Raw genomic sequence first — 115343 nt, forward strand, 5'->3', positions numbered from 1 at the left:
TTTCGCATTTGAAAGAATTTTTCCTGTTTTAGAATCAGTAACTACCGTCAACACTTCTAAACCACACAATGGATTAGCACCATAAATATTGTCCATTCCCGATCTATTACTAGCAAAGAATCCAATATTTTTCTCTTGGTCATAGCTAAAGCTAAAGTCATCTTTCTCAGAGTTTACTGGTTTTCCAAGGTTTACTGCTTCTGATGAATCGTTTAGTTTTACTTTAAAAACATCATAACCTCCAAAACCTGGTTTTCCTGCCGAAGCAAAGTACAAGGTCTGATTGTCTTGTGCTATAAACGGGAAACTTTCATTTCCTTCAGTGTTCACTCTTTTGCCTAAGTTTTCTGGCGTTCCGTAGCTACCATCTGCATTTACTGCTACTTTCCAGATATCTACTCCACCTAAACTCCCCGGCATATCCGATGAGAAGTAAAGTGTTTTTCCGTCATGGCTCAAACTTGGATTGCTGGTTGAATACTCTTTGCTGTTAAAAGGAAGTGATTGTACATTCCCCCATTTATCTCCATTTTTTGTGGCTTTAAACAAGTTATTCTTTCCAAGCTTTAATTTGTTTTTGCGGTCTCTTTCAAAAGAGCTTTCGCGAAAGCTATCACTTGTAAAGTACATCGTATTTCCATCGGCACTTAGCGTCACAGGGCCGTCGTGGTACTGTGAATTTAGCTCTGTAAGGGCTGTCGCTTCGTTAATGCTTCCATCTGTATTATAGGTTGCAGTATAGATGTCCAAAAATGGCTCATCATTCCAACCATAGGTTTTTCTAGAAGTATTTCTAGCAGATGTAAAATACAATGTATTGTTGTTCAATACGGGTCCGAAATCCGACTTCTCACTGCTTACAGAAAGACTTGTGATGTCGTACATTTTCTCCTTGCCCATTAGCTTGGGAATGTAATTTGGATTTTCCATAAAGGTTTTGGCACGCTGATCGTTTGGGCTTGCGGCTGCAAACTTGCGCATCTGCTTGTTTGACTCTTCGTACTGTCCGTTTCCTTTTAGCATTTGTGCATAACGGTAGTAGGTCTCGGCATCTTGATCGGTCTCTACTGCTTTGGCATACCATTTGGCTGCCTCGGCGGTATTGAACATATTGAAGTAGGTATCGGCAAGTTGTTTGTAGACGTATCCGTCTGCTTTGCCTTGATCTACTAGCTTGGTGTATTGCTCGGCTGCGGACACAAACTCATACCTTTCGTAGAGCTTGTCGGCCTTGGCGGTGTCTGTATTTTGAGCCTGAAGTCCCGCGGTGCTAATCACAAAACTCAATGCTATATATAGTTTTTTCATGTTTTTGCTGGTTTATGTGTTTAGAAATACCTTGGAGATTGTGATACTTTCTTAGAGAAATTAATATCAAACAATAAGATTACCTCGTGCGAGGACGGTGTGGTAATATTTAGATCTGATACAATGTGATCGTAGGCGTATCCGATACGAAGCGATGGACTGATGGCATAGTTTACCATGGCGCCAAAAGAATCGTCGATGCGGTAAGTGGCTCCGATTTCAAATTTCTCATTGAATAAAAAGTTGGTCGATACATCCACCGATAGTGGCGCATCAAAGGCTGACTTAAGCATCGCAAAGGGCTTAAACTTCACACTTGGGCTCAGATCAAATACGTACCCTCCCGTTAGGAAGTAGTGCAAACTTTCTGTTCCAAATTGCTTTTTACCATTCACATTATTAATGTCAAGGTGTTTTGATTTTAGCATATTTGGTACAGAGAAAGCAACATAATACTTCTGTGTGTAGTAGAAAACTCCTGTTCCTACGTTTGGATACACATTGGATGTGTTCTCAGAAAAAGCAGGGTCGCCTAAATCGGGCACATTGCTTTGTCCAATTTCTGTAAACAAGCCTACTTTATGAAAAGTAGCTCCTGCTTTTAATCCTAATGCTAAGCGGTGTTCACCTCCTAGATTTAGGGTGTATGAGAAATCGGCATAGGCATTTTGCTCGGTTACGGGTCCTATCTCATCAGAGATAAGTGAAAGTCCTAGTCCTACATTGCGTCCTACTGGCATGCTTCCAGATAGAGAGAAGGTAGTAGGAGCATCTTCGATATCAACCCATTGCTTTCTGTATAAAAGTCCAAAAGACAAGGCTTCTTTACTTCCTGCATAAGCTGGATTGATGACATTCATATTATACATATACTGTGTATAATGGGGATCTTGTTGCGCATAGCTATCTGTAAAGGCTAAAAACGCTAAGAAGGCCGTGAAATATAGTTTCTTCATCGTAGTTATATTTTTGTGGAATAAAACTTAATCAAAATCCTCCCCTTTGAGAGGATTTTGATAAGCTCTATTAACTCCATTTAGTTGGTTAGCGGTTTATGTATATCCATCCTGTTCTGTTCTCTCCGCTTGTGCGTTTGATCACATAGTAGTAAACGCCGTCTGGAAGTTCATCGCCTTTATTAGATTGACCAACCCATTGGTTGCTGTAATTGTTCTGATTGTAAACCTTGGTTCCGTAACGATTGAAAATTTCCAACTCGCTTACGCCTTGGCCTTCTAAATCAAAGTAATCATTAAGACCATCACCATTTGGTGAGATACCTCTCTGAATCATACATGATGTATTATCAGCAACAAAGTCTTGTGCTGTACTACATCCACCAACTGTTACGGTAAGTGTGTAGGTGGCTGCGCCTTCTACGGTAACTGTTGCATCGCTTGCGCTTCCAACAATAGTACCTGCACCAGATTTAACTGTCCAACTGTATACAGCTCCGGTAAGGTCGCTATCTACTGCTGTAGAAGTCAAAATGTACTGGTTGCCTACACAATTTCCTTGAACGACAAACATTGGGCTTGTAGTTACAGTAACTGTAAAACTTACCTCTGAATTACACGCTGGTGTAGCTCCAGGTTCAAACACATAAATAGTTTGTGTCTGCGCAATCGTAGCGCCCGCTGCAAGCATACTGCCTCCACCATTTGTCTGGGTGTAATAGTTTCCTTGTGCAAGTGCTGGCAATGTATAAACATCTGGACTACAGATTGAAACATTGTCTATCGGTGCCAAAACAACTGCATCTACAATTGTTACAGTAAAACTAGCTGATGCTGTACAATCTGGAGTGGTTCCAGTAGTTGCAAAAACATAAACTGTTTGATCTGTAGTGATCGCTGTTCCTGCTGGAATTTGATTTCCTAATCCATTTGCTTGATCAAAGTAGTTTCCTACTGCTAAAACTGGCAATGTATAAGGTCCACATGAAACCACATCTGCAATTGGAGCAATAACTGGTGTTGCATTGATCGTTACCATAAATGATTGTTCTGCATTACAACTTCCTGATACTGCATAAACAAAAATTGTTTGGGTAGTAGTGATTATATTACCTGCGAACAATGGCTCGCCTCCACCTTGCGTAGCTGTAAAGTAGCTTCCTAAAGTTAGAGCTGGCAATACGTAAGAATCACAAACCTCAACATCTGCTGGATCATCAAGAATAATTGTATCTAAAACTGTGAGGACAAAACTTTCAGAAGAAGTACATCCTCCAAAACTTACTGTAACTTCATAGGTTCCTGCCTCAGTAACATCGATAGAACTTGTAGTTGCAGCAATTGCTACACCATCTAAGGTCCAAGTGTAAGTTGCGTTGGCAAGATCAAAATTAATAGGAGTGATTGCAATTGTTTGCGTTTCACCTTCACAAATCGTCGTATCTGCCGGTAAAGTAAAGTCAGCACTTAAATCCTGTACTTCTATTTGGAAACTTGTAGTATCAAAACAACCACCAATTACCGATTCTGTACGAACATAGATAGTTTGAGGATTTGCGACATTAGTGTAAGCAGTCGCATTTAGCGGATTGGCATCAGCAATGGCATCCTCTTCAGAGATATGATAGGTAACTACATAATCTATAGAACCATTTGTTACATTATCATCATTCAAACTAAGATTAAACGAAGCAGTTTCAGTACCACAGATAAATAAATTTTCTGGAGTACCCATAACTACATCAGGATAAAACTCCACTGTAATCGTATCTGAACCAGAACAAGTAGTACCGATGTAAGTAGCGGTTACTGTATAAGTACCAGGTTCATCAACTGTAATGGTATTTGCAGTAGCACCTGCAATATCAGCACCATTAACACTCCACTGAATATTGAAAAGAGTAGTGTCAAGTTCTGAATTTAGCACAATGCTCTCAGTACTACATAATGCAGTCCCCTCGATAATCAGAAGGTCATCACCTAAACTTATATTTCCAAGTCCAAAGCTTCCTCCTTCAAGGAATACAGCCGAATCAAATGCAGAGTCAGAATAATCTGCAATAGCAAGTTTGATATGATATTGTTGACCAGGAATCACTGCTGACATAGCTGTAAGAGGTATTGTAATTCCATTAAAATTTGTTGGAGAACTTAACGGATCTAAACCTTGACCTCCGTCATAAAAAGCACCAAACATATCCGGATTCACAGAAGGACAACTATTATTATAAAGTTGATCCCTAATTGTTGTTACTGAAATTGGAGCACCATTAGGTAAAACCGCAAGATTCGTACTTACACCTGTCGCAACATTTGTAAGAATAAAGGCAAAAACATCAGAATAACTACACTGAAAAATACCATATTCTTCTGATGCAAAAAGGAAGTTGAAACTAATATTATCAACTAAAGGTACGAAGTCAAATTCTAATTTAGTAGCATTTTGAGTCTGACCATTCTGCCCCAGACCATTTATAATTGCTTGAAGATCTGCATCACCACCCCAACCAAAATCTCCATCGTTTAACGAAGAATCATTTGGTCCAACTGCATTTGTAGCTAGTCCAGTCGTCAAAACAATTCCATTTTCAAAAGGGAAAGAAGAACCATTTTTCTCAAAATATCCAATTCCATTATCCGAACCAAAATTTGATCCTGTAGACCAAGTTACATTTGATACGTTTGCGCAAGTTGTGTCAAGCAAAATTTGCTCTACTAATTCTTGCGGGGTATATTGATCGTCAGTCACGGTGATTGGCGGTGGAATTGTACCTATACAAATATCAAAATTAACAATCTGATTTGGTGCATCGGTAAAAGAGTAAACGCGAATTGTGTAAGTCTGTCCAATGGTAAGATTTGACGCAATGCTAGTGTTTCCGTTACCACAATACAACAGTGTTAAATTTGCACAAGAATCGCCACTATATAATGCATGAGCAAGATTGGTCGTAGATCCTGTGATATTAAATACTTTAACTGAATGAGTGGTAGCTTCGGCCGTAAATTCAAACCATACATCGTCATCCGCACTTCCAAAACAAGTATTTGGTTGTAATGATGCAGTTGCACCAGTTAGACTACCGCTTGCAATTTGACCACAATTTTGATCAGCATTTACTGGTATAACAGTAGCTTCTGAACATTCGTCGTTAGTAATTAAAGTAAAGAAGTTTTTAGGTCCAGCCCAGTCACTTTTTTGAGTTGAAGAACAAAGAGCACGAACATAAAACTTGTATGCCGTTGCTGAAGTTAAGCCTTCGACAAGATATGGGTTGGTTGCTACAATACCAGGCGTTGCCGCAGTAGGAGCTGGCGCATTTACAGGTAAAATAATTACTTCCCATTCAGTTGCAGTTCCCGCTTCAAACCAGTTAAGAACCGCTGATGTTTCAGTAACTGAAGTTGCTGATAGCGCAATAGGTTTTGGACAGGCATTAGGAGCACATGTTACTGTTCCAGTAAATAATGTAGTGCCTTGAAGCGATGTTCCAGCAGTATGAGTAAAAATTGTCGCACCAGTAGAATTCTGAATAGAAATTCCAACTTCGCTAGCAAATGACCCACCAGTATTCCAGAATAAGCTAAATGGCTGATTGTTACATAAATTCACACTTACAAGGGATGGATTCTGACCATCTGCAAATGTAGGTCCCGTAAGAACTGCCACGACTAATCCATTCTGCATTACATTCATCGTATTTCCATTCCATCCGTCGCCGTACGCATCAGTCATAGAAAATGTGTAAGTACAAATATCTGATAGTGGACAAGCTAATGTTACAACAGAAAGTGGACCTCTCCAAGTACTTGAATCTGTATCCGAACAAACTGCTCTTACATAAAATACATAAGATGTACCTGCTGTTAATCCAGTATATATATGTGGAAGTGCAGTAGCCGTTTGCCAACCTGTAGTTGTGGCAGTAGGAGCTGGTGATCCAGCTGGTAGCGCTAAGACATTCCAAGTTGTTTCAGTTCCACCGGCGGTCCAACCTAAAATGGCAGTGGTATCTGTCTTTCCAAATAATTGAAACGCTGTTGGTTTAGGACATGTTGGCAAAGTGTGAAATGGAGCAGAAACTACAGACCAAGGATTGCCTCCTGAAGTTCCGCAAACTGCTCTCACATAGTACACATAGTCAGTATCCGCCAAAAGTCCCGTTATAGTATAAGGATTGTTTGTAGTATTTACCGTAGGAACTGTAGTAGCAGTTGGTGCTGGAGATCCATCCGGTACCGCATATATATCCCAAGATAATGGCGCAATTGTACCGTTCATCGTCCAAGACAAAGTAGCACCATCGGCTGTAATATTAGTTGATGTTAGTCCTAAAGGTGGTAGACATTGCGCATTATCGCAGTCAACAACACCATCGTAAAGTATAGAGTTTGGTGCTCCAGTACCTCCTGGTTTGCTATAAATTGTCTGACCAAAAGAATTTTTAATCGAAACAGCAACCTCATTAAAGAAATTTCCACCTGCATTCCAAAATAATTGGAATGGTAAATTGTTGCACATTGCAACGGTAATATCTTGTGGAACGCTTCCTTGAGCATTTGTAGGACCCGTTAAAACTGCCACTATGATTCCGTTTTGAGTGACATTCATAGTATTTCCATTCCAGCTATCACCGTATGTATCTGTAACCGTAAAAACGTAGTTACATTGGTCTGCGGCTTCACACAGCATAGTATTAAAATTCAGTTTTGGGCCAATCGTACTTGAATCTGTAGGAGAACAAACTGCTTGCACGTAGAAATCATAATTTGTTGCCGTTGCAAGCGTATTTACGACCAATGGATTGCTTGTTGTTGTAATCCATCCAGCGGCTGTTGCTGCGGGAGCAGGAAGGCCTGCTGCTTGAATAAACACCCTCCAAGTAGTTTCTGTACCTCCTGGAGTCCAACCCAAAGTTGCAGATGTCATACCACTATTTGTTGCCGTTAAATTTGTTGGTTTAGGACAAGTAGGCAAAGTTGTAAATGGTGCTGAAGCTACAGACCATGGACTGGTAGTTCCAGGTGAACATACTGATCTTACGTAGTACACGTAAATAGTATCTGCTAGTAATCCTGAAATTATATAAGGATTTGTAGTTGCCGTTGCAGTAGGCGTTGTAGCCGCTGTTGGCGCAGGTGAACCTTGAGGAACCGCAAATATTTCCCACGCTTGAGGAGCAGGTCCATTTAAAATCCATGACAATGTAGCTCCGTAGGTAGTAACTTGAGTTGCAGCTGCTACAGACAAAGGTCCAAGACAAGCTAAATTAGTACAATCTACTATTCCTGTAAACAATGTGGAATTATTCGTTGCAGTGGTTGGTTTAGTATAAATAATTTGACCAAATGAATTGGTGATTGTAACACCTACCTCATTTCCGAAACTTCCGCCAGCATTCCAAACAAGTTCAAATGGTCCATCACACATTGGAACAGATTGCTGAATGGGAGCTTGCCCTTGAGCAGCAGTTGGACCAGTAAGTGTAGCGATTGTCAAACCATTTTGAACTACATTCATTGTATTTCCATTCCATCCATCACCGTAGGTATCGGTCATTGTAAAGATGTAATTACATCCTGACGCACATGAAGTAGTATTAAACACATAAGGGCCTGACCATATACTGAATGTTCCATCGCCACAATTTGCACGAACCCAATATTGGTAAGCAGTTCCTAGCTGTAGTGCTGCGCCACTTCCCGTTACCGAAGTAACTGGAAAATTTGTATTAGTACTCGCAGTTGTACCAGCTACAGTTGGAATTGGTGAACCTGCGGTTTGTACAACCACTTCCCAAGAAGTAGCATTTCCAGGATTACCCCAAGAAAGATTCGCACTTGTTGGCCCTGTACCTACAGCTGATAGCGCTGTTGGAGAGGCACAGTTTAATTGTTGAATAGTTAAAGTATATGGAAAAGTTTGAGTAATTGAATTTGATGAAAGAACAATGATATAAGTTGTTCCAGCAGTTACCGAAAGTGAAGGTATTGATCTAATTGTACTTTGAGCATTGGCTACACCAGCTACACAATTTATTCCTACGTTAGGACAACCCTCATAAACAAAGATTCCCGAATAAGTTGCTCCGGGCGTCATTGTAATTTGAATAGCTCCAGTAAAAGTAGGTGTGTACGAATAAAACACATCGTTTCCTGCCATATAATTAGTTGTAACTCCCGCACAGTTACCGGCTTGCATAATGTCGGTGCTATCTCCATAGGCTACAGTATTATCTGTAGTGGTATATGGTAATGCCGAAGGTATTATTATGGGAGAAGTACAAGTGAGTCCTGGTGATGAAGTAGAAAAACTAAAAGGACCTACCCATGCACTCGCTATATCACCAGCACAGATTGCTCTTACATAAAACTTATATAAAGTACTAGGTGTTAGAGGAGCATTAGGATTTGTTGTTGCAGTTGCAGGATATGATGTTCCTGTAATAGGCACTCCTGTTGACCCCAATGTTCCAGTTGCTGGAAGCACTTGGATTTCAAAATTTGTAGCATTCCCTGGATTTGCCCAAGTTAAAGTTGCTGAATTCTGAGTGATTGCTGTTGCTGCTAGATTGGTTGGATCTAAACATTTTTCAACAATTCGAACATCGTCAATTAGCCATTTGTCACCACCAATAGCAGGACTTGGTTGCGTATATTGCATCACGAAAGCGACGTATATTGGACCAGCTGCGCCTGCAAAGGCAGAAAGATTTACAGTTTTTTCTTCATAAATATTATACACTGCAGTCAGATTATCTTCACTCCACTGCTGCACTAAAGTGTATGCCGCAGGATCAGTCTGCGTAGTGGTTGATACCATTACTTTAAAGACAGTTCCTTGATTTCCATTTGCAAGTGTACGTGTCCAGAATTTCAATTCGCCATTTGCGGGAATTGTAACCAAAGGAGTGGCTAGAAAATCCTGAGAGGTGTTGCCTACTCCAATATTCTCATTGTTCATGTAGGCAGCATTTGCGCCACTATGAACAAGAGGTGGCGTAGGAGGTGTGGTCACACCGCTATTGACGCCCCAGCTTCTGGTGGTTCCGACTCCATTATCGAAAACACCCCAAATACCAGAACCCAAAGTCCATTGCTTGGTAGCAAGGTTGGGAACGGTACTGCCTTCAAATCCCTCGCTGAATTGCGAGAATCCCGCAAAGGAGATGAAAAGCATTAAAAGTAATAATGTAATTTTTTTCATAAATTATTATCTTAATGAATAAATAGTTAAAAAAAGGTTAATGCGTAAATTTATGATTTTATTTGGAAGTTAAAAACTTTGAACCACTTTATTTAATTCCATAATTGATTTAAAGCTTAATTACTATATTTGCCAACAAATCCACCAAAATGCCAAGTCAGTCCTTCAAAAAAATTTATTTCGCCTCAGATCAGCATTTTGGAGCTCCCACAACTGAACTTAGTAGACCGAGAGAAAAATTATTTGTAGACTGGCTGAACACAATTAAAGATGACGCCCAAGCTATTTTTCTTCTAGGTGATCTCTTTGATTTTTGGTTTGAATATAAAAAAGTAGTTCCAAAAGGTTTTATAAGGGTACTTGGAAAATTAGCCGAACTTAGAGACAGTGGAATTCCAATCTATTTTTTTGTAGGCAATCACGATTTATGGATGAACGATTATTTTCAAACTGAATTAGACATTCCTGTCTATCACGACAATAAAGAATTTCAATTCTTCGGAAAAACTTTTCTTATCGGACATGGTGACGGCAAAGGACCTGGGGATATGGGATACAAAAGAATGAAGAAAGTTTTTACCAATCCTTTTTCAAAATGGCTTTTTCGATGGCTTCATCCCGATATTGGTGTTTCTTTGGCGCAGCATTTATCTGTGAAAAATAAGCTAATTTCTGGAAGTGAAGATGTGAAGTTTTTAGGAGAAGAAAATGAATGGCTGGTGCAATATGCCAAGCGTAAATTGGAAACTAAACATTACAATTATTTTATTTTTGGACACCGCCATTTGCCAATGATTATTAAAGTTGGAGATGAATCGCAGTATGTAAATCTTGGAGATTGGATTGGGTATTTTACCTACGGAGTTTTTGACGGCAAGACCTTTGAATTGAAAAAATTTGAATCATCTATCTAATATCCGACAACCTCAACTGCACTGTTACTTCACCCTTAAACTCGTTTTCATCAATACAAAAAGCGGCTTCAAAATGTTTTCTGTTTTGAATAGCAGAAAGTTTAGAACCCAAATTAAAACCTATTACACCAATTCCCTCCGACCCATTTTGCCTAACAAATGCTCTTAAATGTTCTGAGTCTGCACCTATTGTTTTGGCATAACCAGTATCAAATAAATTTGAAGCACAGAATATTGGATTCATATTATCTGGACCAAAAGGTTCAAACTGCTTTAAGATTCTCAAAAACTTTGGAGTGATGTCTCTTAAATCTATTTCACAGTCAATAGCTATTTCCTGAATAAGTAAATCTGGGTGTATGGTGTTTTTGACTTCGGCTTCGAAAGCATTTTTAAAATCATCAAATTTATGTTCTTGCATTGTCATTCCCGCCGCATACATATGACCTCCAAATTGTTCCAAATGTTCAGAGCACGCTTCTAATGCATTATAAACATCAAAATGTTTGACCGAACGAGCTGATGCAGCCAATTTATCACCACTTTTTGTAAAAACGATGGTTGGTCGATAATACTTTTCTGTTAGTCTCGAAGCAACAATTCCGATAACACCTTTGTGCCAATTTTCTTGATAGACCACAGTTGAAAATCTATTTTCTTCTTTATTATTCTTTATTTGATCCAGCGCTTCAATCGTAATTTCTTTATCCAAGGTTTTCCGTTCGGAATTGTATTTTTCGATTTCTGCTGCAAAAATTTGTGCTTGGTCAAAATCATATTCACTCAAAAGTTCTACCGCGTGGATGCCGTGTTTTATTCTTCCAGCAGCATTTATTCGGGGAGCAATTACAAAAACAACATCAGTAATGGTGAGAATATTTTTCTTGATACTTCCCATCAAAGCTTTAACACCAGGTCGTGGATTTGAATTAATTACTTCCAAACCAAATTTGGCCAAAACTCTATTTTCTCCGGTCATCGGAACGATATCGGCGGCAATAGCAGTGGCGACAAGGTCGAGATAAGGTATCAAATCTTCGATAGTCTGCCCTTTATTTCGCGCAAGCGCCTGAACTAATTTGAACCCTACTCCACAACCGCAAAGCTCATCATACGGATAATCACAATCTTCTCTTTTTGGATCTAAAACTGCAATCGCCTTCGGAAGAATTGGTCCTGGGCGGTGATGGTCGCAAATTATAAAATCGATATTTTTGCTGGTAGCGTAATCGATGTGATCGCAGGATTTGATACCGCAATCCAGCGCAATGATCAGACTGATATTATTATCATCAGCAAAATCAATTCCTTTATAAGAAATGCCGTAACCTTCGTCATATCTATCAGGAATATAAGTAGCAACATTTGGGTAATAACTTTTGAGATAAGATGCAAGCAGTGCAACCGAGGTTGTTCCATCAACATCATAATCACCAAAAACCATTATATTTTCGTTTTTTGCAATTGCTTTTTGAATTCGAATAACTGCTTGATGCATATCTTTCATCAAGTACGGATCATGAAGATCTGAAAGGCTAGGTCTGAAAAAAGTACGCGCTTGCTCCAAAGTAGTGATTCCGCGTTGTACCAACAGCTTAGCAACAATGGTTTCTACTCCGAGATCCTTTGCAAGATTCTGAACAATTTGATTATTTGATTCGGACGATTTTTTCCAGCGCATCTGCATAATTAAAACAATAATTTAAAAAGATTATGATCTTAGTTAATTACTGCAAGGTACAGAAAAAGCTGAAGTGAATTTAGTATATGTTTGTAAGGCAAATAAAAAACCGTTCTATGATAATTATGTAAAGAGAGCTGTGTTATTAGACTTCTGACTCTTTCTCTTCAGATTTGGATAGTTCTTTTTTAGATGGTTTCCCCCCGACAGTTACCACAATTTCTCCTTTGGCAGGTTTTGCTTCATAGTGTGCAATCACCTCATCAACAGTACCTCGAAAGTTTTCTTCGTGTAATTTTGATAATTCTCTAGAAACACAAATTTGTCTTTCCGCCCCAAAATAAGTTTTAAATTCGGCTAGCGTTTTCATCAATTTATGTGGAGAAACGTAGATAATCATCGTGCGAGATTCTTCGGCAAGAGCCAAAAATCTAGTTTGTCTGCCCTTTTTTTCTGGTAAGAAACCTTCAAAAATAAATCGGTCATTTGGCAAACCGCTATTTACTAAAGCAGGCACAAAGGCGGTTGCTCCGGGAAGACATTCGATGGGAATATCATTTTCGATACAAGCGCGGCTGATCAGAAATCCGGGATCAGAAATCGCGGGAGTTCCAGCATCAGAAATCAAGGCGATAGTTTCGCCCGCCTTTAGTCTGGCAATAATGTTTTCGATTGTCTTGTGCTCATTATGCATGTGATGGCTGTGCATATGAGTTCCAATCTGATAATGCTTGAGCAGTTTCCCACTGGTACGCGTATCTTCTGCCAAAATTAAATCTGCCTCTTGAAGAATTCTAATCGCTCGGAAGGTCATATCTTCAAGGTTGCCAATAGGTGTAGGAACAATATATAATTTCGACATAAAAATAAGAATATTTAAAAAAACTGCTCAGGCAATTCAGTTGTATTATTTAAGAGAATTTCTTTGAGATTACTTCTAGAAAGCGCTCTTCGTACTCTTCTTTTCCTTCCCAATTTCGGTAGTCAGGTTTTACCATTTGCTCGATAAATTCCTGTGCTTCTTCCATTGAATTGAAAGTCATCATTTGCGATAAAACTCGGTTGTAATCCTCGTTGCTGTTGGCAAAAAGATGTTTTACAAAAGCGATTCTATCGTTAAGACCAACAATAATTCCTTTTGAAAGTTTATCGTTTATAGAAAGTGGTCTCGAAGTTTCGTAAGCTCTTGGCGTTGGAATAATGATTGGCTCTTTTTTGCTAACTTCTTCTTGTTTGAAAGCTGGAGTTTCAGAGATTTGTTTTTCTTCAGCTTGAAGTCGTTCGCGCTCCAAATCGGCAGGAGTTACAAAAACTGGATCTTTATAACTTGAGCCTAAAAGATCGTCAAAAGTAAATTGTCTCGTTGCAGGAGCGACTGGTTTTTCAACTTCTTCTACTTTATCTTCTTCAACTGCTACTTTGTTTTCTTCTTTTTCAACAAAATCCCAATCAAACGATGGTTTGAATAATTTTTCTGAATCGTCAGACTTTCCATCTTCAGTTTTATCTTGCAAAACTTCATCATTGGCGATTGCTTCTGCAGTTCCAATTTCCAAAGTTTTTACTTGAGATTCTTGTTCAGAACTGAATGCTTCTGGCATTGCCAATTTTTCTTCTTGCTCAGGAGTATCTTCGGCAGCAGGAGATTCTAAAACTTCAACTTCGTCATCTTCTTGAGATTCGTCTTCATCATCATCTTCTGACTCGTATTCGTTAGTATCATCAGACTCTTCTTCGTCAGTATCTTCCAAATCATCATCATCATCAGAATGGTGTTTATCAGATTCATCGTCATCTTCCGAATCATCATCGTCATCGTCCGACTCTTCTTCTTCTTCTTCTTCTTCTTCTTCTTCTTCTTCTTCTTCTTCAGATTCCTCTTCTTCTTCTTCTTCTTCAGATTCCTCTTCTTCTTCTTCAGATTCCTCTTCCTCTACTTCCTCTACTTCCTCTACTTCTAATTCCTCTTTATCAGTATCGTCAGATTCAGATTCTTCATCAGATTCTAGTCCTACTTGTTGTTCTTCAATTTCTTCAATGGCTTCCTCTTTTTCAAATGATTCGTCAATTTCAGATAATTCTTCTTTTTCGGCGGCGGAGTCTGCTGTAGTAGCTTCGGAGTCGTCGTCTACTCTTATGGTACGGTCATCTTCCTGAGTTCTTTCGGCGAAAGCCTGCTCATTTTCATCATTTTGGCTACCATTATTTTTGGTTTCAAAAGCGGTTTCCATCTCCTTTTCCACCTCAATCTTCCCGATTGACGGCTGCAAGTGTGAGAAATTTTCCTCCACAAATTGCAAAACCGAAAGCTTTTGATATAAATTTTGAGTTTCCTGAAGCAATACTGCTATATCAGATCTATCCTTAATTCTTAATATTTTGTGAGCAATGCTCATAAGTTCGGCTTCGAGCTTTTTTTTCATAACTTTTGCAATTATAATGGGTAAGGCGTATCTTTTTTGATAAATTTGTTTACGTTACAAAGTAATAAAAACTATTCATTTTTAAAGGCTGAAAATTACAAAATGTTTCTCGAAAATACCGTAAATCATAAAGAACAATTTGGCTGGATTGAAGTAATCAGTGGATCTATGTTTTCAGGTAAAACTGAAGAACTGATTCGTCGTTTGCGCCGTGCTCAATTTGCAAAACAGAAAGTAGAAATTTTCAAACCATCAGTGGATACTCGTTATGATGATGAGAAAGTAATTTCTCACAATTCTACCGAAATTCGCTCTACGCCGGTTCCTGCTGCGGCAAATATTAGAATTCTCGCCCAAGGTTGTGACGTTGTGGGAATTGACGAAGCGCAATTTTTTGACGACGAAATCATTTCTGTCTGCAACGATCTTGCAAATTCGGGAATTCGGGTAATTGTTGCGGGTCTTGATATGGACTTTAAGGGGAATCCTTTTGGGCCGATGCCTGCACTGATGGCAACTGCGGAATATGTGACAAAGGTGCACGCGGTATGCACTCGCACGGGTAATCTCGCGAATTACAGTTTCAGAAAAGCAGCAAATGATAATCTGGTGATGCTTGGCGAGACTGAAGAATATGAACCTTTGAGCCGTGCCGCATATTATTATGCGCTTAAAGAGCAGGAGGCTTCCGCCGAAAGAATCCTAAAAAAGGAATGATATTTTCGAGCAGAAACTTTCAGAAGAAAATTATTAAAACTACACTATGAATTTATCTGTTCAAGAAATAAAAAATATATTAAAAGCCGAGGTTACACTCAATTCGAATCAATTTATTGATACTATTTCTGTAGATAGTAGATCGCTACAAAATAAAGAAAACACCTTATTTTTTGCACTCTCGGGACCCAATTACAATGCTCATCAGTTTATTCCTGACCTAATTTCTCGCGGCGTTCACAGTTTTGTGGTTTCACAAGCTCCACAAGAATTTGTTGCAGATGCCAATTTTCTCGTAGTTGATAATGTTCTAATCGCTTTGCAACAACTTGCAGTATACTATAGATCATTGTTTGAGTTTCCAGTAGTGGGAATTACGGGAAGCAATGGAAAAACGATTGTGAAAGAGTGGCTAAATTTTCTTTTAAGTCCAGATTATAATGTTATCCGAAGTCCAAAAAGCTACAATTCGCAAGTTGGAGTACCACTTTCGGTCTTATCGACCAATGAACGACACAACTTTGGAATTTTTGAGGCAGGAATTTCGACCGTAAACGAAATGAAATTTCTGGCACCCATAATTAAACCGACTATTGGAATTTTTACCAATATCGGAAGTTCGCACAATGAAGGTTTCGAAAATATTCAGCAGAAAATATCTGAAAAGCTTGAACTTTTTGAAAATTCTGACATTCTAATTTTGGAAGAGTCGGCAGCAGTTAGACAGCTTATTGCAAAAGATCAAAAGATTTTTAGTTGGAGCAGAAATAATGCTGCCGCAGATGTTTTGATTAATGCTTCAAAAGTAGAAAACAGCGACACTACTAATCTTTCAGTTAAATTCGACAATCAAAATTTTGAAGTAAAAATTCCTTTTCAAGACGACGCTTCTATTCAAAATGCTACTTCGTGTTTGATGGTTTTGCTATACCTAAAATATGATGTCGCTACAATTCAATCCAGACTTTCCTCCTTATATAAGGTAGAAATGCGCTTGCAATTGAAAAACGGAATAAATCGATGTGTGATTGTTGACGATAGCTATAGTTCGGACTTTCAATCTCTCAAAATTGCTTTGGATTTTCTAGAAAGTCAGAAAAAGCATTTGAAGAAAACGGTGATTATTTCGGATATTTATCAAAGTGGATTGCCACTTGAAGAGGTTTATAGAAAAGTCGCTTCTTTGATGCAGTCGAATCAAATAAGCAGAGTTATCGGAATTGGCGAAGTAATTTCATGTTACGAGCATCTTTTCGTAAATATTGAAACCTTTGCTTCCACCGCTGATTTTTTAGAGAAATTTGAAGAAATGACGTTTGCCGATGAAAGTATCCTGGTGAAAGGTGCGAGATCTTTCAAGTTTGAAAAAGTCGTTCTTCTATTAGCGGAGAAAAACCACGAAACGGTTTTGGAAATAAATCTGAATGCGATTGCGCACAATGTTGGTTTCTTTAAAAGCAAAATAGCTACTACTACCAAATTGATGGTGATGGTAAAAGCCTTTGCTTATGGAAGTGGTGGTTTTGAAATTGCCAAACTTCTAGAATATCTCAAAGTGGATTATCTAGGTGTGGCTTTCGCCGATGAAGGAATAAGCCTCCGAAATGCTGGCTTGAAAATTCCAATAATGGTTTTGAATCCAGAAAATTCTAGCTTTCCTTCTATCATCACGTTTAAATTAGAAGCTGAAATTTATAGTATCAAAGGTCTAAAAGCTTTTATAAAAGTTTGCGAAGAAAAAAAAGTCGAGAACTATCCTATTCATATTAAAATTGATACAGGAATGCACCGTTTAGGATTTGAAGAAAATACTATCGACGAATTAATCGAGGTTCTAAAACACACAACTTCGGTCAAGGTGCAAAGCATCCTTTCTCATTTGGCGACAAGCGACAACTTAGAAGATCAATCTTTTGCACATCATCAACTTAATTTATTCGAAAAATTATCTTCCAGAATAATTTCTGATTTAGGAATTTCACCCTTACGACACATCTTGAATACTTCGGGGATTTCGAATTTCCCAGAGCATCAATACGATATGGTACGATTGGGAATTGGCACTTACGGAATTTCCAATGATCCAGCAGAGCAAAAGTATCTGCAAAACGTCAGCACTTTAAAATCGATCATTTCGCAAATCAGAACAATTTCGCAAGGAGAAAGTGTTGGCTACAGCCAAAAATTTATTGCTGAAAAAATTACTAGAATAGCTACAATTCCGATTGGGTATGCTGATGGAATTGATCGTGGATGGGGAAATAAAGTGGGTTATGTAATGATTAATAATCAAAAAGCCGAGATTGTAGGAAATGTCTGCATGGATATGTTGATGGCAGATTGTTCTGATATTCAGTGCAAGGAAGGTGATGAGGTAGAGGTGTTTGGCAAAAATCCTACGGTAATCGAGATGGCCGAGGCATTAAATACAATTCCGTATGAGGTTTTGACTGGTGTATCTCAACGGGTAAAAAGAGTTTTTTATCGAGAATAAGAAGATTTGCTTTCTTTTTTCACAAAAAGTTAAAAGAAATATTTATTTTTGTTAATTAACTTAAAAAACAAAACTATGGGATTTTTTAGCGATTTTAAAGCATCATTAATGAAAGGCGATGTGCTTAGCCTAGCAACTGCGGTTGTAATTGGAGCAGCATTCGGAAAAATTGTCACTTCTGTAGTAGAAGATGTGATTATGCCGATTATTGGTTTGATTACTGGAGGAATTGATTTCTCTCAGAAATTTATCTCTTTAAATGGAGTTAGTTATCCAACTTTAGACGCTGCAAAAGAAGCGAATGCTGCAGTTATAACCTACGGTAACCTTATCCAAGCAATTATTAACTTTGTGATTATTGCCTTCTTTGTTTTTGTAGTATTAAGAGCAGCAGAAAAAGCACGTAAAAAAGAGGCCGCAGCTCCAGCAGAAGTTCCAGGTCCAACTACCGAGGAGAAGTTGCTTATGGAAATTCGTGACGCTATCAAAATGAAAATGTAAAATCTCAACAAAAATGAATACTCTAAACCACCTCCCGCAGGTGGTTTATTTATTTTAGGCAATTACTTTCCTTAGAGTTATTTTCTAAATACTTTTACAAAAGCAAAAATTCTAAAAATATATCTATATGAAAGTTGCAGTAGTTGGTGCCACCGGGATGGTTGGCGAAATAATGCTGAAAGTACTCACTGAAAGAAAATTTCCGTTTACCGAAATAATTCTAGTTGCGTCTGAAAAATCTGTAGGAAATCAAATTGAATTTCAAGGAAAAATGCATACGATCATTTCGAAGTCAGATGCAGTTGCTATGAAACCTGAAATTGCTTTATTTTCGGCTGGGGGTGAAACTTCCCAGAAATGGGCTCCTATATTTGCCGCCGCTGGCACAACTGTCATCGACAATTCTTCGGCTTGGCGAATGGATCACAGCAAAAAATTGATTGTTCCAGAAATAAATGCAGCTTCACTTACCAAAGAAGATAAAATTATTGCGAATCCAAATTGCTCGACAATACAAATGGTTTTGGCTTTAGCGCCATTACATAAAAAATATAAAATCAAACGAATTGTCGTTTCTACGTATCAGTCTATAACAGGTACAGGCGTTAAAGCGGTGAAACAACTCGATAATGAATATGCGGGAATCAAAAGTGAGATGGCATACAAATACCCTATTCACCGCAACGTAATTCCGCAATGTGATGTTTTTGAAGAAAATGGCTACACCAAAGAAGAAATGAAATTGGTCCGCGAGACTCAAAAAATTCTTGACGACCGCACCATTGCAGTTACCGCAACTGCAGTACGAGTTCCAGTTGTAGGAGGACACAGCGAAGCAATCAACGTAGAGTTTGAAAATGATTTTGATCTTTCGGAAGTTCGCAGAGTACTGCACAACACCGATGGAATAACTCTTCAAGATAATCCCGATACTTTTACCTATCCGATGCCGATGTATGCCGAAGGTAAAGATGCGGTTTTTGTGGGACGTTTGAGACGAGATGAAAGTCAGCCAAATACTTTAAATATGTGGGTTGTTGCAGATAATCTCCGAAAAGGTGCTGCCACCAATACCATTCAGATTGCAGAATATCTGATTCAGAATAATCTAGTTTAACACTTCAAGCCTCTTTTTTAAGAGGCTTTTTTATTTCAAGAAATAAGAATTAACTCTCAATTAGTTAAAGAATCTTAAAATTTATCCTAATAAATCTTGCTTGCAAATACTTTGGCTAATTTTGCAACCGTGAAAAAGTATCTCAATCACATAAGTATTTCGATTCTTGTTGCAGTATTGTCCTCAATACTGTTTCAGTCTGTGCATACTTTTGAGCATATTCTTGCCGAGTTTTCAGATGATAAGTGTGAACACCTTTACGATACTGGAACCGAGCAAATCACGCACGAGCATCACGATTTTGATCATTGTTTTTCGTGCGATTTTCACTTTAGTAATTACGTAAAAACAGATATTTTTTCTGTTCCACGTTACTTTGCACCAATTCATAGTAGTTATTTTGACCTTGTAGTTGACCAGGTTTCTTATTATTTTGGTCTTCACTACCTAGTTCGGGGGCCACCCACTTTATTGTTTTTTACAGATTTAGCGTAAGCTGATTATTTAAACAATAAAACAAATTCTCAATGAAATATTTTTTCTTAGCCTTATTTTTGGGCTTTTCTGTTATGGCTTTAAGCCAAAATAAAATTAGTGGTATTATCACCGATTCGGATAAATTACCCCTTGCAGGCGTTTCGATTTACGCACCAGCAATTCAAGCAAGTACCACTTCTGATGCTAATGGCTTTTATAGCTTTAGTCGAATTCCATCAGGTAAAATCTCATTTATTTTCTCTTATGTAGGTTTCACAACACTTCAAAGAGATTTTCAAGTTTCCGAAGATGGAATTCAAGCAGATATTATTTTGCAAGAAGACGTGCATCTTATGGATGAAGTAATTATCTCGACTGCTTTCAACAAATTGCAATCTCAAAATGTCATGAAGGTTGAGCACGAGTCAATCAAATCCTTGCAGCAAAAAGGAATCACAACTCTTATCGAAGGATTGACTACGATTCCTGGAGTATCTCAGATTTCGACTGGCGCTTCGATTGGAAAGCCCGTTATTCGCGGATTAAGTTCAAATAGAGTTTTGGTTTACTCACAAGGTGTTCGATTAGAGAATCAGCAGTTTGGAGACGAGCATGGATTGGGTCTGAATGATTCGGGAATAGAAAGTGTAGAAGTTATCAAAGGTCCAGCTTCTTTACTTTATGGGTCTGACGCACTGGGCGGTGTTTTATACTTTATTCCTGAGAAATTCGCTAATGCAAATACTATAAAAGCAGATGTTGATCAGAAATACTACAGCAATACCGAAGGTACATCCACTTCTGTTGGAGTAAAAGGCTCTACGGATAAATGGAAATTTCTAGGGCGTGGTAGCTATTCAGCACATTCTGATTACGAAATTCCTGGCGGTGATAAAGTTACCAATACACGTTACAACGAACTTGATTTGAAAGGTGGAATTGGATATAATACGCAGAGCGTATCAAGTATTTTTAGATACAATTTCAACCGTCTTGATTTAGGAATGACCGAGGATGGCATTGCCGAGCAAAGCAATAGTAAGAAAACCGAATTTCCAAGACAAGCTGTGGACAATCATATCATGAGTTTGCACAATAAGATATTTTTCAAGAATTCATCATTAGATGCTGACTTTGGTTATATTATGAATTTCCGTCAGGAGTTTGAAGATTCGCCCGAAGCTGCTTTGGATATGCATTTACGAACTTTTAATTATGACTTAAAATACAATTTCCCAAAAACTACCAAAATTGAACTGATTGCCGGAATTCAAGGAATGCATCAACAGAATGAGAATTTTGGAGAAGAATCACTTATCCCGAATGCAACTATAAACGATTTTGGAGTGTTTGGAACTGCCAATTACGAATGGGGAAAAAGTGCTGTGCAAGCAGGCTTGCGTTATGATCACAGAAACTTAAGTTCTGAAGCAAATGGAATTTCTGGGGAAGAAGGTTCTTTTGAAGCGCTAGATTTAGATTTCGATAGTTTCAATGCTTCTTTGGGATACAAAACAGATTTGACTAAAGAACTTTTACTTCGATTGAATCTTGCTTCAGGTTTTAGAGCGCCCAATCTTGCTGAATTAACTAGTAACGGAGTTCACGAAGGAACAAATCGCTACGAAATTGGCGATAGCAATTTAGATAAAGAACAAAATTTTCAAGTTGATTTAAATTTGGAATACACTAGCGAACATTTCGAATTTTTTGCAAATGCATTTTATAATTATATCGACAATTATATTTACGCGGCACCTTCGGCAGCAATGATTGAAGACTATGTTATATTTAATTATACCCAAGACAATGCTCGACTTTATGGTGGAGAAGTAGGTTTCCATTTTCATCCGCATCCTTTAGATTGGTTGCATATCGAAACAAGTTTTGAAACTGTAACTGCGAAAAAAGAAGGTGGCGATTATCTTCCATTAATTCCTGCGAATACTTGGAGTAACACGATTAGAACTGAATTTGGAATTAAAGAATGGCTAAGCAGCGGATACGCGAGAGTAAATTCGACCAGTACATTTGCACAGACTAATACAGATTTAAATGAGACTACCTCTACCGCTTACACCCTGATAAATGCAGGTTTTGGTGGTAAAATAAAAATGGCGAATAACAGCTTTGATTTTAGCGTAAGCGCCAATAACATTTTTGATAAGGAATATATTTCACATCTATCACGATTGAAGGTTGATGAGATTCCAAACATTGGAAGAAGTATCATTGTAGGATTAAAGTTTGCAATCTAAATTGCTTAAAAATGAAAAATGCGTCTCAATCGAGACGCATTTTTTATATTATTAAAATCGGTTATCACCATCAAGAAGATTTCCGAGGCCGCCGAGAATACTGCCTTCTCCTCTATCACTTCCTCCAGATCTTGGTGCCGAAGCTATAATTCTGTCTGCTAATCTGCTAAAGGGTAATGATTGTATATAAACTGTTCCAGGACCGCGAAGTGTGGCGTAAAAAAGTCCTTCGCCTCCAAAGACAGAGTTACGAATTCCGCCCACAAATTCGATGTCATAATCTACATCTCTGGTAAAACCTACAATACATCCAGTATCAACTTTCAAAATCTGACCTGCTGCCAATTCCTTTTTAGCCAAGGTTCCACCAGCGTGAATAAAGGCCATTCCGTCGCCTTCCAATTTCTGCATTATAAAACCTTCACCTCCAAAAAGTCCAGTTCCGAGTTTCTTGGAAAATTCTATTCCTACTGAAACACCTTTGGCAGCACACAAAAAAGCATTCTTCTGGCAGATAAATTTTCCTTGTAAATTTTGAAGATCAAGAGCGACAATTTTTCCAGGATAAGGAGAAGCAAAAGAAGCTTTGGCCTTTCCGCTATTCTGATTGAGATAGGCAGTCATAAATAAACTTTCGCCAGTGAGAACACGCTTTCCAGCAGAAAGTAATTTACCGAAAATACCAGTGTCTTGAGCTGATCCGTCGCCGAAAATGGTTTGCATTGCAATACCGTTGTCCATCATCATGAAGCTTCCTGCTTCGGCAACGACCACTTCCTGCGGATCCAATTCAATTTCTACATACTGCATTTCTTCGCCAAAAATCTCGTAATCTATCTCGTGTGCTCTCATAATCAGAATTATTTAGAATCAAATTTATTAAAAGTTTCAAGATGAACTACAGTGGGGAAAAGAAAATATTGAGAATTCTAATAATCTAACTTAATGTATCTCATTATTTTGACAATTCGCCCCTTTCTTCTTTCTATATAGGACGACGAATTTTTTGCTTTAAATTTACGAGGATTAGGTAATATTGCGGAGATTCCTGCAGCTTCACGAACATTAAGATTTGCTGCGGTTTTTCCGTACCAATGTTGAGCGGCAGCTTCCGCTCCGTAAACATCATTTCCCATTTCGATACTATTCAAGTACACTTCCATAATGCGCTCCTTGCTCCAAATAGCTTCAATTAATACCGTGAAATAGGCTTCAATTGCTTTACGAATATAGCTTCGGCCTTGCCACAAAAAGACGTTTTTGGCAACTTGCTGAGAAATTGTACTTCCACCTTTGAGCTTTTTCCCTTTCTGATTATTTTCAAATGCTTTCTGAATCGCTTCAAAATCAAAACCATTGTGCTCCAAGAAATTTCCGTCTTCACTAGCAATTACGGCCTTTTGTAGGTTTTTCGAAATATTTTCTATCGGTTCCCAGTCGTGACTTAGTTTTATTGGTTCGCCCGCAACCACGTGATCAATTGTACGTGACAACATCAATGGCGTAAAAGGAACAGGCACGAATTTGAAAATTACCACAGATAAAATCGACAATCCTAAAAACCATAGAATAAGTTTTCCGATAAATCTAAAAACGGACTTGAGCATAGAAATTCACTTTTATTAAGGCTGCAAGATACTTGTATCTATTATAATTCAGCAATTTTATTTTAAAGATGTTTTAAATAAACCATCATGCTTTTAAAAAAAAATCTTTTAATAGATTCTATAACACTCCAAATTAATTTAGATTTTTTAGATTATTCCTTTTTTTAGATCTTGAACTTTTTGGCTTTCGCCGAAGGCTGAGCGTCACTATTCAAGATAATTGCCAACAGAGAGATTTTACGAACTACTTAAAGCAAGAATTTCAGTTGAAAATATATCGCCATCGTAATTCATTTAGATTATTTAGATTATTCCTTTATTTAGATTTCTCGTTTATTTAGATTTTTAGATTATTCAATTTTTTAGATTTTGATCTTTTTGGCTTTCGTCGAAGGCTGAGCGTCACTATTCACAATAAGTGAAAAAGAGAGATTTTGGGAAGCAAATCAAACAAGAATTTCAGTTGAAAATGTATCGGCATAGTTATTAATTTAGATTTTTTAGATTATTCCATTATTTAGATTCCTCATTCATTTTGATTTTTTAGATCATTTCGCTCTTTTCGATTTTTACCTTACCTTTAGATCTTTAAAAAATTCACCCTAATTATGAGAAAAGTTCTTTTATTAATTCTTTTACAAATGCCGTTTTCTACGCTTGTTGCACAAAAAGTAATGACCCCCGAGTTGCTGATGCAAACCGCAAGAGTATCGCCTTTAGGAATCTCTAAAGATGGAAATAATGTAGTTTATAAAATATCGACTCCCGCAATTGAAGGCAATCGTCTTGATACACGGTTCTATTCTCAGCCAATTCTTTCAGGCGCAGCGGTAGAAATTTCAGATTACCAGCCACTTTTACATGATAAAAGCATCTCGCCAGACGGCAAATACACGGTTTATTTTCAGCAAGTAAAAACCGAGCAAATCACCGGTAATGATTATTATCCCGCGCTTAAACTTTCGAAAGTTCAAATATATGATGGCTTGAATTACCGTCATTGGGATAAGTGGAATATGGGCTTTAGAAACCACGTGTTTTACAAAAAAAACGAAAAAAGATCCAATCCAATTGATATTATGGAGGGTGAAAACTTCGATTCGCCACAAATGCCTTTTGGTGGAGACGAAGATTTTTTATGGTCGCCAAATGGTAAAAGCATTTTATATGTTTCTAAAAAGAAAGCAGGTACAGACTATGCAACTTCTACCAATACCGATATTTACGAATATAATTTAGAAACTAAAGAAACAATAAATCGTACTGAAGGAAATATGGGTTACGACACGCAACCAGCATTTTCTCCACAAGGACATCTCACCTATCTTCAGATGAAGAGAGATGGTTATGAAGCAGACAAAAATGACATCATTGTCGATTTTATGGGTGTCAAAATGAACCTTACCGCTCAGTGGGACGGAACAGTTGACAGTTTTAAATGGAGCGAAGATGGAAAGAAGATTTACTTTCTAGCTGCTGTTGATGGAACAAAACAACTTTTTGAAGTGAACTTCCCAGGAAAATCAAGAATTGCAGTTCACGTGAACCAACTTACAGATGGCTATTTTGATGTAAATGCAATCGTCGGATTTGCAAAAGGGAAGGTGATTGTATCAAGAACAGATATGAATCATGCTTCGGAAATTTATTCATATGATTTGAAGAAAAAATCTTGGAACCAGATTTCGAATGCAAATAAAGATATGTATGACGGAATGGCGATGAGCAAAACCGAAAAACGTTATGTTACTACCACAGATGGTAAAAAAATGCTGGTTTGGGTAATTCTTCCTCCAAATTTTGACGCTAACAAAAAGTATCCAACTTTATTATATTGCCAAGGTGGACCACAATCTGCGCTAACTCAATTTTACTCTTTCCGTTGGAATTTTCAAGTAATGGCTGCACAAGGTTATATCATTGTTGCACCAAATAGAAGAGGAATGCCAGGTCACGGAGTGGAATGGAATGAAGCGATTAGTAAAGATTGGGGTGGACAAGTAATGGACGATTACTTATCTGCGATTGATGATGTATCAAAAGAAAAATACGTAGACAAAGACAGGCTTGGCGCAGTTGGAGCAAGTTATGGCGGCTATTCTGTATTTTACCTTGCGGGAATTCATAACAACCGATTTAAAACATTTATCGCTCACGATGGAGTTTTTAACCTAAAGAGTATGTACGGAACAACTGAAGAAGTTTTCTTTAGCAACTGGGATTCGGGTGGAAACTACTGGGATAAAAATAATGCTATAGCTCAGAAAACATTTATGAAATTTGACCCAAGTAATTTGGTTGACAAATGGAATACTCCAATTTTGATTTATCAAGGAGGAACAGATTTTAGAGTGCCAATCGGACAAGGTCAAGAAGCTTTTCAAGCAGCCCAGCTGATGGGAATTAAAAGTAGATTTGTTTACTTTCCAGAAGAAAATCATTGGGTTTTAAAACCACAAAATGCACTTGTATGGCAAGCAGAATATTTTAGATGGCTTAAAGAAACTTTGTAATTTTATTAAAACCTCACTTTCAACAGTGAGGTTTTTTTTGCTTTTAACAAATATTAAACGATGGCATTTTTGAAATCTTCTATCTTTGAAAAATGAGTGCTAAAAAAAGTTACATTCCGCTAAAACTGCTATTGAGTTATATAGCGCTTGCGGCCCTAGTAGGTGTGGTAGCCTGGTTTTTGTACTCAGAAAATACGCTTTTTACAAAAAATGAAAATAAGATAACTGTCGAAAATCAGAAGATTTTAAAAGTTAGCCAGCTGCTATCCAATATGTACAAAGCAGAGAGTTTTGTGCGAAGTACACTTCAATCTGATTCGAATGCAGAATTTAATAATTATACACAGCAGATTGATACGTTAAAAAACGAAATTGATTCGCTAAAAACTTTGACCAATAGCGATTACCAAAAGGTGTTACTTGATAGTGTCAAAATACTTCTTTCTCAGAAAACCGAGAATATCCGCCAATTGAAAATTATAAAATCAAAAGGTACTGATGATCTCGCTATAAAAACAGCCCTGCAAAAGATTGACAAGATGGAAGGTCGATTGCGTAAACTAGAGATTGAAGATCTCTTTAAAAATCCATCCAAACTACAAAGCAATCAACGACGCGTTTGGGAAAAATACGTCGAATACATCAATAGCAACGTTCCTAACGATAGCACGAATACTCTGAGTCAGAAGGCATTGGATTCTATGCTTACAGTATCAAAAAAGGCGCTGAAAGATGTTGTCCTTGCCACCGCAAGCAAAAAGGAATCTCTCGCCGTACAAGAACAAAAACTTCTAGATAACGAAATTCTTATCTCTGAGAAGCTCCGTCGAATTGTAAACATTCTAGAAAAAGAGCTGGTACAAAACATCACTATCAACACTGAAAACCGCGAAAAAAGTCTTCAAAAAACCAATAAGATTGTTGCCTACGCCGCTTTGGTGGGTTTTGTCTTAACCATTTCGTTTTTAGTACTAATTTTAAATGACTTTTCGAAATCACAATCGTACAAGAAACAATTAGAATCCGCGAATAGAGCTACTGAGAAACTACTTAAAAATCGCGAACAACTGATTGCCACGGTTAGTCACGATTTAAAAACACCTTTAAATACGATTCTTGGTTATACTGAATTGCTCAGCACTTCTGAATTATCTAAAAAACAACTCAACTACACTTCGAATATAAAAGGATCATCTGAATATATTTCCAAACTAGTTCAGGATTTACTAGATCTTACCCAAATTGAAGCAGGTAAAATTTCGATCGAAGCTTTGCCATTTTCACTTCGAAAATATATCGAAGAAGTGGCTACTAACATTCAAGCAATTTATCATACAAAACCCATCGAACTTGAGATTTATATTGACGAAAGTCTTGATGGATTAATTGTTGGAGATTCATTTAGACTTCGACAAATATTAACCAATTTGATCGGAAATGCGTACAAATTCACCAACGAAGGAAGCATCAGAATCGAAGCTGCTGCAAATGAATTTCTGAAGACATTTACCATAAAAGTAATTGATACTGGAATCGGAATCGATCTCAGTAAACAGCAAATTATTTTTGAAGAATTCCGTCAAGCGGATGACAGCGTCGTGAAAAAATATGGCGGTAGCGGACTTGGTTTAACTATCTCCAAAAAGATGGCGGAACTTTTGGGTGGAAATCTACAACTTGAAAGTGAAGTTGGTGTTGGAAGTACGTTCGTTCTGATTTTTCCACTAATCAAATCTACAAAGATAGAAAAAGTCGAGGATTTAGTTCCGCTTTCTAGTCTAAACTTGACCGCGATTGTCGTTGATGATGACGAAGGATTACTCTCCTTAACTACGGAAGTTTTGCAAAACGCCAAAATAAAAGTCCTGAGTTTCAGCAATCCTCTATTAGCATTGCAAGCAGCAAAAAACAACGATTTCGATTTTATAATTTCGGATATTCAGATGCCGATTATTGACGGTTTCAAACTTTTGAAATTGATTCAAACTGACTCTGACAACAACTTTTCCGAACAGCCGACAATCGCCTTGACTGGAAGAACAGATTTGGCAGATTCAGAATACTACGATGCAGGTTTTACAAAAGTCGTAAAGAAACCGTATACCCCAAATGCGCTGCTAAATTGCATTTCCAAATTGTTCCAAGCACAGCAAAATGATTTAGAATTAACTTCGGAAACGATTGATAACAAATCTTTTTATTTGGATGATCTCCGAGCTTTTACAGCTTCTGATGAGAATAAGTTGGTGGAGATTTTGAAGATATTTATCAATAAAAGCAGATTAAATTTAGAAGCACTTCAAACAGCTTATGAAGGTCGAGATGAAAATACAATATCGAACATTTGCCATCAAATGCAGCCAATGCTCAGACAACTGAGAGCAACAAAAATTGCTAATCAATTATCGGAATACGAGAGAGAGCCAGCAAATATTTTTATAAATGCTGAAGGTTTTCCAAATATAAAAAATGAGATTTCGGACTTATTAAATGAAATAGAAGACAGTGTTAATAATCCAGATCGTATTTCTTGATCTTATTATAAAGAGTCTTACGATTAATCTGCAGGAGTTTTGCTGCTTCAGATTTGTTGTTGTTAGTCATTTCTAGCGCATTGATAAGCGCTGCTTTTTCGTTGTCGCTGATTGATATCAAATCATCCGAATCTGAAATTTCTATATCAAATAGCTCTTGTGGTAAAACGGATGTTTCGATAAAATCACCTTTGCTCAATAAAGTCGCACGTTTAATCACGTTTTGCATTTCGCGTAGATTTCCAGGCCATTTGTATCTCTGAAAAATCGCAATCGTTTCAGAAGAAAACCCTACGAGTTCTCTATTTAATTGCTCGTTTGATTTGTGCAGAAAGAATTCCGCAAAGACCATTAAATCCGCCCCTCGATCACGTAAAGCGGGAGAAGAGATGGAAAATTCATTAATACGATGGTACAAATCTTCTCGAAAAGTTCCGTTCTTAACAGCTGTCCTTAAATCTTCGTTGGTAGCACAAATAACTCGAATATCTACCGCGATTTCTTTGTTACTTCCCACCGGTTTAATTTTCCGCTCTTGCAAAGCACGCAAAAGTTGTACTTGGTTTTCATACGATAAATTCCCTATTTCGTCCAGGAAAATTGTTCCACCATTCGCAGCTTCAAAATAGCCAATTTTGTCATTGACCGCTCCGGTGAAAGATCCTTTTTGATGTCCAAAGAATTCACTCGCCGCTAGATCTTTCGGAATTGTTCCGCAATCTACCGCTACAAATGCTTTGTTACTCCTAGAGCTTTTTTTGTGGATATTGGCAGCTATAACTTCCTTTCCAGTCCCACTTTCTCCAATTATTAATACCGAAATATCGGTAGGACCAACCAGATCAATATGTTCAGCTAGTTGTCTTGAAGTTTCAGAAACTCCTAAAACATATTCGGAATTAGATTTTTTATCGGTAGGTTTTGGTTGTTCATTTTTTGTTTCGGGAACTGTTTTGTCATTCAAGATCTTTGCAACGACAAGTAAAACTTCTTCAGGGTTAAGAGGTTTTGTAATATAATCTGAAGCGCCATTTTTAAGGGCTTTTACAGCCGTCGCGACATCAGAATAACCGGTCATAAGTATGACTGGAGTTGTTGGAAACTGCGTTAATAAATTTACCATCAAATCGATTCCGTCATCATCGGGCAATCTCAAATCTGTTATAAATAAATCGAATGAGTGCTCCGCTGCTAACTCCTTCGCTGATTGAGCAGAATACGCTGTTTGCACGTCATAATGATTTCGCGTCAAAAAGGAAGATAACATTTTGCAAAAAGCAACATCGTCATCAATAACCAAAATTCTGTTCATATCTGCAATTAGAGTTTTTGCTAAATTAGAAATATTTATAATCAGCTGCTCACAAAATATCGCTAAAAAAAAGGAGGAACTGCCATAGACAGTTCCCCCAATCCTAAAATAACTTACCCAAATTATTTAGTTTTCTACTTTTTATTTGTTAAGCCAAGTACCATTCGCATCTGCAAACAGTAATCCTCTTTGACCTTCAACTTCCACTTCTAGTTGATAATCTTTTTCCGTACCCACTGATGCTTTATGCAAAATTGCAGTTGGATAAGCTTTTTTAAGAGCGTCAGTAATTACTGTTGGCACTTCACTAACTTGAATTTCTTTGTATTGTGCTTCTTGCTCCTGAGTTGTTTTTGCTTCACTACTTTTTGTCTGTGCATTCGCCGTTGGTGCAAAAGTTAATGATGCTATTAAAATGGTAACTGGTAGGATGAACTTTTTCATAATATTAAATTTTATAAATTATAATTGATTTTTTTGGTTGTTATATATCCTATTGGGAAAATTGTGCCAAACCACGACTGGCGGTCTATTCCTATATAATCTCTTTACCTATAGACTTTTGAGAACATTATTGCAAATGTCTACGTTTTCTAGAATGGGTAAATAGCGACTATAACTGTGTAAATTGTACACAAATTAGATGGTCTGCTGAAATAAATCCGCGCTATCGGGAATAGAAAAGTCGAAATAAGTGAAAATTGAAATAATAGAATAATAGAAATAAGCTAAATAAACTAAAACGCGAAAAGCCGAAATGTAATTCAATGAGAAATGTGATGCAGTTGGCGGGCACGGATTATAAATCTGCGCTATCGGATATCGGGCGATAGAAAAATCGAAATAAGAGAATAATCGAAATAAGGTAAATAAACTAAAACGCGAAAAGCCGAAATTTTATTCAATGAGAAATGTGATGCAGTTGACGGGCACGGATTATAAATCCGCGCTATCGGAGTTGTATCTACCGCTGTATCCGGACTGAGTAAGTAAAGTCACGTTTTGGAAAGGAAGTTGAAAAAAATAGAATAATCGAAGGGATTAATATAAATAGGATAACTATTGGAGAAAAATTATTTCAAATTAGCAGAAGTGCCCTAGCCCTGATGGGAACGGCATCCTTTCTCGCCCTTTTTCTGGGCGAGAAAGATACAGTGGACAGCAGGAAATAGCTCCAAAAAAAGATTATAAATATAGTTGTGGAAATATACCTATAAAAAAAGCCCCACTAAAAAGTGAGGCTAAAATTTTATTCTGGATCGTTCATTACAAAAGTATCCATAAATGCGGTGGTGTAATTTCCAGCCACATAAGCGGGATCGTCCATCAACTGTCTGTGAAATGGAATTGTTGTTTTAATACCTTCGATAACAAATTCGTCCAAAGCTCTTTTCATCTTATTAATCGCTTCTTCACGGGTTTGTGCAGAGGTAATTAATTTTGCAATCATTGAGTCGTAATTTGGCGGAATTGTATAACCGGCGTAAACGTGCGTGTCCAAACGTACTCCGTGCCCACCTGGAGCATGAAGTGTGGTGATTTTGCCCGGTGATGGTCTAAAATCGTGGTAAGGATCTTCGGCGTTGATACGACACTCAATCGCGTGTAGTTTTGGCGTGTAGTTTTTTCCAGAAATCGGAATACCTGCTGCGACCATAATTTGCTCGCGAATAAGATCATAATCAATTACCTGCTCTGTAATAGGGTGCTCTACTTGGATACGAGTATTCATTTCCATAAAGTAGAAATTTCTGTGCTTATCAACAAGAAATTCAATAGTACCGGCGCCTTCATACTTAATATATTCGGCTGCTTTTACAGCTGCTTCTCCCATTGCATGACGCAATTCGTCAGTCATAAAAGGGGAAGGAGTTTCTTCGGTTAATTTTTGGTGGCGTCTTTGGATAGAGCAGTCACGTTCTGATAAGTGACACGCTTTACCGTAAGAATCTCCAACAATTTGAATCTCGATATGACGAGGTTCTTCAATCAGCTTTTCAAGGTACATTCCGTCGTTTCCAAAAGCAGCTTTTGCTTCTTGACGTGCAGAGTCCCAAGCTTTTTGAATTTCTTCTTCTTTCCAAATTGCTCTCATTCCTTTACCTCCACCCCCTGCGGTTGCTTTGATAATTACTGGAAATCCGAATTCTTTGGCTTGTTTTGTTAATTGTTCAACTGATTCTAACAGACCTTCAGATCCTGGGATAGTAGGAACACCGGCAGCCTTCATAGTTGCTTTGGCCGAAGCCTTATCACCCATTCTGTCAATCATCTCTGGAGAAGCACCGATAAATTTGATTCCGTGCTCACCACATATTTTCGAAAATTTTGCATTTTCTGAAAGAAATCCGTAACCTGGATGTATGGCGTCTGCGTTAGTAATTTCGGCAGCAGCAATAATATTTGACATCTTCAAGTAGGATAAATTACTTGGCGGAGGCCCGATACAAACCGCTTCGTCTGCAAAGCGAACGTGCAAACTTTCGGCATCTGCTGTAGAGTAAACCGCTACAGTTTTGATACCCATCTCGCGACAGGTTCTAATAATACGAAGTGCAATTTCACCCCGATTTGCAATAAGAATTTTTTTAAACATCCTTTATAATTTGAAAAATTAGACAAATTGAAATTTAAAAGGGCAGTTAATAACTACCATTTTTCTACTTCAAATTAAGACGGATCTACTAAAAATAAAGGCTGATCAAATTCAACTGGAGATGAATCATCTACAAGAACTTTAACGATTTTGCCTGAAATTTCAGATTCTATTTCGTTAAACAATTTCATAGCTTCAATTACACAAAGAACATCGCCTTTTGCAATTGTAGTTCCAACTTCAACGAATACAGGCTTGTCTGGAGATGGTTTTCTGTACAAAGTTCCAATAATAGGTGACTTGATGGTCACGTATTTTGAATCAACATCGCTAACTGCTGCATCGGCTACTGGTGCAACTGGCGTTGGCATAACTGGTTGCGGAGTTCCTGCAGTAGGAAATGCCGGGTTCATAGGAGCTTGAAGATAAGTGTACTCAGGAGCACTTGCTTCGTTTGTAGTCTTGATTGTAATTTTAAAATCATCTGTTTCAAGCTTCACTTCTGTAGCGCCAGACTTAGCAACAAATTTTATTAAATTTTGTATTTCTCTGATATCCATGATCTATTTTTTTTATTTTAAACTATTTTGAATCGTATGCCCACTTAAGGTAAATTGAGCCCCAGGTAAATCCACCTCCAAAGGCAGCAAATATTAACGTATCGCCTTTTTTAAATTTCTTTTCGAAATCAAATAGAAGAAGCGGCAAAGTTGCAGCGGTTGTGTTTCCGTAATTTTGAATATTAATCAACACTTTGTCTGGATCAAGATTCATTCTTGAGGCAGTAGCATCGATAATTCTTTTGTTGGCTTGATGCGCGATGAGCCAGTCGACATCATCATTGGTTAAATTATTTTTTTGCATAATTTTTTCACTCACATCAGCCATTCCTACTACTGCATACTTGAAAACAGTTTTTCCATCTTGATATACAAAATGTTGTCTATTTTCTACAGTTTCAATCGATGCAGGAAGTAATGATCCGCCGGCGTCAATCTTAAGATAGTCGCGACCAATACCGTCACTTTTAAGAATTTCGTCTTGAATACCCAAACCTTCTTCGTTGGCTTCAAAAAGAACTGCTCCAGCTCCATCACCAAAGATAATGCAGGTTGCTCTATCAGTATAATCTATAATGGAAGACATTTTATCGGCTCCGATAACGAGAATTTTTTTGTATTTTCCACTTTTAATGTATGCATCGGCAGTAGACATTGCAAATAGGAAACCTGAGCAGGCTGCTTGCAAGTCGTACGCGAAAGCATTGACAGCACCAATTTGAGTTGCCACAAATACGGCAGTTGCTGCTACTGGCATATCAAAAGAAACTGATGTGACAATGACAAGATCTATTTCTGCTGGATCGAGATTGCTTTTTTCAATTAGATCTTTGGCAGCCATAATAGCTAGGTAAGAAGTACCCTTTGTCTTGTCTTTTAAAACACGTCTTTCTTTTATTCCAGTTCGGCTAGTAATCCACTCGTCATTGGTATCAACCATTGTTTCGAGGATTTTATTTGTAAGTACAAATTCTGGAACATAACCGCCAACAGCGGTAATTGCAGCTGTAATTCTATTCATAAAAATTCAATTATTTTCTTATAAACACACAGGTATCCATAAGGACGTGGAATTTACAAAAAAAAATCCGAACCTAGGTTTTTTTTGCATATTCTTAAATATATAGCGCCTGAAAGTTTTAAATAATAAAAAAAAACTCCCACAACGTAGGAGTTTAAGTTTTTATGCTATAAGTAATTATATAGCAGCAACAGATTTATCAATAACTACTTGACCTCTGTAGTACATTTTTCCTTCATGCCAGTAAGCTCTATGGTACAAATGTGCCTCTCCAGTGATAGGACAAGTTGCAATTTGTGCAGGAGTTGCTTTGTAATGTGTTCTTCTCTTATCTCTTCTAGTTTTGGAGATTTTTCTCTTTGGATGTGCCATTTTACTGTATTATTTAATCTTTTAATAATTGTTTTAACTTGTCCCAGCGGGGATCTATTTCTTGTGCCTCTGGTTCAGAATCTGTATTGATTTCTGTAACCGAAATTTCATTCAACTTATCGAGCGCAGCGCTTTTCAAACTACCATCTAACACTCCTCTATGCACGCGTCTTAGCGGAACAGAGAGTACAATCATCTCGTAGATATACTGTGACACATCAATCTGATGTTCTCCGTGAGGCAAAATTAACATTTCTTCATTGTCATTGTTAAATTCGTCTCCAAAATTAACAACAAGCTTTAGATTGCCATCTACCGGCATGTCAAAATCTTCTCCGGTAACATCGCAAGCGACATTAACAGTACCACTATGCTTAAACAAAAGCTCTAGCATAGTAGATTTTTTTTCAAAACTTACTTCTACATTAATATCAGAACTATTAAAGTCCTCATATTCAAAAGTATTAAAGAACGTATTACCTACTTGGTATTCAAACTGGTGCTTACCTAATTTCAATCCGATAAAGGGAATCAAAAAATCATTCATCTTTTTCATTTCACCATCAATTTGAGCGTGCAAAGATATAAAATAATTAGAATTTCAAACGAAAATCTAGGAATTTTTTATTAATGTCTATCTTTAACCTTTAAAGGTCTTTGACTAATCTCTGCATAATTATTTCTAGCCTCATAAATATCCAACGCTAAATAGACTGCTTCTTTAAAAGAATTGGCATCAGCCAAGCCTTTTCCTGCAACATCAAAGGCGGTACCGTGATCTGGTGAAGTTCGAATTTTAGCCAAACCAGCAGTGTAATTAACTCCTTGTCCAAAAGATAAAGTTTTGAAAGGAATAAGTCCTTGGTCGTGATAGGTCGCTATAACAGCATCAAATTTTTCATATTGATTGCTGCCAAAAAATCCATCGGCAGGATAAGGTCCAAAAACCAAAGTACCTTTTTCGAACATCTTAGCAATTACCGGCCTTAAAACTTCCTCGTCTTCATGACCGATTACACCACCATCTCCAGCATGCGGATTTAATCCCAAAACTGCAATCCGAGGTCTATTGATATTAAAATCTTGAATTAAGGTTTGCTTAATTGTTTCGATTTTTCTTTTAATTAATTCGGGGGTTAAATGAGCAGCAACTTCACTCACCGGTATATGATCGGTAAGTAGACCTACGCGAAGATTCCCGTTTACCATTAGCATCAGCGCATTTCCATCAAATTGCTGATCGAGATAATCTGTATGACCAGGAAATTTAAACGCTTCAGATTGAATATTATATTTATTAATAGGCGCGGTTACTAGTACATCAATACTTCCCGCTTTTAGAGCTTCGGTTGCTGCAACGAATGACTGAATAGCATATTTTCCTGCTTCCTGATCATTCTGACCAAGCTTCACGTCAAAAACATCTTTCCATACATTCAGCACATTAATCTTCGAAGTTAGCACTTGATCCAGCGAATCAATGCCATGAAAAGCGATGTTCGAATTTAGATTTCGCTTTACAAACGACATCAACTTGACATTTGCAAAAATAACAGGCGTGCAAAATTCTAGCATTCTAAGATCTTCAAATGTCTTTAGAATAACTTCGCTGCCAATTCCGTTTAAATCTCCAACTGAAATCCCTACGATGATGTTTTCTGCTTTTTTAGTCATGGACACAAGATTTTATTGCTAATTTTGAAGTGCGAATTTACAAAAATAAAATCATGTTTACCGGAATTATCGAAACCCTTGGCAGCGTTGCTTCAATTGAAAAAGAAAGCAACAATCTAAATATCACAATCGAGAGCACTTTTACAAATGAATTAAAGATTGATCAGAGCGTTGCCCATAACGGAATCTGCCTGACTGTTGTAGGAATTTTCGACTCACAATATTTAGTAACAGCGGTGCAAGAAACTGCAGATAAAACCACAATAAGTGATTGGAAAGTAGGTGATATCGTAAATTTGGAACGCGGAATGAAACTTGGCGATAGACTTGACGGTCATATTGTGCAAGGTCACGTAGACCAAACCGCCATTTGCAGCAAGATTGAAGATGCTGGTGGAAGCACATATTTTACTTTTAGCTATGACAGCAGCATTGGTAACCTTACTATCGAAAAAGGGTCGATAACAGTCAATGGCGTCAGTTTGACCGTAGTAAATTCTAAAAAGGATGAATTTAGCGTTGCAATTATACCTTATACAATTGAGCACACTAATTTCAAAAAAATAGAAATTGGAACTAAAGTGAATTTAGAATTTGATGTTATTGGAAAATATGTATCGAGGTTGCAGGAGTATAGGAAGTAATTAGACAGGCGACTGCCTTGTTCTACAGTAGATCATATATAGGCCGAAAATAGCCGCCACAAGCAAAAGAAAATCTATATTAGCATCAATAGGTACAATTGGCGGACCTGGAGGTCCTGGCGCAGCAGGCGCAGGCGGATTTGGTATCGCGAAGACATTAGTTATAAATAATAGAAGTAGGATTAAAATCTTCATGAAAAGTCTATTTCAAATGTAAATGTAAATAAAATTCAAATAGTTCAGCATACTTTACATTTTTTTATCAATTATTCCGCAAATAAACGGCAATATGTGCTGAAAAGCAGACCAAAAGCACAACTCTATAAGAAATTTCCCCAATGCTACTATCTGCTGTTATTTGTAAATTAAAATAAAGTATTGATAACTAACATGCCAACTATCAATAGCGAAACCTATAGACTTAATAAATTTCTCCAGGATTGAAAATGCATAAATAACAATATTCAAATTTGATACTTACTCGGCAGACTCTTAATTTCTAAAATTAAAAATCACTCAAAAGTCCCCACAAAAAAAGCCTTCCATTTCTGAAAGGCTAGTGTTTACTAGTGGTCCCACCTGGGCTCGAACCAGGGACCACCTGATTATGAGTCAGGTGCTCTAACCAGCTGAGCTATAGGACCGGTTATTTTGAGGTTGCAATATTATGACTTTTTTTGATTGCCACAAAGCTTTTGCAACGATATTTTTGAGCGGAATGCTATTTTATTTCTTGACATAATTCAATCAAAACCCCATTTGTAGATTTTGGATGTAGGAAAGCCACAAGTTTATTATCCGCTCCCTTTTTTGGAACTTCGTTCAGCACAATAAAACCTTCGCCTTTAAGTCGCTCAATTTCAGAAACTATATCTTCTACATCAAAGGCAATATGGTGAATTCCCTCACCTTTATTGGCGATAAATTTTGCAATCGGACTGTCTTCGTTGGTGGCTTCTAGAAGTTCAATCTTGTTTGGACCATTCATAAAGAAAGAAGTATTTACACCTTCACTCGCAACTTTTTCCATTTTATAAGGCGCTGCACCAAATAGTTTAGTGAATAAATCATTTGATTCTTCGAGGTTTTTCACCGCAATTCCTATATGTTCAATTTTTCTCATAGTTCAATATATAAAGAACAAATATACAAATTGACTTTATGAACGACTCTAACTTCTTAGGTGTTTAGTTTAAATAATTCTATAGTGTAATTAAGATTCTAACAGACTATCTACAAAAAGTCGTATTTTTGCGCTATGGAAACGAATAGACAGAAAAAAATTGCCGGAGTAATCCAAAAGGATCTTGTTGATATTTTGCAAGGAGAAGTGCGCAAAAACGGCGTATCAAATCTTGTAATCTCAGTATCAAAAGTATATGTGACGAGCGATCTTGCTTTTGCTACTGTACACTTAAGCATTTTTCCTCCAGAGAAATCAGCAGAAACGTTGGCGGCAATAAAAACAAATACTCCACTTATCAAACACGATTTATCGCAACGTGTAAAATTGCAGTTGAGACGTGTGCCAAACCTAACTTTCAAGATTGACGATTCACTAGATTATATCGAGAAGATTGACAATGCCCTAAACAGCAGAGAAAATCCTATCGATAACCGTGATCTTTTGGAAAAACGCAAAAAATCATAAATTGAATTTTCCGTTCTACATAGCACGTCGGTATTTATTGAGCAGCAGTAAAAATAATGCGATCAATATTATTACAGGCATCGCTTCTGTGGGAATTATCGTAGGAACACTCTCTCTTTTTGTAGTTCTTTCGGTTTTTAGCGGACTTAAAGACTTCAGTCTTTCTTTTAGTAATGATTTCGATCCAGATCTAAAAGTCAGCACTTCAGTTGGGAAGTCTTTCAAAATTGATGCTTCTCAAACAGAAAAAATCAAGAAAATTACGGGTATTGCTGCGACTTCTCAGGTTGTAGAAGAGCGCGTTCTTTTTATGTATGACAATAAGGAGCACGTCGCGTATCTCAAAGGTATCGATTCCACTTTCCAAAATGTTAACGACGTCAATAAGTCACTTTTTACTGGACAATGGCTTGAACCTGATACTTATCAGGCGGTTATTGGCTACACTATTTCGCAAAAATTATCTCTAGGAATCTTTGATAATTACAATCCGCTAGAAGTTTTTGTGCCAAAGGCTGGAAAGGGAACTATCGAAAATCCTGACGATGCGTTTGTCAAAGAAAACCTTTTGCCTGCTGGTATTTACGATATTAATGATGATATAAATGGCAAATATGTTTTTGCAGATTTAGGTCTCGTTCAGGAATTATTGCAGTACAAAAAGAATGAATTTACAGGGCTTGAAGTCAAATTAAAATCGGCAAAAGACGAAGAAATTGTCACTTCTCAACTATCAGAAATTCTAGGATCGGGAATAATTATCAAGAATAGAGCGGCTCAAAATGATGCGTTGTACAAAATGCTGAATACTGAAAATCTTGCCGTTTACCTCATCTTTACGCTCGTCTTAATCGTCGCACTTTTCAACCTAATTGGCGCTTTGATTATGATGATTTTGGATAAAAAGCAAAATCTCCATACACTATTAAATCTAGGTGCCGAAATAAAAAATCTCCGAATGATTTTCTTATTTCAAGGCTCGCTTTTGTGCGTTGCAGGCGGATTAATCGGACTTGCTTTGGGTGCAATAATTGTGCTTTTACAGCAAAAATTCGAATTAATTATGATCACTTCCACCCTCGCCTATCCCGTAGTTTTTTCGCTGGAAAATATGCTAATAGTTTTCGCAACCATCATAGTTCTGGGGTTTGTGGCGTCACTTATCGCTTCTTCGAGAGTTAGCAAACGTCTGTTGGAGCAGTAAAATAAGGATTTTTTGGCTTACGCCGAAAGAAGAAAGGTCGACATCTTTCATGAACAATTCCTGAAAAATTTCGTCTCTTCCACTTCTGAAATTTTGAAGAATACTACGATTTGGATTCTTCCGAAGTTATCATTTTTAAGTCGCTTCCAAAACAAATTATCTAATTGATCGCTATGTACTTCTCGGAAATTTTTTGGCTTTCGCCGAAAGAAAAAAAATCGACATCTTTCAAGAACAATTCCTCAAAAAAATTCGCCTCAGCCAGTTCTGAAATTTTATAGAATACTACGATTTGGACTCTTCCGAAGTTATCATTTAAGTCGATTCCAAAACTAAATATACTAGATCAAAAAAGTTTTATTTCTAGAAAAAAAAATTACCCTTCCTCAAAACTAAGAAAATTGAAATTCTTCGTAAACCTCAGTAATCACATTAAATGTTTCGTATAATTCGTCGGCACTATCGCTAGTCACCAAAACTTGTCTATATGGTTTGAAACCTGGAATTCCTTTGAAGTAATTGGTATAATGACGGCGCATCTCGACAATTCCCACGTGAAGTCCTTTCCATTCTATTGCCCATTCTAAATGAGATTTAGCGGCAAGCACACGATCGGCAATTGTAGGCTGAGGAAGATTTTCGCCAGTTTTGAAATAGTGTTTAATTTCATTAAAAATCCAAGGATATCCAATGGCGGCGCGACCAACCATAATTCCGTCAATGCCATAGCGATTTTTGTATTCTAAAGCTTTTTCGGGTGAATTGATATCGCCATTTCCGAAGATTGGCATTGTAATTCTAGGATTGTTTTTTACTTCGGCAATAGGTCCCCAATTTGCTTCTCCTTTATAAAGTTGCGCGCGAGTTCGTCCGTGAATGGACAATGCTTGAACACCGATATCCTGCAATCTTTCGGCAACTTCGTGAATATTAATTGAGTTATCATCCCAACCAAGACGCGTCTTTACAGTAACTGGCAACTTTGTACTTTTGATCACCGCTTTTGTAAGTCGCACCATCAGATCTACGTCTTTCAAAACAGCCGCACCTGCACCTTTGCACACAACTTTCTTTACAGGACAACCAAAGTTGATGTCGATTAAATCTGGATTTACCGTTTCGACAATTCGCGCGGACATTGCCATTGCTTCCTCATCTCCACCAAAAATCTGAATTCCCACAGGTCGCTCGTAATCAAAAATATCCAGCTTCTGTCTGCTTTTGATTGCATCACGAATTAGTCCTTCTGAAGATATAAATTCACTATACATCAAATCTGCACCGTGCTGTTTGCAAAGTCTTCTGAAAGGTGGGTCACTTACATCCTCCATTGGAGCAAGTAATAATGGAAATTCGGGTAATTGTATGTTGCCAATTTTAATCATTTGGCAAAATTACGATATTAAATTTTCTTTCTAAAGTATTTTCTTCTCAGTCAGGTATTTCCAATAGCGCTTGGGAACGTGTTGCACGTGAAGTTTGGTGTTTTTTCGCTCCTTAATATTGGTATGATCAAAATATTCAATCCAAAGTTTTTGATATTCTATTTCTTTGGCATCAAATAGATTGTCTTTGTTTTTTAAATTATTTTGCGCTTCTTGATCAAAAGAAATGATTTCAACATTTTCGAGATCGTAATAAACTCCGTAACCTCTCTTACCATCATAGATTAACCATTTCTGATCTTGATAGCGATTTTTAAAGTGAGTAATTATCAAAGTCAAAACATCAAAATCTGGGAAAATTTCGGCGAAGTAAATTCCGTCTTTGAGAAGTTCGAAACGGATAAAGGCCTTCATTCGGTGGCGTTCGCGATTTACAGATTTTACAAATTTTGAAATTTGCAGCACTGCAGGATTTGAATAATCTTTTAAAACATTTTTTCCAGGATTTTCGATTGCGTAGGAAATTGCTTGTAATAAAATGCTTTCGCGAGTTGAGTCTTCGGAAAGAAACGCATATAGAATATCCTGAACGCCGCTTTTTTCTAGTTGCTTTTCCAGGCGCTTTAAAACTCTTTCGGCTTTTTCCTGATTAGTGATAATCTGAATTGGTTCAGTAAAAAAAGAATTCTGAAAAGTGTCTGCGTGCACGATTTGAACGTCTTGATATTTGAATTCGAAAACTTCAAAAACAGCAGTCAGAAAGCCATCAAAAGTACTATCGTAAAAAAGTATCGTCATTTAACAGAGAAGTTTGATTGCTAAAAGGATTTTCGAATTTGCTTTTGGTATCTCCAACAATTAGCGTTTTAAGATGAGCTGATTCAAGGTGAATCAAATCCTTATTGAAGTTGGCAACAGACACAAAATACTTTGCGCGGTTGGTCGCAACGCCCATTTTCTTAAGATGTTCGAGTGTAAGATTTTGAAATTTACGCGCATTCACAATTTTATAAGCTGATTTTACACCGATTCCAGGTACGCGCAAAATTGTTTCCAAAGCAGCAGTCTGAATATTAACTGGGAAGTCATCGATGTTTCGCAAAGCCCAACCTAATTTTGGATCTACTTCCAAATCTAAAAATGGATTGTTTTTAGCCAAAATTTCATCAGCTTTAAATCCGTAAAATCGCATCAGCCAATCTGCCTGGTATAATCTGTTTTCTCGCACAAGCGGCACTTGACTTCCTAAACCTGGCAATCGCGCATCATTGGAAACTGGAACATATCCCGAGTAATAAACGCGTTTCATACTAAAGTTTTTGTAGAAATGATCTGCCACTTTTATAATTTGGAAATCAGTTTCTGGACTTGCACCCACAATCATCTGAGTGCTTTGCCCTGCTGGAGCAAATTTGGGAGTAGATTTGAATTTCTTGCGCTCGTCTTTATATAAACTGATTTCGTTTTTGACAAATCCCATCGGTTTAATCATCTGCTGATGATCTTTGTCGGGAGCCAATAACTTCAAACCAGATTGAGTTGGAATTTCGAGATTCATACTCAATCTATCCGCATAAAGGCCTGCTTCCCGCATTAGTTCATCACTTGCGCCGGGAATACTTTTTAAGTGAATATAACCATTGAATTTGTGCTCAAGACGTAATTTTTTGGCCACTCGAACTAAGCGCTCCATCGTATAATCGGCATTTTTGAAGATTCCCGAACTTAAGAAAAGTCCTTCGATAAAGTTACGGCGGTAAAAATTCATTGTCAAATCTACAACCTCATCAACCGTAAAAGCGGCTCTCTGAATATCGTTGCTTTTGCGGGTTACGCAATACGCACAATCGTAAATACAGAAATTAGTCAAAAGAATTTTGAGTAGAGAAACACAACGTCCGTCTTCGGTATAAGTATGGCAAATACCAGATGAGGACGAATCGCCCAAACCTTTGTTTGTATTCTTGCGATTTCCACCGCTAGAAGAACAAGACACATCGTACTTTGCCGCATCGGCAAGGATTTCTAATTTCTCTTTAACTCTTTCGTAGTCCACGTATTAAAATAATTTTAGGAGTGTAAAAATACGAGAAATGATTGGTAAACTATTTCCAACTTTGCGAAATTAGGAGCAGTTTAATACAGCACGAAGAATAATATTACAAGAATTGAAAATGATATTTAGTTCAAGTTCTACTTTGATATATTTATTTAGGAATCTAGAAAACTGTGTGGACGGAAAATTAATCATAGTTCGTTATTTTTATTAAAACTCACATTAAATAGACGCACTACAATACTATTTAAAAGTATTCTATAATATGTGAATTATACACTTTTGATGCTCATTACGTCTCAGAAATTATGATGAACACTTGATTAATTCCACTTTAAATTAACATTCTCAGCAATCCTTAAACTTTATTTTAACAAGGTCAATTCCAACAAAAAGTTTGAGATTCTTTATATTTACGGTTATGACTGCAAATACAATATCTCTCACCACCCAAGATTTTCAAGATTTTAGACGTATACTACACAAATATCCAGAAGTTTCTGAATTTGAATTCGAAACTAAGAAACGGATTCAAGAATTTATTGCGCCATTAAAACCCGATGTTGCACTTGAGGTGGGGAAAACAGGATTATTATTTGGATTTGGAAATTCGGGCGGAAAATCTATTATGATTCGCGCCGAGCTTGATGCATTGCCAATTCAAGAAATCAATACTTTTGAACATCAGTCAGTTTTTGAAGGCGTGAGTCACAAATGTGGACACGACGGTCATAGCGTGATTTTATGTCGACTTGGCTATAATCTTTCGAAAAACAGACCCAATAATGGAATGGTTTATTTGCTCTTTCAACCTGCGGAAGAAAACGGAATGGGCGCGAAAGAAGTCAGTGCAGATCCTAAATTCAAAAATCTGAAAATTGATGCAGTAGTTTCACTTCACAATACTCCCGGTTTTCCAATGGGTCAAGTAGGAATTAGGAAAGGAGCTTTTACTCCAGCAGTGCGTTCGATGATTGTGAAATTTCACGGAAAAACCTCTCACGCGGCGGAACCTGAAAAGGGAATTAACCCTGCACTTGCGATGGCGGAATTTCTAACAGATGCGCTTGGTATGGCAACAACCAACATCAATGACGATAAATTCTTTCTTGTCACTCCTGTTTATACCACAATGGGTGAGGAATCTTACGGAATCTCGGCTGGATATGGCGAAGTGCATATTACTATCAGGTCTTGGGACAATAAAATATTAGAACAAAAATCTCTTGACCTTGAAAAAGTTGCTTTGGCTTTATGCAAGGCACACGGACTTCGCGCTGAGGTAAGTTGGACTCAAGAATTTCAAGCCAATAATAATGATTCAGAAATGGTGGATTTGATTGAGAAATCGGCTACGGAATTAAATATGGACATCAAATATCTAGCAACGCCGATGAAATGGGGAGAAGATTTTGGTCTTTTTACCGAAAACTTTAAAGGTGCAATGTTTGGACTTGGATCGGGAATTAATCAACCCGCTCTACACAATCCTGATTATGATTTTCCTGATGAACTAATCGTGATTGGAAGCGATATTTTTGAACAGATTTCCAGAAATTTTTTGAATGAGAGATAAGAAGTACACTAGCGAAATAGTAATAAGTCAACAAGCACTACAATTCAATATCGATTTTCTACGCAAGGAAATGGGCAAAGAAGTCCTAATTTCTTCTGTGGTAAAAGGAAATGCTTACGGTCACGGCATCGAAACTTTTGTTCCGATGGCGGAAGATTGCGGCATCAAGCATTTTTCGGTTTTTAGTATTCAGGAGGCGAAGAGAGTAAAAAAGGTTTTGAAATCTGACATTCCGATTATGATTATGGGATATACCAGCGATTCGCAATTGGAATGGGTGATTGAGAATGATATTGAATTCTTTGTTTCGGATATTGAGAAATTGGAAATTGCTATTGAAGTTTCAAAACGATTAGAAAAAAAGGCACTGATTCATATTGAGCTTGAAACTGGAATGAATCGAACTGGAATCTCGGAGCCGACACTTTCGGACTTGGTTTTTCCGATTTTGGAAGCTAATTCAGAACATTATATTTTGAAAGGACTTTGCACCCACTTCGCCGGAGCAGAAAGTATTTCGAATCACATTCGAGTGGATCAACAGAAAAAATTATTTCTGAAATTGAAAACGATGTTTGAACAGAGAGGCTATAACGCCGAATATGTTCACGCATCTTGTAGTGCGGCAGCTTTGCGAATGAAGAAAATGCGTTTTAATATGGTTCGGATTGGGATTCTGCAATTTGGATTCTGGCCAAGTCAGGAAGTTAAAATGGAATATCTGATTCGGAAAAAGCTTGACCATTTTAATTTGAAAAGATTGCTGACTTGGAAAAGTCATATTATGGCAATCAAGAAAGTGAAAATGGGCGATTTTATTGGATATGGGAATGCCTATCAAGCCAGTGAGAACATGACCATTGGAGTTGTTCCGGTTGGATATTCTGATGGTTACAGCCGAATGTTGAGCAATGCTGGAACAGTTTTAATTGGCGGAATCCGCGCGGGGATTCTTGGAAGCATTAATATGAATTCACTAATTATCGATTTGCGGTATGTAGAAAATCCGAATTTGGGAGATACTGTGACATTGATTGGAAGCGACGGCGAAAGTGAAATTTCGGTTGCGTCGTTTAGTGAACTTAGTAATCAGTTGAATTATGAATTATTGGCAAGACTTCCAGTTGATATTGAAAGAATTGCGGCGCAGTAAAAAAATTCCAAGAAAGCATTTAGAATTTCAAAGAATTTTGAACATTCAATTATCTGCCTTATCTTTAAGAAAATGAACATTTTTAAATCTCAGATAATAACTAAAGATCTTGAAATTAGAAGTTATTTGATTATTGCACTACTGCCCTAGCCCCGATTGAAGCGGGCCCGAGCGAAGCGAACTGGCGAAGCAAATCCCTCAGTGGGGATTTGCCTTTTGGCAGCAGCGGCAGGCAATAGCGACCGAAGGAAGATCCTTAAATGCCGACTGATGCGGCAAATGCCGCTAAGGACTGAAGTGAAAAGCGGAACCCGAGCAACGCGAACGGGCGAAGCAAATAGCTCCTTAAAAAAAAGTTATAGGACAATTGTCCGCACAATTTTTCTGTATATTTGAAACCCAATAAACATACTATTATTATGACGATTATTTCAACTAGAATTGCTTTGCCAATTGTTGTTTTAACTACTTTGATGCTACAATCTTGTGGCGAGAAAAAAGCCGAAGTTCCGCAGCAGCACTCGGGAATTATCCTTGCAAATATGGATACTTTGGTAAAGCCAGGTGACGATTTTGCGGCTTACGTAAACGGTGCGTGGGATAAATTAAACGATATTCCGGCGGATAAATCTAGCTACGGAGTTGGGTCAATGCTGAACGACAAGGCTCGCGAGGATGTGAAAGCGATTATTGAAGAAGCGTCTAAAGGTGAATTTGCAGATGGTAGTGCGGAGCAGAAAATAGGTGATTTGTATGGGTCATATCTTGATTTTAATGCGAGAGAAAAGCAGGGAATTAAACCAATTCAAGCTGATTTGGCGAAAATTGATGCATTAAAAAATCAAGCGGATCTTGCAGCATACTTTGGTTATGCGAATAAAAGTGGAATTGATATTCCATTTTCGGTAGGTGTAATTGAGGATTTTAAGGATCCAACGATTTATAAAATTTATAGCTGGCAAAGTGGATTGGGACTTCCTGAGAAGGAATACTATATGCTTACTGACGAGAAATCTAAAACTTTACGTACAAAATACGAGCAGCATATTGCAAAAATGCTCGGACTTGCGGGCATAAAAGATGGCACTAAAAAAGCTGCAGGGATTTTAAAATTAGAAACTGCACTTGCCACTCAGCATATGTCGAAGGAACAAACGCGTGATATGGCGGGTTTGTATAATTTGTATGAAACCACAAAATTAGATTCGATTTTACCGGCATTCGATTGGACCGCATACTTTGAAAATGCTGAAATTCCAGCTCAGAAAGATATCATTGTAACTCAAGTAGATTATCTGAATTCACTTGCGGAAATAATGACTAAAACTTCAATGAATGTTTGGAAAGATTACCTTAAATGGCAATTAATTCATAGCTCTGCCACTGCGCTTACTAAGAAAATGGATAATGAGAATTTTGCGTTTTATGGTAAAACATTGTACGGAAAACCAGAGCAAGAAGCTAATTGGAAACGTGCGGTAGGGGTTGTAAATAATAATCTTGGGGAAATTGTTGGGGAAGTTTATGTAAAAAAACATTTCTCGCCTGAGGCTAAGAAAAGTATGACTGAATTGGTTCAGAATTTATTGAAAGCTTATGAATCAAGCATCAAAAATCTTGATTGGATGTCTCCAGCAACGAAGGATGAGGCTTTGAAAAAGATCAGTAAATTCACGATTAAAATTGGATATCCTGACAAATGGAGAGATTATTCGGCATTGAAAATTGCAAAAGGTGATTTGTATACCAACTTGCAAAACGCTTCGATATTTGAATATAAAAGACAAATAAATAAACTTGGAAAGCCAGTTGATAAGACTGAATGGGGAATGACGCCTCAAACGGTAAACGCTTATTACAATCCGATGGCAAACGAAATTGTGTTTCCAGCAGCAATTTTACAACCTCCTTTCTTTGACTTGAAAGCAGAAGACGCAATTAACTACGGTGGAATTGGCGCGGTGATTGGACACGAAATCGGTCACGGTTTTGACGATCAAGGAAGTACTTTTGATGGTGATGGTGTAATGAGAAACTGGTGGACTCCAGAAGATCTTTCAGCTTTTAAAGCTAAAACAAATGCCCTTGTTGAGCAGTATAATGGTTTTTCAGTATTTCCAGACCTGAATGTAAATGGTGCTTTTACTCTTGGTGAAAATATTGGAGATCTTGGCGGATTGACGATTGCATTGAAGGCGTACAATATGAGCTTGAAAGGTAAAAAAGCTCCTGTAATGGATGGTTTTACTGGACAACAACGTGTCTTTATTGGATGGGCTCAAGTATGGTTGGAAAAATCTCGTGACGAAGCTCTGCGTAATCAAATCGCTTCTGATCCGCACTCTCCAGCTCGTTTTAGAGTTAACGGAATCGTGCGTAATATTCCAGAATGGTACAAAGCATTTGATGTGAAACCTACAGATTCTCTATACCTTGCACCTGAAAAACGTGTAAAAATCTGGTAGAATAAAAATATGCCTTTCGGCAAAATTTATAAAGTGAACCCATAAACGAAGGAATTTGTTTGTGGGTTTGTTTTAGTCTGCAAGTATGAAAACGCGACTTTCAGAATTTTTTAAATAACCTTAAATACACAAATGGCAATGCCATTGTAGCTGTTGGAGACATATTCGTATAAAAGTTCAAATTAAATGAATTGCACTGCTCATTAATAAAATTTTCTGGTTTTTCTACTTTATTAAATTTTTCCCTAAACTTGCTATTAATACGCGTCAACCGTACATGTATAAAGGCACTTTCTGATTTTAATAAAACTTTAGTTTTTTTAAAATGTTAATAGTCCGTAGATTAGCCTTATCAAATAAAGACCTATGAATAATCGATATGATTCCATAATAGAGGCACTTAGCAACGCAGGTTTTGTCAAATCGACCGCTGATACGCCTATTCGCGAACTCGATTTTAAAATTACAGAGTATAATCTTAATACTGATTTGAGTTTTAAATTTGAAAACGTTGCTGATTTCAAAGATTTTTTGCATTCGCAAAGCTCTACCGTGGACGAAGAGCGGGTAGACAACGCACTAAATGATCTGAATATTGATTCAAATCATTTTTTTTATGTGAACTTTTTCGAAAAAGACGCAACAAACCAGCAATAATTACAAAATACAATTTATGGCAAGTTTCCAAGAAATAATAAATAAAGACAATCCAGTACTAGTAGACTTCTTCGCCACTTGGTGCGGACCATGTCAAACTTTGGCTCCAATCTTAAGCGATGTAAAAGCTGAAATGGGAGAATCTCTAAACATCATTAAGATTGACGTAGATAAAAATCAAGCGGTAGCGGCAAAATTCCACGTTCGGGGAGTGCCGATGCTAATCCTTTTTAAGAACGGAAAAGAACTTTGGAAGCAATCAGGTGTGATGTCCAAAACCGAAATAATTAATAAAATAAAACCTTACATTTAAGTACCATGGCCACTAAAAATCGACCCAGGAATGCGAAATTTTCTAACAGGAAACTGTTTGTTATGCTCGCGACACTGTTCTTAGTTATGACGATGCTCGTTTCTTGCAACGCTCAGAAATCCATTTTCCCAAATACTGCAGATTCCGCAGCAGTAGCCAAAGTTCTTGACAATTGGCATCACTATGCTGCAACCACCAACTTCGAATCTTACTTTGATTTGATGACTCCCGAGGCGGTATTTATTGGCACAGATGCTACAGAGCACTGGTCAAAATCTGAATTCCAAAAATATGCACAACCACATTTCGCAAAAGGCAAAGCGTGGAATTTTACTAGCGTTCAAAGAACAATTTCCTTTAGCAAAGACCATCAAACTGCCTGGTTTGATGAGTTACTAGATACTCAAATGAAAATTTGCAGAGGCTCCGGCGTAATGCAAAAAGAAAATGGTCAATGGAAAATTGCACAATATGTACTTTCTATGACTGTGCCAAATGAAAATTCTGCCAAAGTAGTGGAAATAAAAACGCCTCAAGAAGAGGCGCTATTATCAAAACTTAAATCGAAAGATTAGTTTTTATTTCTTTAGATTTTCCAGCATAATGTTGGTCATTTCTGCCAAATCAAAATCGTGTTTCCATCCCCAATCTTCGCGAGCGCTGCTGTCGTCTATACTCGCTGGCCAAGAGTCCGCAATTTTTTGACGGAAATCAGGTTCGTATGTAATGGTGAAATCTGGAATGTGCTTCTTAATTTCTTCGGCAATTTCTTTTGGATCAAAGCTAATTGCCGCTAAGTTATAAGAGGAACGGATCTTAATTTTCTCTGCCGGAGCTTCCATAATTTCGATTGTTGCTCTAATAGCATCATCCATATACATCATCGGCATTGTAGTTTCCTCTTTCAAGAAACACTCATAAGTGCCATCGCTTAAAGCTTTGTGGTAAATATCTACAGCATAATCTGTAGTTCCACCGCCAGGCAAAGTCGTGTAGCTAATAAGTCCAGGATATCTGATACTTCGTACGTCTACGCCAAAAATATTGTGGTAATATTCGCACCATCTTTCTCCAGATTGCTTGCTAATTCCGTAAACCGTCGTTGGCTCAGCAATTGTGAATTGTGGTGTTTGATTTTTTGGAGTAGTCGGTCCAAAAACTGCGATTGATGAAGGCCAGAATAATTTTTTAATTTTTCCCGCTTTCGCTAAATTTAAAACGTGGAAAAGTGAATTCATATTCAAATCCCAAGCAAATGCTGGATTTTTCTCCGCAGTTGCAGATAGCAGTGCCGCCATCAGATATACATCGGTTATTTCATACTTTTCAATAAGTGATTCGATTTGATTGAAGTCTAAAGCATTTAGAACTTCAAAAGGTCCGTCGTTTACTACTGGAACATTCAGTTTTCGTATATCCGAAGCTATAACATTATCAGTTCCATGAATACTTCTCAATTTTTGAGTTAGCTCAGTACCAATCTGCCCGCAGGCGCCAATTATTAATATTTTTGTAGACATATATCTTTAGGGTTTTCTGACTGCAAATATAAGATTTTAGAATTGTTGTAATTGGCTGAAAATCATAATATCTGTTAACAAATAATTCTCATAGCAGTTTTCAGATTACTAACTTGTACTTCGTAACTTTGCGTTCAAATTTTTCTTTTATGTCTCAACGTTTCAATTTAGTATTTATACTCATTTTTAGCATTTTGTCCTGTCAGGACGACACAGCAAAACGCGCTGCAGACAATGCTCGCGAGCTTAAAAAACAAGAGTTGGTTTTCAAAAATCTAAATGAGGCATGGAGTTTTAATACTCAAGCGCGCTCAGCTGCAGATAGAGAAGTTCTGGCAGTTTGGGATCAATGGCGCATTTTTGTGAATGAATTAGAACAAAAGCCCAAAAGTTCTGTAACTGCCTTTCGGCAAAAGGCAAAAACCTTGTCAACACGAGTTTTGCAATTGCAAGAAACAGTTCCGCCGGCATACAACCGGCCAGAAGTCCGAAGTAGAGTTACCGCCTTGATTACGAAAGTTAATGCTTTGAATCTTTACATGAATCTAAATGATATTCCTGAAAAAAAGGTGTTACAAAACATCAAAGAAGTCAACGATGAACTGGCTTCATTATCACGTCAACTTGAAGAAACAAAAATAAAAGATGCTATTCCTTTGGAGCAAGGCGAAGCAGATATGCTAAAATTGTTGGATACATCTCGCGCGATACCAAATTAAACTTAATACTATTTACTCTTGAGCAAAACAAGACTTTTTAATAAATACGAAGGCAATACAAAGGTTTCAAAGATCAGCGATGATTTACTAAAACCCCGACACAAGCTACATATCAAAGGTTTGATTGGCTCGTCATTGTCTTTTGTAACCCACGCACTTTACAAAAAAACGGAACTTCCATTTCTGCTTATTTTAGAAAATAAGGAAGAAGCTGCATATTATCTAAATGATTTGGAGCAGATGGCTGGCGAAAAAGATGTTCTTTTTTACCCAGGATCATACCGCCGACCTTATCAAATTGAGGAAACCGATAATGCTAACATTTTATTAAGAGCAGAAGTTCTTAACCGAATCAATTCTCGAAAAAGGCCTGCAATAATTGTTACTTATCCCGAAGCTTTATTCGAAAAAGTTATTACTCGAAAAGAACTTGACAGCAATACACTCAAAGTGGCGGTTGAAGATAAAATTTCGATGGAATTTATAAATGAAGTTCTTTTTGAATATGAATTTAAAAGAGTTGATTTTATTACCGAACCTGGAGAATTTTCGGTTCGTGGAGGAATTGTGGATGTGTTTTCGTTCTCGAATGAAAATCCTTACCGAATAGAATTTTTTGGAAATGAAGTTGATAGTATCAGAACTTTTGATGTAGAAACCCAACTTTCGATCGAAAAGAAGAAGAAAATTACGATTATTCCAAATGTCGAAAATAAATTCTTTAGAGATAAACGAGAATCTTTTCTAGATTATATTTCTGATAAGACTGCGATATTTATTCAGAACACCGAATCACTTCAAGCGCAATTAGACAAAATGTTTGAAAGAGCAATTGATGCTTTCGCTAAATTAGAAGGTGGAATTAAACACGTTTCTCCCGAAGAACTTTTCTCGGACAGCAAGTCTTTTATGCAAAAGGTTGAACTTTTCACGGTTGCTGAACTTGGTTCTAAAAGCTATTTAGAAACTAAAAGCACTTATGAATTTCTAATTCAGCCGCAGCCTTCTTTCAATAAGCAGTTTGATTTATTGCTGAACAATCTTAGCGACAATCACTTTAATGGAATTCGGAATTACCTTTTTTGCGCAAGCGAAAGTCAGGCGAAACGTTTTCACGACATATTCGCAACCCTAGACGAAGCCAACAAAGAAGATATTTCGAAACAATACGACACCATCGTTTTTCCTTTATATCAAGGATTTATCGATTTAGAAAATCAAGTTGCTTGCTATACAGATCATCAAATTTTTGAAAGATATCATAAATTTAATATTAAAAATAGCTATTCAAAAAAGCAAACGCTGACTTTAAAAGAACTGAATACGCTAGTTGTGGGCGATTATGTAACTCACATTGACCACGGAATTGGAAAATTTGGCGGACTTCAGAAAATTCAAGTTGAAGGAAAATTACAAGAAGCGATAAAATTGGTTTACGCCGATAATGATATTGTGTATGTGAGTATTCACTCATTGCATAAAATTGCAAAGTACAGCGGAAAAGACGGAACACCGCCAAAAATATACAAACTCGGATCGAATGCTTGGAAAGTTTTAAAACAAAAAACCAAAGCTCGAGTTCGACATATTGCCTTTAATTTGATTCAGCTTTACGCTAAAAGGAGGTTGGAAAAAGGTTTTCAATATAAACCAGATAGTTATTTACAGCTAGAATTAGAATCTAGCTTTATTTACGAAGACACTCCAGATCAGACAAAATCTACTCTGGATGTCAAAGCCGATATGGAAAGCGATCGCCCAATGGACCGATTGGTTTGTGGCGATGTTGGATTTGGTAAAACCGAAGTTGCAATGCGTGCAGCTTTCAAAGCGGTGGACAACGGCAAGCAGGTAGCGATTTTAGTTCCAACCACGATTTTAGCATATCAGCACTACCGTTCTTTTACCGAAAGGTTGAAAGATATGCCAGTGACAATTGGCTACGTAAACCGTTTCCGAACTGCCAAAGAAAAAGCAGAAACTCTAAAAGATCTAGCCGAAGGCAGACTTGATATTATTATTGGAACACATCAATTAGTCAGCAAGAATGTTGTCTTTAAGGACTTGGGATTGCTGATTGTGGATGAAGAACAGAAATTTGGTGTAAACGTAAAAGACAAATTAAAAACAATTGCCGCCAATGTTGATACACTCACATTAACCGCCACGCCAATTCCGCGAACACTTCAGTTTTCATTGATGGCGGCGCGAGATTTATCGATTATTTCCACGCCTCCTCCCAATCGTGTTCCGATTGAAACTCACGTAGTTTCGTTTAGCGAAGAAATAATTCGCGATGCGGTTTCCTATGAAATTCAGCGAAATGGTCAGGTTTTCTTCGTGCATAACCGCATTGAGAATATCAAAGAAGTTGCTGGAATGATTCAGCGACTTGTGCCCGACGCCCGCGTGGGAATTGGCCACGGACAGATGGATGGTAAGAAACTTGAGGAATTGATGGTTGCGTTTATGAATGGCGAATTTGACGTTCTTGTCGCAACTACGATCATCGAAAGTGGTTTGGACGTTCCGAATGCCAATACGATTTTTATTAATAATGCGAATAACTTCGGACTTTCGGATTTGCATCAAATGCGTGGTCGTGTAGGTAGAAGTAATAAGAAAGCTTTCTGTTATTTTATCACACCGCCTTATTCTGCAATGACCGAAGATGCACGGAAACGTATTCAGGCGCTAGAGCAATTTAGCGAATTGGGAAGCGGATTTAACATCGCGATGAAGGATTTGGAGATTCGTGGTGCCGGAGATTTATTAGGTGGAGAGCAAAGTGGTTTCATTAATGAAATCGGTTTTGAAACCTACCAAAAGATTATGAATGAGGCAATCGAAGAACTTAAAGAGAATGAATTCAAGGATCTTTACGACGAAGTAGAACCTCAAAATCAGAAGGAAAAAGAATATGTCAAAGACCTTCAGATAGATTCTGATTTCGAATTGTTGTTTCCAGACGATTATATAAACAACGTTTCTGAACGATTGAACCTTTACAATGAACTTAGCAATGTCAAGAACGAAGAGGAATTAATGGCTTATGAGCAGAAGCTTATCGACAGATTTGGACCTCTGCCAAAACCAGCAATTTCACTTCTTAATAGTATTCGAATCAAGTGGATTGCTACCAAAATTGGAATTGAGAAACTGGTAATGAAGCAAGGAAAAATGATTGGCTATTTTATCGCCGATCAGCAGTCGAGTTTTTATCAATCGGATAGATTCACTGAGATCCTACAATTTGTACAGCGCAATCCTACCTTGTGTAAGATGAAAGAAAAGCAGACATCGGGTGGATTGAAATTGTTGCTGACATTTGACAATGTTCGTTCTATAAGAAGAGCGCTGGAAGTGATGAATCAGCTTAAATTGTAATCATATTATAACATATATTGAAAAGCTTCAAGGGAACTTATTAATTAAGTTGTTTTGGAGCTTTTTCTTTGAACTTTTATATCAGTTTGATTCCCTTTTTGTATTAGCGTGTATACTTCAATATAGTGAATCCAGATTCGTCTAATTATTTTGATGGGCACGGACTGCAATTCCGCGATATCGTGACGTACTTTTGCATCTATAGGAAATTATGACTACGAACTCTTTTAAAACTCTTTTCCACTTTGCTGCTTGCGGGATTTCCGCTACAATCTGGGCTAGGGATTTTGGGGTTATTTCAAATAAAGATTTATCATAGAATAATCTCAAATTCCATTTGCTATAAATCGAGAATTATAGTTTATTTTAGTAGGCTGAGGGAAATTCTATTTTAACTCAAAAAAGGAAAAGAACATGCAGGAAATCATATTATATCAAGACGCCAACGGCAAAGTTAAAATTGTCGAGCTGTTTGGCGTGGATAGAATTGTGATAACAAAGCATCTTAAAAATATCTTTGTCACCAACGAATTTGAAAAGGATTCAGTATGTGCAAAAATTGCAGATACTGCTTAAGATGGTCAGAATAATATCAACTCTAAATTTATAATTCTTTCGTTAATATTTCAAAATTATGGATAAAACATATATAGATTGGATTGAAACACTTAAACTAAAAATCAGAGCAGCTCAGCTCAAAGCTAGTGTTGCGGTAAATGTGGAGATGATACTTTTGTATTGGGAAATCGGAAGGAGTATTATTCAGAAGCAAGACTCATTAGAATGGGGCAGCAAAGTCGTTGAGCAAATGGCAAAAGATTTGAAAAGAGAATTACCCGACACCAACGGTTTTTCTCGTACCAATTTATTTGCTATGCGCAGATTTTACTTATTTTATTCTGGAAATGAAATAGTCCACCAAGCTGGTGAACAATTAGAAAATCGCGATTTCACACCTGCCTTTCCAGCAAAAGTGATAAACACAGAAATAGTTCACCAAGTTGGTGAACTATTATCAAGAGAAAGTCTATTAGGAAAAATCCCTTGGCGACATCATATTGCTATTATGAGTAAATGCACTAATGTAGCAGAAGCTCAATTTTATATTAAGAAGACAATCGAAAATAATTGGAGTAGAAACATTTTAGAAATTCAATTGAATTCAAATTTAATTGATAGACAAGGGAAGGCTCAAAACAATTTCAATCTTACTCTTCCAAAACCTCTAAGCGATCTTGCCTACGAAACACTAAAAGATCCTTATAAATTTGATTTCTTGACATTAGAAACAGATGTTCAAGAGTTAGAACTTGAAAAAAATCTTACAGAAAATATTACAAAATTTTTATTGGAGTTGGGAAAAGGTTTTGCTTTTGTTGGCAGACAATATACTCTACAAATTGGGAACAAAGAGCGTAAACTCGATTTGCTTTTCTATCACATAAAAATGCATTGCTATGTTGTGATAGATTTAAAAATGGGAGAATTTGAACCAGAATATGCTGGTAAGATGAACTACTATCTTTCGGCAATAGATAAACTTCTAAAAACCGATCAAGACAATCCTAGCATTGGTATTATATTATGCAAATCCAAAGACAATTTGGAAGTAGAGTATGCATTACAAGACATGAAAAAACCAATGGGGATAAGTGAATTTACATTTAGTGAATTACCAAAGACTATTCAGAATAGTTTGCCTTCTATAGAAGAATTAGAAGCTGAACTGAATAGGATTCTATAGAAAATTGGAGCATATACTACCATTTGTAATGAAAGTTATTCTTAACAATTACTTCAAAATCGCCCAACCCGCGCGAAGGATGGGAACGGCATCCTTTGCTGCCTAAATAAATTTGAAATTTTAGAGAATTATTTCTAGCAGCAAAGATACAGTGGACAGCCTGACACGAGCCTACGAAATTTTGAATGTTAAACAAAAACCTCTGGCGAGTGGCGCGCCCAAAAGAAAATCCTACAACAAAAAACAGGCAGTCAATCGGAGATTTAAACTCTTCTTGACTGCCTGTTATTTAAGTTGTTAAACTAAAAATCGAATCTATAAAATCTTAATTTTTAAGAATTTTGAAATTTACTTCCTTACCTTCGAAATCCACTTTAAAGAAATAAGTTCCACTTGCAAATTGTGAAATATTCACTTTCGCATTTGTCGAATCTACAGCATTTGAGTACAATAACTGCCCTTGAATATTAAAAATTTTAAGAGCACTAATTGGAGTTTTACTACTAATATTCACAATTCCATTGCTTGGATTTGGATAATAAGTGAAGTCAATATTAGCGAAATTATTAACTCCTAATTCTTGTGTACAGTCAGTTAAAATCTTGAAACCTGCACCGTTTACTGCTTGATCTGAACTAAATTGTAAGGTTAGTGATCCATCTGTAGCAGTCGATTCATAAACTCCCGGAATTGTACTTCCTGTCAATCCTTGAGCGGTAAGAATTGGCGAGGCGATACTTGCTCCGTTGTAAATATATAGGTAATCGTAATCGTCTTCTAAGTCAAATTGTGTGAAGGTAAGTTTGACTTTGCTATTTGGCATATTCGGAATTAGCACTCGAACGTAGGATTCCATATCTCCGTAATTTGCAAATTGTCCACCGCTATCGTAGATGGTAGTTCCTTGGCAAATATTTGTAACATCTGTAACAAACATAAACGACCTACCAGATGCTACAAGCGATCCGCTGCAAATTGGCTTTACAATCACCTTGTAAAATGTATTTGGTAATAGATCCGTTAACGCGAGTGATGTACTACTAACTGTTGTAAAAACAGGAGTCGAGGTGCTATTATTTGGCTGCACTGCAACCTGCCATGGTCCTGTCGAAACTTCATCAAGCCACGTCACTAGCACACTTCCTGTTGTTTCTTGCTCAATATTAATCGACGAGACTGTATTGATGCACGTCGTAATACAATCTGTACCTAAACAAGTTCTACTGTTTACAGTATTCAGTATTGCGCTGGTAGGTTGTGGTCCAAAACCATTTGCGAAATTAATTCCAATACCACTCACTAAGTGGCAGTAACTCATTAAGGTTCCTTTTACAACTGTGTTGGGCAATAAAGGCGGACTTTGCAAGCAGCCATATCCTTCGGCTGTCGATCCAATAGCGTAAGGAGCACAATTGTCAATTGCCGTATTGTTGCCATTCCAAGCACAAGAATGTGTGTGACGTGAACCAAAAAGGTGGCCCATTTCGTGAGAAATTACCTGAACAGTCCATGAAAACGTTGGTACTGTCGAATAGCTAAAATTGACATCTGAATAACAAAAATTTGTCGATTTACAAAGTCCATTGATTGTAACTGCAACACCTCCAAGTCCTCCTGGATCGATACCAACAAGTTGTCCAAGATCACCATCAAAAACTGGTCGAACTTCATTAAATTGATATAAATAATCCGAAGAGCCGTCGCCTTCGTAAGGGTCTTGCTCTGTCCAAATAAAAATTGATTTTAGAGAAGTGGTGATTCCATCGTTTTCATATAACGTCTGTACATTATTAAAAACTCCAGTCATCCAATTTGCAGTTTCTTGAATGCTACTATTATTTGCTAAGTACAAATCATAGTCTATTTCAAAATACATTGTTACACACTTTGTACTTTGAATTCCTTTTGATTGCGGAATTTCTTGAGAGTCGTTGTGAGTATCTTCATCTTTCACAGCGCAGCTAAATTCATTCAAAACCTTTAATTTGCTATCAGAATACACGATATAATCTTCGGTATTTCCTTTGACATCAATTTTCGCAACCACAAGATTGTTGATCTCATCCGCAGAAACAATTCCCTGCATTTGATCTTTGAAAAAACTAAAAGCCGCTACTGCTGTGTTGTTTCCACGAATTGTTCCGCGGTAATGAACACCTGCTTCAAAAGCTACATTCACCGATTTGTCTGTGTCAACGTGAAAATTGTCCGCAAGTATTTCTTGTTTGTACAAGAGAACTTTGATTGATTTTCCGTTGTAAGGAATTTCAATTTCGATTGCAGGATATTTATTAGCTACAATTTGGTTAATTGAGTGCTTATTGATTTTTGCCATTGTCGCGCCATCTACAGCTTTTAAAATTGCACCTGTCGCGGGAGCCGGACTTGGAATAAGTACTTGAACATTTGTGAATTCGACATTGTTCCGCAGCATAGTGCTCACATTGTCGGCAATTTTATGTTGAGCAGAAACTACAAGCGCAGCAAACATCAACATAAGAGTAAAGATAAATCTCATAAAATATTTTATTAGGATTGTAAAAGTAATTCTAAATCATTCAGCATAAGCTAAAAGAATCTTTGATTTTTAGCATTTTAACTGTTAAAAATGATAGAAAGCATTCTCAAGATGCTCTAAATCATATTTTCCTCGATTTTTGTGCACCGCAATAATATCAAAACGCACTTCAAGTTCGAGTTCATTGCTGACTACATATTCATTTACGGCAGAAACTAGTAATTGGATTTTTTTTTGCTTCACAGCTTCTTGCGGAAGTCCAAAATCTATAGAAGATCGAGTTTTTACTTCAACAGCAACGAGCAGATCGCCAATTTGTGCAATAATATCAACCTCAGCCTTGCCAAAAGTATAATTCTTAGCAAGGATTTTGTATCCCTTTTTTTCGAGATGTTCGACCGCCAAAGCTTCGCCTATTTCGCCAAGTTCATTGTGCTCTGCCATATTTTTATAAAATTAAAAACCAGCATTATTATCGAAGAAATCTATTCAAAAACCACTGTACTTCCAGTTTCTGTAACTTTCATCGTAGCAGTTCGGCCCATTATTATCGCGCGATTGTCTTTAGTATGTCCAGCTGGAAAGTTATAGATAATCGGGAATTTATAATCCTTTAATACATCTTGAATAATGTGCAAAGCATCTTTTCCCCACGGAATATCGTTGTCATTCATACTGGTCATTCCGCCCACTAGTACTCCTTTAACATTTGCAAAATAGCCATTTCGTTTCATATTCATCAACATTCGGTCGATGTGGTAGAGATATTCGTCCAAATCTTCAATAAATAGAATTTTGTCTTTGCAATCAACTGCCGATTCCGATCCGAGAACGCTATAAATTACAGATAGATTTCCACCAACGATTTCAGCTTTTGCTGTGCCAAGTCTGTTTAATTCATCTTTAGGCATTTTATAAGAAAGTTTCTGTCCAAAGAGTGCATCGTGCAAAGTTCTTTTCGCTTCGTCTGTTGCACTTCGACTGCTTATCGCCATCATAGCATGGATAGTTTCGATATTCATATTGTTGATATGACTGTGCACCACGGTCACATCACTAAAACCAATAATCCATTTTGGATTCTTTTTGAAGTTTGCAAAATTGATTCTATCTACAATTCGCACCGTTCCATAGCCACCTTTTGCGGCCCAAATTGCTTTAATATTTGGATTATCAATCATTTCCTGAAAGTCAGTTGCGCGTTGCCAATCCGCTCCAGCAAGTTGATTTTCTTCTTTTCCGATGGTTTTTCCCAAAACTACTTTCAGACCCCAACTTTCCAAAAGCTGGATTGCTGGTTTTAGAGTTGCTTGATCTATTTTTCTGGCGGTTGCCAAAATTCCAACGGTGTCGCCCTTTTTTAGGTATGGTGGTGTTATCATTTTTTCCTGTGCTTGTATGCTTGTTGCAAATAAAAATACGAATGCGCCGATTAAAGCGCCGATTTTTATCGATCCAAAATTTCTCATTCTCAAAAGTAGCAATTCTCTAAATGACAAGATTGCAATTTTTGATAAAAGTTGAGTTTTGGGTGGCATTGCGAACTTTTTGTATTAAAAGTGAGAGAATTTTTTGGCTTTCGCCGAATATATTCTGGGTGAGTAAGAGTTTGAGGGCGCGGGGTTTTAATTTGTCTTCGGTTGAAGTACACCGCAAAAGTTGAAGCAATTAGTAAATGAAGTTTGTCACCACGTTATCTGGCGCTTGCCTGTGGCGAGTGCCTACTTACAATTGAAAATTATTCAAAGCGTCTGTGACGCGGGTGCTCCAAAAAAATTCGTTGATACAATCCGCGTAGCAAACGCTCTGTTTTCGACTTAGAAGAAAGTAGGTACTCGTTGCAACCGAGCAGCAGAAGACCTTGGCGTCCATTACGAAATTAATTAGTAACATTGAATTAGCACATTATAACAATCTTCTTTTATAAACTGTCGTCTTCTTATCACCAAATTTCTCGATAATTCCAATATTAACAGCTTTCTTTAAATCCCTACTCGCAGTTGCTGAGGACAAATCTTTGAAATAATTCATATAATCTTTTCTAGTAAAATCATTTCCACAATTTTCAGCGAAGATTTTAATTCTGTCGTCACTTGTGAGTTTTTTGGTAGAATTTTCTAGAAGTTCACTCAACGAACTATCAATAATACTCAACATATATTCTATAAACTTTGTTGATTTCCCCTCTTTATCTGAATCGGATAATGCTTTATAGTATGCTGATTGATTTTGTGAAATCAAAGTTTCAAAAGGCAAAAACTCAAATAGTGGATATTCATTCATTAAAATTAACGTTTGCCACAGCCTTCCCATTCGTCCGTTGCCATCCATAAAAGGATGGATAAATTCCATTTCGTAATGAAACACACAACTTTTGATTAAAGAGATTTCAGATTTATCTTTAAGATATTCAAATAAATCTTGCATTAAATAAGGAAGATTAGAATGTGGCGGTGCGATATGTTCAACTTCCAATCCTTTGATTATACCCACGCCTTTATTTCGATATTTACCAGCATTCTCAACAAGGCCTTTCATTAAAATTTTATGCGCTTTCAGAAAATCTTTTTCAGAATGATATTTAAAACGGTTCAAATTCTTGTAAACTTCCAATGCATTCAATACTTCTGCAATATCTTTTTGCGGCCCAATAATTCTTTTGTTTTCAAGAATTGCGGTAATTTGTTCTTCGGACAAAGAATTCCCTTCAATACTCAACGACGATTGAATTGTTTTAATTTGGTTTTGCTTTCTTAAACTAGGATTTGTCTTGACAAGATATGTTGCATTAACTTCTCCAATCTTTTCAGAGATTGAAGAAATATACTTAAGAATTGAAGTCGTGATTTCGTAAGGTGGTTTCATTTTGATAGTATCACGTGATAGTATCATATGATACTATCAAAAGTAAATAATTTATTGATTCGGTCAAATTTTCTCTCTCTTTTTCGGAAAGCATCTGCAAAAACCTTTATTCCAATCCCACTCAAAATCGTCTTTGTTCCCAACTCCCCTAGCCCGGAATGCAGCGAACCCGAGCGAAGCGAACTGGCGAAGCAAATCCCGGAGGCCCAAAAACTATTTTTTTGCTGACACAGAAGAGCGACCAACGGTCCCGATAGTAATCGGGACTGTAGGCATTCCAAAAAAAGTTTTGTGCCGAGGAATTGTAGAGCACCCGAGCGAAGCGAGCTGGCGAAGCAAATGCCGGATAAAGCTCCAAAACAAAAAATATAATGTCTGCTAACTAATGCTTATTTTTGCAAATCGCGAAAGAAATTTGAGCGACTTTAAAAAAATTGAAACGATGTTAGAGAATCCAAAAAGATATACGATTACGGCTGCTTTGCCTTATACAAACGGGCCGATTCACATTGGTCACCTTGCTGGAGTGTACGTTCCTGCCGATATTTATTCACGCTATTTACGACTGCAAGGGCGCGATGTTGCCTTTATTTGCGGGAGTGACGAGCACGGGGTTGCGATATCGATGAAGGCGAAAAAAGAAGGTGTGAGTCCGCAAGAAATTATCGATAAATATGACGCAATTATTCGTCAGTCGTTTCAGGATTTTGGAATTTCGTTTGACAATTATTCTCGAACTTCTGCGAAAATTCACCACGATACGGCTCAGGAATTTTTCAAAAAATTATACGATCAAGGCGATTTTATCGAGGAAGTGACCGAGCAACTTTATGATGCAAAAGCGGAGCAGTTTCTTGCTGACCGATTTGTAACCGGAACTTGTCCAAAATGTGGTAATGAGGAAGCGTACGGCGATCAATGTGAAAAATGTGGTTCGACGCTAAATGCAACCGATTTAATAAACCCAAAATCTACAATTACCGGAGATATTCCTGTGATGAAAGAGACAAAACATTGGTTTTTGCCTTTGGATCGTTACCAAGATTTCTTGACAAAATGGATTCTGGAAGGACACGCAAAAGATTGGAAAACCAATGTTCTGGGCCAAGTAAAATCGTGGCTTGACGATGGACTAAAACCGCGCGCTGTAACCCGCGATCTTGACTGGGGAATAGATGTACCGGTGGATGGCGCCGAAGGAAAAAAACTTTATGTTTGGTTTGATGCGCCAATTGGATATATTTCGAGCACCAAAGAATGGGCAGCGAGAGAAGGTAAAAATTGGGAAGATTACTGGAAAAAAGACGATACAAAACTGGTTCATTTTATCGGGAAAGACAATATTGTTTTTCATTGTATTATTTTTCCAGCGATGCTAAAAGCGGAAGGAACTTTTATTATGCCTGACAACGTACCGGCGAACGAATTTTTGAATCTTGAAGGAAATAAACTTTCGACTTCCAAAAATTGGGCGGTTTGGTTGCCTGAATATTTGAAAGATTTTCCTGAAAAACAAGACGTTTTGCGCTATGCTTTGACGGCAAATGCTCCAGAAACAAAGGATAATGATTTTACTTGGAAAGATTTTCAAGCACGCAACAACAATGAACTTGCGGCGGTTTATGGAAACTTCATCAATCGTGTGATTGTTCTAACTAATAAATATTATGATGGAATTGTTCCGGAACCTCAAGAATTTCACGAAATAGATGAGCAAACACTTGCCGAACTTCGTGCTTATCCTGCAGTAATTAGCAGCAGTATTGAGCGTTACCGTTTCCGCGAAGCCTTGGGCGAAGTGATGAATGTGGCTCGACTTGGAAATAAATATCTTGCGGACGAAGAGCCTTGGAAAATGGTAAAAACTGATCCGGAGAGAGTGAAAACTCAAATGTATGTTGCATTGCAAATTGCGACTGCGCTTAGTGTTCTTTGCGAACCGTTCTTACCTTTTACAGCTACAAAACTTAGAAAAATATTAAATCTTGAAACTCCAATTTCTTGGAATTCAGTTTCGGAGGAAGATGCTTTATTGAAATCCGGACATCAGATTGGTCAAGCAGAAATCTTGTTTGCACAAATTGAAGATTCGGAAATCGAAAAACAAGTTCAGAAATTAGAAGATAGCAAAGCAGCGAATATTGCTGCTGCAAAAACCATCGAACCTGAAAAAGACGCAATCACTTTTGAAGATTTTTCGAAAATGGATTTACGAGTTGGAACAATTTTGGAGGCGACAAAAATGCCAAAAGCCAACAAACTTCTGGTGATGAAAATTGATACCGGAATTGACGTTCGCACAATTGTTTCGGGAATTGCCGAAAGTTTTACGCCCGAAGAAGTGGTTGGAAAAAGAGTTACAGTTCTTGTAAATCTTGCGCCCCGAACTTTAAGAGGTGTAGAAAGTCAAGGAATGGTTTTGATGACTACAGATGCAGCTGGGAATCTTGCTTTTGTAAATCCTGAAGGAGAAAATATCTCAAACGGAGCTACAATAAACTAAATAGATTTTTAGAATTGGAAAATAAAAAAGCAAAAGGCGCACTCTTAATCGGAATTTTGGCTATTTCCATTTTTCCGATATTGGTGCGCCTTTCTTTGAATTCTGGATTGATTTCGGCATTTTACAGAATGGCGATTGCTTTGCTTTTTCTGTTGCCCTATGTTTTGATTAGCAAAAAACTACAGGTGCCAAAAGGTAAAATTCTTTGGTTGAGTTTATTATCGGGAGTTGTATTTGCTTCGGATGTGGCAGTTTGGAATATTGCAATTCAGCATTCTTCCGCGACTCAAGCCACTTTATTGACCAACTTATCTCCGGTTTGGGTCGGAATTGGATCTTTTGTTTTTTTGAAAATTCGACCGGCAACAAATTTCTGGATTGGCACCGTAGTGGCGATTTTCGGAATGATTATGTTGGTAGGTTTCCACTTCTTTTTGGACCTCAGTTTTGATATGGCATTTGGCCTTGCCGTACTTTCGGGAATTTTATACGCACTCTACATTTTGCTTAGCAAAAGCATTTTGGACAAAGTTGAAATTTTGAGTTTTATGACTTTGACATTATTTGCTTCGACCATCTTTCTTGGAATAATCTGCCTTTTTGCAGGCGAAGCATTCTTCGGATTTTCCAATAAAGCCTGGACTGTTCTCTTTATTCAAGGAATTGTTTGCCAACTACTCGCTTGGATTTGCATCAGTTATGCGACGCAACATATGCGAGCGACCAGAGTTTCGCTAAGTTTACTTTCGCAAGCCGTCCTTGCCGCGATTTTGGCCTATATTTTTCTTGATGAAGAAATCACAATGCAGATGATTATCGGCGGACTAATTATGTTGCTGGGAATTAGAATCACCTTCTATTCTCAAAATTTATTCTCTATGAAACTGTTTCAGAAACAGAAAATTAAAAATTATGATTAATTCTACTATAATTTCGAGTGTTGAAGTAATTGCTTTTGACGCTGACGATACACTTTTTATCAACGAACCATATTTTGAAGAAGCAGAGCGCAAATTCTGCGTTTTGTTTCAAGATTATCTGTCGCATCAAAGTTTGTCAAATATGCTTTTTAAAACTCAGGTTGACAATCTTCCATTGTACGGATACGGCATTAAAGGCTATGTGCTGTCAATGATTGAAGCTGCTATAAAAATCACTAACGGTACAGGAAGCACCAAAATGATGAGTAAAATTCTAGAAATTGGAAAAGAACTAGCCCAACAACCTATCGTTTTATTGGACGGTGTTGAAGATACCTTAGCACAGTTACACGGAAAATACAAGTTAATTGTTGCCACCAAAGGCGATCTTAAAGATCAACAGCGAAAATTGCACGATTCAGGATTAGGACACTATTTTCACCATATCGAAGTGATGTCAGAAAAGGCGGAGCTAAATTACGAGAAACTTTTTAATCGTTTGGACATCAATTCTGCTAATTTCCTGATGATTGGAAACTCACTAAAATCTGATGTTCTCCCGGTGCTGAACAGCGGCGGTTGGGCGATTCACGTGCCTTTTCACACTACTTGGGAGCACGAAAGAATTGATCACGAGATTGTGCATAATAATTTTAGAAGTTGTAAAAAGATTTCGGATATTTTGCCGCTGTTGCTGTAAAGTCAGCGTAAATTCTTTTATCCAAAACTTAATTTAGAGTTCATAATTTTTATTTGGAGCTTTATCCTGTTGTCCACTGTATCTTTCCTGCCCAAAACAAAGGGCAGGAAAGGATGCCGTTCCCATCAGGGCTAGGCGATTGACCATTTACGACATTACTGCCTTGAGAGAATTTCACCTTTAGCAAGTTGAGAAATATGTTTTGGTGCGTTTTTGGTGTACATTTACAGCAAACAATAATATTATGGCAAGGCAAAGTATTTCATTAACAGAACCTAATGACGATTGGTTAAAGGATCAAGTAGAAAAAGAAGAGTACTCGAGTAAAAGCGAACTCGTAAATGACTTGATAAGACAAGCTAGAAGTCAACAAGTACAAGTGGATTGGATTAGAGCTAAATTAGAAAGAGCTGAAAAAAGCGGTTTTACGACTGATACGAAAGAACAAATTTTAGCTCAAGCCAAATTATCACTAAATGGCTAGATACAAAATAACTATCGAAGCAAAAGAGGATTTGATCAGAATATATCATTACGGCGTGCAGAGATTTGGAGAAAAGCAAGCTGATAAGTATTATGAATCATTTTTCAAATATTTTGAAATGATTGCAGAAAGACCATATTCTTTTGAATCAGTAAATTCAATTAAAACCGGCTACAGACGTTGCGTTTGTGGTTCGGATAGTATATTTTTTAAAATAAATGAGGATACAGTAGATATTATGGCAATTATTGGCAAGCAAGATTTAGAAAAAATATTATAACTATCAAACTGCAAAAATGAAATAGCCTCATTTCAATAAAAATCTAAAGAGGTGAAAATTCAGATTTACAGCAATTAGATACCATTTTAGAACGAATTGATTCCACATTTTTAGATAAAAATTAAACCATATTAGTATGAATCTAGAATCTATTTTTCAAAATGAAATTACCTCAATAACGGTATTAAGCGGAGTAATCTTTATTCTCGCAGGGATAATTCTTTACTTTTTCCCTCCCAAAAAAATTAATGGATTATACGGCTACCGCACCGCTGCCTCGATGAAATCTCAGGAAAATTGGGATTTTGCACAAATTTACGCCGCGCAGAAAGCAATACTATCTGGGATAATTTTAAGCTTAGTCGGAATTCTAGTAGGTTTTGTGAGTATGTCAGAAAATCTTCAATTGGTAATCGGATTATCTATGTTAATTTCATCTTGCATCTATTTATTTGTAAGCACCGAAAAGGCTTTAAAAGAAAAATTTTACAACAATTAATTTTTTTATTTGGAGCTATTTCCTGCTGTCCACTATATCTTTCCTGCCCAAAAAAAGGGCAGGAAAGGATGCCGTTCCCATCAGGGCTAGGCACTCGGCCGAAGAAGTTTGTTTTCGTCAATTAAAATTTCTTATTTGAAAATAGATAAATCTTTTTGAATAAAGTTTCACCCTACTACTTACTTATATCAGCTTTTATTTCTTTTAATTATAACGGCAAAATTTGTATATTTAAAATTCAATAAGCTGATTATGACTTCACAATTACTCTCATCAGACAAAATCATAATTCCTTACAATTACAAAGGAATTAAATTCAACCGCTTTCTCGCCATTGCATTTATAGTGGTCTCAGCAATTGGATTTTTCAATACGCCTGATAATTATATTTTTAATTATGGCTATCTACTATTTGGCATAGGATATATATATCTTTACTTTTTTATGTATTCTAAAGCAGGTTTATTGATCAGAGATGGCGTTCTAAATGTTCAGCCACTTGGCAAATCGATTATTCTTGCCGACGTAATCGAATTCAAAAAGTTTGCTGGAGATTACACCTTAATAACTGAAAATTCAAAATTAGTGATTAACACACAACTTCTTGATCCAGAAGGTTTAGAACAATTAGATGCTATTTTAGAATCCATTCCTGCCGATCGTCATTTAGAAATTTTACCATCATAAAATGAAGCAACTTTTTATTATCACGCTGGTATTGTTCTATTCAATTCAATCTTTTGCTCAGTCAAAATTATCAAAAGACAACAAAGGTTTGCCAGATATGAAGCAGGAGATTAATAACCATCAACAAACACCAAAATGGAATTCTCTGCCGCAGCCTGTTTTTTATATAGTGAACGACTTGGTTTTTAATTCAGAAATGTTAGTTACTATAGATCACGATAAAATTGAGACCGTTAGGGTTAGAAAAGATCCCTTTGAAAACGATGGTATTCATTATCATGGAACTATATCAATAAAATTGAAGTCCAATTATGAACCAAATTTCATCACATTAAAGGATTTAGCAATAAAACAATTCAAAATAGATCCCGAAAATCTAATTTTCAAAATTAATGGGAATATAGTTAATTCCGACTATTCACAATTTTATGTCGATGAAAATTTCCTTCTAAAAATCACTACAGACAACCTGGATACTTCCGAATTTGATTCAAAATTTCAAATAATTTCACTACAGACAAAGCCTCCAAAGCAATTTGAAAAGAAAAAGGACATTTCGACTAAAGGAATGCAGAATTAGATTTCAAAACATTATTATATTTAGCTTTATTACTTCGCCCGTTAGCTCCTCTTGGGCGGACTAAACATTCCACCTTTCATACCGAAAATAATGGTTAGAAAAGGATTTACTGCGCTAATTACCTTTAATACTGTCGACTACTTCAGGAGTAATCTGAAATCCAAGATTATGGAAATCATAATTCACTAAGACTAATTTAAAGTTTGATTTTTTAAAAAACATATCAGAAATAAACTGCAAATTTTGTAACAACCGTGCGCAACTGCGGCAGTATCTTACTAACTTTAGTGGAAGTTTGAAATAGAAGGATTATTCAAAATTTCAAAAGCTCACAAACTCAAAATTTCTGATTTATGAAAATATTACTTACCGGAGCAACTGGATATATTGCGCAACGACTTTTGCCAGTTTTATTAGAGCAAGGACATCACATAGTGTGTACCGCTCGAGATGCAAGACGTTTCAGAAATCAATATAATTCTCCCAATATTGAAGTTGCCGAAGTGGATTTTCTTGATAAAAAAACATTGAAAAATATTCCCCAAGATATTGATATCGCTTATTATCTGATACATTCTATGTCTACTAACTCTGGTTCTTTTGAAGATATGGAGCAGATTTGTGCAGAAAATTTTATCGACAGAATTCAAGAAACCAATGCACAGCAAATAATCTATTTGAGCGGAATTGTAAACGATCAAGAACTTTCCAAACATCTAAGTTCACGAATGAATGTAGAAACGATAATTTCGCGCTCCACTATTCCGTTGACAACTTTAAGAGCGGGCATAATTGTAGGTTCTGGAAGTGCTTCTTTTGAAATCATACGAGATCTTGTAGAAAAACTGCCAGTAATGATTACTCCCATTTGGTTAAAAACCAAATGCCAACCAATTGCCATCAGAAATGTGGTGGAGTTTCTGGTAGGAGTAATTGGCCACAAAAAAGCTTATGATGCTAGCTTTGATATTGGTGGACCTGATATTCTTACCTATAAAGAGATGTTACTAAAATTTGCAGAGATTCGTGGCCTGAAGCGATATATCTACGTTGTGCCGATAATGACTCCACGCCTGTCGTCGTATTGGTTGTATTTTGTAACATCAACGTCTTACGCACTGGCGAAAAATCTTGTTGATAGTATGAAAATTGAGGTAATTGCTGAACCAAATGACTTGGCTACGGATTTACATATTAAACTCCTAACCTATTCAAAAGCCATCAACCTTGCCTTCGACAAAATTGAACAAAATCAAGTTTTATCTAGTTGGAAAGATGCTCAGACTTCAAATATTTTCCGCCGTGGTATGCAACAGTATATGGAAGTTCCAACCTATGGTTGCTTTAAGGATGTTCGCACTCGCAAAACTGAAAACCCTGAACAAACATTAAATAGAATTTGGGCAATAGGTGGAGAAACTGGTTGGTATTATGGAGACTGGCTCTGGAAGATTCGCGGATTTATGGATCAGATTGTAGGTGGGGTTGGACTTCGCCGCGGACGTAGAAGCCCTACTGACATTCGTGTAGGCGAAACATTGGATTTCTGGCGAGTTCTAATTTCTGACAAGGAAGATCAACGTTTACTACTATTCGCCGAAATGAAGCTTCCTGGTGAGGCTTGGCTAGAATTCAAATTGGATGAAGACAATACTTTGACCCAAACTGCCACCTTCCGCCCACTTGGATTGTGGGGTCGAGTTTATTGGTATTCTGTATTGCCATTTCACGGAGTGCTGTTTAAGAAGATGATTAATAATATTGTGAAGTAAGATGTATTTACAATGACGGTGGTTGAGCTTGTTGATAGCAAGACAGTGACTGTCAATTTGAAATAGTTGGGTGATCGAGACTGTTGACATTAATTGATATAAATGTTTTATTGGCTGTCTTTTCTAAACCCATTCTTATTTTTATATTTAATAACCTCTCTTGGACACTTTCTCTTCGATGGCTGCTCTTCTATGGTCTCTGACCTTGAAGCCGCACATATTCATATTTAAACTTTAAACTATCCTAATCGCTCTTCGACACTTGCTCTTCGATGGTCTCTGACCTCGAAGTAGCGTATATTCCTATTATACACAATCGCTCTTCGAAGGCTGCTCTTCGATGGTCTCTGACCTCGAAGCAGCGTATATTCCTATTTAAACTCTAAGCTACTATTGCCATCGATTGTTTTAATTTTCAAAATATCTAAAGCAAGGAAACTAGATTATTTTTTTCTACATTTATATAAAAACAGAAATGAATGATGGTTATAAAATTAGAAATCAAGCACTTCCACATTTTGTAACAATGACGGTTGTAGATTGGATTGACGTATTCTCTCGGAAAATATATCGTGATGTGCTAATTGAAAGTCTAATTTATTGCATAAATAATAAAGCAATGATGGTATATGGCTATGTAATTATGAGTAATCATATCCATTTAATAATTCAGTCAAAAGAGGATAAGCTATCTGATTTAATTCGAGACTATAAAAAATTTACAGCTGCCAGTATTTTGGATAAAATTCAAACAGAGCCCGAAAGTCGAAGAGAATGGATGTTAGAAAGATTTAAATTATCAACCGAAAGTCATTCTAGAAATAAATACTATCAGTTTTGGCAATATGGTAATCATCCTGAGGAAATATATTCAAATAATTTTATGTGGTCAAAACTTGATTATATTCATCTTAATCCTGTACGTGCTGGTTTAGTAGAAAAAGCTTCGCATTACGTTTATTCAAGTGCTAGTAATTATATTAATAACTCAGGCTTAATAGCTATTCTAAAAGCAGATAATCCTATTATAGACACTTCAAATTTAAAAAATGTTCAAAGATTTGATTTATATTAAAATTGACGAATTTTAAGTTAATACAAGAATTATTTAATTCAACTGCAACGAGAAGTTCCTTCGAGGTCAGAGACCATCGAAGAGTATCATCAGCACGGCATCAAAACGAAAAACTTATCAAAGTAAAAAAGACAAAAAGTTCCTTCGAGGTCATAGACCATCGAAGAGCATCATCAGCACGGCATCAGAATGAAAAACTTATCAAAGTAAAAAAGACAAAAATCTGCTTCGATGTCAGAGACCATCGAAGAGCTGCATAAGTGCTACACTAGAATGAAAAAATTGTCAAAGCAAATAAGTCCAAAAGTTCTTTCGAGGTCAGAGACCATCGAAGAGCATCATCAGCACGGCATCAAAAATGAAAAACTTATCGAATAAAAAAAGCAAAAAGTTGCTTCGATGTCAGAGACCATCGAAGAGCTGCAACAATACAGCAACAGAACGAAAACTTATCGAAGTAAAAAAAACTAAAAGTTACTTCAATTTATAATTCTGTATTTTCGCTTTATGGATTCTATTACACAGATTATTTTGGGTGCGGCGGTCGCCGGAAAGATAAGCGGGACCATCGAAGAGCTGCGCGTCAGCAGCATGGCATCAGAATGAAGAACTTATCAAAGTAAAAAAGACAAAAATCTGCTTCGAGGTCAGAGACCATCAAAGAGCATCATCAGCACGGCATCAAAACGAAAAACTTATCGAATAAAAAAAGCAAAAAATTGCTTCGAGGTCAGAGACCATCAAAGAGCTGCAACAATACGGCATTAGAATGAAAAATTATCGAAGTAAAAAAACTTAAAGTTACTTCAATTTATAAATCTGTATTTTCGCTTTATGGATTCTATTACACAAATTGTTTTGGGTGCGGCGGTGGCCGAAAAGATAAGCGGAAAGACTTTGGGAAATAAAGCATTGATTTATGGAGCAATTTTCGGGACTTTGCCAGATCTTGACGTGCTTTCAGGATTCTTTTTTGACGATGTAGATGCCGTTGCTTTCCATCGCGGAATCAGTCATTCGATTTTGCTGTTTTTAATAGTTTCGCCAATCTTCGGATGGTTGATTTATAAACTTGAAAAACAGAAATTCATTACATTTACTAATGCCACTTCGATGGTGTTTTGGGTTTTACTTACGCATTCTCTACTCGACAGTTGTACTTCATGGGGTGTTCAACTCTTCTGGCCATCGGAAGTTCGTGTCGCATTTAAATCAGTCGCTGTAGTAGATTTTCTTTATACTTTGCCATTGCTATTTTGTCTGATTATGGCGGTTAGATTGCCAAAACTGTCTCCAATACGCAGAAAATGGAATAGTTGGGGATTAATTATTAGCAGTAGCTACCTTATTTTGGGAATGGCTTTGAAAATGTTCGCTTACGCTAAATTTGAAAAAGCCACTGCTCGGCAGAACATTCCGTATACTGAAATGTCGGTAAAACCGGGATTGCTAAGTTTGATTTTGTGGAATGCTCACGGGCAAAATGAACAAGAATATTTTATTGGAACATATTCGTTTTTCGATTCACAGCCAATTCAGTTTGATGCATATCCTAAAAGTCACGAACTGAACGCGAAATTTAAAGACCAAGTAGTGGTTCAGAAGTTAATCGATATTTCTGAAGGTTGGTATATTATTAGCGAAAACGATAATAAATATTTTTTTAACGACCTTAGATTTGGACTTATTTCGACCTTGGATAATCAGCAACAATTTGCTTTTAGCTACGAACTTATTCCAAACGAAAGTGGAGAATATACCGCAAAGGAAGTTAAGAAAAGCCGTCAACAAGGAATGGCGACTTTAAAAACTTTATTGAAAAGGATTGGTGGAAATTAAGAATTAGCAGAATTTAATGACCTGCACAATTGCCGCAATCACTAGATTCCTGCTTTCTCTTTCTCTTAAAAAAGAATTTTCTCACTAAAAACCCAACAGCTATAACGAGCGCTGCACCTGCTAAAATTTCTTGGATCATAATCAATTATTTTAAAAGTTGGTAGGCGATGAATGCTAGAATGTAGGCAAATCCGGTCATCCCGAAAAGCTGTATCATCGGCCATTTCCAACCATTGGTTTCTTTTTTGGTAATCGCTATCGTACTTGCACACTGCATTGCAAAAGCATAAAATAGTAACAACGATATACCTGTGGCAAAGTTAAATACTTTTTTTCCTGTATATGGATCAATTTCTTCAGACATTTTCTTTTTTATGGTTGTGTCATTTCCACTATCGCCAACGCTGTAAATTGTTGCTAGAGTCCCCACAAAAACTTCTCTCGCCGCAAATGATGTGATAACCGCAATTCCGATTTTCCAATCGTACCCCAAAGGTTTAATTACAGGCTCGATTGCTTTACCCATTATCCCAATATATGAATGTCTCAATTTAAATGATGCTACTTCATGATCTAGATCGTCTTGAGTATAATCAAGACCTTGAGATTGTGCGTTTTCTGAAACTACTTGTTCGGCATTATTGAAGTTGTTTCCAGGGCCATAAGAAGCCAGAAACCACAATACTACTGAGATTGCGAGAATGATTTTACCTGCACCAAAGACGAAAGCTTTGGTTTTTTCGATGACATTTAGTCCAACATTCTTTAATAGTGGCATTTTATAATTTGGCATTTCTACCACAAAAAATGTTTTGCCTTTTACTTTCAAAACCATATTAAGAATCCAAGCGGATATAATTGCCATTCCAAATCCCATCAGGTATAATGCCATTAAGACAAGTCCTTGAAGGTTCAAAAATCCAAATAAACTCTTGTCTGGAATAACCAAAGAAATAATTATGGCATAAACAGGAAGTCTTGCTGAACAGGTTGTAAAAGGTACAACCAGAATAGTTATTAGTCGTTCTTTCCAATTTTCAATATTTCGAGTTGCCATAATCGCCGGAATAGCACAGGCAGTACCAGAAATTAGTGGTACGACGCTTTTTCCGCTAAGACCAAATTTCCGCATTAATTTGTCCATCAAAAACACTACTCTACTCATATAACCACTTTCTTCGAGCAGCGAAATGAACAGAAATAAAAATGCAATCTGTGGTATAAATATGATAATTCCTCCAATACCCGGAATAATTCCCTGTGCTAGTAGATTTGTAAATACACCAGCAGGCAAGTTATTTTCGGTGTATGCACTTAACGAAGCAAAAGACTCATCGATAAAGTCCATTGGAATTTCTGACCAATTGAAAATTGCTTGGAAAATCACAAATAGTATTGCGAAGAAAATAGCATAGCCCCAGACTCTATGGGTCAAAACTTTGTCAAGTTTTATACGGAAGTCTTTTGCCGTTTCAAGGTTTATGGTCTGACCCACTTTAAGAACATCATTGATAAATTGATATCTTTTGATAGTCTCTTTCTGTTGGAGTCGTTTTAAATCAGAATGTGTTTTGGTAAATGTATTTCGAATTTCATTTCGTTCTAGATTTAAGAAATTGACATCTTGTGTAATTACAAGCCATAATTTGTACAAAAGCTGGTTTGGGAAAGCTTTCGCTAATTTGCTAAAATACTCAGGATCGATACTGGAGGCATTCAAGCATGGCTCAGTAGATAATTCTTCGTATTCTAAAATTAATTTTTTTAATTTATCAATTCCGTAGCCTTTTCTGGAACTTATAAGTGCAATTCTAGTATTTAATTCTTTTTCTAAATGAGGAATATCTAGTGAAATTCCTTTATACTCCATTCTATCTGCCATATTGATGGCAAGAATCGTCGGAATTTCTAAATCCTTAATTTGGGTAAATAATAGTAAATTTCGTTTAAGATTTTCAACATCCGAAACTACAACCGCGACATCAGGAAAATTTGGATCATTTCTATTTAGCAACAGCTCAATAACCACATTCTCATCAATCGAACTAGCATTTAGACTGTAGGTACCTGGCAAATCTAAAATGTCTGCTTTGATATGAGAGGCAAGTTTGCAATGACCCATCTTTTTTTCGACGGTAATGCCCGGATAATTCCCCACTTGTTGATTGAGGCCAGTAAGTTGATTAAAAACGGAAGTTTTTCCGGTATTTGGATTACCGATTAAGGCAATTTTAATATGATGATCGCTCATTATAAAGTCTATTTGGGATGCACATCAACAACAATCTGTGATGCTGTCTCGATTCGGATGGCTAGGTGTGAGCCATTAATGTTCAAGTATAAAGGATCTCCAAAAGGAGCAATTTGAATTAATTCGACCAAATTCCCTGGCAAGCAACCCATTTCCAATAATTTGAGAGGAATGCTGTCAACATCAAATTCCATGATTGTGGCATGATCACCAATTTTAAGATTACTTATTGTAGTTTTCAATGTTTATTTAGATTGAATAAGCGCAAAAGTACGGATTATTGTTGACAAAGGATAGCGAAAGATTCTTAATTTTTCTTTCGTGTAGAAAGCCATTTTATATCTTCAATTAATCTATCAACATCTTCTGTTTTAGTACCATCATAAAAACCGCGAACTCTTTTTTTACGATCTACAAGCACGAAATTTTCGGTATGAACCATATCGTATAATTCCTCTGGCTTTCCTTCTTTGACCACAAGATATGACTTTCGCGCAAGCGTATAAATCTCTTTCTTATCGCCCGTCAGTAAATTCCATTTCGAATCTATAACTCCTTTTTCTAAGGCGTACGCTTTTAATACAGGAACACTATCAATTTCGGGGGTTACAGAGAATGATAGTAGCTTAACGTTCTTATCATCTTTGAGTGCTTCCTGAATCCGAACCATATTATCTGTCATTGCAATACAAATCGTGGGACAAGTGGTAAAAAAGAAGTCGGCCACATACACTTTATTGTCGTAGTCTGCTTGGGTTATTTTTTCGCCATTTTGATTTAGAAAAGAAAAATCCCCAATTGTATGATTTCTGGCAATATATTGAATGGTCGTATCTACAAGTTCAGGATTTACCATCGACGGATTGTAGATTGGGAGGGATTTTTGGGGCGTTAATGCGTTAAAAAAAAGTGTTAATGTTACAATCGAAACTATTAACATTGTCCCGAAATAAATTTTATACTTTTTGAAAATTTCCCACATAGTAAAATATTTTTGGCAAAAGTACAAAATAGCTTGCGCAACGCGAGACATTTAACCCAAAGTTAAACTATTAGATTAAGTGAGATTAAAACGTATTTTTGTAAAACTAATAATAATCTAAAATAAGAATGAGTATATCTATAAAAAGAAATTTACTTTTCGCCCTGCCAATTTTAGTTGGTATTTCGACTGTAACTGCACAGGAAAAAGCGAAGGAAGAGCCTGGAATCAATATTTCTTACATGGATAAGTCGAGCAAAGCCTCAAATGACTTTTTCAGATATGTAAATGGTGCTTGGCTAGACAAAACAGAAATTCCTGCCGATAGAACGCGTTGGGGAAGTTTTGACGAACTAAGACAACGTACAGACGAAGATGCACTTGCAATTTTGAAAGAAGCAGCCTCAAATCACGCCTATTCTGCAACTACTGATCAAGGGAAAGCAGTAATCGTATTTGAATCTGTAATGGATGTTGCAAAAAGAAATAAACTTGGAATCTCTCCATTAAAACCTTATTTAAAGAAAATTGATGCTGTCAAGAATGCAAAAGACCTACAGGCTTTATTAATTGAAATGGAGCCAATTGGTGGAGTTGGATTTATGGGCGTTTATGTTGGTCCAGACGCAAAAGACAGCAACACAAATGTTTTATACATTGGCCCTGGTTCTTTAGGATTGCCTGACCGCGATTATTATATGTCTGACGATGCTGATTCAAAAGAAAAGCGCGCAAAGTATGAAACCCATGTTGCAAAGATGCTGGCTTTTGTAGGCGATAATCCTGCTACAGCAAAAAAGAATGCCGAAAGAATTTTGGCCATTGAGACAGCAATGTCTGCACCTCGCCTTGACCGCGTGGAGAGAAGAGACCGCAGAAAATCATACAACCCAATGACGGTGGCTGACTTGCAAAAATTGACTCCTGCGATAAATTGGAACACTTATTTAACCGGAGTTGGAGTTGCAAAAGTGGATACACTTATCGTCTCTCAACCTAAATATATGACTGCATTTCAAGACATCGTTGCAAAAGGTGATGTTGCAGCCTGGAAAGCATATATGAAATGGACACTATTAAATGGGTCTGCAAGCCTACTCTCTACAGAAATTGAAGATACTAATTTTGATTTTTACGGAAAAACATTAACTGGAGCGATGAAACAACGACCTCGTGAAGAGCGAGCGTTGCAAGTTGTAAACGGAACGGTAGGTGAAGCTTTGGGTAAACTTTATGTTGAGAAAAAATTTCCAGCTGAAGCTAAAGTAAAAGCGGAAAAGATGATTAAGAATGTTTTTAAAGCTTTCGAAAACAGAATTAACAATCTTACTTGGATGAGTCCTGAAACAAGAGTGAGTGCAATTGAAAAACTACAGAAATCGCGCGTAAAAATTGGCTATCCTGATAAGTGGAAAGACTATTCAAAACTTGTCCTTTTAAGTACTGACAAAGACGGAAACTATTTTGATAATATGAAACGTTATTCACAGTGGCGATTTGAAGAAAATATTGCTGATTTGCAAAAACCTGTTGATAAAGACCGTTGGGGAATGTCGCCACAAACTGTAAATGCTTATTTTAATCCGTCATTTAATGAGATTGTATTTCCAGCAGCAATCTTACAACCACCTTTCTACAATTATAAAGCTGATGAAGCTGTAAACTACGGTGGAATTGGTGCTGTAATTGGACACGAAATTTCTCACGGATTTGATGATTCCGGTTCAAGATATAACGCCGATGGTAATCTAGTAAACTGGTGGACTGAAAAAGATTTAACTGAATTTACTGCATTAGGAAAAGCTTTAGCTGACCAATATTCTGCACTTGAGCCACTACCTGGAATATTTGTAGATGGTAAATTTACCCTTGGAGAAAACATTGGCGATCTTGGTGGCGTGAATTCTGCTTACGATGGACTGCAGATTTTCTTAAAGGAAAATGGACCAGCACCACTTATAGATGGATTGACAGCTGAACAACGTTTCTTTATTTCGTGGGCTACAATCTGGCGTACAAAAATGAGAGATGAAGCAATTAAATCTCAAGTAAAAACTGATCCACACTCTCCTGGAATGTTTAGAGCATTTGTGCCACTTCAAAATGTGGATGCTTTTTACGAAGCATTTAATATTAAAGAAGGAGACGGAATGTATTTAAAACCATCAGATAGAGTTAAAATCTGGTAGTAATTTCCAGTTATAATTATAAAAAAAATCCCGGCTTATACTGGGATTTTTTGTTTATAGCTTCGAGGTTTTAAAATGATAATCGAGTTCTTTGATTAGCTTTTCTGAAGAGATTATTTTCCCAGTTCCAAGATTTGAGTAATCAAAAGAAGGTGGCTCTAAATTAGCTTCTAAAGTTTTTCTAGTATAGTAATCTTCCTTTGTAGGATGATCTGGAGTCGCAGCATTAAATGAGGTTCCCCAAGCCTCCTTATCGATAATTGCGTGAATAATTGCAATACAATCTTGCTGATCTATTAGGTTTACTGCAGCATTCGGACTATCCACTCCTTTACGTCCAGCTAAATATTTTGCGGGATTTCTGTCTGCTCCAATTAATCCGCCGAAACGTACGATAGTGGTCTGCAAGAAATCTAAATTTTCCAGATATTTTTCTGTTTCGATCAACTGCGTTCCTGATTCTGTGGATCCATCGCGATTTGATTTTTCGGTAACTACTCCGTCTTTATCAGAGTAGACAGAAGTTGAACTAACGAAAAGCAATTTTGAAATTGTAGATCCTTTAATGATTGGCATCAATAGTTTCATCTTTTCGACAAAAGGACCTTTTGCAGTTTTTATTTGAGGTGGAATATTAATAATAAGTATGTCAGAACCTTTTAAAAATTCTTTAAACTCGCCTGAAACGTCGTCGACCGAAAGCTCAATCTGATAGGGAATAATCTTGGCTTGTTTTAAAACTTCCATCTTATCTAATGAGGTTGTTGAACCTTTTACGATCCAGTCTTTTTGGATGAATGATTTTGCCAATGGAAACCCCAGCCAACCGCAGCCTAAAATACTTACTTGTTTCATATTTTTTTTTTAAAGGTCAGAAGATGTTGGCAACGGAATATTGTCCATATCTCGAATCGTATCGTTTCTATCTTCGGCTCTCAGCCTTAATTCTGGACTCAATTGCGGAATATATAATCTCGGAATTGGATTTATCTTTTTGATTTGAACAACTGCATCATTGAGAATAAACGGTTTTGGCATCATCCAAGTATTTCTTTTTCGCATGCCAAATAAAGGATTTGTCATCAAATCAAACGACGATTCCATCATACTCATATCAAGAACAGTCTCATTGTTTACTGTGAATTCAAGAAGCAGTGGATCATTATCAACAACATAATAACTGATTATTTTTTTGCCATTTCTAGGATAGATTGGACCTTTCTGACCTAATGCAGAAGCATTATTTGCTTTGAAATCTCTAAATTCAATATTCTCATTTGCAAAAATATCAATTCTATTCACCCGACGATTTGGAGTAATTCGGATTTTTACAAATCGATTTTTTCCAACAACTGAATCTTTTTCAAAATAAATGGTCGGTTCGGGAATATTTCTAACTAATGCGGGAGAAGTATAAACTACATCCGAATTGTATTTGCTGAAAAGCGGATAGTCATTTAAGAATCTTGAATTTGCAACGGTATCTGTAATATAAATTTTAGTCCAGTCATCGAGGATTTTATCGTAAGATGCCCAGACTGCTTTATCCATTTCTACATTATAAACATACAACATACTATTTGGCTTGGCAGTGGTATCTCCAAAACCAGATTTCATATGAGCGTGCATCAAGGATCCAAATGCAACTAGAAACATTCCTGCAGACCAAAACCACTTATGAGAAAATGACCCTACTAATGGCAAAATTAAACTGAAAATTAATAGTGCTAATAGTGAAGAGCCAAAAAGAATTTTGAGTCCTAAACCTATTGGAAATAAAACAATAAATGGCACCAGAATTATAAGTGCGGGAACTGCCGCTAGCAAATTAATAGCGAGATTTGATTTTTGTGTTATTACAAAAAAGCCAAACATAATAAGCACAGACAAAACAGGAATTATAAAAAATCCTGCTCCAGGCAGAAAAATTGCTATTCCAAGATTAATAAGAATCCAAAATGAAATTGGCGCTACAGAGTAATTTATAATTGTAGCTTCAGACTTGGCGTGGCCATAAAATAAGAAACCAATAGCAATACTCAAAGCAATAAAAGCGACTATATAGCTATGTCCATTATAGGTAAATCCTTGAAGAATTTCAGTATATTCTGGATAGATTACCACAATAAATTTCCATAATAAAAATGATGACAACCCTACTACAAGCAAAGTTGCAATTAGGACTATAAATCCTTTTCCAATTTCTGACGGAGTTAAAACTCTCTTTCCAAGTCCTATAAATAGAAGAAAAAGAAATATAATGCTTGTAATTCCAACCAAAATATAATTCCACGAAAAAGAATAATGAAAAAAGAAGAAAGGTGTATTAAAATATACATCGTCGTCGGCCGAATTCTGTGCTTTGAGATCGGCATTTCCAAAGTGATTTAGCAATGGCATCAAATATGATCCTTGATGAGCAAGTGAATTATGGCTTAAATGTTTGGAGTCATCCTGGGCTGTATGGTAGTTGAAATGATCATCAATAAAGGCAAAATTAAATCCTGGAATCTTGCCCTGCTCTCTAAAAACGGTGAGATCGGTATCGTTGGGAAGCATTTTGTAGATACTGTACATTAACGAATTGCTAGCTGGATATCTTGTTTTTGCAGCAGCAAATTCCTTAATCATCGCAGCATTACCATCATTTACTTCCATTAGCATATAGCTTGGGCCAGCGGTACCACGAGCTTCAAAATTTAGAACTAAACCAATTTCCTTGGCCCAATTATTATTGGTTGCAAAAAGTGCGGCACCATTTAATCCCAACTCTTCAGCATCTGAAAACAGAATAATAATATCATTTTTATGAGAAGTTTTATTGTGCAAATAAGCGCGCACACCTTCCAATATCGTAGCAACTCCAGTTGCATTATCGGCTGCACCGTGAGAATAGGAATGTGGCGCACTATCGTAATGCGATAGTAACATTAAAGCCTTGCTATTGTTAGTACCTTTAATCTTGGCAATAATATTTCGAGATTTTACCAAATTTCCCCAGTCAGACAGTGTAGTTCCTTCCTGAATTTCAGGTGAAAGACCAAGCTCACGTAATTCTTTCTGGAGGTAAATTGCAACATCCGAATGTGCTTCAGATCCTACATAATGAGGTTTCTCGGCAATGACATCGATGTGTTCTACTGCTCGTTTTACCGAGAAATCTGAGAGCGGCGCCAATTCTTCTGAATAGAAATGTGGCATCATTGAGAAATAGACGGTCGTGAGTACTATTATAAAGACAATCAGAGTGATAATCGAGGCAAATCTATTTTTCATAAGGAAGATTTTAAGTAGATTCTAATGTAATTCTTTTTTGACAATTATTAGAAAGTCATTGTCCAAAAGCATATAACCCTGATCATACAAAAAATAATATGTATTCCCTGTATTTGTACGCAAGATATTAGTAAAGTAGTCAAAATCAAAACCTTTACTTAAAAGTTTTGATCTGGAAGTTTTGATTTTTTGATCGGTATTGATAGACAGCAAAATGCGATAATTTTTGCGCAACTTATTGTTTATGTTGCGCATATAATTATTACTGTCCTTGTTGATTTTGTTATTGTAAGAATTGCGACAGCCATCGCTACAAAATTTTTTGTCTTCCCTACCAATTATCTTCTCATCGCATTCCAGACATGTTTTCATAATTTACTTCTTTTTTATTTGATATAAATCGGTGCGACGATCTTTCAAGATTCGTACACTTCCATATTCATGCAATTCCTTTAATAGTCGTAAATCCACATCAACAATTAAGGTCATTTCAGTATTTGGAGTAGTTTCTGCTTTAATTCCGTTGCTTGGGAATGCAAAATCAGAAGGTGTAAAAACTGCTGTTTGAGCATATTGAATATCCATATTATTCACCTTTGGAAGATTTCCAACACATCCTGCAATTGCGACATAACACTCATTTTCTACAGCTCTTGCTTGTGCACAGATTTTTACTCGAGTAAATCCATTTTGAGTGTCGGTTAGAAATGGAACAAAGAGAATATTCATCCCTTCGTCGGCCATAATTCGCGCCATTTCTGGAAATTCAACATCATAACAAATCATAATTCCAATCTTACCACAATCTGTATCAAATGTTCTAATGTTGGAGCCACCTTGCATTCCCCAATGGCTCACTTCATTAGGAGTTATATGAATTTTGGTATACATTTCTGATGTACCGTCTCTTTTGCAAAGAAATCCCACATTATATAAGTGCCCATCTTCATCAAGAAATGGCATACTTCCGGTAATGATATTTATATTGTAGGAAATTGCAAACTCTTGAAAGCGTTTGCGAATTGCAGTGGTGTGTTTGGCGATTTCACGTATGGCATCTGCTTCTTGCATATGATTGTAATCGGCCATCAATGGTGCAATAAATAATTCTGGAAAAAGCGCGAAATCACAGCCGTACCCCGAAACTACATCAACAAAAAATTCAGATTGTTCGAAAAATTCTTCAAGATTGTTGAGAGATCTCATTTGCCATTGAACCAATCCAAGGCGAATAATATCTTTTTCTACATTAATTATCTTTGGACTTTCGTCATAGTATATATTATTCCACTCCAGCAATACCGCAAATTCTTTGGAACTTTTATCACCCTCTAAATAGTTTTTCATAATTCGCACCACGTGAAAATCATTGCTTAACTGAAAAGAGAGTACAGGATCGTAAAGTTCCTTTTGTTTCACTTTTTCAATATAAACCTTGGGTGTAAATTCATCCGCGTATTGCAAGTAACTAGGTATACGCCCTGCAAATACCACCGCTTTGAGATTTAAATTCTCACAAATTTCTTTTCGAGCATCATACAATCTTCGTCCCAAACGAAGTCCTCTGTACTTGGGATGAATAAAAACATCAATTCCGTACAAAATTTCTGCATTTTCGTTGTGAGTAGAGAAGGTGCAGTTTCCTGTAATGGTATTATAATTATGAGGTTTGTAAACTATTCTTTCATTAACTATTAAAGATAAAGCCGATCCTACTACAACATCATCAACCAAAATTACCAATTGACCTTCCGGAAAAATTTTTAAAAGCTTTTCAATATCTTCCTCACGCCAGTAATTTTCGGCCATTTCGGCATACGACTCCATCATCGAAGTCTTCAATTCTTTGTAATCTTCTATTTGTAAGTTTCGAAGTTCTACTTTATTAATCTTAGTCTGCATCTATCTTTTTTGACAAATATAAATAATCTCATTCCATTTACAAACGTTTACAAACAATAATAAACGAAATCAATTGTTTTTCAACCGATTAAGTTTTGAAAGCCGTCACATCTTTGCAATGTTGATTTGAAACAACAATCATCACGTAGAAATAATAACAAATAAATAGTACAAGCCATGAACAATTTAAGAAACAGAGTACAGTTGATTGGACACGTAGGAAACGATCCAGAAATCAAAACATTAGAAGGAGGTAGAAAATTGGCCAACATCACTTTAGCCACCAATGACTACTATACCAATGCCAAAGGTGAAAGAGTAGAGCAAACCGAGTGGCATCGTTTAACTGCTTGGGGACCAACCGCCGAAATCATTGAGCAGTTTGTAAAGAAAGGGAAGGAAATAGCCATTGAAGGCAAACTTTCACACCGTAGTTACGATGATAAAAATGGAGAAAAACGATTTGTAACAGATGTAATAATCAATGAGCTAGTTTTGCTCGGTAAACAATCATAAATCTAGAACGAAAAAAAATATAAAAGCCTTACTAATACTAAAATTTAAACGCCATGAATAATTTAAGAAACAGAGTACAGTTGATTGGACACGTAGGAAACGATCCAGAAATCAAAACATTTGAAGGTGGAAATAAACTTGCCACAATTACACTTGCCACCAATGATCATTATAAAAATGCCAAAGGCGAAAGAGTAGAACAAACCGAGTGGCATCGGTTGACAGCCTGGGGAGCAACCGCCGACATTATCGAGAAATATGTAAAAAAAGGGAAGGAAATCGCAGTAAGCGGCAAATTGACTCACCGTAGTTACGAAGACAAAAGTGGAGAAAAAAAGTTTATTACCGAAGTAACCGTTGCTGAAGTTGTAATGCTCGGTAAACAATCCTAAATCTAGAACGAAAAAATATAAAAGCCTTACTAATACAAAATTTAAACGCCATGAATAATTTAAGAAACAGAGTACAGTTGATTGGACACGTAGGAAACGATCCAGAAATCAAAACATTTGAAGGTGGACGAAAATTAGCCACAATTACGCTAGCTACCAATGATCACTACAAAAATGCAAAAGGCGAAAAAGTGGAACAAACGGAGTGGCATCGTCTCACTGCTTGGGGAAATACCGCCGAAATTATTGAGCAATTTGTAAAAAAAGGCAAAGAAATCGCCGTCGATGGTAAGTTGACTCACCGCACGTACGATGATAAAAATGGAGAAAAGAAATTCATCACAGAGGTGACTATTAACGAGGTCGTGCTGCTAGGAAAGTAATATGAGGATAAGCCGTTGCAAGATTTGCCAATTAAGATCACAGATCAATGAAAGGTTTTGAAGTTTTTCAATCCACTTCATTGATCTTTTTTTGGCTTTCGTCCAAAGAATTTTGCTTACTTAATAGTTGATATTGCACCTTCTAGAGCGAAATACTTTTTTTTAATTGTTCTAATAAAGTAGGTATTAATCCAACAACAATGGGTTATAACTTCCGAAGATGTACCTTAATTTATTATTCTGCTTTCAGCGCAAGGGGAATCTCACTAATTTCAGTAAATACTACTTCTTCTTTACAAAAAGATTATTGGCAATCTTGTTCGAAATGGTAATTTCGTGATTACCAACTTTTAATACCATTGACCCGTCAAATTCTTCTTTAGACAAAATCTTCAAATCTTCGCCTAATGCTATTCCGTTTTTGTTTAAGTATTTCAAAAAAGCCGTAGATGTATCTTTAACTCCAACGCAAACCGCGTCTTTGCCGACCTCAATTTCAGATAGTAACTTTTTTTCAACGGTGGGAATTTCTCCTTTTGAATTTGGAATAGGATCTCCGTGAGGGTCTAAAGTTGGGTGATTTAAGAATGCCGACAGTTTTTCGATTAATTTCTCAGATTTAATATGCTCCAATTCTTCTGCAATTTCATGCACTTCATCCCAGGAGAAATCTAATATTTCTACCAAAAAGACTTCCCACAATCGATGCTTGCGCACAATCATTTTCGCTGCCATCTTTCCTCCTTCGGTCAACACAACTCCTTGATATTTTTGATAAAGAATCAAATCTCTTTCTGCTAACTTCTTTATCATATCTGTAACCGAAGAAGCCTTCGTGTCAAGCATAGCAGCAATCGCATTGGTCGAAACGCCATCAGGACTTGCCTGCGATAAGTGATAAATCGTCTTTAGATAATTTTCTGCAGAATGTGTCATTGAATTGTTTTAAGAAAGTAAAAGTACAAAAATTTAATAGGAAGACAGTACTATTTTAGACAACTCTAAAAGCGAAAATTAGGAGTTAGCATTTTACGATATCGGAATCCCAACTATTCCCCTACCCTTACAAATAGTAAAAATTCTATTCAGTTTTTTTAGACTTGTCTAAATCTTATTTTACATATAGCTAATATAATAAAATTATATGTTAGATTTGCCTAAATAATATTTAATACATATCTAAAAATGAAAATAAGTTTATTCATACTACTATTACTTTTAATCACTAGTATTGCTTGGTCGCAGAATAAAATAAGCGGAACCATAACCGCAGAGTTTGATAGATTTGGAGGTGTCAATGTGGCTTTGGCAAATGCAAACATCACTACCACCACCAATGAGCAAGGGCAATACAGCTTTGAAAACATTCCAAATGGCGATTACGAAATAATTGTCTCCTACATCAATTACAGAACTCAAAAAAAGAAAATCAGACTCACCGACGGAGAAATTTTGAATTTAAATTTTAATCTTAAAGAAGACATTAGTCTCGACGAAGTGGTAATCACAGGAACTATGAAAGCCGTGAGCCGAATGGAAAGCTTGGTACCCGTGGAAGTTTATAGTGCAAGTTTCTTCAAAAAAAATCCCACCGCTAATATATTTGAAGGGTTGCAAAACGTCAACGGCGTCCGGCCACAGCTCAATTGCAACATTTGTAATACTGGAGATATTCACATCAATGGTCTGGAAGGTCCATACACTTTGGTACTCATTGACGGAATGCCCATTGTTAGTGGACTTTCATCTGTATACGGCCTATCTGGGATTCCCAATTCGTTACTAGATCGGATCGAAATTGTAAAGGGGCCCGCATCTTCTCTCTATGGAAGTGAAGCCGTGGGCGGATTAATAAATATTATAACCAAGAATCCATTGAAGGCACCACTGTTTTCTGCAGATATTTTTGGAACGAGTTGGGGAGAAGTCAACACCGATTTAGGATTTAAAGCAAATTTAGCCGACAATATTTCTAGTTTAACAGGCGTGAATTACTTCAATTACAGCAATCCAATTGATAATAATCACGATAATTTTACCGATGTCACCTTGCAAGACAGGATATCAGTTTTTCAGAAATTTAATTTTCAGCGGGACGATTACAAATTATTTTCGCTCGCGGGACGATTTTTCTATGAAGATCGGTGGGGCGGCGAAATGCACTTTAATCGCGGATATCGAGGTGGCGACGAAGTGTACGGCGAAAGTATTTTTACCAAACGCTGGGAAGCAATTGGTGCTTACGAATTACCAATGGCCGAAAAAATGCTGCTATCATTTTCTTATACCAATCACGATCAGAACTCCTTTTATGGCGATACTCCCTATATGGCGCAGCAGAAAATAGGATTCACTCAACTTACTTGGGACAAAAAACTCAGCAACCACGACCTACTATTTGGCGCCGCAGTTCGCTATCAATATTATAATGACAATACACCCGCAACCGAAGTTGCCGAGCAAAATTGGATTCCGGGAATATTTATTCAGGATGAAATGAAATTTAGCGAGAAACACAGCATACTTTTAGGCGCCCGTTACGATTACAATGACAATCACGGTTCAATTTTTACTCCTAGATTTGCTTACAAATGGAAAATTAATGAGCACGATATTTTTCGCTTAAATGCTGGAACTGGTTTTAGAATCGTGAATATTTTTACTGAAGAACATGCCGCATTATCGGGCGCTAGGGATGTGGTTATTCTCGAAAACTTAAAGCCTGAGCAGTCCTACAATGTCAATATCAATTTCTTAAAAAAAATATATTCGGACAATGGCACTTTTGTAAGTTTTGAGGCCGCCGCTTGGTTTACTTATTTCACCAATCAAATTACGCCGGATTACGATAGCGATCCAAACAAAATCATCTACAAAAACCTTAACGGTCACGCCAATACCTTAGGAATGTCAGCCAACGCCGATTTAGTTTTGACCAGCGGCCTAAAATTCATTCTAGGAGCAACATATATGAATGTCGAAAAAACCGAAAATCAAATAACAACCAATCAAATTTTAACTGAAAAATTCTCCGGAACCTGGGCTATTTCTTACAAAATAAGACCTTGGAATCTCGAAGTCGATTATACCGGAAATGTTTACGGCAAGATGCGACTCCCGCTTTTGGGACCACTTGATCCTCGAAATGAGTATTCAGAAACTTTTAGCATCCAGAATATTCAATTTACATACGATAAATTTAAAAATTTCGAAATTTACGGAGGTGTCAAGAATCTACTTAATTGGACACCTAATAAGGGAAATCCATTTATTATTGCCCGCGCCAACGATCCATTCGATAAGAATGTTAGTTACAACAATGACGGGTCGATAATGGCAACATCCGAAAATCCGTATGCTTTGACCTTCGATCCTAGCTATGTTTATGGACCCAATCAAGGCATCAGAAGCTTTATTGGCATACGATATACGCTTGAATAAATTTATAAAAGAGTGCAAATTTTTACGTCTGCACTCTTTTTTTTAAGGCTTTCGCCAAATATATTCAGGCTACTTAAAAATCTGCCGGCTTTGAATAGATCACTTATTAAGCTTGTTTATTTGCGAGTATTAAGAATTGGAGAAAGTGTTTCCCAAACTGTTGAAGCCAGAATTTCATGACCTTCTTCTGTGGGGTGAATGCCATCTCGTTGATTTAATGCAGCAATTCCACCCACATCTTTTAAAATAAATGGAATAAAGAAGATTTTATTTTCTTTGGCCAAATCATAAAAAATAGCTTTGAATCCAGAAGCATAATCTTGTCCCATGTTTGGAGGCATTTGCATTCCAGCTAAGACAATTTTAGTTTCGGGGTTCTTTGACTTTACAGCATTAATAATGGCTTGCAAATTTGATTTGGTTTCCGTCAGCGGTACTCCACGAAGTCCATCATTAGCGCCAAGCTCCAAAACAAAAACGTCGATATCTTGATTTAGAATCCAGTCTATTCTACCTTTTCCTCCCGCTGAAGTCTCGCCGCTCACACCCGAATTGATTACTTGATAATCTAAACTGAGAGAATCTATTTTAGATTGAATCAGCCACGGAAAAGCATTCTTAGTATCTTCCAGACCATAGCCAGCGGTGATACTATCTCCGAAAAATAAAATGGTTTTTTTGCCCGCGCCTTCGGCAGTATTTTCCTCAGCTGCTTCGTTTTTCTCGTCTGCGGCGCTGTTGCTTTTTGTTTTATCACCACAGGAAAGCAACACGAGCATAGTAGCGAAATAACAAAACTTTATGAGCTTCTGATTTATAAATCGAAAGCTATCTGATAAAGTTTGAGTAGTTTTAGGCTTCAGCATATTATTAAATGATTATATATTTTTTGAATGACAAATATACTAAAGATTAGCGGGCTTGAAAAAAGTTACATCAGTGGTTCGAACCAATTAACGGTACTTCAAGGTGTAACTTTTGAAATACAAAAAGGACAGACATTTTCTATCGTAGGTCCTTCCGGCAGCGGTAAGACCACCTTGCTGGGTTTGTGTGCCGGCTTAGACCAACCCACTTCGGGAACGGTTGAACTTTGCGGTTATTCCTTAACTTCTCTGAGCGAGGATGAACGTGCGCAGCTTCGAAACAAAGAAGTAGGATTTATTTTTCAAAATTTCCAACTGCTGCCAACATTAACTGCACTCGAAAATGTGAGTGTCCCTTTAGAATTGCAAGGCGCGAAAGATGCAGTGGCTAGGTCAAAAGAATTATTAGAAAAAGTAGGATTGGGAAATAGAATGCAACATTATCCATCACAATTATCTGGAGGTGAACAGCAACGAGTTGCTTTGGCAAGAGCCTTTGCTAATAGACCTTCTATTCTCTTTGCTGATGAACCGACAGGAAATTTAGATGAAGAAACGGGCGAAAAGGTAATTCAGTTGCTCTTTGACCTTAATAAAGATGCCGGAACCACGCTGGTTATTATTACGCACGACTTGGAATTAGCTTCGAGAACACAGCAGATTTTACGGCTTAAAGGCGGACATATTTTGAGCAACCAAAAAACGCAACATGTCTAAAATGAGCAATTTAAAATCTAAAAATAATACAGCCTGGCTTTTCAAAATGGCATGGCGCGATGCCAAAGCAAGCAGAGTGCGTTTGCTGCTATTTATGGCATCTATTGTATTAGGAATTGCTGCAGTTGTTTCTATTCAGCTATTCAGTCAAAATTTAAGCGATACTATAAAGGGGCAATCTAAATCGCTACTCGGTGCCGATTTTGTGATTGAAAGTCGACAACTTCCAAATGATCGTGCGCAGAAAATTATCGATTCATTAAAACCTGATGCTCAGGAAGTCCGGTTTGTGTCGATGATAAATTTTCCAAAAAATAACGGAACAAAACTTGTTCGAGTTCGCGCTATAGATGGTAATTTTCCATTTTATGGCGAAATTGAAACTACGCCAACAATGGCAGCTGATATTTACCAAAGAGACGGAGGTGCATTGGTAGACGCCACTTTACTCTTACAATACGGCATCAAACCAGGAGATTCAATAAAAGTAGGACTCGTAAAACTTCCCATTTCCGGAACTTTAAAGGCCATTCCTGGCGATAATGCGATTTCGAGTTCGGTGGCGCCATTAGTGATTATTCCGTATCGATTTGTAAAGAAAACCGAGCTACTTCAGCAAGGCAGTAGAAAGGAATATCAATATTTCTTTAATCAACCAAATACTGATTTAGTAGCCTTAGAAAAACGCTTAGAACCAATTCTCGATGCCCAAGACATAAGTTTGAAAACACACCTAAGTTCCAGCGAAAGATTGGGTCGAAATTACCAAAATGTGGGTTCTTTTTTAAATCTCACGGCATTTATCGCACTGCTATTAGGATGCGTTGGAATTGCAAGCTCGGTAAATATTTACATCAAAGAAAAAATAAGTGCCATTGCAGTATTAAAATGTTTGGGAGCAAGCCGAAAACAAAGCTTTTTGATTTTCCTAATCCAAATTGCGGGCATAGGAATTCTAGGAGGAATTATAGGAACTGGGATTGGCGTAGTCTTGCAGCAAATTTTCCCGCTAATCTTAAAAGAATTTTTACCTTTTGATTTAGACATCAGTATAAGCGTGCAACCATTGATTATGGGCGTTTTTTTAGGTTTAATAATGTCAGTATTATTTGCATTGCTTCCATTATTACGCACTTGGTATGTGTCGCCTTTGGAAGTTTTGAGAACTCAAGAACCCGTTGATAACAAAGATTCAAACAAAGCTCAATACATCTCAATCGCGGTAATTATTTTGTTTCTCTACGCTTTTTCATTTTGGTTACTAAAAGATTGGCTATTTGCTCTCGCCTTTATTGTGGCTGTTTTTATAACTTTTGCGATTCTTGCAGGAATTGCCATTGGAACAATGAAATTGGTTAAAAAATACTTTCCAAAAGATGCTCAATTTACTTCAAGGCAAGCATTGCTTAATTTGTATCGACCCAATAATCAAACCTTGGTTTTGTTGGTAGCGATTGGATTGGGAACCTTTTTAGTTAGCACACTTTTTTTTACAAAAGATATTCTACTTGAGAAAACTGCCTTAAATCAGTCTAGCAAACAAGCAAATTTAATTGCTTTGGACGTTCAAAAAGATCAATTGATTTCGGTTCAGAAATTATTTACTTCCAACGATTTTCCGGTGTTGGATTCTATTCCAATCGTGACAATGCAAATTCATAGTATAAACGATAAACTGGCAAATACTTTAAGAGCAGATACTACATCGCAAATAAAAAGTTGGGTTCTAAATCACGAATTCAGAACCACCTATCGCAGTGCGCTCACAAAATCTGAAGAAGTTATAGAAGGCAAATGGAATGGAACACAAAAAAGTAATAAAGAAGTGGCAATTTCTATTTCTGATAATCTAGCCAAAGATGCCAATGTAACCGTCGGAGATTATATTGTTTTTAATATACAAGGAGTACTTAAAAAAGTAGTTGTTGGTAGTATTAGGAAAGTGGATTGGGCAAACCTTCAACTAAATTTCACCATCGTTTTTCCGGCAGGAGTTTTGGAAGATGCCCCTCAATTTAATGTTTTAACAACCTACGCCGCAACTGAGAAAGAGTCGGCAAATTTGCAAGCAAAATTGGTAACAAAGTTTCCGAATGTTACTGTAATTGATTTACGGCAGGTCTACACTATTGTGGAAGGAATTTTGAACAAGGTTTCTTGGGTAATAAATTTTATGGCAATTTTCAGCATTTTTACTGGAATCATCGTTTTGATTGGATCGGTCCGTACGAGTAAATATCAACGTATTAAAGAAAGCGTCTTGCTTCGAACTTTGGGCGCTACCAATAAACAAATCTTGAAAATTACCGCATTAGAATATTTGCTTTTGGGAGTACTGGGCAGTGCATTGGGAATATTGTTAGCCTTACTAAGTAGTTTTCTACTGGCATTTTTCGTTTTCCAAGAGCCCTTTGTGCCATCTTGGATTCCATTTTTAGTATTTATACCGGGAATTTCTATTTTGGTAGTAGCAATTGGTTTAAGCAATATTCGAGAAGTTTTAAATAGTTCTCCTTTAGAAATTCTAAGGAAGACAGTTTAGATATATATATAATAAATTTAGAGGAGCAAAATTGAATTAGAAGTTCGATTTTGCTCCTTTTGATTACTACGCAAAGTTATTTTTCCTGTTCATATGATTACTTCTACAGTTATTAAATCTGAGAAAATTTTTAATTAGGTCAAGGCGGCCAAAACAAAATATCTCTTCCCAAGTATTCTATGATTTGGATCGTAAGACTTCAAAAATTTGCAATTCCAGCCGTTTTTCTGAGAAATTTTTCAATTATTGAAGTAAATATCATTGACACTTACTATTTTTTCTGAATTTATACAATTCACTCCTTTTTTACTTAGAAATTATATTTAATACTTTTTATTAATTAATTTTTAATAAAAACATAGATTTAAAACTGAATATTATGACTATCCCTATTTATTTTTTAAAAAATTAAAAAATATAAAACGCTGTTCAATAGTCTTTTAAAATTTTATTATTTATTATTTAGAATTCTTTTAAATAGCATTTATTGCTTCTATATTTGCGTTGTTTTAATTCAGTCTAAATAACAATTTATATGAAATACTTAGCAACAGCAATATTTGCTCTAGCCACCACCGCAGTTGCGGTAGCCCAACAAGGAACTCTAAAAGGTCACATCTTCGACTCAAAAAATGAACCTATCTCATTAGCAAAAGTCAAAATAGAAAAACTTACCAATATTCTGCTTACCGACAAAGCGGGTGAATTTACCGCAATAAATCTCCCATACGGTATGTATACTGTTATGATCGATCACGCAGGTTTTGAATCAAAAGTTTTTACTGTAAATATTAATCGGAATATTACAACCCTCAACATAACTCTTTCCTTAGAAAACAGTGAACTCAAAGAAGTTGAGGTTTTTGGGCGCAGCAATATTGCTCCAGAAAAATTGGAAACATTGACAAGATTGCCACTTCAAGCAAGAGATCAAATTCAGAGTATTTCTGTAATTTCAAGTTCATTGATCCAAAAACAAGGGGCGCTTACTATTAATGATGCCACTCGAAATGTTCCTGGGGTTTACGCCTTTGCAACTTATGGTAACAAGCGTGAAAGCATGGCGTCAAGAGGATATAGAGGTATTCCGATCCTGAAAAATGGCGTACGTGTGAACTCTGATTTTAGAGGTACGGGAATTCTCACTGATGCTGCTGGTATTGATAATATACAAGTTTTGAAAGGAGTTTCGGCAATTACTCAAGGCGTTGCCACCGATATTGGAAGCCCTGGAGGAGTAATAAACATCGTAACAAAAACGCCAAATTTTTATTCGGGTGGAGAAGTTTCGCTTCGTTCTGGAAGTTGGGGACAGGTCCGTCCACAATTTGACTTCTACGGTCCGATGGACAAAGAAGAGAAAGTAGCTTTTAGAATAGCAGGAGCTTACGAAACGAAAGATAGTTACAGAAGCCACGTGAACAGTGACAAGATTTATGTAAATCCATCTATTGCTTGGAAAGCGAATGATAAAACCACGCTAACTTTTGAAATGGATTATCTAGATGACAATAGAACTCCGGATTTGGGTACAATTAATATCGGCGAATCTGATGTAAACGGAATCTACGATCTTCCTCACAACAAATTCTTGGGTTATACAAATGACAAGACCAATACGATTAATACAAACTACACAGTTCGCTTTGACAGAGAAATTAATGAAAAACTGTCAGTAAGAGCGGCTTATTTCAAATCTGACTTGGCAACCGATGATGTTGGCGCAGCTTTGGCAAGTAAAAATAACTTGACCCTTTCGCAAAGAAATAGATCTTTAAGTCATAGCACCAGAAAAGATATTAATCAAGTTCTTCAATTAGACCTTGTTGCAAAAGATATTTATACAGGAAGCATTAAACATTTATTCCAAGTAGGTTTTGATTATAACAGAAACACTACCTCAACTCTTAGCGAAAAAACAAGCGTTCTTGATGTAATTGACGTTTACCAACCAATCAACAATTATTTGCCAGAAACAGTAACTTACGGAGCTGCAACTACAAACAATGAAAGTTCAAAAGGATTTGGAGTTTTGGCGCAAGGCGTTACAGAATGGACAAAATGGTTCAGAACATTTGTAGGTCTTCGTTACAGCAAAGTTGAATCAATCGCTAATATCAATATCGGAGTAAAATCTAGTAATGCCGTAAATCCGCTAGCTGGAGTAATGTTTATACCAACCAAAAACGTTAACCTTTTTGCTTCTTACACCAATAGTTCCAACCCTCGCTCAGCAACAAGAGAGGATATAAACGGAAATGCTCTAGGAAATGAAAGATGGGATCAGTGGGAAGCAGGATGGAAAACATCTTGGCTTGACGATCGATTGAGATTTAATACGACCTTCTTCAAAATCAACAACCGCGATATGAATCTGCCAGTTTATGACAACACTTGGACAGAAACTGGATATTATCAAAAAGGTGGAAATGACCAACGTCAAGGAATCGAGACTGAACTTTCTGGTCGTGTCTTAAAAAATCTTGAAGTTATTTTTGGATACTCATTTATCGATGCAAAATACAAAGAACATACTTCTTACGTGTATAATTCGGCACCATTAAATACCCCAAAACATACAGCGAATGCGTGGGCAAACTACAAATTCTTAAACAACAGTCTTGAAGGACTTTCGGTTGGAGTTGGAGTTTATTACCTAGGAGATCGACCTGTAAATGACTGGTCAAAAGGTCCAATAACTCATGAGGGAATTGTTCCGAATGTAAAACCATTTGACTTGGCTGCCTATACAACTGTGAATTTTCAAGTTGGCTATAAATTCAACGAAAATTGGAAAGTTTTGGGATATGTAAATAATGCCTTCAATGAATTTGGCTATAATGCCTACAGAACCTCTTACATAAATCCAATCGATCCTATCAATTTTTCAGGAATGTTGATTTATCATTTTTAAAAAAATAATTTATTTATTGTTAGTTATTGTAGAGAACGGTTTGATTTGAAATAGCTTCCAACCGTTTTATATTAAAATTTAGAAGATTCAGATGATGAAAGAAAAGAAATATACGTTTCGAAAATTTATTGGAGACATCCACCTTTGGTTGGGAATTGCGAGCGCCATACCACTGTTTATAATTTGCCTCAGCGGCACTCTCTATACCTTTAATAAAGAAATTGCCCAACTCTTAGAACCCGAAAAATACCAAATTGAAACTGGCAAAAATCCACTAGCATTGGAGCAAATTATTACGAATACCAAAAGTAAAACCAAAGGACAAGTAAGTCGAATTACGTATTCAGATGATCGAGAAAAGCCTTACGAATTGCAAGTTTTGATGGGAAAAGAAGACAAACGAGGCAAAACTTTCTACGTTAATCAGTATAACAATGCAATCTTAGGAAACAGCGATGGTCCATCTTCTAAATTTATGATGACGATGTTCAAAATGCACCGATGGATGTTGCTCGATCAAGAAATAGGTCGTCCCATCGTTGGAGTTGCGACTTTAATTTTTGTTATTCTCTCCTTTTCGGGATTGATAATTTGGTTGCCAAAAAAATTTAAAGGTCGGAAAAGTTTCAAAGGCGGACTTAATATCAAGTTCTCCGCAAACTGGAAACGCATCAATCATGATTTGCACAATGTTCTGGGTTTCTATTCATTAATTTTTCTATTAATAGTATCACTAACAGGATTAAATTGGTCTTTTGAATGGTATAAAAATGGTTTAAGCACGGTTTTAAATGCTGAGGTTTTTGCAGGAAGAAATGAGATAAAGCCAACTGTCCAAATTCCAAAGCAGAGCAAGATTCTTACAATGGATCAAGTAGCTTCTATTAGTTCTAAAGTATTTATTTATAAAGGAATCACTACTATTTCGGTACCAAAAAAAGCGGATGATGCATTTGAAGTAACGAAAAGGAATGCTCTAAATCTAAATAAGGTTAGTACCGATCGCACTTTTATAAATCCATATACTTCAGAGATTCTTAAAACCGAAATCTTTGCAGATAAGAGTTTTGGCGAAAAAATTGCGGCGCAGATAAAACCAATTCATACAGGTGAGATTTATGGATTATTTTCGAAAATTATTTACTTCATTGTTTGTCTAATTGCAACAAGTCTTCCCATAACCGGAATGATAATTTGGATTAATAAACTCAATAAGAAGCCTAAGAATAAAAAGCGTCTTGTAGAATAACAAAACTTTAGCGGTTGTGTACAAATGGTCATCTGAAATCTTTGTAACTTTACAAAAATTAAAAACACACGATATGTATCCAGAAGAAATGGTTAACCCAATGCGTGCTGAACTTTCAGATGCAGGTTTTGAAGATTTATATACAGCAGGTTCAGTAGAAAACGCAATTAACAAAGAGGGAACAACTTTACTAATTATCAATTCTGTTTGTGGATGTGCTGCACGTAATGCACGCCCAGGAGCAAAAATGAGTTTAGAAGGAGCAAAAAGACCAGACCAAACAGTTGCAGTTTTTGCAGGTGTAGATAAAGATGCAGTTGATAAAGCACGTGAGTTCATGCTGCCTTTTCCTCCATCATCACCATGTATGGCATTGTTTAAAGACGGTGAATTAGTTCACATGTTAGAGCGTCATCATATTGAAGGTCGCCCAGCAGAATTAATTGCTGAAAACCTACAAAACGCTTACAACGAATACTGCTAATCAAGCAAAATAGTATTTAAAGGCTTTCCGGAAATTCTGGAAAGCCTTTTTTTATGCTCCTATTTTATTTACCTTTGCACAGCATTTTGGAAAATAAAAATGCATAATTTCTTAACTTAAACCGTTTATAGCATGCAACTGTATAACACCTTAAGCGCAGAAGAAAGAGCCGTCCTTATTGATGACGCCGGAAAGCAAAGACTTACTTTGTCCTTCTATGCTTATGCGCAAATTTCAGATCCCACAACTTTTCGAAACGAACTATTTCTAGCTTGGAATCCTCTTGAGGTTCTTGGTCGAATCTACGTCGCAAAAGAAGGAATTAACGCACAATTATCATTGCCCGCGGACAATTTCTACCTTTTTAAGGATACCATAGAAAAGTACGATTTTATGAAAGGTATCAGGCTGAATGTTGCCGTGGAACAGGACGATTTTTCATTTTTAAAACTTACCATCAAGGTTCGTGATAAGATTGTCGCCGATGGCCTTGTTGATGAAACTTTTGATGTAACTAATATTGGGACGCACCTTAAAGCTCAGCAGTTTAACGCCATGCTTGACGATCCAAATACAGTTGTGGTAGATATGCGAAATCACTACGAAAGTGAGATTGGACATTTTACCAAAGCAATCAAACCAGACGTTGACACTTTTAGAGAGTCATTGCCAATTATCGAGGAACAACTTTCTGCTCATAAAGAAGACAAAAATTTATTGATGTATTGCACCGGCGGAATTCGTTGCGAGAAAGCAAGTGCGTATTTTAAGCATAAAGGTTTTGCCAACGTCTATCAGCTTGAAGGTGGAATTATCGAATATACACGTCAGGTAAAAGCCGAAGGTCTGGAAAGTAAATTCATCGGAAAAAACTTCGTGTTCGATCACCGGTTGGGCGAGCGAATTACAGATGATGTAGTTGCAAAATGCCATCAATGCGGAACACCTTGCGACGTTCATACCAATTGCGAAAACGAAGGTTGCCACTTATTATTTATTCAATGCGATGCTTGTGCGGTTGCAATGGAAGGCTGTTGTTCTGTAGAATGTCAGGAAGTAATTCATTTGCCAGAAGACGAGCAAAAGAAACTTCGTAGCGGAATTAAGAATGGAAATATGATTTTCAAAAAAGGAAAGTCGGACAAATTGTTGTTCAAAGCCAATTTGGCTGCCGCTTCCGCGAATAGTACAATAGTTGAAAGACCAAAGCGAATCAAGAAGGAAACTAAGATTGCTCGATCCTTTGTAGGAGACGTTATGCACTACTTTGTAAAAGCGGGAATTGGACAGTTTGAAATTTTAGAAAATGATCTAGCAATTGGTGATAAAATTCAGATCATTGGATCAACTACTGGCGAACAAACGGTAATCGTTGAAGAATTATTTGTTGACAAAATCTCCACTGACAGGGCAAAAGTAGGCGACATTGTTACGATGAAACTTCCTTTTAGAATCAGACTTTCAGATAAGCTCTACAAATTGTAAAATATGTTTATATAATAAATGAAGCGTCTGTGAGGGCGCTTTTTTTGTTCTGTATGTTATTGCTCGAGTAGTAAATTTAGATTTGAATTTCTATGAGTGAAATTTAATCGCTATCGAGGATTCTATAATGAGAAATTTAAGACCATATTGCATTGTGAAAACTCCTCCTTAAAATTTCGATTTTGGTTACTATACTGTTTTTAAGGTGCCGAATCCTTTTTTAGTAGCCTTTTCATGCTTATTTCCTGAATTTACAGTCACCGTTGCCCAACTCTATTTCTTCAATTTCTACCACGGTGCAAAACACGTAGATGAAAACCAATTTTAATCTTGTCAATCGAGTCAGTAGTATGAAAAGAAGTCACACTTATCATCTTTGGTGAATTTTAAATTTTTCCATCGTACTTCCTTATAGTTTTTGATCTATAATTGTGTCCGAATTTTTTTAGGGTGTTTATATGGGGTAAAGCATATTGAAACTTTCAACCTTTAATGAGCATTAAATATGGGTGAAAAAGCGTAACATTCTGCATGTGACTTTCTCTACTTCGCCATTGTCACAGTGAAGGCACTTCCACGACCCATCTCAGATTTAACACTTATTGAGCCCTGAAGTTTTGTAACAAGCGTTTTTACGGTGTTTAATCCAATGCCTGTGCTAGGTTTTATATTTTCATGAGGAATAGTGGCAAATAATTGAAATATCTTTTCTTGTTGATCTTCTTTAATCCCGATGCCATTATCTACAACGACAAACTTGTGATATTCTGCATCATCAACATATTCGATGCTAACTCTACGCTGAGGAGCTGTATTGTATTTCAAAGCATTATCAACTAAATTTAAAAGAATTTGAGTGATTGCAGCCCTATTGATGTTTACTATTTCTGTATCATTTTTGCAAAGTAAAATATCGTTTTTTGATAAAAGAAGCTTCTGAATTTCCGAGCATAAATCTGAAAGTTTAAGCGTTTCATTTTGATAATTTAATAATTCGTCTGCTTGATAATGCTTCAAGATTCCATCGATATAATCTTTAAGTATCAAAGCTGATTCTTCTATATAACCCAAGTATTCTTCGGCAGAAGCTGTAATTGCTCCCGCAAGATCGTCCTTAAGAAAATTGGTTAGCGAAATAATATTTGCCAAGGGTGACTTTAAATCGTGTGAGATATGACTGGCAAATTTCTGAAGTTCACGATTATGTTGCTTTAGTTGCTCCTGCGCTACTTCAAGCTTTAAATTTTGTCGACGAAGTTCCATCAAATTCACCACTTGCTTTCCTAGTATTAATAAGGCGTCTTTCTGTGTCTCTGTTAATATTCTAGGCTCATAATCAAAAACACACAATGTCCCTAGTGCATATCCTTCGGGATTTATAAGGTTTACACCTGCATAAAACACTGCTCCCATATCAAGTACGAGCGGATTTGATTTAAACCGATTATCAATTCTGGCATCCTCAATTATAAATATAGGTTCGTCAGAAAGTATGGCATGTCCACAGAAAGAAATATCTCGCGGTGATTCGCGGAAAGGTATTCCACGATTGGATTTAAAAAAATTTCGATTTTGATCAAGAAGTGTTATTAATGTAATCGGAACATTACAAATCGTAGAGACGAGTTTAGTAATATTATCGTAATCTATTTCGGGCAATGTATCTAATAAACAGTATTCTGAAACAGCAAGTAGGCGTTGTTGCTCATTTGCCGGTAATTCGGGACTTTGCATACGGGCGTATTTTGAGTTAAGATACTATAATTATTGCAATTTGGATTTTAGAACTGCTGACATCAAAATAATTTTTTTAGAATTTCAACGCAAAAGCTTTTAGAAATTTTTCGAAAAAATTCCAGTAGTACAGAATTACTACCATCTTAAAACCTAGCTACGACGATCTTTTGAAGAATATTTAAATTTTCTTAGGAATTTTACTTTGAAAAATAGTTCGTCCTTAATTATACTGACAATTGTGGTAACAACAAGTTTCCTAGCCCCGATTGCAGCGAAAATCCCTTAGCCATCATTTGCCTTTTTGCAACAGCGGCAGGTAAGAGCGACCAACGGAAGCTCCTTAACTGCCCACTGTTGCGGCAAATGCTGGCTAAGGATTGTAGAGAAAAGCGGGATAAAGCTTCAAAAAATAATTTTAATAGATATAAATTCAATTTTGGCGGCGGTGTTGATTCTAGTATGTTTAATTCAAAATATACTATCTTTACCCTCAAAACGTTTTAAGAACTTAAGTCGTGTTTATCGCGACACTACCTATATATTATGGCATGTACAAGTTGTTCAACCTCTGATGGCGGTGCGCCAAAGGGTTGCAAAAATAATGGGACTTGCGGCACCGATGGCTGCAATAAACTCACAGTCTTTGACTGGTTGGCAAATATGAGCTTACCTGATGGTCAGGAACCTTTTGATTGTGCGGAAGTTAGATTTAAAAATGGTCGAAAAGAATTTTATAGAAATACCGAAAAATTAACACTCAGCATTGGCGATATTGTTGCTACAGAAGCTTCGCCAGGCCATGATATCGGAATTGTAACTCTTACTGGTGAATTGGTAAAAATCCAAATGAAAAAGAAAGGAGTTGACCACAAATCCAATGCTGTTGCGAAGATTTATAGAAAAGCTTCTCAGAAAGATATTGATATTTGGTCGGTTGCTCGTGATCGAGAAGACGGCATGAAGGTACGTGCGCGTGAACTTGCGATTGAGCAGAAATTGGAAATGAAAATTTCTGACATTGAATTTCAAGGAGATGGTAGCAAGGCAACTTTCTATTACACAGCCAACGATCGTATCGATTTCCGAACGTTAATCAAAGATTATGCAAAGGAATTCAGCACTCGAATTGAGATGAAGCAAGTAGGCTTTAGACAAGAAGCAGCTCGCTTGGGCGGAATTGGTTCTTGTGGACGTGAACTTTGCTGTAGTACTTGGCTTACAGATTTTAGAAGTGTAAATACTTCGGCTGCACGCTATCAGCAATTGTCTTTAAATCCGCAAAAACTTGCGGGACAATGTGGAAAATTAAAATGTTGCCTGAACTATGAGCTTGATACTTATATGGATGCGCTAAAAGGTTTTCCAGATTTCGACACTAGATTGATGACCGAAAAGGGAGAAGCAGTTTGCCAAAAGCAAGACATCTTCAAAGGTTTGATGTGGTTTGCCTATACCGATAATTACTCTAATTGGCATGTGCTTAAAATTGAGCAAGTGCGTGAAATTGTTGCAGAAAATAAAGAGAAAAGACGTGTTTCTGCTCTAGAGGATTTTGCGGTAGAAATTGCTGCGGAACCAGAACAGAACTATAATAATGCAATGGGACAAGAAAGTCTGACTCGCTTTGATCAGCCTAAGAAAAAGAAACGTCCTACCAAGAAGAAAAAACCAGCCGGCGAGAAAGAAGGTGCGGCCGTGGCGAGAGAGCCAGGAACTCCCGCTATTGTTGCTAAGAAAAATGCTGTAAAAGCTGACGGTCAGCCTAAAAAAGGGAATAATCCTTCAAACAATAAGGATAACCTTAGAGAACCAAAAACTCCAAAAGCTAGAATAAAAATAACTCCTAATAAGAAAGATGATTCTAAAGAGTAAGCATATCGTGATACTTATCGCAGCAGTCACACTAGTGTCCTGCGATAAGAGCCGCGTATTTGACGACTTCCATTCGGTGGGCAGCGCTTGGCACCGTGATTCTATTGTGAGTTACAATCTGCCAAAGCTTGATACAACTAAGTCTTATGACTTATTTGTCAATCTCAGAACATCAAATAAGTATCCTTTTTCCAATCTATTTTTGATTGTTGCTCTTGAGCAACCAGATGGAATGACCAAAGTTGATACATTAGAATACCAGATGGCTGAACCTGATGGCACTATGCTGGGCAATGGTTTCTCAGATATTAAAGAGAGTAAGTTGTACTATAAAGAAAAAATGAAATTTAAATCCGGAAAATACAGAGTCCAGATAAAACAAGCAGTTCGAGAGACTGGAAAAGTAGATGGTCTGCAGGAATTGCCCGGAATTACAGAAGTTGGTTTTAGAATTGAATCCTTAGAATAAAATATGGCTCAGAAAAAAGTTACAAAATCACGCACAACCAAAAAGGTAAAGGATGTAAGCTATTACAAAGCTTTGTTTTGGAAAATATTCTTTATCACTTTAGGATTCTTCCTATTGTTTTTCCTTTTTGCATCTTGGGGACTTCTGGGATCGATGCCTTCTTTTGAAGAGTTAGAGAATCCAGATTCAAACTTAGCAACAGAAGTTATTTCTTCTGACGGCGAAGTTTTAGGTAAATTTTATAGTGAAAACAGATCACAGATCAAATTTTCAGATCTTCCGCCTCATCTTGTTAACGCATTAGTCTCTACAGAGGATGAGCGTTTTTACAAGCACTCTGGAATTGACTTCAGACGTACTGCTTCGGCAGCATTGAGTGCAGGAACTAGAGGTGGAGCAAGTACGATTACTCAACAATTGGCAAAACTGCTCTTCCACGGCGAAGGTTCAAAATTTATCATTTTCCGAATTATTCAAAAAGGGAAAGAGTGGATCATTGCTACTCGTCTTGAGCGGCAATATACCAAGCAGGAAATTATAGCCATGTACCTCAACAAAGCAGATTTTGTAAACACTGCAGTTGGAATTCGCTCAGCTGCAAAAGTGTATTTTGGCAAAGAACCAAAAGATCTAACCATAGATGAGAGCGCTATGCTTGTAGGAATGCTCAATAATCCATCATACTATAATCCTTTAAGACGTCTGGAAAAAACTCAAGCGCGACGTGATATTGTACTTAAACAAATGGAGCGAAATGGCTTTCTTACCGAGCAGGAAAAGAAAACATACCAAGCAAAACCTATCAAGCTAGACTTTAAACCAGAGTCTCACAAAGAAGGAACAGCAACTTATTTTAGAGAATTTCTTCGCGAATATCTAAAAGGTTGGAGCAAAGACAATAAAAAGGCAGACGGATCTGATTATGACATTTACCGCGACGGCCTCAAAATATATACTACAATTGACTCGCGTATTCAAAAATATGCTGAAGAAGCAGTAACTATGCACCTTTCTAATCTGCAAGAGGAATTTTTTGCAGAGTCCAAAAACAATAAAAACGCACCGTTTGTCAACATTTCCAAAGAGGAAACAGATCGTATTATGATGCGTGCGATAAAGGCGTCAGAACGGTGGAGATTGATGAAGGCACAAGATATTTCGGATGCAGATATAATTAAATCATTCGACATAAAGACTGACATGAAAGTCTTTACCTACAAAGGTGAGCGCGATACAGTGATGACGCCTCGCGATTCTATCCGATATTTTAAAAGTTTCTTGCAAACAGGAGTGATGTCAATGGAACCTCGTACTGGTCACATCAAGGCTTGGGTGGGCGGAATCAATTACAAATATTTCCAATATGACCACGTAGGACAAGGCGCAAGACAGGTAGGATCTACTTTTAAACCTTTTGTTTACGCCACCGCAATCGAGCAATTAAACATGTCTCCCTGCGACTCTATAATTGATGGGCCTTTTACAATTCCAGCTGGTCGTCACAACGTAACTAAATCGTGGAGTCCGAATAACTCAGACCATAAATTCCGAGGAATGGTAACGCTAAAACAAGCACTTGCTGGATCGATCAATACAGTTTCGGCAAAGTTGATTGACAAAGTAGGACCGTCGGCGGTGGTAACTCTGACCAAAAAATTAGGTGTAGAATCTGACATTCCAGAGCAAGCTTCAATTGCGCTAGGAGCCGTAGAAATCACGGTTCGCGATATGGTCGCTGCCTACAGTACCTTTGCCAATCAAGGGATTTACATCAAACCGCTATTTGTAACTCGAATCGAGGACAAAAATGGCGTGAGTATTTACGAGCCGATTCCAGAATCGCATGACGTATTGAACAAAGACATTGCATTTGCTGTAATAAAATTACTACAAGGAGTAACTGAATCAGGATCTGGAGCACGTTTACGTACTACTGGCGGCGGAAATGGCTATAACAGAGTGACAGGTTATCCTTACGCTTTTACCAATCCAATTGCTGGAAAAACTGGTACTTCGCAAAATCAATCTGATGCTTGGTTTATGGGAATGGTGCCAAATTTAGTGACTGGAGTTTGGGTCGGCAACGAAGATAGATCAGCGCATTTCAAACGGATTACCTACGGTCAGGGAGCCACGGCAGCCTTGCCTATTTGGGGAATTCTGATGAAAAAAGTGTATGCAGATAAGGATTTGGACATTTCTAAATCAGATTTTGAGCGTCCAGCAAACCTGTCGATTAAAGTAGATTGTTGGGTGCCAAAGGTTAAAGATTCGACCACCTATGATCAAAGCACAGACGAATTTGAATTGTAATAAATTATAATTTCCAAGTATTTTTACTTGGAGCTATTTCCGGCTTTTTGCTGCAAGTCCTCACAAAAAAAGCAGTATTTGCTAGCTACACAAAGAGCTTCCGTTGGTCGCTTTTGTGCAGCTGCAACTACAAAAATGCTTTTTTTGCTCCGGGCTTTCCGCTACAATCCGGGCTAAAAAATTTACGTAAACTATGATTGACAAACAAGTAAAGAGCGTTCACGACGCTTTAGAAGGAATTAAAGATGGTGATACAATTATGTTGGGTGGTTTTGGACTCTGCGGAATCCCAGAAAACTGCATCAACGAATTAGTAGATTTAGAAATAAAAGATCTTACCTGCATTTCGAACAATGCTGGAGTAGACGATTTTGGATTAGGGTTATTACTTCACAAAAGACAAATTAAAAAAATGATTTCGTCTTACGTGGGTGAAAATGCCGAATTTGAACGTCAGATGCTTTCGGGCGAACTTGATGTAGAATTAACTCCTCAAGGAACATTAGCTGAAAAATGCCGCGCTGCACAAGCTGGAATTCCTGCTTTCTTTACACCGGCAGGTTATGGTACTGAAGTAGCTGAAGGAAAAGAAGCACGTGAATTCAACGGCAAAATGCACATTATGGAAGAAGCTTTCAAAGCAGATTTCGCAATTGTAAAAGCTTGGAAAGGCGATACTGCTGGAAACTTGATTTTCAAAGGAACTGCCAGAAACTTCAATGCTGTAATGGCTGGAGCGGCTGCAATTACCATTGCCGAAGTAGAAGAATTGGTTCAGCCAGGCGAACTGGATCCGAATTCAATTCACATTCCGGGAATCATGGTAAGTCGCATTTTTCAAGGTAAAGAGTACGAAAAACGCATTGAGCAACGCACCGTAAGACAGCGTTAAAAAGCAGTAAAAGCTAAGACAATTTTTCAAGACATTATAAAGAACATTAGATATGTTAGATAAAACAGGGATTGCAAAACGCATCGCAAAAGAACTTAAAGATCGCTACTATGTTAACCTCGGAATTGGAATTCCAACACTCGTAGCAAATTATATTCCCCAAGGCATCAACGTTGAATTTCAAAGTGAAAACGGCGTTTTAGGTATGGGGCCATTTCCATTTGAAGGAGAAGAAGATGCCGATATCATCAACGCAGGAAAGCAAACTATTACGACCCTTCCGGGAGCATCATTTTTCGATTCAGCATTTAGCTTCGGAATGATTCGCGCCCAAAAAGTGGATCTTACGATTCTTGGAGCAATGGAAGTTGCCGAAAATGGAGACATTGCCAACTGGAAAATTCCAGGCAAAATGGTAAAAGGAATGGGTGGCGCAATGGATCTTGTGGCTTCTGCCGAAAACATCATCGTCGCAATGATGCACGTAAACAAAGCTGGCGAAAGCAAAATCTTAAAACGTTGTACATTGCCGTTAACCGGCGTTGGCTGCGTTAAGAAAATTGTAACCGAAATGGCTGTTCTGGAAGTAACTCCGCAAGGATTTAAGCTGCTTGAACGCGCTCCTGGTGTAAGTGTTGAGCACATCATCAAAAGTACCGAAGCAGAACTTATTATTGAAGGAGAAATTCCTGAGATGGTGATTGGTTAAAGATTTAATGTGCTGGTTTCAATTTCCAATTCAACATGAAAGTATTATTATATTCATTATTATTTTTCTCGCTACCTCTATTTGCGCAGACTAAAACTGCGATTGATATTAAACTTTATAATGATGCCAATGCATTTTACCAAGTTTACAATAGTGGAGATGTTAATGTATTGACATCTGAGGCAGATATAAATGCTGTAAGAAATTCTACGGATGACGAATATTGTCTTAAGAGGGCATTTGAGAATTTTAAAAAAATTGTTGAAGAGTATCCATATTCGGAATATTATCTAACTTCTTTATATTACGTTGGTCATTTTGAATTTGGTGAATTAAAATTGGCGGAGAGTAAAAAACATTTACTTGAGGTCATCGAATCTGATCAATCTAATGGCTATTATATACGACAGGCTTTTCTCGACTTAGCTGATATAGCAATAGAGGAGAAAGATTATATCCTAGCACAAAAGTATATTGCTAATATTGAAAATTCAACACCTACCCGATTTTGGTGCGGAGTCGCGAGAAATCAAGATGAACATCGAGTAAAATTTATAAAAGAAAGACTAGCAACTGGCTTAATTAGAAAATAAAATTAGCCACTGGTTTAAAGAAGGAATTATTGAAATAAAGTTTCATAAATATATAATAACAGAAATTCTCTTTTAGTCATGAAAAGGATTGCCGAAAGGCAATCCTTTTTAAATTTACTTACAACCTTATTATTTGGCAGGTTTAAAGACTACTTCATAAGATCTGCTTTTATCAAAATACTCTTTTGCGAATTTCTGTAAATCCGCCTTTGTTATTGACTTAATAATATACTCGTAAGTCTTTGGGTCATTCATATTATATCCGTCAGTGTAGAAGTTGTAAAGTACGTCATAGCTGTAGCCGTTATAACTTTTACTATCTTCTCTTGATTTGAAATAGTTGTTTTTCACTTTCTCAATATCTTCCATCAGAATATTACCAGCTTTGATTTTGTCAATTTCTTGATAAACGATTGGCAATAGAGATTCTACTTTCTCATCGTCACACTCAAAGCTAATAAACAGTTTTCCTAATTCTTGAGGTCTTCTTTGTGCATCAAATCCTGTAGAAGCTCCATAAGTTCCACCTTCTTGCTCACGCAAAGTCGCCATATAACGAAGTGACAAAACATCTGCAAGCATATTTCCCATCAATTTGTTTTTCTGATCGTATTTCATATCATCTTCAAACTGAATAATAACCGTACTTTTTGCCGTTTCCATCGGTAAATAAACATCTTTGTCGATTCTTGGAGAAATCCATTTTGTAGTATTGTCTATGAAATTCTCTCTGCTCTTTGTAGTTGGAATTCCAGCAATGTACTTTTCTAGCAATGGTTTCACAGCATCTGCACTTACATCTCCAACAATGTAGAATTGGAAATCAGCGATATTTGCAAAACGCTCTTTGTAAATTTGTTGCATTCTCTCAAAAGATAAATCATCAATATAAGACTGATTCATCATACGGATTTCAGGATTGTTCTTTCCGTAAATAGAAATCGAAAGACTATCGCTCATTTTAGCATTGATATCTTCGGCTCTAGCAACTAGCGTATTTTCTAAGTTATTTTTCAATAAATCAAACATTGCCGAATCAAATCTTGGGGCAGTAAACTGCAATCTAAAAATCTGCAACAATGTTTCAAGATCTTTTGCCGTAGAATATCCTTCAATTTTTTCGGTAATCGAATTAATTGAAGTTCTTGTCTGAACCGTTTTCCCTGCAAGTAATTTCTTTAATTCAGAACTAGAAAATCCTGCTATGCCAGACATTTGCGCAAGCGCTGCAGTTTGTCTTAATGACGGGAAATCTTTTGGCTCATATAAAGATGATCCACCATAACTTTCGGCCGTAACCAATACTTCACTTTTATTTTTGTCAGCGAATTTATAATGAACCACCACTCCATTGCTTAAAGTAAATGTTGTTGAACCAAGTTTCTTGCTCTTCTTTTCTTTTTTAATTTTCCCAGGTTTTACATCTTCATTTTCTAATAGAGTACGACCAGCAAAACTATCAACATAAGCTGTAAGTGCAGTATTATTTTCAGCATCAGCGAGAACTTTTAGAGCTTCTTCGCGTGTAATATTCTTTTCTCCAATAACTCCTGTAACTGCAATTGCTCTGTTTTTTGAAGTAAAATTTTCAGTTAATCTTTCTTGCAAACGTGCAGAATTAATTCCGGCGAAGATAGCTTTTGCCATTTCATATTCAGCCTTAACATCTCTCATCACTTTTCCGTCAAGGTAATTGCTCTTGGTGATTTCGATAATTGCAGCGTGAGAAGTTTCATTTTCTCTTTCGATAAGATTCTCGTAAGCAGTTTTCTTTGAAGCAATAGCGCGTTCAATTTCCCCTTCAGAAAATCCGAATTTTTTAGCACGCATATATTCAGTGACAACTGCATCAAAAGCTTCTTTTTGCAAATTTGGCTTTGGCATAATATCCAAACTAAGCGCCATATTTGTGCGTAGTAATTTATCAAATCCAGCGTACGCATCTTTGAAGGGTGCGCTTGCCGATAGTGTCAATTCTTTTAATCTAATATTTAGAAGTGAAGAAGCAATTTCGTTTTCGAGTTTAGCTTGAAGATCTGCATAAGTATTATATTTCATTTTCTGATTTTGTGAAATCAGGAATGTAATTGTCGATCTAGTAACTTCTTTGTCTAAAGCAACTTTAAAGTTAGGTTCGTTATTATCTGCAATAGTAACCTCATAACGTTCCTTTGGATCTTTGATCGCTGGGATTTTTGAGAAGAGAGTTTTAATTTTAGCTTCAACTTCTTTTGCATTAATATCACCTACAACAACGATTGCTTGCAGATCTGTGCGGTACCAATCGTGGTAGAAATCTCTAAGAGCTTTATATTTAAAGTTCTGAACAATGTCCATAGTACCAATTGGACTACGGTCTGCATATTTACTATTATTGTAATAGATAGGCGTTAACTGATCATAAATTCTCTGTCCACCATCGTTTCTTGTTCTCCACTCTTCTGTAATGACACCACGTTCGGCATCAATTTCTTCTTCTTCAAGAGAAAGTTCATCAGCCCAATCGTGCAATACAAGAAGGCAAGTGTCAACTAGTCCAGGGACATTTGTAGGGATATTATCAAGGTTGTAAACTGTTTCGTCCAATGCCGTATAAGCATTAATATTTCGACCAAAAACAGCTCCGTGTGTTTGCAAAGTATTTAAAATTGCCTTGTCTGGAAAGTTTTTTGTTCCGTTAAAGGCCATGTGCTCCAGAAAGTGCGCTAGTCCTTTTTGATCGTCATTCTCTAGAATTGACCCTACATTTTGAATGATATAGTAACTCGCAGTATTTTTGTTAACTTCTGTACTATAAATATAATATGTAAGTCCGTTTGCTAAGACTCCCCTAGTGATCTTGTCACTTGGTTTAAGCGGCGTTGTTGAGGAAAACTCTTGTGCAGTTGCTCCAATGCTTATTAGAAAACCTAATAATAGGTAAATTGATTTTTTCATTATCGTTTTATAGAAATTATTAATATGGTTGTACCTACGTTCCTTGGGTACGAAAAAAAAGCTACAATAAAGGCTATCAAAATTCGATAGCCTTTAATAGAAACATGCTTTATAGGGAATTAGCAATGTTTAATTAGATACCTAAAGAATCAAAAAGCTCTATTAATTCTGGTTCTGAAGGTCTGGCAGTATTGTTTGAAACGATTTTCCCTTGGGGATCAAGCAAAATAAATTGTGGTATTGCTTCTACATAATATGCTTTTACAAAGTCAGAATCGATTTCATTATCTGCCAGCAAATGAGTCCCCGTCATTCCTTCTTTTGCAATCATTTTTTTCCATTTCTCTTTGTCTTTCTGACGATCGATTGAGATGCTCACAAATTCAATATTTTTTCCGTGGTATTTTTTTTCTAAATCAATTAGAAATGGAACTTCGTATTTACAAGGTCCGCACCAAGTTGCCCATAGGTCAATAAATACATACTTACCTTTAAAGTCTGTTAGTGATTTTTTACCACTTTTATAGTCTTCATAGTTTGTAAACTGTGGTGACATCATTCCTGGTTTCAGGTTTTTATCTATCTTTAACTGTTTGTCATTCTGAACCTGCATATCTTTCTTGAAATCTGCAAAGGCAGCTTTTTCACGAGCAACAAACGCAGTTCCCAATTCGTTAGCATTGTCATTTAGTAGACTTGAAACCTTAGCGATATGCTCATCGACAGCTTTATCAAATTGTGCTTTCTCGGTACCAAAGAAACCCTTATAGTCTTCACCAATAAGTTTTCCTAATGATTTAGATTTCTCACGCATATAATTATTTGCAACGCTTCCATCTCCAGAAAAAGTAATTGTTTTTCCGATGTTTTTTGAATCAAAATTTAATTTAAGATCCATTCCATTTGCTAATTCGACTCCAAAATATCCTGTGTAGGTAGCACTAAATGAGGTTGACTTTTTTAGGTGTAAAGTATCGTTGAAGTTTCCGTCTTTGTCAACTGTAAGAAGTCGAGTTTTGCTCGTCTCCGGATTGAATAAACGAAATGCTTGCCCTTCTACTGGGTTCGTTATTTTTCCTGAAATTTTTGCATAGTCCTTTTGTCCTTGAGTTTCATTGCAAGAAATAAGTCCAAATAAAACTGCTGCGGCTAGTATTTTTTTCATAAAATTGAAATTTAATTGTAGTGAAAATCAAGCGACTTATATCGTTTGATTAGTTGAATTCTTCTAGCCTTCGCAATTAATTTAGCGAAAGCTAAAAAGCTTCTTGTAATTAATATCCCGGATTCTGAATCATTAAATTGTTTCCTGTAAGTACATTAATACCAATTGGTAATATAAACTGCTTACTACTCGTCAACGAAGATTTTTCGTCAAAAGCATTTACATCGCCGGCTTTGTGATATCTGATTAAATCGAACCAAGATTCTCCATTTTCATAAAACATTTCCAACATTTTCTCTTCACGGATATCATTTAATAAAGTTGCCTTGTCTGTAGTTTCTTTCTCATCTACTCCAGCTCTTAAACGTAAAGTGTTTACATCTGCAAATGCAGCATCAAGATCTCCATTGCTTCTTGCAATTGCTTCAGCTCTTATTAGATACATTTCAGCTAAACGGATATAGTAAAGAGTGTTTCTAGTTGATGTTGCCACATTTTCGTTTCCAGGATACTTTCCGTTAAGGTTAATTCCTTTTGTAGCATCAGAATAGGCAAATGAAAACCTTGGATCGAAACCAGATCCCGTTGCGTCAAGACTACCTTCACCCGGTACTTGAGCGTCTGCAATATCTTTGAAAGCATTACTATACTTTGTACGACTTGCCTGATACATACCACTACCACTAGATGGTGGAATGTCATTGTAAATTGCAAAAATTACTTCTGATGAATTATATCCATTTGAGAAAATAGAATCATAAGAATCTTCTAATACATATCCTTCAGCATTGTCAATTACAATTCCTGCCAAAGTTTCTGCAGCTGCATATTCACCTCTGTAAAGTTGCACTCTCGCCAATAAAGCAGTAGCTGCAACTTGACCAACACGGTAATGCTCCACATATTGAGGACCATTATTCATAGCATAATCAAGATCTGAAAGGATTAATGAATAGGTCGCTGCTACAGATGAACGAGGACGATACTCTAATCCATTTGCGAAGTTTGTTCTAACAACTACACCATACTGAGAACTTGCATCGAAATATTCCCCAAAATAGCGCAACAGATTAAAATACGCCATTGCTCTATGAAACTTTGCCTGAGCAAGCATTTCAGATTTGGAGCTTTCGCTAATACCTACTGCTTTTCCAGCTTCTAATTCTTGAATAAGAAAGTTAGATCCGTTGATTATTTTGTAATGAGCATTATAAAGATTGCTGATGTATGCATTCTCTGGAAGTACTTGGTTTGAATTAAAACCATTGCTACCAGCAACTGATCCAGTAAAATTACCAACTGTTCCTAAAGCTTCAAGATGTAGCGGAAAAGCGTTTAGTTCTAATACTTTCCAACCACTATAAATTCCATTTAACACTCCCTGAGCCGAAAGTTCATCTCGTACAACGTTTTCTGCTGTAAGTTGATTAAATGGTTTCACGTCATCAATATTACAGGATGAGAATGTCGCAAAGCACATCACTGCTACAACCGATTTTATTATATATTTTTTCATAATGTACTTTTTTTTTAGAATTGTAATTGAACACCAACAGATACCGATTTCGCTAAAGGATAAGGATCAAGATTGTTGGTCTGTCCCGTAATACCTGACGAGTCGCCAAAAGTCTCTGGGTCTAATCCTGGATATTTTGTAAATGTCAACATATTAGAAGCTGCGATAAATACTGATGCACGGCTTAACGATAACCTTTCAATTAGGTTCTTGTCAAAATTATAAGTCAACTGAATGTTTTTCAATCTTAGGTAAGAAGTATCAAAAAGATACTTATCTGAAATTCTAGAGTTTCCAGCTGGATCAGTATAAACTGCTTTTGCATAAGTTGCGCCAGTATTTTCTGGAGTCCAAGTATTAAGACCGTATTCAGCTAGTTTGTTTGCACCTAATGGATTGTAAACTCCTGAAGGAATTGCATCCCAAATAGTTTCTGATCCTACAGAAAATTGGAAGAATGCAGCTAGAGAAAGATTTTTATAAGTAAAAGTATTGCTAAATCCTCCAAAGAAGTCAGGCTGAATATTGCCAATTATCTGTCTGTCCAATGTCGTAATCTCTCCATCACCGTTAGTGTCTACAAATTTGTAATCTCCAACGCCAGCATATTGAGAACTGTAAAATCCATTAGGAGAAGCAGCATTCAAGTCATCAATTTCTGATTGATCTTGAAAGATTTTTTCAACTTTGTATCCTTTTATTGTTCCTACTGGTTGACCTTGTACGTAGTAATCAAGACTAAATTGGTTGATATTTGCTCCATACAATTCTTTTAACTCATTTTTATTGGAAGCCCAATTAAGGTTTACATTCCAAGTGAAGTTCTCATTTCTAACTAAATCTCCACCAAGATTAATCTCGATTCCTTTATTAGAAACATCCATAAGGTTTGAGAAATATCTTAATGGACCCAATTCGTAAGGAATTGGTGTCAAAGCAAGAGCTCCAGTTGTCAATCTATCGTAGATATCAACGCTACCATACAATCTATGAGAGAATAATTTGAAATCTAAACCGAAATTAATCTCTTTTGTACCTTCCCATCCAATTCCCAAATTAGGTAAAACATCTGAAGGTCTAACTCCAGGATTATTTCCATAACCTCCAGGAACAATTTCAAAAAATGGTATATATGCAAAGTCATCAGTATTTGCAGATCCTACAATACCTCCACTAGCTCTTACTTTAAGCACATTGATTTGTGGTATGTCTGCTAGAAATTTTTCATTAGAGGCATTCCAACTTAATGAAAGTGACGGGAAGGGGCCTCTTTTATTATCAGGTCCAAATTTTGACGAGGAATCTACTCTATAATTTACAGTAACATTATACAAATCTTTGTAGCTATAGCTTAAGCGTGAGAACAAAGAATTTATTCCAACTTCCCCTTTAAAACTATTTTGTCCCAAAACTGTAGCTGCAGAATTTGCATCAATCAAAACATCGTCATCAGGAAATCCTTGGTAAAAATGACCACTACTTTCTCTTTTTGTTCTATCGTAGGCAACACCAACTAAAGCGTTAAATTCATGATTTTCTGCTATTTTAAAATTATATTTTGCAGTTACATTCGTCGTAATATTAGAGCTTAAACCATCATTTGTTACCAAAGAAGATTCATTTGGTCCAAAAGTGAAATCTGTTAATGTGTACTTAGGTACAAAAAGAGAAGTTTTGTTGTAAAAAACACCTCCATTTATGTCGGCCCGAAATACTAATTTATCTATTGGTGTGAATTCTAAATAAGTATTTCCAATAAAATTATAAGCACGAGATTCATATATATTAGATAATTTTGCAAGCGGATTCGGCTCAAAAGTTTCAAAACCATAAGTATAATCAGCTTGATTAAAGAAGGTACCATCTTCATTATAAATAGGTAAATCTGGTCTAGCTACAACATTTGCAGTATTGATATTAGTAATACTAAAATCTACTGCTTCACCCGTAGTTGCTTTAGTATGAGAGATATTTGCGGTTGCTCCAGCTGTAAATTTCTCACTCAACTTTGTATCTAGAGCCATTCTCATATTGTATTGATCAAATTCATCTTTAATTGTAAGACCTTCTTGATCTACAGCAGACAGGCTAAAAGAGTGATTTGTTTTTTCAT

General features: G+C 36.8%; 91 protein-coding genes and 1 tRNA gene (2 of these 92 only partly in view). 51 read left to right on the top strand and 41 right to left on the bottom strand.

Annotated elements, in window-relative coordinates; all coding sequences use genetic code 11:
- The 3 genes from SBO79_RS02305 to SBO79_RS02315 all read right to left on the bottom strand — a co-directional run.
- Positions 1-1308, bottom strand: partial view of an OmpA family protein gene (locus tag SBO79_RS02305; protein WP_318641487.1) — the 5' portion only. 567 nt of this gene lie to the left of the window's left edge; only the first 1308 of its 1875 coding nucleotides appear in the window; its start codon is at positions 1306-1308; the stop codon falls past the left edge of the window.
- Between the two features lie 20 nt (positions 1309-1328).
- Positions 1329-2264 (bottom strand): PorP/SprF family type IX secretion system membrane protein, encoded by a 936-nt coding sequence (locus tag SBO79_RS02310; protein WP_318641489.1) that lies wholly within the window; start codon positions 2262-2264, stop codon positions 1329-1331.
- A gap of 88 nt (positions 2265-2352) precedes the next feature.
- Entirely contained in the window at positions 2353-9471 is a 7119-nt protein-coding gene (locus SBO79_RS02315; protein WP_318641491.1) for a choice-of-anchor L domain-containing protein, read from the bottom strand.
- Positions 9472-9620: 149 nt separating this feature from the next.
- Here SBO79_RS02315 and SBO79_RS02320 point away from each other — a divergent pair, with 149 nt between their 5' ends.
- On the top strand, positions 9621-10385 hold the full coding sequence (locus SBO79_RS02320) for a UDP-2,3-diacylglucosamine diphosphatase (RefSeq protein ID WP_318641493.1): 765 nt from the start codon (positions 9621-9623) through the stop codon (positions 10383-10385).
- Here SBO79_RS02320 and recJ read toward each other — a convergent pair.
- The 3 genes from recJ to SBO79_RS02335 form a co-directional block, all read right to left on the bottom strand.
- Positions 10378-12066, bottom strand: coding sequence for a single-stranded-DNA-specific exonuclease RecJ (gene recJ / locus SBO79_RS02325; RefSeq protein WP_318643396.1), 1689 nt, complete (start codon positions 12064-12066; stop codon positions 10378-10380). The genes SBO79_RS02320 and recJ overlap by 8 nt on opposite strands.
- A gap of 145 nt (positions 12067-12211) precedes the next feature.
- On the bottom strand, positions 12212-12928 hold the full coding sequence (gene rsmI / locus SBO79_RS02330; RefSeq protein WP_318641495.1) for a 16S rRNA (cytidine(1402)-2'-O)-methyltransferase: 717 nt from the start codon (positions 12926-12928) through the stop codon (positions 12212-12214).
- Positions 12929-12977: 49 nt separating this feature from the next.
- Positions 12978-14489, bottom strand: coding sequence for a DUF8457 domain-containing protein (locus tag SBO79_RS02335; protein WP_318641497.1), 1512 nt, complete (start codon positions 14487-14489; stop codon positions 12978-12980).
- Positions 14490-14591: 102 nt separating this feature from the next.
- Here SBO79_RS02335 and SBO79_RS02340 point away from each other — a divergent pair, with 102 nt between their 5' ends.
- The 6 genes from SBO79_RS02340 (at position 14592) to SBO79_RS02365 (ending at position 22053) form a co-directional block, all read left to right on the top strand.
- Entirely contained in the window at positions 14592-15206 is a 615-nt protein-coding gene (locus SBO79_RS02340) for a thymidine kinase (RefSeq protein ID WP_318641499.1), read from the top strand.
- Positions 15207-15252: 46 nt separating this feature from the next.
- Positions 15253-17700 carry a bifunctional UDP-N-acetylmuramoyl-tripeptide:D-alanyl-D-alanine ligase/alanine racemase gene (locus SBO79_RS02345; protein WP_318641501.1) on the top strand — a complete coding sequence of 816 codons (2448 nt, stop codon included), beginning with the start codon at positions 15253-15255 and terminating at the stop codon, positions 17698-17700.
- 75 nt (positions 17701-17775) lie between these two features.
- On the top strand, positions 17776-18201 hold the full coding sequence (mscL, locus tag SBO79_RS02350; RefSeq protein WP_318641503.1) for a large-conductance mechanosensitive channel protein MscL: 426 nt from the start codon (positions 17776-17778) through the stop codon (positions 18199-18201).
- Positions 18202-18328: 127 nt separating this feature from the next.
- Positions 18329-19318: an aspartate-semialdehyde dehydrogenase gene (locus SBO79_RS02355; RefSeq protein ID WP_318641505.1), complete on the top strand. Its 990-nt coding sequence runs from the start codon at positions 18329-18331 to the stop codon at positions 19316-19318.
- A 129-nt stretch (positions 19319-19447) separates the two neighbouring features.
- Positions 19448-19813 (top strand): hypothetical protein, encoded by a 366-nt coding sequence (locus tag SBO79_RS02360; protein WP_318641507.1) that lies wholly within the window; start codon positions 19448-19450, stop codon positions 19811-19813.
- Positions 19814-19845: 32 nt separating this feature from the next.
- Positions 19846-22053, top strand: a complete 2208-nt coding sequence (locus SBO79_RS02365) for a TonB-dependent receptor (protein ID WP_318641509.1) — start codon at positions 19846-19848, stop codon at positions 22051-22053.
- A gap of 51 nt (positions 22054-22104) precedes the next feature.
- Here the strand turns inward: SBO79_RS02365 and SBO79_RS02370 are convergent, their stop codons facing one another.
- Positions 22105-22905, bottom strand: coding sequence for a TIGR00266 family protein (locus SBO79_RS02370; protein ID WP_318641511.1), 801 nt, complete (start codon positions 22903-22905; stop codon positions 22105-22107).
- 77 nt (positions 22906-22982) lie between these two features.
- Positions 22983-23660: a monofunctional biosynthetic peptidoglycan transglycosylase gene (gene mtgA, locus SBO79_RS02375; RefSeq protein WP_318641513.1), complete on the bottom strand. Its 678-nt coding sequence runs from the start codon at positions 23658-23660 to the stop codon at positions 22983-22985.
- 608 nt (positions 23661-24268) lie between these two features.
- Between mtgA and SBO79_RS02380 the strand changes: the two genes are divergently transcribed.
- Together SBO79_RS02380 and SBO79_RS02385 are read left to right on the top strand one after the other, a co-directional pair.
- A complete protein-coding gene (locus SBO79_RS02380) occupies positions 24269-26173 on the top strand; it encodes a S9 family peptidase (RefSeq protein ID WP_318641515.1) in 1905 nt (634 codons plus the stop codon).
- Positions 26174-26265: 92 nt separating this feature from the next.
- Positions 26266-28707, top strand: coding sequence for a hybrid sensor histidine kinase/response regulator (locus SBO79_RS02385; RefSeq protein WP_318641517.1), 2442 nt, complete (start codon positions 26266-26268; stop codon positions 28705-28707).
- On the opposite strand, the gene SBO79_RS02390 is transcribed toward SBO79_RS02385, so the two are convergent.
- The 8 genes from SBO79_RS02390 to pdxA form a co-directional block, all read right to left on the bottom strand.
- Positions 28682-30019: a sigma-54-dependent transcriptional regulator gene (locus SBO79_RS02390; protein WP_318641519.1), complete on the bottom strand. Its 1338-nt coding sequence runs from the start codon at positions 30017-30019 to the stop codon at positions 28682-28684. The genes SBO79_RS02385 and SBO79_RS02390 overlap by 26 nt on opposite strands.
- Positions 30020-30160: 141 nt before the next feature.
- On the bottom strand, positions 30161-30463 hold the full coding sequence (locus SBO79_RS02395; RefSeq protein ID WP_318641521.1) for a hypothetical protein: 303 nt from the start codon (positions 30461-30463) through the stop codon (positions 30161-30163).
- A gap of 805 nt (positions 30464-31268) precedes the next feature.
- A complete protein-coding gene (accC, locus tag SBO79_RS02400; protein ID WP_318641523.1) occupies positions 31269-32615 on the bottom strand; it encodes an acetyl-CoA carboxylase biotin carboxylase subunit in 1347 nt (448 codons plus the stop codon).
- A gap of 74 nt (positions 32616-32689) precedes the next feature.
- The gene (gene accB, locus SBO79_RS02405) at positions 32690-33175 is read right to left on the bottom strand and encodes an acetyl-CoA carboxylase biotin carboxyl carrier protein (RefSeq protein WP_318641524.1); all 486 of its coding nucleotides are present in this window, start codon (positions 33173-33175) and stop codon (positions 32690-32692) included.
- Positions 33176-33197: 22 nt separating this feature from the next.
- Positions 33198-34196 carry a beta-ketoacyl-ACP synthase III gene (locus SBO79_RS02410; protein ID WP_318641526.1) on the bottom strand — a complete coding sequence of 333 codons (999 nt, stop codon included), beginning with the start codon at positions 34194-34196 and terminating at the stop codon, positions 33198-33200.
- Positions 34197-34373: 177 nt separating this feature from the next.
- Positions 34374-34568: a 50S ribosomal protein L32 gene (gene rpmF / locus SBO79_RS02415; RefSeq protein ID WP_318641528.1), complete on the bottom strand. Its 195-nt coding sequence runs from the start codon at positions 34566-34568 to the stop codon at positions 34374-34376.
- Positions 34569-34581: 13 nt separating this feature from the next.
- Positions 34582-35124 (bottom strand): YceD family protein, encoded by a 543-nt coding sequence (locus SBO79_RS02420; protein ID WP_318641530.1) that lies wholly within the window; start codon positions 35122-35124, stop codon positions 34582-34584.
- A 71-nt stretch (positions 35125-35195) separates the two neighbouring features.
- Entirely contained in the window at positions 35196-36242 is a 1047-nt protein-coding gene (gene pdxA / locus SBO79_RS02425; protein ID WP_318641532.1) for a 4-hydroxythreonine-4-phosphate dehydrogenase PdxA, read from the bottom strand.
- 53 nt (positions 36243-36295) lie between these two features.
- Here pdxA and SBO79_RS02430 point away from each other — a divergent pair, with 53 nt between their 5' ends.
- Entirely contained in the window at positions 36296-36886 is a 591-nt protein-coding gene (locus SBO79_RS02430; RefSeq protein WP_318641534.1) for a riboflavin synthase, read from the top strand.
- A 570-nt stretch (positions 36887-37456) separates the two neighbouring features.
- Here SBO79_RS02430 and SBO79_RS02435 read toward each other — a convergent pair.
- Positions 37457-37530: transfer RNA gene (locus tag SBO79_RS02435), tRNA-Ile, on the bottom strand.
- A 77-nt stretch (positions 37531-37607) separates the two neighbouring features.
- Positions 37608-38009, bottom strand: coding sequence for a methylmalonyl-CoA epimerase (gene mce / locus SBO79_RS02440; RefSeq protein WP_318641536.1), 402 nt, complete (start codon positions 38007-38009; stop codon positions 37608-37610).
- A 135-nt stretch (positions 38010-38144) separates the two neighbouring features.
- On the opposite strand from mce, the gene rbfA reads away from it, so the two are divergent.
- Together rbfA and SBO79_RS02450 are read left to right on the top strand one after the other, a co-directional pair.
- On the top strand, positions 38145-38537 hold the full coding sequence (rbfA, locus tag SBO79_RS02445) for a 30S ribosome-binding factor RbfA (RefSeq protein ID WP_318641538.1): 393 nt from the start codon (positions 38145-38147) through the stop codon (positions 38535-38537).
- Position 38538: 1 nt separating this feature from the next.
- Positions 38539-39741: an ABC transporter permease gene (locus SBO79_RS02450; RefSeq protein ID WP_318641540.1), complete on the top strand. Its 1203-nt coding sequence runs from the start codon at positions 38539-38541 to the stop codon at positions 39739-39741.
- A 392-nt stretch (positions 39742-40133) separates the two neighbouring features.
- Here SBO79_RS02450 and dusB read toward each other — a convergent pair whose 3' ends face one another.
- The 3 genes from dusB to SBO79_RS02465 are packed head-to-tail and all read right to left on the bottom strand — an operon-like array spanning position 40134 to position 43182.
- On the bottom strand, positions 40134-41126 hold the full coding sequence (gene dusB / locus SBO79_RS02455; protein ID WP_318641542.1) for a tRNA dihydrouridine synthase DusB: 993 nt from the start codon (positions 41124-41126) through the stop codon (positions 40134-40136).
- A gap of 30 nt (positions 41127-41156) precedes the next feature.
- A complete protein-coding gene (locus tag SBO79_RS02460) occupies positions 41157-41924 on the bottom strand; it encodes a TIGR03915 family putative DNA repair protein (RefSeq protein ID WP_318641544.1) in 768 nt (255 codons plus the stop codon).
- Positions 41902-43182 (bottom strand): putative DNA modification/repair radical SAM protein, encoded by a 1281-nt coding sequence (locus tag SBO79_RS02465; RefSeq protein WP_318641546.1) that lies wholly within the window; start codon positions 43180-43182, stop codon positions 41902-41904. The genes SBO79_RS02460 and SBO79_RS02465 overlap by 23 nt, the downstream gene beginning before the upstream one ends.
- Before the next feature lie 421 nt (positions 43183-43603).
- On the opposite strand from SBO79_RS02465, the gene SBO79_RS02470 reads away from it, so the two are divergent.
- The 6 genes from SBO79_RS02470 to SBO79_RS02495 all read left to right on the top strand — a co-directional run bounded on the left by SBO79_RS02470 (position 43604) and on the right by SBO79_RS02495 (position 49921).
- Positions 43604-44758 carry an amidohydrolase gene (locus SBO79_RS02470; RefSeq protein ID WP_318641548.1) on the top strand — a complete coding sequence of 385 codons (1155 nt, stop codon included), beginning with the start codon at positions 43604-43606 and terminating at the stop codon, positions 44756-44758.
- A complete protein-coding gene (gene alr, locus SBO79_RS02475) occupies positions 44748-45911 on the top strand; it encodes an alanine racemase (protein WP_318641550.1) in 1164 nt (387 codons plus the stop codon). Before SBO79_RS02470 ends, alr begins: the two co-directional genes overlap by 11 nt.
- 419 nt (positions 45912-46330) lie before the next feature.
- A complete protein-coding gene (locus SBO79_RS02480; protein WP_318641553.1) occupies positions 46331-48376 on the top strand; it encodes a M13 family metallopeptidase in 2046 nt (681 codons plus the stop codon).
- Between the two features lie 366 nt (positions 48377-48742).
- On the top strand, positions 48743-49033 hold the full coding sequence (locus SBO79_RS02485; protein WP_318641555.1) for a hypothetical protein: 291 nt from the start codon (positions 48743-48745) through the stop codon (positions 49031-49033).
- A 16-nt stretch (positions 49034-49049) separates the two neighbouring features.
- Positions 49050-49346: a thioredoxin gene (gene trxA / locus SBO79_RS02490; protein ID WP_318641557.1), complete on the top strand. Its 297-nt coding sequence runs from the start codon at positions 49050-49052 to the stop codon at positions 49344-49346.
- A gap of 62 nt (positions 49347-49408) precedes the next feature.
- Positions 49409-49921 carry a nuclear transport factor 2 family protein gene (locus SBO79_RS02495; protein WP_318641558.1) on the top strand — a complete coding sequence of 171 codons (513 nt, stop codon included), beginning with the start codon at positions 49409-49411 and terminating at the stop codon, positions 49919-49921.
- Positions 49922-49924: 3 nt separating this feature from the next.
- On the opposite strand, the gene SBO79_RS02500 is transcribed toward SBO79_RS02495, so the two are convergent.
- A complete protein-coding gene (locus SBO79_RS02500; RefSeq protein WP_318641559.1) occupies positions 49925-50866 on the bottom strand; it encodes an L-threonine 3-dehydrogenase in 942 nt (313 codons plus the stop codon).
- Positions 50867-51015: 149 nt separating this feature from the next.
- Between SBO79_RS02500 and SBO79_RS02505 the strand changes: the two genes are divergently transcribed.
- From SBO79_RS02505 to SBO79_RS02520, 4 genes are all read left to right on the top strand, one after another.
- A complete protein-coding gene (locus tag SBO79_RS02505; protein ID WP_318641560.1) occupies positions 51016-51585 on the top strand; it encodes a hypothetical protein in 570 nt (189 codons plus the stop codon).
- Positions 51586-51657: 72 nt separating this feature from the next.
- The gene (gene mfd / locus SBO79_RS02510; protein WP_318643398.1) at positions 51658-54972 is read left to right on the top strand and encodes a transcription-repair coupling factor; all 3315 of its coding nucleotides are present in this window, start codon (positions 51658-51660) and stop codon (positions 54970-54972) included.
- 414 nt (positions 54973-55386) lie between these two features.
- Positions 55387-55548, top strand: a complete 162-nt coding sequence (locus SBO79_RS02515; protein ID WP_318641561.1) for a virulence RhuM family protein — start codon at positions 55387-55389, stop codon at positions 55546-55548.
- A 58-nt stretch (positions 55549-55606) separates the two neighbouring features.
- Complete coding sequence (locus tag SBO79_RS02520; protein WP_318641562.1) at positions 55607-56716, top strand: PDDEXK nuclease domain-containing protein; 1110 nt, start codon at positions 55607-55609, stop codon at positions 56714-56716.
- A gap of 325 nt (positions 56717-57041) precedes the next feature.
- Here the strand turns inward: SBO79_RS02520 and SBO79_RS02525 are convergent, their stop codons facing one another.
- The 4 genes from SBO79_RS02525 to SBO79_RS02540 all read right to left on the bottom strand — a co-directional run bounded on the left by SBO79_RS02525 (position 57042) and on the right by SBO79_RS02540 (position 62099).
- Positions 57042-59234 carry a M12 family metallo-peptidase gene (locus SBO79_RS02525; protein ID WP_318641563.1) on the bottom strand — a complete coding sequence of 731 codons (2193 nt, stop codon included), beginning with the start codon at positions 59232-59234 and terminating at the stop codon, positions 57042-57044.
- Between the two features lie 84 nt (positions 59235-59318).
- On the bottom strand, positions 59319-59678 hold the full coding sequence (locus SBO79_RS02530; protein WP_318641564.1) for a YraN family protein: 360 nt from the start codon (positions 59676-59678) through the stop codon (positions 59319-59321).
- A 41-nt stretch (positions 59679-59719) separates the two neighbouring features.
- Complete coding sequence (locus SBO79_RS02535) at positions 59720-60772, bottom strand: S66 peptidase family protein (RefSeq protein ID WP_318641565.1); 1053 nt, start codon at positions 60770-60772, stop codon at positions 59720-59722.
- A 367-nt stretch (positions 60773-61139) separates the two neighbouring features.
- The gene (locus SBO79_RS02540; protein ID WP_318643400.1) at positions 61140-62099 is read right to left on the bottom strand and encodes a Fic family protein; all 960 of its coding nucleotides are present in this window, start codon (positions 62097-62099) and stop codon (positions 61140-61142) included.
- A gap of 385 nt (positions 62100-62484) precedes the next feature.
- Here SBO79_RS02540 and metG point away from each other — a divergent pair, with 385 nt between their 5' ends.
- The 12 genes from metG to SBO79_RS02600 all read left to right on the top strand — a co-directional run bounded on the left by metG (position 62485) and on the right by SBO79_RS02600 (position 73438).
- Positions 62485-64602, top strand: a complete 2118-nt coding sequence (gene metG, locus SBO79_RS02545; RefSeq protein ID WP_318641566.1) for a methionine--tRNA ligase — start codon at positions 62485-62487, stop codon at positions 64600-64602.
- Between the two features lie 14 nt (positions 64603-64616).
- The gene (locus SBO79_RS02550) at positions 64617-65522 is read left to right on the top strand and encodes a DMT family transporter (RefSeq protein ID WP_318641567.1); all 906 of its coding nucleotides are present in this window, start codon (positions 64617-64619) and stop codon (positions 65520-65522) included.
- A complete protein-coding gene (locus SBO79_RS02555) occupies positions 65515-66222 on the top strand; it encodes an HAD family hydrolase (protein ID WP_318641568.1) in 708 nt (235 codons plus the stop codon). Before SBO79_RS02550 ends, SBO79_RS02555 begins: the two co-directional genes overlap by 8 nt.
- A 244-nt stretch (positions 66223-66466) precedes the next feature.
- Positions 66467-66706 (top strand): ribbon-helix-helix domain-containing protein, encoded by a 240-nt coding sequence (locus SBO79_RS02560; RefSeq protein WP_318641569.1) that lies wholly within the window; start codon positions 66467-66469, stop codon positions 66704-66706.
- Complete coding sequence (locus SBO79_RS02565; RefSeq protein ID WP_318641570.1) at positions 66699-66986, top strand: type II toxin-antitoxin system RelE/ParE family toxin; 288 nt, start codon at positions 66699-66701, stop codon at positions 66984-66986. The genes SBO79_RS02560 and SBO79_RS02565 overlap by 8 nt, the downstream gene beginning before the upstream one ends.
- Positions 66987-67122: 136 nt before the next feature.
- Positions 67123-67485: an SdpI family protein gene (locus SBO79_RS02570; RefSeq protein WP_318641571.1), complete on the top strand. Its 363-nt coding sequence runs from the start codon at positions 67123-67125 to the stop codon at positions 67483-67485.
- 252 nt (positions 67486-67737) lie between these two features.
- On the top strand, positions 67738-68172 hold the full coding sequence (locus tag SBO79_RS02575; protein WP_318641572.1) for a hypothetical protein: 435 nt from the start codon (positions 67738-67740) through the stop codon (positions 68170-68172).
- A gap of 1 nt (position 68173) precedes the next feature.
- Positions 68174-68752 carry a hypothetical protein gene (locus tag SBO79_RS02580; RefSeq protein WP_318641573.1) on the top strand — a complete coding sequence of 193 codons (579 nt, stop codon included), beginning with the start codon at positions 68174-68176 and terminating at the stop codon, positions 68750-68752.
- Positions 68753-69105: 353 nt separating this feature from the next.
- Complete coding sequence (locus SBO79_RS02585; RefSeq protein ID WP_318641574.1) at positions 69106-70524, top strand: SDR family oxidoreductase; 1419 nt, start codon at positions 69106-69108, stop codon at positions 70522-70524.
- Between the two features lie 475 nt (positions 70525-70999).
- Positions 71000-71599, top strand: a complete 600-nt coding sequence (locus tag SBO79_RS02590) for an REP-associated tyrosine transposase (protein ID WP_318641575.1) — start codon at positions 71000-71002, stop codon at positions 71597-71599.
- 231 nt (positions 71600-71830) lie between these two features.
- Positions 71831-71977, top strand: coding sequence for a hypothetical protein (locus SBO79_RS02595; protein WP_318641576.1), 147 nt, complete (start codon positions 71831-71833; stop codon positions 71975-71977).
- Between the two features lie 456 nt (positions 71978-72433).
- Positions 72434-73438, top strand: coding sequence for a metal-dependent hydrolase (locus SBO79_RS02600; RefSeq protein WP_318641577.1), 1005 nt, complete (start codon positions 72434-72436; stop codon positions 73436-73438).
- A 13-nt stretch (positions 73439-73451) separates the two neighbouring features.
- On the opposite strand, the gene SBO79_RS02605 is transcribed toward SBO79_RS02600, so the two are convergent.
- The 4 genes from SBO79_RS02605 to SBO79_RS02620 all read right to left on the bottom strand — a co-directional run bounded on the left by SBO79_RS02605 (position 73452) and on the right by SBO79_RS02620 (position 76671).
- Complete coding sequence (locus tag SBO79_RS02605) at positions 73452-73577, bottom strand: FeoB-associated Cys-rich membrane protein (RefSeq protein WP_406600239.1); 126 nt, start codon at positions 73575-73577, stop codon at positions 73452-73454.
- A 6-nt stretch (positions 73578-73583) separates the two neighbouring features.
- A complete protein-coding gene (gene feoB / locus SBO79_RS02610) occupies positions 73584-75689 on the bottom strand; it encodes a ferrous iron transport protein B (protein WP_318641578.1) in 2106 nt (701 codons plus the stop codon).
- Between the two features lie 8 nt (positions 75690-75697).
- Entirely contained in the window at positions 75698-75931 is a 234-nt protein-coding gene (locus SBO79_RS02615; protein ID WP_318641579.1) for a FeoA family protein, read from the bottom strand.
- 65 nt (positions 75932-75996) lie between these two features.
- Positions 75997-76671 carry an SCO family protein gene (locus SBO79_RS02620; RefSeq protein WP_318641580.1) on the bottom strand — a complete coding sequence of 225 codons (675 nt, stop codon included), beginning with the start codon at positions 76669-76671 and terminating at the stop codon, positions 75997-75999.
- Between the two features lie 128 nt (positions 76672-76799).
- Here SBO79_RS02620 and SBO79_RS02625 point away from each other — a divergent pair, with 128 nt between their 5' ends.
- Complete coding sequence (locus tag SBO79_RS02625; RefSeq protein ID WP_318641581.1) at positions 76800-78860, top strand: M13 family metallopeptidase; 2061 nt, start codon at positions 76800-76802, stop codon at positions 78858-78860.
- 54 nt (positions 78861-78914) lie between these two features.
- Here the strand turns inward: SBO79_RS02625 and SBO79_RS02630 are convergent, their stop codons facing one another.
- From SBO79_RS02630 to SBO79_RS02645, 4 genes are read right to left on the bottom strand one after another with little or no spacing between them, the layout of a single operon-like run.
- On the bottom strand, positions 78915-79715 hold the full coding sequence (locus SBO79_RS02630) for a Rossmann-fold NAD(P)-binding domain-containing protein (protein WP_318641582.1): 801 nt from the start codon (positions 79713-79715) through the stop codon (positions 78915-78917).
- Between the two features lie 9 nt (positions 79716-79724).
- Complete coding sequence (locus tag SBO79_RS02635; RefSeq protein ID WP_318641583.1) at positions 79725-82136, bottom strand: M28 family peptidase; 2412 nt, start codon at positions 82134-82136, stop codon at positions 79725-79727.
- Positions 82137-82157: 21 nt separating this feature from the next.
- Complete coding sequence (locus tag SBO79_RS02640) at positions 82158-82508, bottom strand: hypothetical protein (protein WP_318641584.1); 351 nt, start codon at positions 82506-82508, stop codon at positions 82158-82160.
- 3 nt (positions 82509-82511) lie between these two features.
- Positions 82512-84038 (bottom strand): bifunctional GNAT family N-acetyltransferase/carbon-nitrogen hydrolase family protein, encoded by a 1527-nt coding sequence (locus SBO79_RS02645; RefSeq protein ID WP_318641585.1) that lies wholly within the window; start codon positions 84036-84038, stop codon positions 82512-82514.
- A gap of 177 nt (positions 84039-84215) precedes the next feature.
- Here SBO79_RS02645 and SBO79_RS02650 point away from each other — a divergent pair, with 177 nt between their 5' ends.
- From SBO79_RS02650 to SBO79_RS02660, 3 genes are read left to right on the top strand one after another with little or no spacing between them, the layout of a single operon-like run.
- Complete coding sequence (locus SBO79_RS02650; protein ID WP_318641586.1) at positions 84216-84554, top strand: single-stranded DNA-binding protein; 339 nt, start codon at positions 84216-84218, stop codon at positions 84552-84554.
- 53 nt (positions 84555-84607) lie between these two features.
- Positions 84608-84946, top strand: coding sequence for a single-stranded DNA-binding protein (locus SBO79_RS02655; protein WP_318641587.1), 339 nt, complete (start codon positions 84608-84610; stop codon positions 84944-84946).
- 50 nt (positions 84947-84996) lie between these two features.
- Complete coding sequence (locus SBO79_RS02660) at positions 84997-85329, top strand: single-stranded DNA-binding protein (protein ID WP_318641588.1); 333 nt, start codon at positions 84997-84999, stop codon at positions 85327-85329.
- 282 nt (positions 85330-85611) lie between these two features.
- Here SBO79_RS02660 and SBO79_RS02665 read toward each other — a convergent pair whose 3' ends face one another.
- Positions 85612-86265: a metal-dependent transcriptional regulator gene (locus tag SBO79_RS02665; protein WP_318641589.1), complete on the bottom strand. Its 654-nt coding sequence runs from the start codon at positions 86263-86265 to the stop codon at positions 85612-85614.
- Positions 86266-86514: 249 nt separating this feature from the next.
- Here SBO79_RS02665 and SBO79_RS02670 point away from each other — a divergent pair, with 249 nt between their 5' ends.
- A complete protein-coding gene (locus SBO79_RS02670; protein ID WP_318641590.1) occupies positions 86515-88770 on the top strand; it encodes a TonB-dependent receptor in 2256 nt (751 codons plus the stop codon).
- A 116-nt stretch (positions 88771-88886) separates the two neighbouring features.
- Here SBO79_RS02670 and SBO79_RS02675 read toward each other — a convergent pair whose 3' ends face one another.
- Positions 88887-89636 (bottom strand): arylesterase, encoded by a 750-nt coding sequence (locus tag SBO79_RS02675; protein ID WP_318641591.1) that lies wholly within the window; start codon positions 89634-89636, stop codon positions 88887-88889.
- A 27-nt stretch (positions 89637-89663) separates the two neighbouring features.
- On the opposite strand from SBO79_RS02675, the gene SBO79_RS02680 reads away from it, so the two are divergent.
- The 6 genes from SBO79_RS02680 (at position 89664) to trhO (ending at position 99027) form a co-directional block, all read left to right on the top strand.
- Positions 89664-90353: an ABC transporter ATP-binding protein gene (locus SBO79_RS02680; protein WP_318641592.1), complete on the top strand. Its 690-nt coding sequence runs from the start codon at positions 89664-89666 to the stop codon at positions 90351-90353.
- Between the two features lie 46 nt (positions 90354-90399).
- Positions 90400-92895: an ABC transporter permease gene (locus SBO79_RS02685; RefSeq protein ID WP_318643404.1), complete on the top strand. Its 2496-nt coding sequence runs from the start codon at positions 90400-90402 to the stop codon at positions 92893-92895.
- A 535-nt stretch (positions 92896-93430) separates the two neighbouring features.
- Positions 93431-95809: a TonB-dependent siderophore receptor gene (locus tag SBO79_RS02690; RefSeq protein ID WP_318641593.1), complete on the top strand. Its 2379-nt coding sequence runs from the start codon at positions 93431-93433 to the stop codon at positions 95807-95809.
- A 91-nt stretch (positions 95810-95900) separates the two neighbouring features.
- The gene (locus SBO79_RS02695) at positions 95901-97058 is read left to right on the top strand and encodes a PepSY-associated TM helix domain-containing protein (RefSeq protein WP_318641594.1); all 1158 of its coding nucleotides are present in this window, start codon (positions 95901-95903) and stop codon (positions 97056-97058) included.
- Positions 97059-97131: 73 nt separating this feature from the next.
- Positions 97132-97542, top strand: a complete 411-nt coding sequence (locus SBO79_RS02700) for a BrxA/BrxB family bacilliredoxin (protein WP_318643406.1) — start codon at positions 97132-97134, stop codon at positions 97540-97542.
- A gap of 132 nt (positions 97543-97674) precedes the next feature.
- On the top strand, positions 97675-99027 hold the full coding sequence (trhO, locus tag SBO79_RS02705; RefSeq protein ID WP_318641595.1) for an oxygen-dependent tRNA uridine(34) hydroxylase TrhO: 1353 nt from the start codon (positions 97675-97677) through the stop codon (positions 99025-99027).
- A gap of 543 nt (positions 99028-99570) precedes the next feature.
- Here trhO and SBO79_RS02710 read toward each other — a convergent pair.
- A complete protein-coding gene (locus tag SBO79_RS02710) occupies positions 99571-100761 on the bottom strand; it encodes a sensor histidine kinase (RefSeq protein ID WP_318641596.1) in 1191 nt (396 codons plus the stop codon).
- A gap of 546 nt (positions 100762-101307) precedes the next feature.
- Here SBO79_RS02710 and SBO79_RS02715 point away from each other — a divergent pair.
- From SBO79_RS02715 to SBO79_RS02740, 6 genes are all read left to right on the top strand, one after another.
- Positions 101308-102636 (top strand): PSP1 domain-containing protein, encoded by a 1329-nt coding sequence (locus SBO79_RS02715; protein WP_318641597.1) that lies wholly within the window; start codon positions 101308-101310, stop codon positions 102634-102636.
- Positions 102620-103105 (top strand): gliding motility lipoprotein GldH, encoded by a 486-nt coding sequence (locus tag SBO79_RS02720; protein WP_318641598.1) that lies wholly within the window; start codon positions 102620-102622, stop codon positions 103103-103105. The genes SBO79_RS02715 and SBO79_RS02720 overlap by 17 nt, the downstream gene beginning before the upstream one ends.
- Positions 103106-103108: 3 nt before the next feature.
- The gene (locus SBO79_RS02725; RefSeq protein ID WP_318641599.1) at positions 103109-105418 is read left to right on the top strand and encodes a transglycosylase domain-containing protein; all 2310 of its coding nucleotides are present in this window, start codon (positions 103109-103111) and stop codon (positions 105416-105418) included.
- Between the two features lie 193 nt (positions 105419-105611).
- Positions 105612-106310: a CoA transferase subunit A gene (locus SBO79_RS02730; RefSeq protein ID WP_318641600.1), complete on the top strand. Its 699-nt coding sequence runs from the start codon at positions 105612-105614 to the stop codon at positions 106308-106310.
- Between the two features lie 52 nt (positions 106311-106362).
- Positions 106363-107019 (top strand): 3-oxoacid CoA-transferase subunit B, encoded by a 657-nt coding sequence (locus SBO79_RS02735; RefSeq protein WP_318641601.1) that lies wholly within the window; start codon positions 106363-106365, stop codon positions 107017-107019.
- 35 nt (positions 107020-107054) lie between these two features.
- Complete coding sequence (locus SBO79_RS02740; RefSeq protein ID WP_318641602.1) at positions 107055-107612, top strand: tetratricopeptide repeat protein; 558 nt, start codon at positions 107055-107057, stop codon at positions 107610-107612.
- Between the two features lie 129 nt (positions 107613-107741).
- Here the strand turns inward: SBO79_RS02740 and SBO79_RS02745 are convergent, their stop codons facing one another.
- From SBO79_RS02745 to SBO79_RS02760, 4 genes are all read right to left on the bottom strand, one after another.
- Entirely contained in the window at positions 107742-110549 is a 2808-nt protein-coding gene (locus SBO79_RS02745; protein WP_318641603.1) for a M16 family metallopeptidase, read from the bottom strand.
- A 133-nt stretch (positions 110550-110682) separates the two neighbouring features.
- Positions 110683-111714, bottom strand: coding sequence for a TlpA family protein disulfide reductase (locus SBO79_RS02750; protein WP_318641604.1), 1032 nt, complete (start codon positions 111712-111714; stop codon positions 110683-110685).
- A gap of 109 nt (positions 111715-111823) precedes the next feature.
- Positions 111824-113230: a RagB/SusD family nutrient uptake outer membrane protein gene (locus tag SBO79_RS02755; protein WP_318641605.1), complete on the bottom strand. Its 1407-nt coding sequence runs from the start codon at positions 113228-113230 to the stop codon at positions 111824-111826.
- 14 nt (positions 113231-113244) lie between these two features.
- Positions 113245-115343, bottom strand: the 3' portion of a protein-coding gene (locus SBO79_RS02760) for a TonB-dependent receptor (protein ID WP_318641606.1). Its footprint extends 1378 nt past the window's final position; 2099 of the gene's 3477 nt are visible here — the last part of the coding sequence; its start codon lies beyond the right edge, outside the window; the stop codon is at positions 113245-113247.

The sequence above is a fragment of the Flavobacterium ardleyense genome (assembly GCF_033547075.1).
In the GTDB taxonomy this organism is placed as follows: domain Bacteria; phylum Bacteroidota; class Bacteroidia; order Flavobacteriales; family Flavobacteriaceae; genus Flavobacterium; species Flavobacterium ardleyense_A.

Excerpts from the sequence above, each read along its gene's own strand:
- SBO79_RS02530 (WP_318641564.1), bottom strand. The coding sequence starts at position 59,678 with ATGGCAGAGCACAATGAACTTGGCGAAATAGGCGAAGCTTTGGCGGTC.
- SBO79_RS02480 (WP_318641553.1), top strand. The coding sequence starts at position 46,331 with ATGACGATTATTTCAACTAGAATTGCTTTGCCAATTGTTGTTTTAACT.
- SBO79_RS02605 (WP_406600239.1), bottom strand. The coding sequence starts at position 73,577 with ATGATCCAAGAAATTTTAGCAGGTGCAGCGCTCGTTATAGCTGTTGGG.
- metG (WP_318641566.1), top strand. The coding sequence starts at position 62,485 with ATGCTTATTTTTGCAAATCGCGAAAGAAATTTGAGCGACTTTAAAAAA.
- SBO79_RS02535 (WP_318641565.1), bottom strand. The coding sequence starts at position 60,772 with ATGCCACCCAAAACTCAACTTTTATCAAAAATTGCAATCTTGTCATTT.
- alr (WP_318641550.1), top strand. The coding sequence starts at position 44,748 with ATGAGAGATAAGAAGTACACTAGCGAAATAGTAATAAGTCAACAAGCA.
- SBO79_RS02600 (WP_318641577.1), top strand. The coding sequence starts at position 72,434 with ATGGATTCTATTACACAAATTGTTTTGGGTGCGGCGGTGGCCGAAAAG.
- SBO79_RS02740 (WP_318641602.1), top strand. The coding sequence starts at position 107,055 with ATGAAAGTATTATTATATTCATTATTATTTTTCTCGCTACCTCTATTT.
- SBO79_RS02525 (WP_318641563.1), bottom strand. The coding sequence starts at position 59,234 with ATGAGATTTATCTTTACTCTTATGTTGATGTTTGCTGCGCTTGTAGTT.
- SBO79_RS02365 (WP_318641509.1), top strand. The coding sequence starts at position 19,846 with ATGAAATATTTTTTCTTAGCCTTATTTTTGGGCTTTTCTGTTATGGCT.
- SBO79_RS02670 (WP_318641590.1), top strand. The coding sequence starts at position 86,515 with ATGAAAATAAGTTTATTCATACTACTATTACTTTTAATCACTAGTATT.
- feoB (WP_318641578.1), bottom strand. The coding sequence starts at position 75,689 with ATGAGCGATCATCATATTAAAATTGCCTTAATCGGTAATCCAAATACC.
- SBO79_RS02710 (WP_318641596.1), bottom strand. The coding sequence starts at position 100,761 with ATGCAAAGTCCCGAATTACCGGCAAATGAGCAACAACGCCTACTTGCT.
- trhO (WP_318641595.1), top strand. The coding sequence starts at position 97,675 with ATGCAACTGTATAACACCTTAAGCGCAGAAGAAAGAGCCGTCCTTATT.
- SBO79_RS02630 (WP_318641582.1), bottom strand. The coding sequence starts at position 79,715 with ATGAAACAAGTAAGTATTTTAGGCTGCGGTTGGCTGGGGTTTCCATTG.
- SBO79_RS02720 (WP_318641598.1), top strand. The coding sequence starts at position 102,620 with ATGATTCTAAAGAGTAAGCATATCGTGATACTTATCGCAGCAGTCACA.
- SBO79_RS02700 (WP_318643406.1), top strand. The coding sequence starts at position 97,132 with ATGTATCCAGAAGAAATGGTTAACCCAATGCGTGCTGAACTTTCAGAT.
- rpmF (WP_318641528.1), bottom strand. The coding sequence starts at position 34,568 with ATGGCACATCCAAAGAGAAAAATCTCCAAAACTAGAAGAGATAAGAGA.
- SBO79_RS02320 (WP_318641493.1), top strand. The coding sequence starts at position 9,621 with ATGCCAAGTCAGTCCTTCAAAAAAATTTATTTCGCCTCAGATCAGCAT.
- SBO79_RS02515 (WP_318641561.1), top strand. The coding sequence starts at position 55,387 with ATGCAGGAAATCATATTATATCAAGACGCCAACGGCAAAGTTAAAATT.
- SBO79_RS02370 (WP_318641511.1), bottom strand. The coding sequence starts at position 22,905 with ATGAGAGCACACGAGATAGATTACGAGATTTTTGGCGAAGAAATGCAG.
- SBO79_RS02745 (WP_318641603.1), bottom strand. The coding sequence starts at position 110,549 with ATGAAAAAATCAATTTACCTATTATTAGGTTTTCTAATAAGCATTGGA.
- SBO79_RS02345 (WP_318641501.1), top strand. The coding sequence starts at position 15,253 with ATGAATTTATCTGTTCAAGAAATAAAAAATATATTAAAAGCCGAGGTT.
- SBO79_RS02410 (WP_318641526.1), bottom strand. The coding sequence starts at position 34,196 with ATGAATAGAATTACAGCTGCAATTACCGCTGTTGGCGGTTATGTTCCA.
- dusB (WP_318641542.1), bottom strand. The coding sequence starts at position 41,126 with ATGATTAAAATTGGCAACATACAATTACCCGAATTTCCATTATTACTT.
- SBO79_RS02520 (WP_318641562.1), top strand. The coding sequence starts at position 55,607 with ATGGATAAAACATATATAGATTGGATTGAAACACTTAAACTAAAAATC.
- SBO79_RS02580 (WP_318641573.1), top strand. The coding sequence starts at position 68,174 with ATGAAGCAACTTTTTATTATCACGCTGGTATTGTTCTATTCAATTCAA.
- SBO79_RS02335 (WP_318641497.1), bottom strand. The coding sequence starts at position 14,489 with ATGAAAAAAAAGCTCGAAGCCGAACTTATGAGCATTGCTCACAAAATA.
- SBO79_RS02735 (WP_318641601.1), top strand. The coding sequence starts at position 106,363 with ATGTTAGATAAAACAGGGATTGCAAAACGCATCGCAAAAGAACTTAAA.
- recJ (WP_318643396.1), bottom strand. The coding sequence starts at position 12,066 with ATGCGCTGGAAAAAATCGTCCGAATCAAATAATCAAATTGTTCAGAAT.
- SBO79_RS02590 (WP_318641575.1), top strand. The coding sequence starts at position 71,000 with ATGAATGATGGTTATAAAATTAGAAATCAAGCACTTCCACATTTTGTA.
- SBO79_RS02715 (WP_318641597.1), top strand. The coding sequence starts at position 101,308 with ATGGCATGTACAAGTTGTTCAACCTCTGATGGCGGTGCGCCAAAGGGT.
- SBO79_RS02505 (WP_318641560.1), top strand. The coding sequence starts at position 51,016 with ATGTCTCAACGTTTCAATTTAGTATTTATACTCATTTTTAGCATTTTG.
- SBO79_RS02620 (WP_318641580.1), bottom strand. The coding sequence starts at position 76,671 with ATGTGGGAAATTTTCAAAAAGTATAAAATTTATTTCGGGACAATGTTA.
- trxA (WP_318641557.1), top strand. The coding sequence starts at position 49,050 with ATGGCAAGTTTCCAAGAAATAATAAATAAAGACAATCCAGTACTAGTA.
- SBO79_RS02575 (WP_318641572.1), top strand. The coding sequence starts at position 67,738 with ATGACTTCACAATTACTCTCATCAGACAAAATCATAATTCCTTACAAT.
- SBO79_RS02315 (WP_318641491.1), bottom strand. The coding sequence starts at position 9,471 with ATGAAAAAAATTACATTATTACTTTTAATGCTTTTCATCTCCTTTGCG.
- pdxA (WP_318641532.1), bottom strand. The coding sequence starts at position 36,242 with ATGACTAAAAAAGCAGAAAACATCATCGTAGGGATTTCAGTTGGAGAT.
- SBO79_RS02555 (WP_318641568.1), top strand. The coding sequence starts at position 65,515 with ATGATTAATTCTACTATAATTTCGAGTGTTGAAGTAATTGCTTTTGAC.
- SBO79_RS02650 (WP_318641586.1), top strand. The coding sequence starts at position 84,216 with ATGAACAATTTAAGAAACAGAGTACAGTTGATTGGACACGTAGGAAAC.
- SBO79_RS02470 (WP_318641548.1), top strand. The coding sequence starts at position 43,604 with ATGACTGCAAATACAATATCTCTCACCACCCAAGATTTTCAAGATTTT.
- SBO79_RS02730 (WP_318641600.1), top strand. The coding sequence starts at position 105,612 with ATGATTGACAAACAAGTAAAGAGCGTTCACGACGCTTTAGAAGGAATT.
- SBO79_RS02680 (WP_318641592.1), top strand. The coding sequence starts at position 89,664 with ATGACAAATATACTAAAGATTAGCGGGCTTGAAAAAAGTTACATCAGT.
- SBO79_RS02560 (WP_318641569.1), top strand. The coding sequence starts at position 66,467 with ATGGCAAGGCAAAGTATTTCATTAACAGAACCTAATGACGATTGGTTA.
- SBO79_RS02660 (WP_318641588.1), top strand. The coding sequence starts at position 84,997 with ATGAATAATTTAAGAAACAGAGTACAGTTGATTGGACACGTAGGAAAC.
- SBO79_RS02645 (WP_318641585.1), bottom strand. The coding sequence starts at position 84,038 with ATGCAGACTAAGATTAATAAAGTAGAACTTCGAAACTTACAAATAGAA.
- mce (WP_318641536.1), bottom strand. The coding sequence starts at position 38,009 with ATGAGAAAAATTGAACATATAGGAATTGCGGTGAAAAACCTCGAAGAA.
- SBO79_RS02495 (WP_318641558.1), top strand. The coding sequence starts at position 49,409 with ATGCTCGCGACACTGTTCTTAGTTATGACGATGCTCGTTTCTTGCAAC.
- accB (WP_318641524.1), bottom strand. The coding sequence starts at position 33,175 with ATGGATATCAGAGAAATACAAAATTTAATAAAATTTGTTGCTAAGTCT.
- SBO79_RS02355 (WP_318641505.1), top strand. The coding sequence starts at position 18,329 with ATGAAAGTTGCAGTAGTTGGTGCCACCGGGATGGTTGGCGAAATAATG.
- SBO79_RS02625 (WP_318641581.1), top strand. The coding sequence starts at position 76,800 with ATGAGTATATCTATAAAAAGAAATTTACTTTTCGCCCTGCCAATTTTA.
- SBO79_RS02485 (WP_318641555.1), top strand. The coding sequence starts at position 48,743 with ATGAATAATCGATATGATTCCATAATAGAGGCACTTAGCAACGCAGGT.
- SBO79_RS02340 (WP_318641499.1), top strand. The coding sequence starts at position 14,592 with ATGTTTCTCGAAAATACCGTAAATCATAAAGAACAATTTGGCTGGATT.
- SBO79_RS02755 (WP_318641605.1), bottom strand. The coding sequence starts at position 113,230 with ATGAAAAAATATATAATAAAATCGGTTGTAGCAGTGATGTGCTTTGCG.
- SBO79_RS02665 (WP_318641589.1), bottom strand. The coding sequence starts at position 86,265 with ATGACACATTCTGCAGAAAATTATCTAAAGACGATTTATCACTTATCG.
- SBO79_RS02725 (WP_318641599.1), top strand. The coding sequence starts at position 103,109 with ATGGCTCAGAAAAAAGTTACAAAATCACGCACAACCAAAAAGGTAAAG.
- SBO79_RS02585 (WP_318641574.1), top strand. The coding sequence starts at position 69,106 with ATGAAAATATTACTTACCGGAGCAACTGGATATATTGCGCAACGACTT.
- SBO79_RS02500 (WP_318641559.1), bottom strand. The coding sequence starts at position 50,866 with ATGTCTACAAAAATATTAATAATTGGCGCCTGCGGGCAGATTGGTACT.
- SBO79_RS02420 (WP_318641530.1), bottom strand. The coding sequence starts at position 35,124 with ATGAAAAAGATGAATGATTTTTTGATTCCCTTTATCGGATTGAAATTA.
- SBO79_RS02385 (WP_318641517.1), top strand. The coding sequence starts at position 26,266 with ATGAGTGCTAAAAAAAGTTACATTCCGCTAAAACTGCTATTGAGTTAT.
- accC (WP_318641523.1), bottom strand. The coding sequence starts at position 32,615 with ATGTTTAAAAAAATTCTTATTGCAAATCGGGGTGAAATTGCACTTCGT.
- mtgA (WP_318641513.1), bottom strand. The coding sequence starts at position 23,660 with ATGCTCAAGTCCGTTTTTAGATTTATCGGAAAACTTATTCTATGGTTT.
- rbfA (WP_318641538.1), top strand. The coding sequence starts at position 38,145 with ATGGAAACGAATAGACAGAAAAAAATTGCCGGAGTAATCCAAAAGGAT.
- rsmI (WP_318641495.1), bottom strand. The coding sequence starts at position 12,928 with ATGTCGAAATTATATATTGTTCCTACACCTATTGGCAACCTTGAAGAT.
- SBO79_RS02395 (WP_318641521.1), bottom strand. The coding sequence starts at position 30,463 with ATGAAAAAGTTCATCCTACCAGTTACCATTTTAATAGCATCATTAACT.
- SBO79_RS02310 (WP_318641489.1), bottom strand. The coding sequence starts at position 2,264 with ATGAAGAAACTATATTTCACGGCCTTCTTAGCGTTTTTAGCCTTTACA.
- SBO79_RS02430 (WP_318641534.1), top strand. The coding sequence starts at position 36,296 with ATGTTTACCGGAATTATCGAAACCCTTGGCAGCGTTGCTTCAATTGAA.
- SBO79_RS02675 (WP_318641591.1), bottom strand. The coding sequence starts at position 89,636 with ATGCTGAAGCCTAAAACTACTCAAACTTTATCAGATAGCTTTCGATTT.
- SBO79_RS02380 (WP_318641515.1), top strand. The coding sequence starts at position 24,269 with ATGAGAAAAGTTCTTTTATTAATTCTTTTACAAATGCCGTTTTCTACG.
- SBO79_RS02595 (WP_318641576.1), top strand. The coding sequence starts at position 71,831 with ATGTCAGAGACCATCGAAGAGCTGCATAAGTGCTACACTAGAATGAAA.
- SBO79_RS02460 (WP_318641544.1), bottom strand. The coding sequence starts at position 41,924 with ATGACGATACTTTTTTACGATAGTACTTTTGATGGCTTTCTGACTGCT.
- SBO79_RS02685 (WP_318643404.1), top strand. The coding sequence starts at position 90,400 with ATGGCATGGCGCGATGCCAAAGCAAGCAGAGTGCGTTTGCTGCTATTT.
- SBO79_RS02635 (WP_318641583.1), bottom strand. The coding sequence starts at position 82,136 with ATGAAAAATAGATTTGCCTCGATTATCACTCTGATTGTCTTTATAATA.
- SBO79_RS02540 (WP_318643400.1), bottom strand. The coding sequence starts at position 62,099 with ATGAAACCACCTTACGAAATCACGACTTCAATTCTTAAGTATATTTCT.
- SBO79_RS02640 (WP_318641584.1), bottom strand. The coding sequence starts at position 82,508 with ATGAAAACATGTCTGGAATGCGATGAGAAGATAATTGGTAGGGAAGAC.
- SBO79_RS02570 (WP_318641571.1), top strand. The coding sequence starts at position 67,123 with ATGAATCTAGAATCTATTTTTCAAAATGAAATTACCTCAATAACGGTA.
- SBO79_RS02690 (WP_318641593.1), top strand. The coding sequence starts at position 93,431 with ATGAAATACTTAGCAACAGCAATATTTGCTCTAGCCACCACCGCAGTT.
- SBO79_RS02390 (WP_318641519.1), bottom strand. The coding sequence starts at position 30,019 with ATGAACAGAATTTTGGTTATTGATGACGATGTTGCTTTTTGCAAAATG.
- SBO79_RS02695 (WP_318641594.1), top strand. The coding sequence starts at position 95,901 with ATGATGAAAGAAAAGAAATATACGTTTCGAAAATTTATTGGAGACATC.
- SBO79_RS02565 (WP_318641570.1), top strand. The coding sequence starts at position 66,699 with ATGGCTAGATACAAAATAACTATCGAAGCAAAAGAGGATTTGATCAGA.
- mscL (WP_318641503.1), top strand. The coding sequence starts at position 17,776 with ATGGGATTTTTTAGCGATTTTAAAGCATCATTAATGAAAGGCGATGTG.
- SBO79_RS02655 (WP_318641587.1), top strand. The coding sequence starts at position 84,608 with ATGAATAATTTAAGAAACAGAGTACAGTTGATTGGACACGTAGGAAAC.
- SBO79_RS02750 (WP_318641604.1), bottom strand. The coding sequence starts at position 111,714 with ATGAAAAAAATACTAGCCGCAGCAGTTTTATTTGGACTTATTTCTTGC.